Below are 115,343 nucleotides of genomic sequence, written 5' to 3'. Positions count from 1 at the left end.
GTCCGAAACTCCGCTTCCCTGGCTTTGATGAGCCGTGGAACACAGCTCTTCTTTCAGACTATTTTGTTAAAAGCACTAAGAAGAACTCTGATGGAATGATTAGTAATGTTATTTGCAATTCAGCAAAGCAAGGCCTGATTCCTCAGCGAGAGTATTTTGATAAGGACATTGCAAACAGCGATAATACAAATGGATACTATATCATCGAGTCCAACGATTTTGTTTACAACCCCAGAAAATCTGCCGATGCACCTTACGGCCCCATAAGTAGCTATCAATACCCGGAGGCGGGAATAGTGTCTCCTTTGTACTTGTGCTTCCGTGCCAAGCGAGAAATCAATCCGCTTTACTTCGAGTGGTATTTTCGCTCGTCGACATGGCATCGGTACATCTATATGTCCGGTGACAGCGGTGCAAGACATGACAGAGTGAGCATCAAGGATGACGTCTTTTTCGCAATGCCAATAAATGTTCCCTCTGCAAAGGAACAGGAAAGGATCTCTTTATTTCTCGATGCCATAGAGCGAAGAATTGAGACGCAACGTACTTTGGTTGAGACCCTCAAGAAGTATAAAAGAGGTGTCGTTCGCTCCCTATTATCGCCAGAGCATTGTGGTCTAAAAGAAGTTCAATGGCAGTGTGATACCATAGGCAATCTTGGCTTCTTTATCAAGGGTGCGCCATTATCAAAAGCCGATATTTCCGAAACAGGAACTCCATTTATTCTGTACGGCGAGCTATATACAACCTACCATGAAGTAATTACATCCGTTGTCAGAAAAACGGAAGCAGTAGTTGAACAAGTTCATCATAGTATGGTGGGAGATGTGCTTATACCTACTTCTGGGGAAACGTCAGAAGAAATTTCCACAGCTTCGTGTGTTATGCTTCCGGGTGTTATTCTTGCTGGTGATCTTAATATTTTCCGAAGCACTAAAATTGACGGAAGAATAATGAGCTACATACTTAACCACATTGTCAACGGGAACATTGCCCGTGTCGCTCAGGGTAAATCTGTGGTTCATGTACAGGCAAGTGAAATCTCAAAGATTAAAATATCATATCCTGATCCTGAAACACAAATCCGCATAATAAAAATTCTTGAGGCAATCAGCAACCGTATAGAGTCATGTGAGAATGAGTTAAATCATCTTACTAAAATGCGCAGCTCTCTGTTGCAGCAGCTCTTTATATAAAAAGCTGCTGCAACAACGCTGTTCTTGTATTAGTAAGGGCATTAACTGTTTTTTCTTCAAAGGTAATACGAAGGTCCAACAAATAGAGCATAGAAGCGATCCTTCTCTGTTCTCTCTCCGTAGGTGCATACACGCTGGTTTTAACAAGCTCTCCCTTGCTAATCGAAGACACCTTGGTTCCCTGAACGAGAGGATATATTTGTCTCCTGAATAGAGATGAATTGAAGTAGTAAGCAAGGTACATCGGATGGAACTTCATGAGTGGACGACAAGGAATGGTGTGCAATCCTGATAATACAGCCAATCCGTTCGCTCCAGCTATTTCTGTCGCTTTCCCTACGGAATAGTCTTCCGCAGTATCAGCAAACACAATATCACCATCACGCAGATAGCTTGTAGCAACGAACTTTTGAAGGTTAATAGTTGGTTTAATGTATGGGGGAGTGTACTCGGAAATATTTGTTACTGCCCCATACTTGACCAACACATCGCCATAGTGTATGTTTTGAACTGAGCTGGGGTTAGTTGTCAAATCATCTCGTGAAAAGGTATTATTCTGTAACAGTTCAAACGCATCTCCGAGCTTAACAATCTTACAACTGGGACTCTGTGCAGTACGATCAAATAGCGTATCAGACAGTCCTCTTTTATACTTCTTGAGGGCATCAATGATTTTACTCTGAGCCGCTGCCCTTTGATCCAGCAGATATAGAAAACGGCTTATCTTTTCCTGTTCAGCAATCGTTTGTGGAGATGAGATTTCAGTTTTAGAAATATTACCCTTGCTGATAGACAGAACTTTAATACCTTGCATTAAAGGAACGAGCTGCTTGTGATAGTGGGGGGTGTTCATGTAATACCCCAAATACATGGATGCAAACGGGAAAAGAGGTCTACACGGAACTGTATGCAGTCCAGCCTCGATCTTTCTGCCGGAAATATTCAATAGTTCAATTGTTTTTCCAACCGTTTCATCTTCGGCGGTATCTGCAACAATTATATCCCCGTCTTGAAGATAGTCGTAATTTGTGCTTTCATGCCCAGAAATAATGTGGGGAATGGTGTTGTCTGTGGCATCGAGAATACTTCCGTATTTGATCAATACATCACCATAATGAATATCCAGCACATCTCCGGTTGCATCAAGCTCAGCTCGTGAAAGAGTGTTGTTTTGCAAGAAGGAAAATACAGAGCTGAATTTGTGGCTACACCACGGCTCATCAAAGCCAGGGAAGCGGAGTTTCGGACGCTTTTCGAGACCGTTACTTGAGGATACATTTGCCATAATTATTCGCCCTCCACTTCGAACGGGAAATCAAGTCCCAGCTCGTCAAAAAACGGTTTCAATTCTGCATCAATGCCCTTAATTTCGTTCTGGAGCTGGCGGATTTCCGCAGCTACTTGGTTCAGATCAATCTCTTCCTCCGGCTCGAAGGTATCAACGTACCGGGGGATATTGAGGTTGAAGCCGTTCTCTGCAATTTCCTGCATCGTGGCAACATGGGCATACTTGTCCACATCCTCACGACGCTCGTAAGTCTCAACAATCTTGTCAATGTCGCACTCACGGAGAATATTTTGGTTTTTACCGGCTTCAAAATCGCCAGAAGCATCAATGAACAGAATGTTGTCGGCATTGTCATTTCGCTCTCTCTTGAGGACAAGAACACATACCGGAATGCCTGTGCCGAAGAAAAGGTTGGCCGGAAGACCGATCACAGCGTCCAGAACATTCAACTTCTGGATAAGGTGTTTGCGGATCACTTCTTCTGCAGCACCACGGAACAGAACACCGTGAGGCAACAGCACAACAGCTCGTCCGTCCTCATCCATGTGATGTACCATGTGCTGAACAAAAGCGAAGTCAGCCTTGCTCTTCGGGGCAAGCTTGCCGTACTCATTAAAACGGGGGTCTTCCATAAAGCTCAGATCGCCAGACCACTTAGCAGAATACGGGGGATTTGCAACCTGAACACGGAATTTCATGTCACCAAAGTAGTCATGCTCCAAGGTGTCTCCGTTGTAGATATTGAAATTCCGGTAAGGAATGCCACGGAGAATCATGTTCATTCGGGCGAGGTTGTAGGTCGTGGAAGTTAACTCCTGACCATAGTAGTTACGGACATTAGCATAGCTCTTGAGGCGAAGCAGAAGAGAGCCAGAGCCACAAGTGGGGTCGGCTGCATCCTTAACATCAGTCAGCCCAAGGCAAGCCAAACGGCACAGCAGTTCAGCAGGCCCTGAAGGAGTATAGAACTCGCCAGCCTTTTTACCGGCTGTTGCTGCGAACTGCCCAATCAGATACTCATAGGCATTGCCAAGGACATCAATCTTCGTGTCTTCCACACTAAAGTTGATCTCATCCAAAGAGGCAATGATTTTTGCCATAACAGCACTTCTATCCTTAACTGTGTGCCCCAACTTAGTAGAATCGAGCTGCATATCGGAGAACAGTCCGTCAAAATCCTCCTGCGAATCGTTGCCAAGAGTAGATTCCATCAGGGAGTTAATCGCTTTCTGTAAAAATTCAATATCAAAAGAACGATTTTCAACCATTTTGACCATCTTGCGGAACAGAAATTGTGGCTCAATGATAAATCCTAAGTCACGAAGAGCTTCCTCTACAACTGCGGTCTTATATTCCTCATCAGTCCAAGCATCCTCATAGCTGATATTATCATCTTTCAGCAGATTAGTCATGTACTTCTCGGTGCGATCCGAAAGGTAGTAGTAGAAAATCATGCCTAAGATGTAGTTCTTAAACTCGTAGGCTTCCATATTGCCCCGGAGAGCGTTTGCCATTGCCCAAAGTTTGTTACAAAGCTCCTTCTGGTGAGCCTGAATACTGTTGTCCATTTCACATTCTCCTTATTGATATTTTTCGGTATGCTGCCGGATAAAGTCTACAATCCTATTGACTAAGGAACGTTTTTTCAACAGCGGCATCGGTTTTTCGATACGGTCACGGATGTTACCCGCATCCATTGTACCGGAGAACTCGTATTCCGAGATGAAGTCAGTAAGCATAGCGGGGTCGATTTCCTCTGTTTGCGCAAAGGCAACGATTTCCTCACGCTTTGCCTCATTCTCAAAGTCGTTGTAAGCAGCGTCGATTTCGTCTGCACTCTCAAGGCCAACAACAACACGGTCTAAGAAGGCTTGCAGGATCTCAACCTTGCGAAGCAACTGCGGATTATCGGTTCGTCCCAGTTCTTCCTTGATGTGCTTAATATCATAGTCCTTCTGTTTAGCATCATCAAAGTGGATGTTACGGATGAGGTTCATGATATAGGCAACATTAATCCTGTCGCTCTCCATTAGCTCGATGCAGAAGTCCACATCGTTCAGAACAGAGACAACTTCTCGATCTTTCTTGTGCTTTGCATAGAGCATCAGGTATTTACTCTTATAGTCCTGATATTCCTGCTCTGTCATGATAAGTGAGTCCTGGTCAAAGCTGAACTCAATAAAAGTTTGCAGAGATTGGAGATACTTCGTAAGCTCACGGAAGGTCTCAACGAAAAGCTTCTGGTCATCCTCACTCTGCATAGTGTCGATGTCAGCCGGTGTCTGCGCAAGTTGCTTCAACCGAGTAACCATCTCATTGAATTTCTCTACAAAGTAGGGATATTCGGGAACGACAATGCCCGACGTGTCGTGGCTTTTTGAGAAGAGCGTAAGAGCATCATCCGTTCTCTTCTTCAAGTTTCGATAGCAGATGATAATACCGAAGGGCTTGGTTTCTTTTTCCACACGGTTTGTTCTGGAATAGGCTTGGAGCAGATCGTGGTATTTCAAGTCCTTGTCTACATAGAGAACGGACAACTGCTTGCTGTCGAAGCCGGTCAGGAACATATTTACAACCAAAAGGATGTCAAGGGGCTTTGTCTTCTTACCCTTCACACGGTCGGAAATATCTTTATGGTATGCAGCAAATGTATCTGTCGAGAAGTTTGTGCTGTACTTCTCGTTATAGTCCTTGATGATCCGTTCCAGGGCATCCCGACTATGTTCATCTTTGCCCTCAGCCTCTTCATTCTGCCCATAAGAGAAGATACCGCTAATATTCAGGTCATGTTTGATCTTCTTGAAGATGTCGTAGTATTTAATCAGAGCTTCAATCGAAGCGACAGCAAAGATGGCTGTGTACTGACCATTTCTCGTTTTTGCCTTGTGATTCTGAACGATATGGTTTGCGATCAGAGACATCCGTTCCTCGGACATATAGAGTTCACCTACATTAATCGCATCCGCCATTGTGGGATCGTCCCAGTCAAAATCACCTTCCATTGTTTTAATGTACTCAATATGGAAGCCGAGAACATTATTATCGAAGATAGCGTCCTTGATGAGATAATTATGCACACATTCTCCGAACAGCATTTCCGTTGTCTGCGTAATTTTCCCCTCAGTCTTTCCGTTCACCTCAAAACGGGGTGTGCCGGTAAAACCAAAAAATTGCGCTTTTTGGAAGTGCCGAACGATGTCCTTATGCATATCTCCAAACTGACTACGGTGACACTCATCAATAATGAAGACAACCTTTTCATTTTTGTAGGTGTCCATGATCTTTGAATACTGAGGACGCTTAACCGCATTGGCCATTTTCTGCATCGTAGTAACGATAAGCTGTCGGTTTTTATCCTGCATCTGTTTTACAAGGACATCGGTACGATCAGTTGCATCAACAGAGCCGTTCTCGAACTTGTTGAACTCTTCCGTTGTTTGAGAGTCTAAGTCCTTCCGGTCAACGAGGAAGATGACCTTTTTAATGTTGGGGTTGGCTGCGAGAATCTGTGCCGTCTTAAAGGAAGTCAGTGTCTTTCCTGCGCCGGTTGTATGCCATACGTAGGCATTGCGGTTAGTAAGTGTAGCTTGCCGGACAAGGGCTTCCACCGCATATACCTGATAAGGACGCATCACCATGAGCAGTTTATCCGTGTCGTTAAGGATGGTATATCTCGTCAGCATCTTTATGATGTGATCCCTTGCAAGGAAGGAGATGGAGAACTCTTTCAAGTTGGTAATACGCACATTATTGAAGTCCGTCCAGAAGAAGGCGAGGCTATGAAGCATATCTCTGTCAGAGTTGGCAAAATACTTTGTATCTACACCATTGGACACTACAAAAAGTTGGATAAAGTGGTACAATCCATTGTAGGAATGCTTTTTGTAGCGCATCACTTGATTGACAGCTTCTCGGATGTCAATGCCACGCCGTTTCAATTCCACTTGAATAAGCGGAAGACCATTGACGAGTATTGTCACATCATAGCGATTGACATACTTGCCGACAACAGTTGTCTGATTTGTCACCTGAAAAATGTTCTTTGTGTGGTCGGCATCGAAGAAAGAGAGGTACACCTTCGTCCCGTCCTCACGCTCCAACACGAACTTATCTCGAAGGATCTTTGCGCTCTGGAAAACAGATTTTCCGAGCATGATATTCATTACACGCTCCCATTCTTTGTCGGTCAAGGGGCGGTCAAGCTTCGCTGAATTAAAGGTTTCAAATTGAGCTTTGAAGTTTTCTACCAGTGCGTCATAGTCTGGTATAGAGACGCTGGTATAGCCTTGCTTATTGAGCTGGTCTATGAACTGTTGCTCAAGGGCTGCTTCGCTTTGGTATGCCATATCTTCATCTCCTATACTTGAGGATATTTTTGAATAATCAGATATTGAAAATTTGAGATCCTTTTACAAAATAGGCTTTTACTGTGCAGAATCGTCATCAATAAATTCCATAATATCGTTCATTGTACACCCTAATGCCTTGCAAATCTTCCCAAGAATATCGGTTGTAACATTTTCACCATGATTTAATTTGTTGATGGTATAATGACTAATTCCAGCACATCTTTCTAAATCTCTTTTTTTCATATCTTTGTCTATCAATAGCTTCCAAAGTTTCTTATAGCTGACTTTCATAAAAATCCTCCGTCCAAATAAAATCAGTTATAAAAGTAAGTATAGCAGAAATTTGTCGGTTTCTCAATTATTATGTTTGCGAACGATGTAATATTGAGCGATATTTTGGCATGTTTATTTGGCTTTTTGATATAGGGTGATATATCGTGGAGAAAACACCCTTGACAAATCACTTTCCAAAAGAGGATTTTGGAAACCTATGCCAAACAGAATGGATTTTCTAATCTGCGCTGGTACACCGACGACGGTTATTCCGGTGCGAACTTTCAAAGACCCGGATTTCAAGCCATGCTTGCAGACATTGAAGCAGGGAAAGTCGGGACAGTTATCGTCAAGGATATGTCGAGGTTAGGGCGAAACTACTTACAGGTGGGAATGTACACAGAAATGATTTTCCCACAGAAAGGTGTCCGCTTCATCGCTATCAATGACGGAGTGGACAGCGCACAGGGGGAAAATGATTTTGCCCCGCTGCGGAACATTTTTAACGAATGGCTGGTGAGAGATACGAGCAAGAAAATCAAGGCAGTAAAACGCTCTAAGGGCATGAGCGGAAAGCCCATCACAAGCAAGCCCGTCTATGGCTACCTCATGGACGAGGACGAAAACTTTATCATTGACGAGGAAGCCGCCCCGGTGGTACGGCAGATTTACAGCCTTTGCCTTGCCGGGAACGGTCCGACCAAGATAGCCCGTATGCTGACCGAGCAGCAAATCCCCACGCCGGGGACGCTGGAATACCGCAGGACGGGCAGCACCCGCCGCTACCACCCCGGCTATGAGTGCAAGTGGGCGACCAATACCGTGGTTCATCTGCTGGAAAACCGGGAATATACGGGCTGTCTGGTAAACTTTAAGACCGAGAAGCCGTCCTACAAGCTGAAACACAGCATAGAAAATCCCCCGGAAAAGCAGGCGGTTTTTGAGAACCACCATGAGCCTATCATTGACCGGGAAACGTGGGAACGGGTGCAGGAGTTACGCAAGCAGCGCAAACGCCCCAACCGTTATGACGAAGTGGGCTTGTTCTCCGGCATACTCTTTTGTGCCGACTGCGGCAGCGTCATGTACCAGCAGCGATACCAGACGGACAAGCGCAAGCAGGACTGTTATATCTGCGGAAGCTACAAGAAACGCACCGCCGACTGCACAGCGCACTTTATCCGCACTGACCTCTTGACCGCTGGCGTACTCTCCAATCTGCGGAAAGTTACCAGCTATGCGGCAAAGCATGAAGCCCGGTTTATGAAGCTTTTAATCGAGCAGAATGAGGACGGGGACAGACGCAGGAACGCCGCCAAGAAAAAGGAGCTGGAAGCCGCCGAGAAACGCATAGCCGAGTTATCTGCTATCTTCAAGCGGCTGTATGAGGACAGCGTAACCGGGCGCATATCGGACGAGCGTTTCACAGAGCTGTCGGCAGACTATGAAGCCGAGCAGAAAGAACTGAAAGAACGTGCCGCCAGACTGCGGGAAGAACTTTCCAAAGCGCAGGAAGCCACCGCAAACGCTGAAAAGTTTATGAATGTGGTACGCAGGCACACTACCATTGAAGAACTTACCCCTACTCTGCTGCGGGAGTTTGTGGAGAAAATCGTTGTCCATGAAAGCGTTGCCCTTGACGGGAAACGCCGGGGCAAGTTACGCAGACAGGAAATCGAAATCTATTATTCTTTTGTCGGCAAGGTAGAACTGCCCGACACCTAACCGCCCGACCTATCCGACATACCTCATGTGCCGGATAGGAACGGCAAAATTTTTTACACTTCTATTACTTCTTTATCACACATAAGCAAAATCACAGGGCATGAAGCAGCTCATGGCCGGCGCTGGTGTAGCCGTAGTCGGCATGGTCCTTGTACCTCTGCTCTCAGGGCTTTTCTCTGTCTAAGCGTCCCCGCATGAAATCCTTGCCGCTCCCGCAGTTTTGCGGGGGCGGCGGAAAGGAGGTTGACACCGTATGGATTTCTTACTTGAAGCCCTGACAAATTGGCTGAAAGAAATGCTGGTGGGCGGTATTATGAGCAACCTTTCGGGGATGTTTGACAGCGTAAACCAACAGGTCGCGGATATATCCGTACAGGTAGGCCAGACCCCACAGGGATGGAATGGCAGTATTTTCAGTATGATTGAGAATCTGTCCAACTCCATCATGGTGCCGATTGCAGGCGTGATCCTGGCTATCGTGATGACCGTAGACCTGATCCAGATGATCGCAGACAAGAACAACCTGCATGATGTGGACACCTGGATGATTTTCAAGTGGGTGTTCAAATCAGCCGCTGCCATCCTCATTGTCACAAACACATGGAATATCGTGATGGGCGTCTTTGATATGGCGCAGAGCGTGGTGGCACAGGCGGCAGGGATCATCGGTTCGGATGCGTCCATTGACATTTCCTCAGTTATGACCGATTTGGAACCGAGGCTGATGGAAATGGATCTGGGGCCGCTGTTCGGGCTGTGGTTCCAATCCCTCTTTATCGGCATTACCATGTGGGCGCTGTATATCTGTATCTTTATCGTCATTTATGGCCGTATGATCGAGATTTACCGCGCGTCCAGAAGTGCCGCTTTTCATCCAAAGGCGGTACGCGGGCATTTTGGGAATCCGGCTTTGGCAAGCCGGTAAAGAAAAGTATCAAAGATGTGAAAAACGTCACTTTAGCGTCATTCGGTTTACTCCGGAGGGAAACCATAAGGGGGACAATAGCGTACCGGAAAAATCGCAAGTTGGGGAAACCATCTACCCACGACTGAGCGGCAAGATGCAACATTGTGAATGAGGAACAAGGCTAAACTGCTTTAAGGGCAGTCCGAGGCGGGATACTCGACCCGGCGGCGCAGGATGGTTGTATTCGCCGTATGTCATAGCGGAATGTGACAGGTAAACACAGACCGCACGATACTTATGACAGCCAGCCGCAATAAGCGGAAAAGGACGAAAACCCATTACCGACATCACAATACGCTTTTCCCAAAGTGTCTAACTGGAGATTGCCTAAACCGGAACGCCGGGATTATCCGGCTATGCGTAATGCCGCAAGGCGATAAATTTCAAGGGGTAAAAACCCAAGAAAGATGACGCTGAATATCCGGCATGGCAACGGAGCCTCCGTAGTAGTCCGAGGGCGGGAAAGCCGTCTACATGGCGAAGGGAGGCAGGATGTCAACCAATTCATAAAAAGGAAAGGTGCGTGAGGCATTATGAGAAGTCCTGAAAATGTGTTGGAAAGCCTGAAATCCAAGGCGTGTAACAAGAGTTACAAGTATGGGCGGTTATACCGCAATCTGTACAATCCACAATTCTATCTGCTGACATACCAGCGGATACAGGCGAAACCAGGCAACATGACAGCCGGAACAGACGGCAAAACCATTGACGGTATGGGAATGGCAAGGATAAACGCCCTCATTGAAAAAATGCGTGATTTCAGCTACCAGCCCAACCCGGCGAGGAGAACGTATATCCCGAAATCCAATGGGAAAATGCGCCCTCTGGGAATACCGTCATTTGACGACAAACTGATACAGGAGGTGGTGCGGCTCATCTTAGAGAGCATCTATGAGCCAACTTTCAGCGACTACTCCCACGGTTTCCGCATAAACAAAAGCTGCCATACGGCACTCAAATATGTGCAGAAATATTTTACGGGAACAAAGTGGTTCGTTGAGGGGGATATAAAGGGCTGTTTTGACAATGTAGACCATCATGTGCTGATTGACATTCTGCGGAAGCGGATTGCAGACGAACATTTCATTGGTCTGCTATGGAAGTTTTTGAAAGCCGGATATATGGAGGACTGGAATTATCACAATACTTACTCCGGCACTCCCCAAGGCTCTATCATCAGTCCAATCCTTGCAAACATCTATATGAACGAACTGGACAGCTATATGGCAGAATACGCAGAGAAATTCAACTGCGGAAACCGCCGTAAAATCAATCCTGCGTTCAAGAAGAAGCTGGACGTTTGCCGGGGAAAAGAACAGCGGCTTAAAAGAAATCTTTCTAAAATGAGCGAGGAAGAAAAAGAGGACTTAATTGCGGAAATCCGGGAACTGCGGCGAAGTTTGAAATCCATGCCGTACAGTGACCAGATGGACGACAGCTATAAGAGGATTTGCTATGTCCGGTATGCGGATGATTTTCTGATAGGGGTTATCGGCAGTAAAGAGGACGCAGAACAGGTAAAACAAGAAGTGGGCTGTTTTATCCGGGAAAAACTTCATCTGGAAATGTCCGGGGAAAAGACACTGATTACCCACGGACATGACTTTGCAAAGTTTCTGGGGTACGAGGTCACAATCACCAAAGGCGAGTACAGCAAAAAGACCAAAACCGGGGCTACCAGACGAGTGAACAACGGAAAAGTCCTGCTCTATGTTCCCCATGATAAATGGTTAAAACGCCTGCTCTCCTACAATGCCCTCAAGATTAAATACGACAAACAGAATGGAAACAAAGAGGTCTGGGAACCAGTCCGGCGCATCCGCCTGTTGCACCTGGACGACTTGGAAATCCTAAACCAGTACAATGCAGAAATCCGTGGATTGTATAACTACTACCGGCTCGCAAACAACGTGTCCGTACTCAATAACTTCTACTATGTAATGAGATACAGTATGCTCAAAACTTTTGCTGGAAAATACCGAACAAGAATCAGCAGAATTATACGCAAGTACCGCCAAGGGAAAGATTTTGCAGTGGAATATCCGAAGAAAAACGGCAAAGTGGGTAAAGTGCTGTTCTACAACAATGGGTTCCGCCGGAATACCAAAGTCGAAAGCGGCAACCCCGACATAGTGGCAAGAGTGGTTGAGAACTACGGGCGCAACAGCTTGATAAAAAGACTTCAAGCGAATAAATGCGAGTGGTGCGGCGCAGAGAATGTGCCGCTTGAAGTACACCATGTACGAAAACTCAAAGATTTAAGTGGCAGGAAACAATGGGAAATCGCCATGATTGGGCGCAGGCGCAAGACAATGGCACTCTGTATTGACTGTCACGATAAGTTACACGCAGGGAAATTAGACTGACATCTGGAGAGCCGGATACATTGAGAGGTGTAAGTCCGGTTCGGAGGGGAGTTTTCGGAAACCTGCCATAGTGATATGGCAAGGCGCCGGGTTCTTACCTTACTTGTGACTTCGGTGGCTCCCGTTCCAATGGCTGCCATGATGGGCAAGGAATGGGGCGGTATGGGACAGAACTACCTCCGCTCCCTGCTGGCGCTGGGCTTTCAGGCGTTTCTCATCATCGTCTGCGTGGCAATTTATGCTGTGCTGGTGCAGAACATCGCTTTGGAAGATGACATCATCATGGCGATCTGGAGCTGCGTGGGCTACACCGTACTGCTGTGCTTTACGCTGTTCAAAACCGGCAGCCTCGCAAAATCAGTCTTTCAGGCGCATTAAAAGGAGGGTTCTGTATGAAAAAATATCAAATCATTTATGCAGATCCGCCATGGAGCTACAAAGTATATTCCAAGAAAGGATTGGGACGCAGTGCAGAAAGTCACTATCCGACTATGCGTATTGAGGATATTTGTGCGCTGCCGGTAGGTGACCTGGCAGATAAAGATTGTGCTTTGTTCTTATGGGTCACGATTCCATGTTTACTGGAAGGACTTTCTGTTCTGAGAGCATGGGGATTTACCTATAAGACAATCGGATTTGTCTGGGTAAAGCAGAATAAAAAGTCTGATAGTCTATTTTGGGGTATGGGATATTGGACGCGCTCCAATGTGGAGCTTTGTATCCTCGCAACGAAAGGGCATCCCAAGCGAGTGAACGCAGCTGTTCATCAGGTTATTGTCTCTCACATTGAAGAACATTCAAAAAAACCGCAGGAAGCCAGAGAACGCATTGTCTCATTGATGGGTGATCTCCCGCGCATAGAACTGTTTGCTCGTCAATCCACACCCGGTTGGGATGTGTGGGGAAATGAAGTGGACAGCTCTATTTCATTCCCATAAAGGAGGTGGATAATATGGCTTATGTACCCGTACCCAAAGATTTAACCAAAGTCAAAACCAAGGTCATGTTCAATCTGACCCGAAGGCAGCTGGTCTGCTTTACCGCCGGGGCGCTTGTAGGCGTACCGCTGTTCTTTTTGCTCCGTGAGCCTGCGGGAAACAGCATGGCCGCCATGTGTATGATGCTGGTCATGATGCCCTTCTTCCTGCTGGCAATGTATGAAAAGCATGGGCAGGGCCTGGAAAAGATCGTCGGCAACATTCTCAAAGTAGCTGTGATCCGTCCCAAGCAGCGTCCCTACCAGACCAATAACTTTTATGCCGTATTAAAGCGGCAGGAAATGCTCGATAAGGAGGTGTATGACATTGTTCACCGCAATGAAAAGCTGGCTGCGCCGTCTGCTGGGAAAACCGGAAGAAAAGACCGTGCAGCCGGTAAAGACAAAGAAAAAGCTGTCCCGCGCCGATAAGAAGCAGATCGAAGCGGCCATTGCCCGCGCCAACCGCACGGACAAAAAAGGAAAATCGGCACAGGACAGTATCCCCTATGAACGGATGTGGCCGGACGGGATCTGCCGCGTATCAGACAGCCACTACACAAAGACCATTCAGTTTCAGGACATCAACTATCAGCTCTCCCAAAATGAAGATAAGACTGCGATCTTTGAGGGCTGGTGTGATTTCCTCAATTATTTCGACAGCTCGATTCACTTCCAGCTGTCTTTTTTGAACCTTGCGGCATCGGAGGAGACCTTTGCCAACTCCATTTCCATCCCGCCCCAGAGGGATGCCTTTGACAGTATCCGCGAGGAATACACCACGATGCTGCAAAATCAGCTGGCCAGAGGCAACAACGGTCTCATCAAAACCAAATACCTGACCTTTGGTATCGACGCTGACAGCATCAAAGCCGCCAAGCCCCGTCTGGAGCGTATTGAGACCGATATACTCAACAACTTCAAGCGTCTTGGTGTAGCTGCCAGAACACTGGACGGTAAGGAAAGGCTTTCCCAGCTTCATGCGGTATTCCACATGGACGAACAGCTCCCATTTCAGTTTGAATGGGACTGGCTGGCTCCTTCCGGTCTGTCCACGAAAGATTTTATTGCACCAAGCTCCTTTGAGTTCCGCACCGGCAAGCAGTTCCGTATGGGCAAGAAATACGGGGCTGTTTCTTTTTTGCAGATTCTCGCACCGGAGCTGAATGACCGTCTGCTGGCTGATTTTCTGGATATGGAAAGCTCGCTCATTGTGAGTATGCACATTCAGTCGGTGGATCAGGTGAAAGCCATCAAAACGGTAAAGCGCAAGATTACCGACCTGGACCGCAGTAAGATCGAGGAACAGAAAAAAGCAGTCCGCGCAGGATACGACATGGACATCAGTGCGACTCGTTCCTGAACAAAGCCTTCGTGGTTGAAGGACAAAATCAGGCATTAACAAAAGAACGAAAATTTCAAATGTTAGGAGAACTAACAATCCGAGAGGTGGAATGATGGGGTAACGCCCTGAAACGCCCCCTTAATACTCCGACTGGCATTTCAACAGAAATGTGACTTGTCAGAAGCTCGGTGAAGTCGGCTGAGAGTAGCCGTATGGATTGCTGGATAAATACCAGCCTCACGAAAGCTGTCCAGAGGTGGACGGTGCTACCTATAGGCCGGAGGTCTACAAAATACCCAAGGTCAGAATGTTTGAAATATGACTGACGAAAACCGCGAATGTAAGGGTCTATACCATGACGGCATAGAAATGTGCCGGTAGCGTTAATCGCTAATCAGTGTGGTGGAGTAAAAATTGATGTTATGAAACACCATAGCACGTTACAGGCGTGTTCAAGCTGACAGGCTTAAAGCGGAGACCTAAAGGTATATGTAAAGATAGGATTGTTGGAACGAGGAAAGGCAGTAGGCTTCCACCATTAGGAAGTAAGCAGACGAATCATATAAGCTGCTGTACTACTGCTGAAAAGCAGAGGTCGAACCGATGATGTTTTCTGCGAAAAAGAGGAAAACGGAGGAATGGCCTCAAGTCAGTCAAACAGACAACTTAGCACTTAGTCGCAATTAGGATTGCGAGTATGACAAAAAGAAGTCACTCGCCGTAAAGGAGAGTGATGCCTGATGCCAAATGAGAAGAAACCAAAAACAAAATACGTGGAGTATCTCCGCCATGCTGAATACTACGATATGCAGAGTACCTTTGATGAGCTGTATGCCAGAAGTCAAGCCGGAGAAATCTTTGACGGCCTGATGGATGTGATACTTTCGAGAGAAAATATCCTATTGGCCTATCGGAACATCAAATCCAATACCGGGAGTTTTACACCGGGGACGGATAAGCTGAAAATTTCTGATATTGGTAAACTTACCGCTGACGAAGTAACAGCGAGGGTACGTAGAATCGTAAAGGGAGGTAAAAACGGCTACACCCCAAGAAGCGTGAGACGCAAAGAAATCCCTAAGCCAAACGGGAGTACCAGACCTCTGGGAATCCCTTGTATATGGGATAGATTGGTACAGCAATGTATCAAGCAAGTCATGGAGCCTATCTGCGAAGCCAGATTTAGCAATAACAGCTATGGATTCCGTCCGAATCGGTCGGTTGAAAATGCGATAGCGGCAATCTACAGGCTTATGCAGAGGTCAGGACTTTACTATGTTGTGGAGTTTGATATTAAGGGCTTCTTTGACAATGTAGACCATTCAAAGCTGATAAAACAGTTATGGTCACTTAATATTCGGGATAAAGAATTGCTCTATGTAATCCGCAGGATTCTCAAAGCACCAATCCTCATGCCGGATGGCCATATAGAACACCCAGCAAAGGGAACGCCGCAGGGCGGCATTATTTCACCACTGCTGGCAAATGTGGTTCTGAATGAACTTGACCATTGGATAGAAAGCCAGTGGCAGTGCAACCCGGTAACGGAAAACTACTCCTACAGGGAAAATGCGACGGGCTGTCCGATACAAAGCCATGCGTATCGGGCAATGCGGAATACAAGGTTGAAAGAAATGTATATCGTCAGATATGCGGATGATTTTCGGATTCTTTGCAGGACGAAAGAACAGGCAGACCGGACGCTGATTGCGGTAACGCATTGGCTGAAAGAACGCTTACGTCTTGATGTTTCGCCAGAGAAAACGAGAGTTGTTGACACCAGACGGAGCTATTCTGAATTTCTCGGATTCAAAATCAGACTGCACAAAAAGGGGAAAAAGTATGTCGTTCAATCGCACATGTGCGATAAAGCCTATAGAAAGGTCAAGGCCAACCTGACAAAGCAGGTCGGGAACATCAAATTTCCAAGAAAAGACCGTGGAGAGGCCGGAGAAGTACGGCTGTTTAACTCAATGGTTATGGGAATCCAGAATTATTATCAGTTAGCCACAGACATCAGCATTGATTGCGGTGATATTGGCAGAACTGTTAATATAGTCCTTAAAAACAGGCTGAAATCAGGAAAAACGCACCGACTAAAAGAAGAAGGTCGAGACCTTACAAAAATGGAGCTCCAAAGATATGGGAAATCGGAACAGCTAAGATATATAGCACAATCCAAAGAACCGATTTATCCGATAAGCTATGTTCAATGCACAAATCCAATGAATTTGCGGCGAAAAGTATGCGCCTACACAGCGACAGGCAGAAGTGCAATCCATGACGATTTACGGATAAACACTTCCTTACTGTTACAGCTTATGAGAGCGCCTACATACCGCCGTAGTGCAGAATATGCGGACAACCGTATTTCACTATTCTCCGCTCAATGGGGGAAATGTGCAATAACGGGAAAGGAATTTCAGTGTGTTTCAGAAATCCACTGTCACCATAAAACACCAAAGGGTAATGGTGGCAGTGACAAGTATGAAAATCTGGTATTGGTGCTTGCACCAGTACACGAACTGATACACGCAGTCAATGAGGATACTATTTGTTCTTATCTCTCCGCTCTTAAATTGGACGCTTCACAACTTATGAAGCTAAACAGACTGCGAATTCTGGCAAATCGGAAACCTATTGATTTGGAGAACCTAAATCTTACGAATAATTCTCATAATGGTATGACTAAGGAGACTAAGAAAACTGTTTGATTGATGGAACGCCGGATGCGGTGAAAGTCGCATGTCCGGTGTGAAGCGGGGGAAAAGCTGGAGATAACTTCAAAGGCTTACCTATCGCTATTTCCCTCTGACCTTGCCACCTACGGCAGTGAAGCGAAAAAGCTGTTGCAGGATTTGCAGAGCCGAAACGAGAGAATGTTCCTTGTCTCCTTTTTGGTGCTAAACACAGCGGACAATCCCCGTCAGCTTGGCAACAACATCTTTCAGGCAGGCTCTATTGCCCAGAAGTATAACTGTCAGCTGACCAGAATGGACTTTCAGCAGGAAGAAGGGCTGATGAGCTGTCTGCCCCTGGGACTCAATCAGATTGAGATCCAGCGAGGGTTGACCACCAGTTCTACGGCTATCTTTGTACCGTTCACCACACAGGAATTATTCCAGAACGGCAAAGAAGCCCTGTACTACGGCATCAACGCCCTGTCCAACAACCTCATCATGGTGGACAGAAAGCTGCTGAAAAACCCCAACGGCTTGATACTTGGGACACCTGGAAGTGGCAAGTCCTTTAGCGCAAAACGAGAAATCGCCAACTGCTTTTTGCTTACCAGTGATGATGTTATCATCTGTGACCCGGAAGCGGAGTACGCACCTCTTGTTGAGCGTCTGCATGGGCAGGTCATCAAGATCTCGCCTACCTCAACAAACTACATCAATCCGATGGACCTGAACCTGGACTACTCGGATGATGAAAGCCCGCTGTCCCTCAAGTCTGACTTTATTCTCAGCTTGTGTGAGCTGATCGTGGGCGGTAAGGACGGATTGCAGCCGGTGCAGAAAACCATCATCGACCGCTGTGTGCGTCTGGTCTATCAGACCTATCTCAACGACCCGCGCCCGGAGAATATGCCGATTCTGGAGGACCTATATAACCTGCTCCGCTCACAGGAGGAAAAGGAAGCCCAGTATATCGCCACGGCCCTTGAAATCTATGTAACCGGCTCCCTCAATGTGTTCAACCACCAGAGCAATGTGGACATCAATAACCGCATTGTCTGCTATGACATCAAGGAACTGGGTAAGCAGCTCAAGAAAATCGGTATGTTGGTGGTCCAGGATCAGGTGTGGAACCGCGTTACCATCAACCGTGCCGCTCACAAGTCCACCCGTTACTACATCGACGAGATGCACCTACTTTTGAAGGAGGAGCAGACCGCCGCTTATACGGTGGAAATCTGGAAGCGATTCAGAAAATGGGGCGGTATTCCGACAGGTATCACCCAGAATGTCAAAGACCTGCTTTCCAGCCGTGAGGTGGAGAACATCTTTGAAAACTCCGACTTCGTGTATATGCTCAACCAGGCAGGCGGAGACCGACAGATCCTTGCCAAGCAGCTGGGCATTTCCACGCACCAGCTTAGCTATGTGACCCACTCCGGTGAGGGCGAGGGCCTGCTGTTCTATGGCTCCACGATCCTGCCCTTCGTTGACCACTTCCCGAAAAACACCGAGCTTTACCGCATTATGACCACCAAACCCCAGGAACTGAAAAAGGAGGATGAATAACTATGAAACAGAATATTTGCGAACTTGATACCATGATTTTTTTCCGCGAGGCATTGGAGGCTCACGAATTCATGTTGCTTCCGGTAATGGCCTCCGCTGTTGTTGAGTGTCGTACCGCTGACAAAGAACTCAAAACCTTGAATGAGGATGGCGAAATTGGTCTTGCCCGTCTCTTTTCGATCTGGGCAAATATGATGTGTGCCCCTGGTGCAGCAACCATTGTAGGGTGCAGACCTATCACAATGCTCTCTGAGATTCTGGCGCAAGTCCATGCGTATCTCACCGTGCATCCGCTATATGATCCGGAAGGTTTGGCCCTCTATGTGGAGCTGCACCACATGATGGATGCTATCCTAATGGGTGATTGGTTTGAATAAGGAGCCGCGCCTGCGCTTTACCGATGAGGAACGGTCTGACCCAGCGATGGAAAAGCCGATCCGTAAAGCGGAGAAAGCTGCGGCCAGAGCAGATAAGGCGCAGGCCAATATTCCAAAGAAAAAGGTCAGGCAGACGGTCATTGACCCGGATACCGGAAAAAAGACCTCGAAGCTGACCTTTGAGGACAAGAAAAAGCCACCCTCCAAAGTTTCTCAGGGAGTGAAGGAAGCACCCGTCCAGCTGATCGCGGGCAAGCTCCACAAAGAGATCCGGGAAACAGAGCAGGACAATGTGGGCGTGGAAAGCGCCCACAAGTCCGAGGAGGCGGTGGAGACCGGCGCTTATCTGGTGCGGGAGGGCTATCGCAGCCACAAGTTGAAGCCCTGCCGCAAGGCAGCCCAGGCCGAGCAGAAGCTGGAGAAGGCCAATGTGAATGCCCTGTATCAAAAGTCCCTACGGGAAAATCCTCAGTTTACCAGCAACCCTCTCTCCCGCTGGCAGCAAAAACAGAGTATCAAAAAGCAGTATGCCGCCGCCAAGCGCGCCGGTCAGACTGCCGGAAATACCGCCCAGGCTGCGTCCAAAACAGGAAAGGCCGCAAGGACGGTAAAAGAAAAGGCACAACAGGCAGGGTCATTCGTCATGCGCCACAAGAAAGGTTTTCTGGTTGCCGGTGTGCTGTTCCTCCTCATCTGTATGCTGATGAATACCATGTCCTCCTGCTCTATGATGGCACAGAGTATTGGTTCTGTAATTTCCGGCACCACCTATCCATCGGATGACCCGGAAATGCTGGCGGTGGAGGCAGATTATGCAGACAGAGAAGCCCAGTTGCAGGAGAAAATCGACAACATCGAAAGCAGCCACTCAGGATATGACGAGTATCGGTATAACCTGGATATGATTGGTCATGACCCCCATGAGCTTGCGGCCTTTCTCTCTGCTGTCTTGCAGGGCTATACACGCCACAGCGCACAGGCAGAGCTGGATCGTGTGTTTGATGCACAGTATCAGCTTACGCTGAGAGAAGAAATTCAGATTCGCACTTACACTGACGAAGATGGGGATGAGCATGAATATGAATATCGTATTCTCCATGTAACTTTAACAAGCCGTTCCATTGCCTCTCTTGCGCCAGAACTACTGACTCCGGAGCAGATGGAGATGTACCAGGTCTACCGACAGACTATGGGCAATAAGCCGCTGTTGTTTGGTGGCGGTTCTCCCGATACAGGTGTTTCTGAAGATTTGACTGGTGTTGAATTTATCAACGGCACCCGCCCCGGCAATCCGCAGTTGGTGGAACTGGCGAAAAGTCAGGTGGGTAATGTGGGAGGACAACCTTATTGGAGCTGGTACGGCTTCAACTCCCGCGTGGAATGGTGTGCCTGCTTTGTATCATGGTGCTATGGTCAATCCGGTCGAACGGAACCACGCTTTGCTGGTTGCCAGTCTCAGGGTGTTCCGTGGTTCCAGTCTCATGGACAGTGGGGCGCACGAGGATATGAAAACATCGCTCCCGGTGATGCCATTTTCTTCGATTGGGATCTGGATGGTTCCGCAGACCATGTGGGAATTGTTGTCGGCACCGATGGCAGCCGTGTTTATACCGTGGAGGGAAATTCCGGCGATGCCTGCAAGATCAAAAGTTATGACCTGAATTATCAGAGTATCAAGGGCTACGGCCTGATGAACTGGTAACAGAGATTTTTTAGAAGGAGTGATAGACGATGGCAAAGAATAAAATTGAACGCATTGACCAGGAGATTACTCAGGTCCGCGAGAAGATCGCAGAGTATCAGGAAAAGCTCAAGGCGCTGGAGGTACAGAAAACCGAGGCAGAAAATCTGGAGATCGTCCAGATGGTGCGCGCCCTGCGTATGACCCCGGCTCAGCTGAGCGCCATGCTGTCCGGAGGCACAGTTCCCGGCAGTTTGGCTGATGACAACAACGAACAGGAGGAAAACAGCTATGAGGAATAAACGATTGCTCCGAACACTTTCCGCCCTTTGCCTGACGCTGGTTCTGGCATCGGGCTTTACCGTTCCCGCTTTTGCCCAGGGCGCAGCGCCGCCCCCGTCAGAGGATACCACCAATGACAGCAATGTGGTGGTGGAAGAACCCGAAAAAGCACCTCCGCTGACCCCGGATGGCAACGCCGCTCTGGTGGATGATTTTGGTGGCAACAAGCAGCTCATTACCGTTACCACCAAGGCGGGCAACTATTTTTATATCCTGATTGACAGGGCCAACGAGGATAAAAAGACCGCTGTTCACTTTCTGAACCAGGTGGATGAAGCAGACCTGATGGCGCTGATGGAAGATGGAAATGCCAAAGAGGAGCCGCCTGCTGTGTGCAGCTGCACGAAGAAATGTGAAGCAGGGGCAGTCAATACGGCCTGTCCGGTCTGCGTAACTGATAAGAGTAAATGTACGGGAAAAGCACCGGAACCTCCGGCAGAAACACCGGAGCCGGAAAAAGAAAAGCCTGCTGGACTGAACCCGGCTGCTCTGATCCTTCTGCTGGCTCTGCTTGGTGGCGGTGGCGTATTTGCCTACTTGAAGCTCGTTAAGAATAAGCCTAAGACCAAGGGCAATGACAGTCTGGACGATTATGATTATGGCGAGGAAGATTCTGAGGAATGGGAAACCGAGGATGAGGAAGTCCTTGAGGATGGTTTTGAGGGTTCTGACCCTATTGAGGAAAGCGATAGAGCAGATTGAACCATTTGAGCGTAGTGTATTTCAAATCATTGCTGTATAAGGGACAGAGGACAGGGAGAAATTCCTGTCCTCTGCTGCTCTACGCACTCTCTTACTGCAAATCCACACCCAAAATCAGCACATGGTCAAAGAAAGGAGGACCTCACAATGAACACCTGGAACTGGTTGTTACACTTTCTGATTATTTTTGATCTGGTCGCCTTCGGAATTTACTTTGGAGGAGACATTCTTTTCACTGCTATAAGCAAAGTTCAAAAAAAGTCAAAGAAGGACGATGACTTGGACCTTTATGATTTTGAAATTGAGACCGCACCCCCAAAACGCTCTTTATGTGTGGACTCAATCCGAATGCTTTATTCTGGTGAGATAGATGAATTTGTGGAAAAGGAACTGTTGCCTGATGCAGCGGAGACCATGAAAGCTTTATCTGAAGCTGAAAAAACAGCAGTTAGCCTGTTACTAAAAGCTTATATCGGTTTTTTGAGCGAAGAAGCAACGGTAGATGAACAAAGTTTTCCCATGGTTAAGGAACTGTTGTCTTATACACAGGGCAGCAAAGAAGATGGTGAAAAAGACGCCATAGATTGTCTGATGGAAGATATGGTCAGCAGAACCCACAGACATCGAGAATATTACAACAATTATCAACGCTATCAGCTGATACAGGTGGATAAAGAGCGTGTGATTATGGCCTGCAATATCATAATCAATGATTTGATTGGCAGGTTATACCGATATGATTATCGCTTTGGCTATGACATTACTCTTGCCTCTGAACACAGCATTGCAAAAAAACTGTCTGATGATTGGCAGGATGAATGGGAGGTTGAAGAATATGAAGCTGGTGATTGCTGAAAAACCATCGGTTGCACAAAGTTTGGCGGCGGTGATCGGTGCAACTGTCCGTAAGGACGGGTATCTGGAGGGCAACGGCTGGCGTGTCAGTTGGTGTGTGGGCCATCTGGCCGGACTTGCAGATGCAGACAGCTATGACCCCAAGTACGCCAAGTGGCGATATGATGACCTGCCTATCCTGCCGGAACATTGGCAGATGGTAGTGGGAAAGGATAAGAAAAAGCAATTTGATATTCTCAAAAAGCTGATGAACGCCCCGGATGTGACGGAAGTGGTAAATGCCTGTGATGCCGGACGCGAGGGAGAGCTTATCTTCCGCAGCGTCTATGAGCTGGCAGGCTGCAAGAAGCCGATGAAAAGGCTCTGGATTTCTTCGATGGAGGACTCCGCCATAAGGGAGGGTTTTGCAAACCTACGCCTCGGTGCAGATTATGACGGACTTCGTGATGCTGCCCTCTGCCGTGCCAAGGCAGACTGGCTGGTGGGGATCAATGCCACAAGGCTTTTTTCCGTGCTGTATCACCGTACCCTCAACATCGGGCGCGTGATGTCTCCGACGCTGGCGCTTATTGTCCAGCGGGAAGCTGAGATCGACACTTTTAAGCCGGTTCCCTTTTATACCGTGGCGCTGGAGCTGCCCGGTCTTACTGTATCCGGGGAGCGCATGGCGGATAAGGCCGCTGCCGAGCAGCTGAAAGAAGCCTGCCAGGGTGCAGCTGTCACGATCAAAAAGGTGGAGTGCAAGGAAAAGTCCGAAAAGCCGCCTGCCCTCTATGACCTGACTACTCTGCAAAGAGATGCCAACCGCCTGCTTGGATTTACAGCCCAGCAGACCCTGGACTATCTGCAAAGCCTGTATGAAAAGAAGCTCTGCACCTATCCCCGTACTGACAGCCGCTATCTGACCGGTGATATGGCAGACAGCCTGCCGGTGCTGGTGAATCTGGTTGCCAATGCTATGCCGTTTCGCAAAGGTATCGCCATTACCTGTGATCCGCAGACGGTCATCAACGATAAGAAAGTAACCGACCACCACGCAGTAATTCCCACCCGAAATCTCAAGGATGCAGACCTTTCTGCCCTTCCTGCGGGAGAAAAAGCAGTGCTGGAGCTGGTGGCCCTGCGTCTGCTGTGCGCCGTAGCCCAGCCCCATATCTATTCGGAAACCGTTGTGATTGCAGCGTGTGCCGGTGGGGAGTTTATCGCCAAAGGAAAAACGGTGAAGCACCCCGGATGGAAGGCACTGGAGGACGCTTACCGTGCCAAAATGAAGGATACAGAGTCAGAAAAAGAGGGCGCAGAGAAAGCCCTGCCGGAGCTGACCGAAGGACAGACCCTTTCGGTTGCTGCTGCAATCGTCAAAGAAGGCAAAAGCAGTCCGCCTCAGCACTTTACGGAGGACACCCTATTGTCCGCGATGGAGACTGCCGGAAAAGAGGATATGCCGGAGGACGCCGAGAGAAAAGGTCTGGGGACACCGGCCACCCGTGCCGGTATTTTGGAAAAGCTGGTATCTGCCGGTTTTCTGGAACGAAAAAAGAGCAGGAAAACGGTGCAGCTTCTCCCTTCCCACGATGCAGTTTCCCTTATCACCGTCCTGCCGGAACAGCTGCAATCGCCGCTTCTGACTGCCGAGTGGGAGTACCGCCTGGGCGAGATCGAGCGTGGGCAGCTGGCCCCGGAGGAGTTTCTGGATGGAATCAGCACTATGCTGAAAGACCTGGTGGGAACTTATCAGGTCATCAAGGGAACCGAGTATCTGTTCGCTCCGCCCCGCGAGGTGGTAGGCAAATGCCCTCGCTGCGGCGGTGAAGTTGCAGAACTGCAAAAAGGCTTCTTCTGTCAGAATGATTCTTGCAAATTTGCAATCTGGAAAAACAACAAATGGTGGACTGCCAAGAAAAAACAGCCGACCAAGGCTGTGGTGTCTGCGCTGCTGAACGATGGCCGTGTCCGTGTGACGGGGCTATATTCGGAGAAAACTGGCAAGACCTACGATGCCACTGTGATTTTGGAGGATAATGGACAGTACGCCAACTTCAAGCTGGAATTTGACCAGCGGAAAGGAGGCAGCCGATGAAGCTCTCTTTAGTGGAACGGGAAACCATTCTCCTCTATAACCAGGCAGAACCAATGGCTGAGATCTACACCCACGATCCCCGTCTGATGGAGAAGCTGGAACTGCTGGCAAAAAAGCACTCCGACCAGATCACCCGAAAGGACGCCCATAACTTTACCGTTCCCAAGCGGTGTGTATCAGTCAGGGAGCCATACAGCGCCGAACGCCGCAAAGCTGCCAGTGAACGGGCCAAAGCTGCCGGATACCAGCCCCCTGTGAGAAAGTCCGGCAGTTAAAGGCACATGGCAGAGAATGTATTTGAAGCGGTCAAGCAGTCGGTCAGCACCAGAGAAGCGGCAGCGTTTTATGGGATCGAGGTCAAACGAAATGGTATGGCCTGCTGTCCCTTTCACGATGATAAGAACCCCAGCATGAAGGTAGACCAGCGGTTCCACTGCTTTGGCTGCGGTGCAGATGGGGATGTGATCGACTTTACCGCAAGGCTCTTTGACCTCTCCCCAAAAGAAGCGGCGGAGAAACTGGCACAGGACTTTGGCCTGATCTATGACAGTCAGGCCCCTCCCCGCAGGAGGTATGTCCGGCAGAAAACCGAGGCACAAAAGTTTCGGGAGGACCGGCGGCGGTGTTATCGCGTACTGTCCGATTACTACTATTTGCTGAAAAAATGGGAGATCGACAATTCTCCCCGGACACCGGAGGAAGAACCGCACCCCCGTTTTGTGGAAGCAATCCAGAAGAAAACCTATGTAGAGTACCTGCTGGACCTTTTTCTTTATGAAAGTGAAGAAGAACAAAAGGCATGGATTGCAGAACACACAGCAGAAATCACACACTTGGAAAGGAGATTGAAAATCATGGCTGAGAACAAACCCACCAACCGAGAGCGGCTAAGGGAAATCACAGATGGCATCGAGCAGGGCATCAAAGAACTGTTTGAGAGTGAAAAGTATATGCGTTATCTGTCCGTTATGTCCCGCTTCCACCGCTATTCGGTAAACAACACCATGCTCATCTATATGCAGAAGCCGGACGCCACTTTGGTAGCCGGATATAATAAGTGGAAAGACCAGTTTGAGCGTCATGTTAAAAAGGGCGAGCATGGTATTACCATCATCGCCCCCACACCGTATAAGAAGAAAATCGAGGAGCAGAAACTGGACCCGGATACCAAGGCTCCGATTTTGGATAAAGACGGAAAGATCGTTACAGAAGAAAAAGAAATCGAGATCCCTATGTTCCGTCCGGTCAAGGTCTTTGATGTGAGCCAGACCGATGGGAAACCTTTGCCGGAGCTTGCTTCCTCCCTTTCCGGCAATGTGCCAAATTATGAGGCATTCATGGAGGCCCTGCGCCGCAGCGCGCCGGTGCCGATCACTTTTGAAGCAATGGCCGCCGATACGGACGGCTATTTTTCTGCCGATCATCAGAAAATCGCCATTCGTCAGGGCATGAGTGAGGTGCAGACGGTTTCAGCCACAGTACACGAAATTGCCCACAGCAAGCTCCACAATCAGAAAAAGATTCAGATTGCCAATGACGAGCAATATCAGGAGATCGAGCTGTTTGATAAACCCGGTTTGTTCTCCAATGGGCGGATTGTCCGTGATAATCTGCCGGAGGGCGTTTATTGCTATGACCTGCGCGGTTCTGACTACGACCCCGGAGAGCCGATTTATGTGGAGAACCGAGTTGGTGTAAACCATGCGGGTGCTGTGATTCTGGCGGAACCATTAGAACTTCCCAAAGAAGGTTATCTTCGATTGACCGAAGAAGAAGGTTTGAATTTTGTTGGCGGCTTTTCTACCCTCGCCCAGTTTTTGCAAGAACAGAGGAAAGACCGCCACACGGAGGAAGTGGAGGCTGAAAGCATCTCCTATGCGGTCTGCAAGTATTTTGGTATTGAGACCGGAGAAAACAGCTTCGGCTATATTGCAAGCTGGAGTCAGGGCAAGGAACTGAAAGAGCTGAGAGCCAGTTTGGAGACCATCAACAAAACCTCCGGCACTTTGATCTCCGACATTGAGCGCCACTATAAGGAAATCTGCAAAGAGCGTGGAATTGACCCCCATGCAAAGGCAGAGCCGGAAACCGCCCCGATAGAGCAGCCGGCAGATGCCGCTCAGGTATCTGACACCGAGCCAACCGGCAATCTGACCTACTATGTAGCAGAGTGCATGGAGTTTCCAAACCTCGGAGAATACCACGATAACCTGTCTTTGGAGGAAGCTGTCCGCATTTATCAGGAAATTCCGGCAGAGCGAATGAACGGGATCAAAGGAATTGGTTTTGAGCTGAAAGACGGAAGCGACTATGAAGGACCATTTCCGATTTTGACCGGGCAGACCATTGACCTGGACACCATTCAGGCAATCGACTATTACCGCGATAATCCGTTGGTACAGAAAGCGGCAAAGGAACTGGCTGCGGCAATGCCGGAAATGGAAGTGCTGGGGGCGGACGCCAACCAGCAGGAGGCGTTGTTTCTGATCGACGATGCCACCTATCTTCATATCCAGCCCTGTGACAGCGGCTGGGACTATACCCTTTACGATGCCGCATCCATGAAAGAGCTGGATGGAGGACAGCTGGATGCACCGGAGCTTTCCCGCATGAAAGCAGTTCTCCAGATTTGTAATGATAACGATCTGGACAGCACTTCGCTTAGACACGCCCCCCTGTCCATAGTTGAGACCTTGCAGGAAGCTGCCTATCAGCAGATGCAGGCAGAGGCCAGTCAGATGACTGCTTCTTCCCAGCTACCGGAGGCACAGGAGCAGGCGCTGGATGAATACCCCATGCCCGATGAGCAGGTATCCACACCGGATATGCTGAAATACGGCTACTCCTATGATGGGATGCTCCCTGTTACCAGAGAACGGGCGCTGGAACTGGATGCCGCCGGTTTGACTGTCTATGTGCTGCATGAGGACAATACGGAGAGCATGGTGTTTGACCCGCAGGAGATCATGGAGCATGGCGGTCTTTGCGGTGTGGACCGTGAGGAATGGGAGAAAAGCCCTCAGTTCCATGAAAAGGTCATGGAGCGTCAGGAACATCAGCAGGAACGAGAACAGGCATTTCTCTCCCAGAATAGAAATTGCTTTGCCATCTATCAAGTGAGCTGTGACGATCCCCAGAATATGCGCTTTATGAATCTGGACTGGTTAAAGTCCCATGATATTTCCATAGACCGCAGTAATTATGACCTCATCTACACCGCTCCGCTGAGTGAGTCTGGTACTGTGCCGGAGCAGCTGGAAAAACTTTATCAGCAATTCAATCTGGAAAAACCTGTGGACTATCACAGCCCCTCCATGAGCGTCAGCGACATCGTTGCGATCAAGCAGGACGGTAAGGTATCCTGTCATTACTGTGACAGCGTTGGTTTTACCCAGATACCCGGATTCTTGCCGCAAAATCCGCTGAAAAATGCGGAGATGGCCGTGGAGGACGATTACGGCATGATTGACGGCATCATCAACAATGGCACAAAAGAGCCTACGGTGGCAGAGCTGGAACAGCAGGCCCGAAGCGGTCAGCCCATTTCCCTGATGGACTTGGCTGACGCCGTTCATCGGGAGGAACGGGAAAAGAAAAAATCCGTTGTGGATCAGCTGAAAAGCCAGCCCAAAGCAGAACACAAAAAGACAGCACCCAAAAAGAGTGCGGAAAGAGAGATTTGATATGGGAAACTTTACTTTTGAGGAAATGAACCTGATGTGCATTTACAATACCGGCAGCCGCACCGGATTGATCAACAGCCTGCGTGAGATGCGCGGCGAGCTATCACCGGAGGAAACGGAACTGAGGGAGCTGACCGACAGCGCCCTTACGAAGCTCTGTGCGATGACCGATGAGGACTTTGCCCAGTTGGAGCTGTATCCGGATTTTGACCAGTAAACACCATAACCGCAGGGATGGGGTGGCAATCTGCCACCCCACCTCTTTACCCCAAAACCGAAAGGAGGACAGAACACCATGCCAACCAAAGCTGAACTATATGCACAGATGGCGGACAAGGTGGCAACACAGCTCACGGGGAGCTGGCAGGAATGGGCAGGGTTTCTCACCACTGCTTCCCGCCTTTACAAATACCCGTTCCATGAGCAGCTGATGATCTACGCCCAGCGACCGGACGCCACCGCCTGTGCGGAGTACGATTTGTGGAATGAAAAGATGGGCCGGTATGTAAGGCGCGGTTCCAAGGGAATCGCTCTGGTGGACGATTCCGGGGACAGGCCCCGCCTGCGTTATGTCTTTGATATTTCCGACACCGGAACCCGTGAACATTCCCGCACTCCCTGGCTGTGGCAGCTGGAGGAGCGCCATCTGGATTCCGTGCAGGCCATGCTGGAGCGCACCTATGATGTTTCCGGTGATGACCTTGCCGGACAGCTCACCGAGGCAGCCGGAAAACTGGCTGAGGAATACTGGACGGAGCATCAGCAGGACTTCTTCTATATCGTTGACGGTTCCTTTTTGGAGGAATATGATGAGTATAACATCGGAGTGCAGTTCAAGGCAGCCGCCACCGTCAGCATCACTTACGCTTTGATGTCCCGCTGTGGACTGGAGCCGGAACGCTACTTCGACCACGAAGATTTCATGGCGATCTTTGATTTCAACACCCCGTCCACCATCGGGGCGCTGGGAACAGCGGTCAGTCAGATCAACCAGCAGGTGCTGCGGCAGATCGGCGTTACCGTCCGAAATGCAGAGCGCGAAGCCAACCAAGAAAGGAGCAAGCAAGATGAACAATCCCATGACCTATATCCAGAACGGAGACTATCTGATTCCCGACCTGAAGCTGAGCCAGCAGCCGGAGAAACCCCTGGGCAAGTACGGAAGGATGAGGAAAACCTACCTGAAGGAACACCGTCCCATCCTCTACAACCAGATGCTACTGAGCGAGAAGCTGTACCCGCACCTTCTGGAGATCGACGAGACCGCCCAGAGCAGACTGGAGCAGATGATACCCCAACTGGCGAAGGAAGCGGGAGCCACCGAGGAACTGAAAGCCAGCGATCCCATGAAGTGGGTGGGGCTGATGAACACCTGCAAAGCCCAGGCCGAGGAAATCCTGATGGCGGAGCTTATCAACAGCTGACCCTAAACCTGTTCCTCTCCGAAGCGGAACAGATCCAATCCATAGATGAAGCAGAGAATGTAGCGCATACATCCTCTGCTTTTTCTTTTGCCCAAAATGATATTGACCATGTGCTGCGTTTGGGCGGCAATACAGACCGCCAGAGAGAGCGTGTGGTTGCAGCCTTTGAAAAGCAGAAAACCACCGCTGAGATTGCCGAGATACTGAAAAAGCTGTACCACGGCGGCAACGGCCTTGGCAGTGTGAGCGCATGGTATGCCGAGGATGGTATCCATCTTTCCCACGGGAAGTCTGTCCGTTATGACAGGTCTGCCCAGGTCATTTCCTGGGAGAGCGCCGCAGAGCGTATCGGGGAGCTTTTGGAGAGTGGCCAGTTTGCCTCCAATGTGGAGCTTGCAGAAGCGGCAGGCTATGAACGATCCCTCCTTTCAGAAAAGCTCTGGCATCTGTACCACGATTTCAGCGAGGAAGCCAGAGAAGCCGGATATTTGTCCTGCCTGTCAGAGATCAAAGGAAATGGGTTCCCGGAGGAGACCCGCCGCCTGACGGAGCAGCTGAGTGCCCCGGCTTTCCGCCAGACACTCAAGGAAGAATACGCTGCCTTCTGGACTGCCTATCAGCAGGACCGTGACCTGTTGCGTTTTCATTACCATAGACCAAGGGAGATCTGGGAGAACCTGAAGGACCTTGACCTGCCACGCAGGACCTTTTCTTCAGACCTTTCCCAAGTGCCAACCGTTCAGCGCTTCATTACCGAGGATGAGATTGACGCCGCCATAACCGGCGGCAGCAGTTTTGCCGGAGGAAAAGGCCGTATCTATGCCTTCTTCATGGAAAACCACACGGACAAGGAAAAAGTGAGATTCCTCAAAGACGAGTATGGCATTGGCGGACGCTCTCATGCACTGTCCGGCGCAACACACAGCGGTGAAGATCATGACGGGAAAGGGCTGCATTATAAAAAGCAGGGCTGCCCGGATGTTCACTTGAACTGGGAAAAGGTTGCCAAGCGCATTACCTCTCTTGTTCAGAAAGGCCGCTATCTTACCGAACAGGAACAGGCGCAGTATGACAAAATCCAGGCTGAAAAGGAACTGGCAGAAGAAGATGCTATCCAAGCCCAGCAGCCGGAGGTGGAGGAAGAAACTCCAAAGCCTACCCTTCGGGAGCAGTTTGAGCAGTATAAGCCTGTGGTAACTGCTTCCATTTCCGAGGATGCCGCATACCGTAATGCCTGCGGTCATTCTGACCGTGAAAATGCTGTCATCGAGGGCAATGCTGCTGTGCGCCGTGCGGTCCTTGGTTCTAAGGATATGGAGCTGATCCGCCTTTATTCTGATATACCGGAGTTCCGCCAGCGACTGCACCGGGAAGTGATCGACGAAACCTATCCAAAGCTCCATGAACTTCTGCGCCCTCTTTCTCAGGAAGATATTGATACTGCCCTTTGTGCATGGAACGGCAATATTGAGAGTAAACACGCTGTCGTCCGCTATATGAAAGACCATGCAAGAGAGAAAGATACCGCTGCATGGCTGGCTCAGGAATACGGTGGCAACAACAGCCTGTTCGTTGTCCGTGCCGGAAGCCCGGAGGAAACGCAGCTGCCCTGGCCGAAGGTACAACGCCGGATTGCCCAGCTTATTCAGGAGGACCGGTTCTATACCGAAGAAGAACAGGATCGTTTTGACAACATCGACCCTATCGCCATCCGGGAAGCTCTGGAGGAAAGAGGGAGCGTCAATGGACAGGTGGCAGACCCGGAAAAACAGGAAAACGATCAAAAGGTAATGTCAGAGGTGGAGCAGGAAGCTAATGAGGAAACAGAACACAAGCCAGAATATACGGCCTCTGACAGAGAATATGCTCGTGAGCATCTAATCCCAGGTGAGACTATTTTTGAAATGGATGGCCATTCTTTTCTGGTGGATTGGATCAATTATGATGCTGGTACAGTTAGTTTTCAAGATATTACTTTTACGTTAGCACCGGGGTTCCCCCTTTTCCAAATGGAGCCAATTTCTGTTGTTCGTCAGTGGTTAGAACAGGAGCCGGAGCCGCCAGTCCCTGTGACTGAGCCGGAGAAAATCTTTGAGGAAGTGCTGGACGAACACCCGGTTTCCATTCAGGTCAATGGCCAGTGGCAGACCTTCCCCAATGCCAAAGCTGCCGAGGAAGCCTCCTATGAGGAATACAAGGCAAACCTGCGCCGCAATGCACAAAACTTCCGTATTACCGATGAGCATTTGGGTGAAGGCGGTCCGAAAGCCAAGTTCCAGGCCAATATCAATGCCATTCGTTTGCTGAAAGAGCTGGAAGTTGCCGGACAGCAGGCAAGCCCCGAACAGCAGGAAGTCCTATCCCGCTATGTGGGCTGGGGCGGTCTTGCCGACGCCTTTGACCCGGAAAAACCGGCATGGGCTTCAGAGTATGCCCAGCTGAAAGAGCTGCTGACCCCGGAGGAATATGTCGCCGCCAGAAGCTCCACCCTCAACGCCCACTACACCAGCCCTACGGTCATTCAGGCCATCTATGAAGCGGTGGGCCGTATGGGATTTGAGACCGGAAATATTCTGGAGCCATCTATGGGTGTGGGCAATTTCTTCGGTATGCTGCCGGAGGAAATGAGAAACAGCCGTCTGTACGGCGTGGAGCTGGACCCGGTTTCCGGGCGCATCGCAAAGCAGCTCTATCCCAAGGCGGACATCACAGTAGGCGGCTTTGAGACCACCGACAGGCGAGACTTCTTTGACCTTGCCATCGGCAATGTGCCTTTCGGTCAGTATCAGGTCAACGACAAAGCCTACAACAAGCTGAATTTCAGTATTCACAACTACTTTTTCGCCAAAGCACTCGACCAGGTGCGTCCTGGTGGTGTGGTAGCTTTTGTAACCTCCCGCTATACCATGGACGCCAAGGATTCCACCGTGCGCCGCTATCTTGCCCAGCGTGCCGAGCTGCTGGGAGCTATCCGTCTGCCTAATGACGCGTTCAAAAAGAATGCCGGTGCCGAGGTGGTATCGGACATCATCTTCCTCCAAAAGCGGGATCGCCCGCTGGACATCGTGCCGGAATGGACCCAGACCGGACAGACGGAGGACGGGTTTGCCATCAACCGGTATTTTATCGACCACCCGGAAATGGTGCTGGGCAGACAGGAGCCGGTAAGCACCGCTCATGGTATGGACTACACCGTGAACCCTATCGAGGGACTGGAGCTTTCCGACCAGCTGCATGATGCGGTGAAGTATATTCATGGAACTTATCAGGAGGCAGAGCTGCCGGAGCTGGGCGAAGGCGAAGCTATTGACACCTCCATTCCTGCCGACCCTAATGTGAAGAACTATTCCTATGCCATTGTAGACGGGCAGGTGTACTACCGGGAAAACAGCCGCATGGTGCGCCCTGACCTCAACGCTACCGCCGAAGCCCGTGTGAAAGGTCTTGTGGGACTGCGTGATTGTGTGCAGGAACTGATCGACCTTCAGATGGATGCAGCGGTTCCGGACAGCGCTATTCAGGAGAAACAGGCAGAGCTGAACCGGCTCTATGACAGCTTTTCTGCCAAATACGGTCTCATCAATGACCGTGCAAACCGTCTGGCCTATGCAGACGATTCTTCCTATTACCTGCTCTGTGCGCTGGAAGTCATTGATGAGGACGGAAAGCTGGAGCGCAAGGCGGATATGTTCACCAAACGGACCATCAAGCCCCATCAGGCAGTGGCTGTGGTGGATACGGCAAGTGAAGCGCTGGCGGTGTCCATCTCGGAAAAAGCCTGCGTGGATATGGGCTATATGAGCCAGCTTACCGGAAAAACAAAAGAAGAACTGGCCGGAGAACTGCAAGGTGTGATCTTCCGTGTACCGGGACAGCTGGAGCAGGACGGATCGCCCCATTATGTGACCGCCGATGAATACCTTTCCGGCAATGTACGCCGCAAACTGCGTCAGGCACAGCGGGCGGCACAGCAGGACCCGGTTTATGCAGTCAATGTGGAAGCTCTTACCGCCGCCCAGCCCAAGGACCTGGATGCGTCGGAGATCGAGGTGCGTCTGGGCGCTACTTGGATCGACAAGGAGTACATCCAGCAGTTTATGTACGAAACCTTTCGTACACCGTATTATCTCCAGAGAAATATCGAGGTCAAGTACTCGTCTTTTACCGCTGAATGGCAGATCACAGGAAAAACTTCTGTTCCTTATAGTGATGTAGCTGCCAACACCACCTACGGAACCAGCCGTGCCAATGCCTACAAGATTTTGGAGGACAGCTTAAACCTGCGGGATGTCCGTATCTATGACACCATAGAGGACGCAGATGGAAAAGAGCGCCGCGTGCTGAACGCCAAGGAGACCACCCTGGCTGCCCAAAAGCAGCAGGCTATCCGGGAAGCCTTCAAGGACTGGATCTGGAGAGACCCGGAGCGCCGACAGACTCTGGTGCGCCAGTACAACGAGGAAATGAACTCCACCCGTCCCCGCGAGTATGATGGCAGCCACATCACTTTTGGCGGCATGAACCCGGAAATTACCCTGCGGGAACATCAGCTGAATGCCATTGCCCATGTGCTGTATGGCGGTAATACTCTGCTGGCACACGAAGTGGGCGCAGGCAAAACATTTGAGATGGTGGCCTCTGCGATGGAGGCTAAACGCCTGGGCTTATGCCAGAAATCTCTCTTTGTGGTTCCAAACCACCTGACCGAGCAGTGGGCGTCGGAGTTTCTGCGCCTCTATCCTTCTGCCAACATCTTAGTCACAACCAAAAAGGACTTTGAGACCCATAACCGCAAAAAGTTCTGCGCCCGTATTGCCACCGGTAACTACGACGCCATCATCATGGGACACAGCCAGTTTGAGCGTATCCCCATCAGCCGGGAGCGTCAGGAACGGCTTCTCTATGAGCAGATCGACGAGATCACCGAGGGCATCGCAGAGGTGCAGGCCAGCGGCGGCGAGCGGTTTACCGTCAAGCAGCTGGAGCGTACCAGAAAGTCTCTGGAAGCCAGACTGGAAAAGCTGCAAGCCGAGGGGCGAAAAGACGATGTGGTAACTTTTGAGCAACTGGGTGTGGACCGGCTGTTCGTGGATGAGGCCCACAACTATAAAAACCTGTTTCTATACACAAAAATGCGAAATGTGGCAGGCTTATCCACATCGGACGCGCAGAAATCCTCCGATATGTTTGCCAAGTGCCGCTATATGGATGAGATCACCGGAAACCGTGGCGTGATCTTTGCCACCGGCACACCGGTCAGCAACTCCATGACCGAGCTTTACACCATGCAGCGCTACCTTCAGTATGAACGCCTGCAAGAACTGAACATGACCCACTTCGACTGCTGGGCTTCCCGATTTGGGGAGACTGTCACAGCATTGGAGCTGGCACCGGAGGGAACCGGCTACCGGGCAAGAACGAGATTCAGCAAGTTCTTTAATTTGCCGGAGCTGATGAACCTGTTCAAAGAAGTGGCCGACATTAAGACTGCCGACCAGCTGAATCTGCCTACCCCGGAAGTGGAATACCACAACATTGTGGCACAGCCTACCGAACATCAGCAGGAAATGGTCAAGGCTCTTTCGGAGCGCGCATCGCTGGTACACAGTGGAACCGTTGACCCGTCTCAGGACAATATGCTCAAGATTACCTCGGATGGCCGCAAGCTGGGGCTGGACCAGAGGATCGTCAACCAGATGCTGCCGGATGAACCCGGCACAAAGGTTAATCAGTGCGTGGAAAACATCATGCAGATCTGGCGGGATGGAGAAGCTGACAAGCTGACCCAGCTGGTATTCTGCGACATTTCTACCCCGCAGGCAAAAGCCCCTGCAAGTAAGGCGGCGAAAACGCTGGATAATCCACTGCTTCATGCATTGGAAAGCGCTGTACCCCTGCCGGAGCAGGAACCGGTCTTTACGGTATATGACGATATTCGTCAGAAACTCATTGCCCAGGGGATGCCTGCCGACCAGATCGCTTTTATCCATGAAGCCAATACCGAGGTGCGTAAAAAGGAGCTGTTCTCCAAAGTCCGTACCGGTCAGGTGCGTGTACTTATGGGCAGCACCGCCAAGATGGGCGCAGGCACCAATGTACAGGACCGTCTGGTGGCACTTCATGATCTGGACTGTCCGTGGAGACCGGGAGATGTAGGACGGATTTTGCGGACATTCAAAATAAAAAAGAATGTGGAGGTAACAGACAATGGCAAAGACAATTTTTGAGGAAATGGGCGGCAAATACGAAAGGCAAGGCGATTATTTAATACCGTGCTTAACTGTATCCGCCGAAGAAGAACAGCCGATAGGCATATGGGGACAGCGGCATTTGGATTATCTGAAGCATCACTGTAAAGTTACATACACCAATCTTCTTACAAGCGGCAGACTTAACGCTTACCTTGCCGACATTGACAGACAGGCACAGGAAGGCTTTGAAAGGCTCATAGAGGGTATGAAACAGGCACAGGGCATAACGGAACAGCTAAAGGCAGAAAACGCCTTAGAATGGACAGGATACCTCAATAACATAAGGGCTTGTGCGAGGGAGATTGTGGAAAAGGAAATTATTTTTGCATAAACAGATGATTAGTGGCAGGGGGAAATCCTGCCGCTTTTTCTGCTTTAGTTTGTCAGCTTGACAAATAAAGGGTTAAGGAATATAATTAGATTCAGTATTATACAAGGAGTTAATAAATATGCGGCAAGGTATTCTTAAATAAACTGTCAATTTGATAGTGGGAACAAAAAGTAGCAGTCTCGTTTCACTTTTAATATGGGGCTTAGTTTTTTGTACCCAGTTTAAGAATACTTTTATCATGTAATTTTATATGCCCGAAAACATATAAGTGTTTTGGGGCTATTGGAGTTATTTACCCAGTGATAGGAGTATTTATCACTGGGTATTTTTATGCCCTTTTTTGGGTGTTGATAGGAGGAAAATCACATGAAAATAATTAACTTAGGCATTCTGGCTCACGTTGACGCAGGAAAGACAACATTAACGGAAAGTTTATTGTATACCAGTGGTGCAATTGCAGAACTAGGGAGTGTAGATGAAGGCACAACAAGGACAGATACAATGAATTTGGAGCGTCAAAGGGGAATCACTATCCAGACAGCAGTGACATCTTTTCAGTGGGAGGATGTAAAAGTCAACATTATAGATACGCCAGGCCATATGGATTTTTTGGCGGAAGTATACCGTTCTTTATCCGTATTAGACGGAGCAGTATTATTAGTTTCTGCAAAGGATGGCATACAGGCACAGACCCGTATACTGTTTCATGCACTACAGATAATGAAGATTCCGACAATTTTTTTCATCAATAAAATTGACCAAGAGGGGATTGATTTGCCAATGGTATATCGGGAAATGAAAGCAAAGCTTTCTTCGGAAATTATAGTGAAGCAAAAGGTTGGGCAGCATCCCCATATAAATGTAACGGACAATGACGATATGGAACAGTGGGATGCGGTAATTATGGGAAACGATGAACTATTAGAGAAATATATGTCAGGGAAACCGTTTAAAATGTCAGAACTGGAACAGGAAGAAAACAGGAGATTCCAAAACGGAACGTTATTTCCCGTTTATCACGGAAGCGCTAAAAACAATCTGGGGATTCGGCAGCTTATAGAAGTGATTGCCAGTAAATTTTATTCATCAACGCCTGAAGGTCAATCTGAACTATGCGGGCAGGTTTTTAAGATTGAATATTCAGAGAAAAGGCGGCGTTTTGTTTATGTGCGTATATATAGCGGAACATTGCATTTGAGGGATGTTATTAGAATATCTGAAAAAGAGAAAATAAAAATCACAGAGATGTGTGTTCCGACAAACGGTGAATTATATTCATCCGATACAGCCTGCTCTGGTGATATTGTAATTTTACCAAATGATGTTTTGCAGCTAAACAGTATTTTGGGGAACGAAATGCTGTTGCCGCAGAGAAAATTTATTGAAAATCCTCTCCCTATGCTCCAAACAACGATTGCAGTAAAGAAATCTGAACAGCGGGAAATATTGCTTGGGGCACTTACAGAAATTTCAGATGGCGACCCTCTTTTAAAATATTATGTGGATACTACAACGCATGAGATTATACTTTCTTTTTTGGGGAATGTGCAGATGGAAGTCATTTGTGCCATCCTTGAGGAAAAATATCATGTGGAGGCAGAAATAAAAGAGCCTACTGTTATATATATGGAAAGACCGCTTAGAAAAGCAGAATATACCATCCACATAGAAGTCCCGCCAAATCCTTTCTGGGCTTCTGTCGGGTTGTCCATAGAGCCGCTCCCTATTGGAAGCGGAGTGCAGTATGAAAGCAGAGTTTCACTTGGATATTTAAACCAATCGTTCCAAAATGCGGTTATGGAGGGGGTTCTTTATGGCTGCGAGCAGGGGCTGTATGGATGGAAAGTGACAGACTGTAAAATCTGTTTTGAATATGGATTGTATTATAGTCCTGTAAGTACCCCCGCAGACTTTCGGCTGCTTTCCCCTATCGTATTGGAGCAGGCTTTAAAAAAAGCAGGAACAGAACTATTAGAGCCATATCTCCACTTTGAAATTTATGCACCGCAGGAATATCTCTCACGGGCGTATCATGATGCTCCAAGGTATTGTGCAGATATTGTAAGTACTCAGATAAAGAATGACGAGGTCATTCTGAAAGGAGAAATCCCTGCTAGATGTATTCAAGAATACAGGAACGATTTAACTTATTTCACAAATGGGCAGGGAGTCTGCTTGACAGAGTTAAAAGGATACCAGCCAGCTATTGGTAAATTTATTTGCCAACCCCGCCGCCCGAATAGCCGTATAGATAAGGTTCGGCATATGTTCCACAAGTTAGCTTAACAGCTTGCAAAAGTCATATAAAATGAGATTTGAAAGGATTAGAGACTAATTATGATGAAATGTGAATGGATATTGTGTCCTGTTTGTGGGAGTAAAACCCGTAATAAAATTAGGAAGGACACTGTTTTGGAGAATTATCCCCTTTATTGTCCAAAATGCAGACAAGAAAGATTGATTAAAGTTGACAACTTGAAGATAACTGTCATCAAAGAGCCAGACGCTTAAGACGCAGAGCCGATGAAATTGTGGAACAATTCACGAATCATCGGCTCTTTTTGTTTCGTATTTGAAAGAACAAACTCACCAAATAAAAAAACGATATTCGGGTGGGTTATTTTGTTATACCCTAAATTACCCTCTGAATTTGTTTTTAAATTTGGAGGGATTTTTTTATGTTCTTTTTTCGGGCGGTTATTCATCTGCTCATACGAAGTAAAATTTATCAATACATAGCATATCAGAGAACGGCAGGAAACCAGTTAAAAAAATTTCTGCCTATGCAACGGTACTTCCTGCCTTGAAAGTAGAAGTACAATCTCCATACAATAGAATTACTATTTCCTATAACCGTAAAGGTCACAGAGCCTTTGCGGTTTTTCTTTTGTCGATTTTTGTTGGAAAGTGCCGCAGGGCTATTAGTGGTGTTAGGTGTCGTTCGCCGCCTCTCCATCTGGATTTTAAGCATTTCAAAAATTCAGATGGGAGGACAATACGGTGAAATACGCACCAAGAAAAGTATATATCAAGGAAAGGGGCAGATACGTGGAACTGTCCTACACGGATTTTTGTTGCCGCAGAGAATCCGACCAGACTTATATGGACAAGCTGTTTATCCCAGTTCAAGGCTGTCTGCTTGAAGTTGTGAGGGAGCAATACACGGACTTCTACCGTGACAAGGAACGGTGGCGTTATCTGCAAAAATTAGATACGAAGAACAGCCTGCTTTCTCTGGATGGATTTACGGACAGCGAGGGGAATCCTTTAGACTTTATCGCTGATGAAGCGGCGGACATTGCGGAAACCGTTGTCAATGCGGTCATGGTGGACAGGCTGAAAGCCGCCCTGCCTTTGCTGTCGGATAGTGAACAGGCATTGATTCATGCCATCTTTTTTGACGGACTTTCCGAGCGTGAAGTCGGGGCGAGGTTCGGCATAACCCAGAGCGTTGTGAACAAACGCAAAGCCAGAATCCTAATAAAACTAAGAAAGATAATAGAAAGTTAAAATTTAAGGCGTTCAGCCCCCTTGTTTTTTCCTTTGGGAAAATGAGGGGGCTTTTCTCTGCCCTCTCAATCAATTCTGATTGGAGGAAATAAAAAATGGCATACAACCACGGACGGGAGGACAGGAAATGGCGTATCTGGAAAGAAGCGGAGGAAAAGCTGATGCGTGAGTGCGGCGTTGATGAAGCGACCATTGAGCAGATACGAATAGCGGACAGGGCAGACTTCAATTCCAACAGGCGGTTTTACCGATGGACGAATGACGTTGCGGAATACCTTGAGGACATGGCAGACAGGGAGCGGCAGGCGGAAGTGGGTACGGTTGCGGAGTTACTGGACGAGATTGAGAGCGAAAACCTTTATCAAGTGTTAGTGGCAGTAGACGGGCGTACCTTGAAAATCGTCCTGCTGAAAATGCAGGGGTATTCCACAAAGGAGATTGCCCCGCTTGTGCATTTGACGACTGGTGCCATCTATGCGAGGTTAGACCATCTGCGGAAGAAGTTGCGGAAAATTTTATAAGCGTCTAATACATCCCATTATTCTGCGGGCTACTGGGTGGGGAGCGGAATCTCCCCGCTTATTTTTGGCAGGAGGACAGAGGGATGGCATACAGGGTTAAAGCATACACGCTTCGGGAGGAATCCACGGAAAGCGGCACAAGGTATTTTATCAGCTTTAAGGACGGGCAGGGCAAATCCCACGAGTTGGAAGTGTCGGAACAGTTCTTTATGGAGTTTCGGCAGATGGAACGCAGGAACAGGAATCTTCTCCAATGGGACGAGCGGCACAGGGAGTTTAACGAGGTATGGGACGAAACCCTTTACAGACGGGCGTTGCGTGTGCCTAAGAGCCTTGATGAACGCATGATTGAAGAAGAACGGAATGAAACGCTCTGTAAGGCGGTTGGGAGCCTGCCAGAGATACAAAGGCGGCGTTTCCTGCTCTACTACGAGTATGAGTTCAATTTTTACCAAATCGCCGCTATGGAGCATTGCACCGCTTCGGCAATACAGAAATCCGTTGCCATCGCAAAGGAGAAAGTAAAGGCGGAAATGAAAAAGTATCTCCAACCGTGACCGATACCGCCCGAAAAAGAAATCTGTTTTTTATTTGTACGGGATTGGCGGCATTACATACTCTCATTTTTTTCATGGGAGTAAATCTATTTTTAAGGAGGTCAACGCCTATGTGCAACGAAAACAAAGACACCGCCCGAAAGGAGGAAAGCCATGCAGAAGTTACAGACAGTCAACGCAGAAACGCTCCTTTATGAGCCGCTTGAGAAACCGTCCTTTGTGGTGGACAGCCTTATTCCGACAGGTTTATCGCTGTTCTGCGGCTCACAGAAGATAGGCAAGAGCTGGCTCATGCTGAAGCTATGCCTATGCGTGTCGCAGGGACTTCCCTTGTGGGATATGCCGACAATGGAGGGCGATGTGCTTTACCTCTGCCTTGAGGACACGTTCTGCCGCATACAGGACAGGCTGTTCCGCTTGACGGACGAAGCAAGCGGGCGGCTTCATTTTGCCGTGGCAAGCTGCAAGCTGTCAGACGGTCTTATCGTGCAGCTTGAGGATTATCTGAAAGACTACTCAGACAGCAGGCTCATTGTCATTGACACTTTGCAGAAAGTCCGTACAGCTTCAAAAGACAACGCCTATGCAAGCGACTATGGGGACATTTCCCTTATCAAAGACTTTGCCGACAGGCACTCATTGGCAGTTATTGTCGTACACCACATCCGAAAGCAGAATGACAGCGATGTATTCAACAAAGTATCTGGGACGACAGGCTTAACGGGGAGTGCGGACGCTACCTTTGTTCTGGAAAAGGAGAAACGTGCGTCAGACACCGCCAAGCTGTATGTGACGGGCAGGGACACGCCCTATCAGGAATACACGCTCCGTTTCCGTGATTGCAGTTGGGAACTGGTGGAGAGGAAAACGCAGGAGCAGCTTGCGAAAGAAGCGATACCAGACATTCTTTTTCGGTTAGTGGATTTTATGAGGGATAAGGAAGAATGGACAGGCACGGCCACGGAACTGTTGGATGCTCTGGGCGAAACGGAAACGGCGGCAAATGTCTTGACGAAATGGATGAACGAATACCGCCTTGACTTTCTCCAAGAGAACCATATCCGCTATGGTTTCAGCCGCAGGAGCAGCGGGCGGATAATTTCACTTGTAATGCAGGAGGGAACAGACAGTGACGGTCATGTCGATGATGACGGTGTTTCTGGGATACCCCCTGCCGCCGTCACCGACATGTAAGCCTATGTAAAATCGGCGGCTCTGCCCCATGTGTGACGGTCATGTCGGTTATGACGGTGTTTTGGGGATACCCCTGTTACTGTCACAGTCATGCGGAATGTATGTAAAATCGTCAGTTCAGCCCTGCGGGTGACAGTTGGTGACGGTGGTGACGGTTATTTTGGGATACCCCGCAACTGTCACCCTACGGGAGAACACCCCGCAAACGCAAATGCAGGCGTGGGATTCACCCGCCCTTTTCGGGCGTGTAAAACCACCCCTGCGGTCAGAAAAATCCATCTGATTTTTCCGACTGCGTTTACAGGGTGTAACACACTACACTTTGCCCTGCAAAGTCGTGTGCCAGACGTTCCCTCTGGACTCCCTTATGGCAGGGCTGCGCCCTGCTATCCTGCGCCTTGCGGCTTCGGATAAAAGAATGGCGGCATGACGGTGACGGCTTTTGCGAGGGGGGTATCCCAAAAACACCGTCATCATCGACATGACCGTCATGCAGGGGATAAGGGTGACAGTTGCGGCAGTCGGCAGAGGGTATCCCAAAACAACCGTCATCACCGTCACCAACCGTCACCCTTTAGAAGATTACCCGCCGAAGAAAGGAAGATGATGAATTATGCCCTATGCAATCCTGCGTTTCCAGAAACGCAAAGCGGGCGGCGTTGCGGCTTGCGAACGCCACAACGAGCGGAAGAAAGAAGCCTACAAAAGTAATCCAGATATCGACATGGAACGCTCTAAAAATAACTATCACCTTGTAAAACCGCCACGCTACACCTACAAGAAAGAGATTAACCACATGGTAGCCGAAGCGGGGTGCAGGACGAGGAAAGACAGCGTAATGATGGTGGAAACGCTCATCACGGCTTCACCAGAATTTATGAACAGCCTGCCGCCAGAGGAACAGAAAGCGTATTTTACGATGGCTCTGGACTTCATTTCGGAGCGTGTCGGGGAGAAAAATATCCTCTCCGCAGTCGTACACATGGACGAGAAAACGCCGCATATGCACCTCTGCTTTGTGCCGATTACGCCAGACAACAAGCTGTCAGCGAAGTCTATTTTAGGCAACCAGAAATCATTATCCGAGTGGCAGACCGCCTACCATGAGCGGATGTCCTCACGGTGGAATCAGCTTGAACGGGGTCAGTCCTCAATGGAAACAAAGCGGAAACACATCCCCACATGGCTCTATAAACTAGGCGGCAGGCTTGATAAACAGTATGCGGAAATCGTGTCTGCCCTCTCCGACATCAATGCTTTTAATGCAGGAAAGAAAAGAGATAAAGCATTAGATTTACTTTCCGCATGGCTGCCAGACGTGGAGAAATTCTCTAAAGAAATCGGGAAACAGCAGACGTATATCGACAGTTTGAAAGAGAGAATCGGGCAGGAATCGGACTATGCGGGGCGTATGCGTGATGAAAAGTACGAGCAGGAACTAAAGGTACAGAAAGCAAATCAGAAGATATTTGAGTTGCAGAGAACCAACGAGCAGATGGGGCGGCTGCTGTCAAAGATACCGCCCGAAGTGTTGGAAGAATTACAGAGAACAGGCAGAAACAAATCAAGAGAAAGGTAAAAAGTGAATGAAGAAACAGGATTTTAAGGTGTTAAAGACCAAAGATTTGTACCCGTTTCCCGACAATCCGTTTCATGTGGCAGAGGATGAAACGCTGTCAGAGTTAGCGGAAAGCATCAAGGAATTTGGCATTGTCACGCCGATAATCACACGCCCAAAAGAGGACGGGAACGGCTATGAAGTAATTGCAGGACAGCGGCGTGTCCGTGCGTCTGAACTTGCAGGGATAAACACAATCCCCGCTTTTGTCCTGCCCTTAGACCGTGACCGAGCCATCATTACCCTTGTAGACAGTAATTTACAGCGTGAAAATATCCTGCCATCGGAGCGGGCGTTTGCCTACAAGATGAAATCCGAAGCCATGAAGCGGCAGGGATTCCGCACGGACTTAACCTCGTCACAAGTTGTGACGAAGTTGCGGACGGACGACAAGGTGGCACAGGGCTTCGGCGTGGGCAGGATGACCGTGCAGCGTTTTATCCGCTTGACGGAACTGATACCGCCGATTTTGCAGATGGTGGATGAGGGGAGAATCGCCCTCACGCCTGCGGTGGAACTGTCCTTTTTGAAGAAAGACGAGCAGGAAAAACTCTTTGCCACAATGGAGAGCGAAGAAGCAACGCCCTCACTCTCACAGGCACAGCGTATGAAAAGCCTAAGCCAGAGCGGGCGGCTTGATATGGATACGATATTTGCGATTATGACGGAGGAAAAGGGAAACCAGAAAGAAACCGTGAAAATCGGTATGGAGAAGTTAAAGAAATATTTCCCGAAAGGCACAACGCCGAAGCAGATGGCGGACACCATCATCAAACTGTTAGAGCGTGAGTTGCAGAGGAAACGCAACCGTGACAGCCGCTAATCTTCTTTTTTCGGGAAGTAAATACAGAGAGTTGAGGTAGAGAGAATGAAAGAAATCCAGTATGAAATCGTAAAGGAAATCGCAGTATTGTCTACGGGCGACAGTGGCTACACAAAGGAAATCAATCTCATTTCATGGAATGGGAAAGAGCCGAAGTATGACATCCGCAGCTTTTCCCCGAACCGTGAGAAGTGCGGAAAAGGTATCACATTGAACGCTGCTGAAGCGGCGGCACTCCTTAAAGCATTACAGAAAGAATTAAACAGCGGGGATTGATGGTATCTGATTGACAGGGCGGGGCATTTCCAGACGTTCTCCTGCCCTGTCTGGAAAGGAAGATTTAAGTATGGGCGAGGATAAGAAAGCAGATAAAAAGAGTAAGCGTATCGTGCCGAAAGCACCAGTGCAGATGATAATCAGCCGTGAATATGTCGGCACACAGACAGTCACAGAAGCATTTATCCCGATTATCTCCGAGGATATTCGGAAGAAGATTGCCGAGGGCGACACCTTCGACAATGAGGGGCTGTCCGCTTAGAATGTACGCAATGGGACATGAAAACAGATAGGACAGATACGGAGGTTTTACAGTATGGCAGGAATAAGAACGGAGAATAAGGTTTACGAAGTCGGCATGTACTGCCGCTTGTCAAAGGACGATGGCACGGATAACGAGAGTGCGAGCATTGCGACACAGAAATCCATCCTTACGGATTATGTAAAAAAGCAGGGATGGCACTTAGCAAAAACGTATGTGGACGACGGTTACTCTGGCACAAATTTCCAAAGACCAAGTTTCCAGAACATGATTAAGGACATTGAAAGCGGGGTGATAAACTGCGTTATCACGAAAGATTTATCACGTCTGGGGAGGAATTACCTTGACTGCGGACTGTATCTGGAAGTCTTTTTCCCAGAGCATAACGTGAGGTATATAGCGGTCAATGACGGTGTGGACACGCTCAATAAATCAGCGATGGACATCACGCCTTTCCGCAACATCCTAAACGAGATGTATGCCGCCGACATATCAGTCAAGATAAAATCAGCGTTCCGTGCAAGATTTCAGCAGGGGAAATATATGGCTACTTCCGCACCATACGGTTATATCAAAGACCCTGCAGACCATAATCATCTGCTAATAGATGACAAGGTTGCCCATATAGTAAGGGAGATATTTGACCTTGCCTTACAAGGATACGGAATCCCTAAAATCCGCAAGCACATCAATAAACAGCATATCCTACGTCCTGCCGCTTATGCGGCGGAGCGAGGGGAAACGGGTTTTGAACGCTACTTTGAAGATAACGAGGAAAACCGCTATATATGGGGCGAAAATAGTATAAGGAACATTCTGAGAAGTCCGATATATGCGGGAAACCTTGCAGGCTACAAACGGATTTCCCCCAGCATGAAAAGCAGGAAACGCCTTTCTAAGCTGCCCGAAGAATGGGAAGTGATACCCGATACTCATGAGGGGATAGTCACGCAGGAGGAATTTGATACTGTCCAACGGCTTATGACGAGCCGCAGGCGGGAAGAAAATGCGGGAGGATTTAAAAATATTTTTGCAGGCATAATTAAGTGTGCCGATTGCGGTTATGCTTTGCGGGCAACGAGCGTACACAGGAGGAAACGTCCCGATATTATCGACTGTGTACAGTATTCCTGCAATAATTATGCCAGAAATGGAAATGGCGTGTGTACTGCACACAACATAGAAGCAAGGGATTTGTTCAACGCCGTGCTTGCCGACATCAATCGATTTGCAGATATGGCAGTCAATGATGAAAAGGCGGTAAGAGCCATAGAAAAGCGGCTCACGGAAACAGACCACAGCAGGGCAAAGGCACTGGAAAAGGAGCAAAGAAAGCTGAACAAACGCCTTGCGGAACTGGACAGATTGTTTTCTTCTCTTTACGAAGATAAGGTAATGGAGCGGATTACCGAGCGGAATTTTGAGATGATGTCGGGGAAATACCAGAAAGAGCAGCTTGAAATCGAAGCACGGTTAAAGGAAGTGTCAGAAACACTTACAGAAAGCTATGAAAAGTCACAGGGTGTCCGTGACTTCCTCTCCTTAATCCGCAACTATCAAGGAATTAAGGAATTGGACGCAACTATTATAAACGCACTCATAGACAAGATAATTGTTTCGGAACGTGAAACGATTGCGGATGGAACGGTGCGGCAGGAAATCAAGATTTATTATAAATTCATCGGCTTTGTCGGTGAATTACATATCATACCCACAAAGCGGTGGGCGGCGTTAAAGCCTAAAAATTGTACAGTATGCGGCATTGAATACGTTCCTAACTCTGGAATATCGAAGTATTGCCCAGAGTGCAGGGAAAGGATAAGAAAGGTTAGAGGGACAGAAGCGAAAATTAGGAGCAGGGAGCGAAACAGACAGGCATGTATTGAACTGTCCGCAAAAAATGACCGACTGACCTCGCCCAGCGCAAAGGCCGTATCGAGCGCCAGGGCAACCAGAATCCCCTTGTCCATGTGTACCGCTATGTGACCGAAAGAACCTTTGACGCCTATCTGTGGCAGACAGTGGAGAAGAAGCAGAAATTCATCTCCCAGATTATGACTTCTAAATCGCCGGTGCGCTCCTGCGATGATGTGGATGAAACCGCCCTCAGTTTTGCCGAGATCAAGGCTCTGTGCGCCGGAGACCCCCGTATCAAAGAGCGTATGGATCTGGATGTGGAGGTATCCCGCCTGAAGCTGATGAAAGCCGACCACCAGAGTAAGCAGTACCGCTTGGAGGATCAGCTGCTCAAATACTTCCCGGAGGAGATTGAAAAGCACAAGGGCTTTATCAAGGGCTTTGAATCTGACCTGGAGGTTTTGGCAGCTCACCCGCACCCGGAGGACGGCTTTGCCGGTATGGAGATCCGGGGAGACCTGCTGACCGATAAGGAGAACGCCGGTGCTGCCCTTTTGGACGCCTGCAAGGAGGTTAAAACCTCCGATCCGGTGCAGATCGGCAGCTATCGGGGTTATGCCATGTCCGTGGAATTTTCCGCTTGGAAACAGGAATATACGCTCCTGCTGAAAGGACAGATGACCCACCGGGCAACCCTTGGTACAGACCCTCGCGGAAATCTTACCCGTATCGACAATGCCCTCGCCCAGATGCCCCAGCGTCTGGAGGCGGCAAAGGCACAGCTGGATAACCTCTGTCAGCAGCAGGCTGCTGCAAAGGAGGAAGTCGGAAAGCCATTCCTTTATGAAGAAGAACTGAGAAGCAAAAACGCCCGTCTGGTGGAGCTGGATACCCTGCTCAACATCGACGGAAAGGGACAGGGACAGGCACACACTGAGTCCGCTGTTGCCAAAAGCACACGGCCTTCGGTGCTGGATCATCTGAAACGCCCGGTGCCGCCCCGTAGTACAGACAAGAAACCAAAACAGCATGAGGAGGTGCGATAACATGAATACCAACGATCTGAATACGGCCCTTTATGAAAAGATGGCCGCTGAGCAGGACAAATACAGGGACTGGCTGAAAAGCCAGCCCCCGGAAGAAATCCTGCACCACACCTATGAGTACACCATCCGTGAGGACATCGTGATGGCGATGGAGGAACTGGAGCTGACCGATGCCCAGGCAGAGGCACTTTTGGAATCTCCCTCGCCGCTGGCGGATGTGTACCGCTATTTTGATAAGCTGGAGACCGGCTATATGGATGTGATCCGAGACAGCATTGAAAGTCGAGCCAATGAGGTATGCAGAGAACCAGAAGAACTTAATCCCATGGTAGTTTATCTTCATTCTGCTTCATACGCGACTAAGCATGGAGAAACAGACGCATACTGGCTTTCTGACCAGGCGAATTTTTCCTGCAAAGTTGCCATTGAGCAGGCGATCAGTGCCCATTATAGGGATAACAGGCTGGATACTGCTTCTGCGGTGCAAGAGATTTTGGAGGAATTTGGAGCAGAGCGGCTGAACTTTATTCTCGCCAATACCATTCAGCATAAGGATGCAGATGGGCGGATTTCTCGTGATAACAAAGCATGGGCAAAGACCATTCCAATGCCGGAGGATAGTGCCACTTCCCAGCAATGTGCCGATCTGATAGTGGATCGAGTCAATCCGGGACTGGTGGATCTGTTTACAAGACAGGCTCGAAAGACCGTTCAGGAGAAAGAAAAAGGCTCTGTCCTGCAAAAGCTCAAACAGGAGCTGCCTGTCCATAAGCCTGCCGCCCCGAAGAAACGGGAGCCGGAGAGATGACTATGGCAAAGCGTAAGCGGGATATGCAATTAAACTTTAGAGTTTCAGCGGATGAGCTTGCTGTGATTGAGCAAAAAATGTCTCAGTTTGGAACCTCAAACCGTGAAGCCTATCTAAGAAAAATGGCACTGGATGGATATGTGGTTAAGCTGGATCTGCCAGAACTGAAGGAGTTGGTTTCCCTGATGCGCCGAAGCAGCAACAACTTAAACCAGCTGACCCGCAAAGTGCATGAGACTGGGCGGGTTTATGATGCTGACTTGGAGGATATATCCCAACGGCAGGAACAGTTATGGGAGGGCGTAAAGGAAATCCTTACTCAGCTTTCTAAACTTTCATAACAGGGATAGATACTCCATTTGCGGAGGGAGGAACGGCATTACTTCGCTGCTCCTCTCTCCGCTTCTTCTTTTTATCGGTATCCTTGTCTTTTGCCTGCCCATGCCGGATAATATGAGTAGAAAAGATACCGAGAACGCAAGGAGGAAATGATATGAAGATTTTGAAAGGGCTTTTGATGATTATAACTGCACCGATCATTTTGCTTCTGACACTTTTTGTCTGGCTCTGCACGGGGCTGATCTACATATCTGGTCTGGTGCTTGGCCTGTTCAGCACGGTGATTGCTCTGCTTGGCGTGGCTGTGCTTATTACCTATTCCCCGCAGAATGGTGTGATTCTGCTGGTCATGGCATTTTTGATTAGTCCGATGGGGCTGCCGCTGGTTGCGATCTGGCTGCTGGGCAAGGTGCAGAGTTTGAAATTTGCGATTCAGGAGTTAGTTTATGGATAAAAAATACGCAAAACCATAAAAATGCCAGACACCGTCTGTTATATTTGGGAAAAGGAATTTTATATCCGCGACTTTACTTTTGAGCTAATATTGCGTATAATATTAGTGCGAAAGGAAGTGATATGATGGGACAATTTGAACAGCTGGATCAGATGCTAACAGCACAAGAAGGAATGCTACGAACATCACAGGTCGTATCTTCTGGAATTTCAAAGCCGGTATTTTATGATTATGTGCGTTCACGAGATTTGGATAGAGTCGCACATGGGATTTATCTGTCCAAAGATTCCTGGGTGGATGCCATGTATCTGCTTCATTTGCGATTTGAACAGGCAGTATTTTCACATGAAACAGCGTTATTTTTTCACGATCTGACAGATCGTGAACCAATAGAATATACAGTTACAGTCAAAACTGGATGCAATCCAAGCAAAATGAAAGCAGAAGGCATTCAAGTTTTTACGATTAAAGCAGACTTACATGATGTAGGACTTACGACAGCGAAAACTCCATTCGGGCATACTGTGCCGGTTTATGATATGGAGCGAACGATCTGTGATTTGCTCAGAAGCCGCAGCAGAATTGAAATTCAGACCTTTCAGGGGGCACTGAAAGCGTATGCCCGTAGAAAAGATAAGAACCTGCGAACTTTAATGCAATATGCTGGGATGTTCAAGGTGGAAAAAATTTTACGACAGTATTTGGAGGTACTTTTATGATAAAAACAGCAAGGCAGCTTAAAGATTTAATACGAAACCTTTCCAGAGAAAAATCCGCTGATGCTCAGATTTTAATGAGGAACTACATGATGGAGCGTTTTTTGGAGCGTATTTCTCTTTCTGAGTATCATGATAAGTTTATCTTGAAGGGCGGTATGTTGGTAGCGGCTATGGTTGGATTAGATGCCCGCTCTACGATGGATTTGGATGCAACCATAAAAGGAGCCAATGTCAATGTGGAGGATATTGAGAATCTAATTTCATCAATCATAACTGTTCCGATTGATGATGGTGTTAAATTTCAGCTGAAAAGTATTTCGGAGATTATGGATGAAGCAGAGTATCCGGGGATTCGTGTCAGTATGAGTACAACATTCGATGGCGTAGTGACCCCTTTGAAAATTGATATTTCCACAGGAGATGCAATTACTCCAAGAGAGGTCCAGTATTCATTCAAACTTATGCTGGAAGATCGCTCCATTGATATTTGGGCTTATAATTTAGAAACTGTGCTGGCAGAAAAACTGGAAACCATTATTACCAGAACCACAACCAATACTCGTATGAGAGATTTCTACGATATTTTCATTTTAGAACAGCTGCATGGAACCACGCTGAACCCGAAAATTTTACATGATGCGCTTCTGGCAACTGCTCATAAACGGGGATCGGAGAAGTATCTTAACCAAGCTGAAGAAGTTTTTGACGAAGTGGAAAATGATTCGGTTATGCAAAAACTTTGGGAGGCATACCGTAAAAAGTTTTCTTATGCTTCTGATCTGGAATGGGATGTGATTATGAAAGCAATTCGCAGGTTATATGATCTTTGCGAGAAAGGCATCGGCTTATGAAAAAGTATGGACACTATTGTAAAGTTTGTGGCGAATACAAAGCCAACGAAAAATTTTCAGGCAAAGGTCATGCATCCCACATTTGTAAATCCTGTGCTTCGCTACCAGCAGAAAAGCAGGCTGAACTGATGACACTGAATCGTCTTTTTAATCTTCCATGGAGGCTATCGAAAGAGCAGTTGTCCTGGCTGAAAAATCGACTAAAGGATAGGCGGCCTGATGTCCGTGAACTGGCGCAAGAGCAATATGAAATGAGATTTCCACCAAGACACTTAGAAGATGATGATTTCAATTTTTTCGATGAAGAAAGTTTTATAGAATAGTGAAAGCGGTCTGCTACGGCAGGCCGTTTTCTTTTCGGAAAGGAGATCTGACCTATGGCAACCACAAGAATCATGCCGCTTCATGTCGGCAAGGGCCGCACAGAAAGCCGGGCGATCAGTGACATTATCGACTATGTGGCCAATCCAAAGAAAACAGATAACGGCAGGCTCATTACCGGCTATGCTTGTGACAGCCGGACAGCGGATGCGGAGTTCCTTCTGGCAAAGCGGCTGTATATTACTGCTACCGGACGAGTGCGCGGTGCGGATGATGTGATCGCCTATCATGTGCGCCAGTCCTTCCGCCCCGGAGAGATCACTCCGGAAGAAGCAAACCAGCTGGGCGTAGAATTTGCCAAGCGCTTTACCAAGGGTAATCATGCCTTTGTGGTCTGCACTCACATAGACAAGTCGCACATTCATAATCACATTATCTGGTCATCGGTCAGCTTAGAATATGACCGGAAATTCCGAAACTTTTGGGGCAGCACCAAGGCGGTCCGTCAGTTGAGCGACACCATCTGCATTGAAAACGGACTGTCTATTGTAGAGAACCCGAAACCTCACGGAAAGAGCTATAACAAATGGCTGGGCGATCAGGCAAAGCCCTCTCACCGAGAGCTGCTTCGTGTGGCGATTGACAATGCATTATCACAAAGTCCTGCTGACTTTGAGGAGCTGCTGAGGCTGCTGCAAGAGTCCGGCTGTGAGGTATCAAAGCGCGGAAAATCATATCGCCTGAAGCTCCCCGGTTGGGAGAAAGCCGCCCGAATGGACAGCCTGGGCGAAGGATATGGATTGGAAGATTTGCAGGCAGTTCTCTCTGGGAAGAAAACGCATACCCCACGAAAGAAAACGGTCACACAGGCAGAGCCGCCGAAGGTCAATCTGCTGGTGGACATTCAGGCAAAATTGCAGGCCGGAAAAGGTGCTGGCTATGCTCGATGGGCTAAAGTTTTCAATCTGAAGCAAATGGCACAGACCATGAATTACCTGTCGGAGAACAATCTGTTGGAGTATGCGGTTTTGGAAGAAAAGGCTGCGGCTGCCACGGCACATCACAATGAGCTTTCGGCACAGATCAAAGCAGCTGAAAAGCGCATGGCAGAGATTGCTGTTCTGCGTACTCACATCGTAAATTATGCCAAGACCCGTGAGGTCTATGTGGCATACCGCAAGGCGGGCTACTCTAAGAAATTCCGGGAAGAACATGAGGAAGAAATTCTGCTCCACCAGGCTGCCAAGAATGCCTTTGATGAAATGGGAGTCAAGAAGCTGCCTAAGGTCAAAGAGTTGCAGACGGAGTATGCGAAATTGCTGGAAGAAAAGAAAAAGACCTATGCCGAGTACCGGCGTTCCCGTGAGGAAATGCGGGAGCTTTTAACGGCAAAGGCCAATGTGGATCGGGTGCTGAAAATGGAGGTAGAACAGGATGTTGAAAAAGAAAAAGACCACGGCCAGCGATAAGCTGGTCCTGGTCAAAAGCGTTCGCAGAACGCGCAGCCACAGAATGAAATTCTGTGTTCAAAGGGGCTTGGGGGCACTGCCCTCAACAAGCAGTTTGTGGCGAAATGGATAGCCACAAGCATTGCTTGCCACAATATGCTGCGCATAAAATAAAAAAACTAATGATGGGACGCTTACTGCCTCCTATCATTAGTTTTCTGTGTTTAAGCGATTTATAAAACCAATCAGCATAATCAGATCGTCATCTGACATCTTTCTCATTCCGTCCAAAGCCTTCTTGATAAGCTGAGGGTTATTCTCCTGTGCATCAAAAAATTGAAGCGGCGTGATTTCAAAATACTCACAGATGTTGAGAAACTGCTTCATAGACGGCATAGAACGCCCGGAAGAAATTGCCTGAATATAGCTTCTGTTCTGCCCTAACTCCATGCTCATCTGATATTCTGAAACGCCTTTTTTCAATCGTAATTCTGTGATTCGATTGCGGATAAATTCTTCGTCCATACGCTCACCTCTCTGCTCTTTTAGCATAGCAGAAAGCAATTCTTGATACTTCGTATGTGTTGTGTTATAATTTTGTAATATAACCTTTATACGCATTATTATTTGCGTTATTTTTGCTTTATATGCGTAATCAAGGCAGTTATCAAGGGTGATTTGTATGAATCAGTATGCCTGTGCCATTACCGGCCACAGACCAACAAGATTTTGCTTTGGATATAATGAGGAAGATCCTCTATGCCAAAAGCTGAAAGAATGTCTCCTGGAGCAGTTTCGCATACTCCATGACGAGAAATTTGTCCGTACTTTTTTTGTCGGCGGTGCTCTTGGTGTGGATATGTGGGCTGGAGAACAGCTGCTAACATTGAGAGCACAAACAGGATACGAGGATATTAAAATTATCGTTGTAATTCCCTTCATCGGCTATGACTCTAAATGGCCGGATCAGAGTAGGCATAGATTGAAAAAGCTGATCCAAAACGCAAACGATTCGATTGTTATTTCACATTCTGCGGATGTTTCCAGTTATAAAAAAAGAAATTATTATATGGTCGATCATGCAGAGTACATCATCGGTGTGTTTGATAATCAGAAAAAGCTGCGCTCAGGCACAGCACAGACAGTCAATTATGCCTTACGAAACGGAAAAGCAATCACTCTGATCCATCCAGATACTATGGAAATAACAACCCCTACGACTTAACAAATTCACAAAAATTTTTCATTGGCATTTCCAACAAAATATTTTCATTGAAGGAGTGCTGTGATATAATAAAATATAAAACTATGCTCAGAACAAATGGTGCCGCTATGAACAAATATATTGAACAGCAATTTGCTGCTTTAAGATACGAAAAAAATATTTTGGTTGTTGAAGAAACTACATCTGCTGGTGGATGCGGCTCCTTCAACGCGGCTTCTTCATGTCCTGCGTCAGCCTGTCTTTATGACAGTGCGGCGTGGGGCTTTTTTATTGCCTGAAAGGAGTATGAGAACATGAGTCTGAAATATACCTGCCCCAGCTGTGGAACCCCATTGGGTTATGAGGGATTGTGTTGGAAATGTAAGTGCGAGCAAGAACGGCAAGCTGCTCTGGCCTGGACGCCGGAACAAATTGTCGAAAAACAAAGAAACTTGATACAGAACATCCAGAGGCTGGCTGATATGGAGGACCCAGAGTTCGCCGACTTTTGGCAGCTGCTTGGCTACCATGATGTCATCACCCCAGAGATTCAGCGGATGGCACTGGCCGCAGAGGTGTTTTGGCCCTGTGAGATCTATTATCACGCTCCCGCCGATGTGCGAGATGGTCTGATTCATGCGCTGTTGTCCGCGGAGTATTCCAGCGCGGCCTCCAACCTGATGAGTTGCCTTGCTATGCAGGGAGATGACAAGGCAATGGAGACGCTGCTGGAGCTGGAGCGAAATCCCCGGCCCTGGCGCAAGGGCCTCTATGTAGACCCATCCAGCTATGCGCAGATCGGAGGCTGGACCTTCGACAAGGAGGGCCAGAAAATCCAACTCAACTTCGACACCTGCTATCCTATGGTCAAGGGAACCACTGGCGAGAAATCTCCCGTCCGCATTGGCCGAGAACGGGAAGATACCTGTCCCCACTGCGGCGGACGCGTGGTGGATATATTGGTGCTGGACGGCCGGGATGAGCGTCTGAAATTTCTGGGGTTGGATGGTATCCTGACTGCCACCTGCTGCCCCAGCTGCGTGGGATTCCTCAAAGGCCCCGCCTTCAACCGGTTTACCCTGGATGGCGGCGTGGAGGTCTTTCCCTCTGAGCTATTTGACGGCGCGGAGAAGACGGATTGCTATGTCAGTCCCGAGGAGTACAAGGCCCTCACGGAAAATCCCTTTGTGCTGGGCGAAGCGCCTGTGTCCCTGTTTTACGGTGCGGCCTGCCAGGATGTGAATACCATCGGCGGCTTTGCCAATTGGGTGCAGGACGCGGAATATACGACCTGTCCTCACTGCGGCAAGCCCATGAAGTATCTGGCCCAAATCCAGTGGGATATGGTGTTTGACTGTGCGGAGGGCACGCTCTATGTGGAATTCTGCCCGGACTGTCATATCGTGTCCATGCAGCACCAGCAGACCTAAAAAAGTCGCACAGTATGAAAAGAGAAATACCAGCAGGTATTTGCGTGAGGAGGAAGTAGAATGAACAGCGAACAGACCACAGCATTTTTGCAAGAGCATTGGCACATTGCATCGGTGCTCATCGGAGCCGTGATTTTAATTGGAGCGATCCGCAACTGGAACTGGCTCTGCGACCCCACTGGTACGCGAGATGCCCATCGACACAGCAGAGGATACCGGCGTGTGGTTTTCTTTCTGTTGGGTGTCCTCCTGATTGTGGTGAGTATCTGGGGATTTGTGCTGAAATTGAAATAGAAGGAGAAAGACTATGATGACTGAGAAATATCCCACCTGGCTCACCGGCCATGTGAAAGAGTGGGCGGAAAAGCGTTTGCCTACCGTGACACTCTGTTCCACCGCCGGCAATGAACTGCTGGAAGTTTGGTATTACGGAGATCTGCTCACTGTGAAGGGAGAGCCCCAATCCTATATTGTAGATAGCGATGAGGCCCCCGGACTGGTGGCAGCCCGTGACCCAGAGAGCGGTGAGGAGTTCGTTATCTTTGACGGTGGACGGCATGGCTACGACCATCTGTTCTGCGATGAACACGATCCATCTGAATTGGAACACCGTCCCCTCAAGCAATATGAGATCCCTGCCTCCAAGTTGGTGCTGGAGCTGGGGTACAACATCGACTATGAGGACGAAAAAGAAGACTTCGAACCGGATGAGTCGGATACTGTGGAACTGATCAACGGCGAGCGGATGCCCTGGGAGCAAGTCAAGCGGGACGGCATCGACTATATTGCCCTTTACTATGTGAACGAGAAAGGAAAACCAGTCCAGATTTTGGACGCGGAATTGGCATAAGTTTTGTGCTGGCTCAGGAGGTGGAACTGCAATGTCAATCACTGCTTATAAAATAGAAGTCGTCGGCCATGACCGAACCGGCGAAGATTATGGCTATGTAAATATCATGTACCGCTATGGCAACAAGCAGTCCTGTCCTCGGCCAGATCAATGTGAAAAGATAGAGGTCATGTGGGCGGATGAGAGCGTCTACGGGCCGCCTGCTCCTGGCAGCAAGGTGGGCGACTTTATACAGACATGGCTGATAGGCTCCTGGGACTGCGGAGTATTTACCCACCGGGAGATCGCCCAGCGGCTCATGGATACCTTTACCGGTCTGAAGCTCAAGGAACTGGCGTGGTTTGAGAACCCCAGAGAAAAGACTCTGAAAAACGGAAAGCCCCGTGCGCGCCGGGCCAAGTGGCTACCGGACCGGGAGGTGGATCTGGTCTACCTCTATTCTGACCGCTATCTTGACGCCAGAAATCCCTCTCCCGCCGAAACCGACTTCTTCACCGTCACAAGGATGGATGCCTGGGGCGTGAGCACCTGGTTCATGTGTACCCCACAGGCCGCTGAAAAGCTGATCGCCATGGATTACGATAATCTGGCTATCCAGGAAACCACCATTGTGGGATAAAAGGAGAATGCGGCATGATTGGAACAGATGAAAACCGGGCGGCGCTTCATGTGGAGGTCATCTTCTGGAGCGGCAAACGAAAAATACCACCCAGCCTGGTCAGTGGAAAGTATTGTCCCCATTTTGTGGTTATTGGAACTACGGAATATCTGGGTGTATGCTTTCTGGACGGAACCGAGTGTACATTTGATACACCGGCCTTGGGAAATGCCCAGCCCCTCTATCCAGATACCATTGACTATGCTCCGCTGGAAAACAATGCGGAATTTTTAATCTATGAGGGAGCCAATGCCGTTGGCAAAGGCCGGGTGCTGGGCCGGACCGTTCCCTATCAAGTGAAACAACAACGAAAGTAGGTGCCTTATGTACCAAATTGCATATATTGGCCGCTGGGAGACCCTCCCGGAAACGGCTGCCGCCATCTGTGACCATGACACGCCCAAGCTGGAGGCGCTGCTTCAAGGCGGTCTGGATTTAGATGTTCCCATCCAGCTCAGCGAATACATCAAGCTGATGCCATTGGAGATTGCGGTTTTTCGGAACGATGTGCCTATGATCCACTTCCTGCTGGAGCATGGAGCTGATTCCAGTCTGGCAGAGGAACAGCCCCTGCTGCTCACCGCCGCCCGCTGTTGTGGGCCGGAGGTGGTGGCGCTCTTTGCTGGACAGGCCGCAAAGCTCAGCTCGAAGCAGAAAGAGCGGGCCTTCCAGGAGGTGCGCTGGGGCAAGCGCCCGGAGAATATCCAGGTGCTGGAGCAAGCCGGGATTACAGTGGAGAAGTTTGGCGGCGAGGCATTCCGGGCCGCTGTGTCCGAGGGCAATACCAAACTTGCCCGGCTGCTTCTGGAAAAAGGGGCAGACATCAATTATCACAAGCCGGACATGGTGTTCCCTTACGCCTCCACCCCTGTCACCGAGGCCGCCCGCTCCAACAATTTCCCTATGGTGCGCTGGCTCATTGAGCAAGGAGCCGACATCACCATTGCTGACAAATACGGCGACCGGCCTTACACCGTGGCGGTGCAGAACAAAAATCAAGAGCTGGCCGACTACCTGAAAGCCCTGGAGCCGGAGGAATGGCACAACGAGCAGGAAAAGATCCGGCAGCTCATGCCCTACAAGCTGCCCGCCAAGCTGGTGGAATACTTGAAGACCGGCCCCCTGCGGCTGGAGTTCCCGGATCAGGAATGGGTGAAGTGGGCGGAGCTCTACTCCTTCATGGATGTGCAGGAGATGACCTGGAAACGGAAGAAGCTGCTCTCCCTGATGGTGCAGATGGACAACTACAGCGACTATCTGCTGCTGTGGAGCCCCAGGGACAAAAAGCTGTGGTATCTGGACATCGAGCATGAGGAATTCCACCCTCTGGCCAAATGGGATGACTTCATCGCAGATCCCGGCCGGTATCTGAACGGGATGATCGAGGGTGAGTTTGAGGAGTAAAGCCATGACATCAATAGACTTTCTGAACAAGGTACATAAAAGCCTGGACTCGCAGGAATACAGCCTCTCTTATTCTCCGGCGAAGTCCAAGAATTATATGCTGTACTGCAACGGCAACTTCATCGGCGGCCTGTTCGATGAGGAGCTGTGCTTCGTCTACGCCGACAGCGTGAGTGAGCTGCTGGGGCAGCCGGAACCCGTCTACCGTGGCTACTCCAGTACCGCCCAGCACAGGATGCTGGTAATCCCGGAGGAACACTGGGCGAAGGCGCTGAAACTGCTCTATGCTGAGAAATTTGACTGGAGCCGTTTGGTGTACGACATCACCTACACCAGCATTGGCGCGGCTGTGGTGGAGGACTTCTATGACGAGAATGTGGTATTCCTGCGCTTCTGCTTTGAAAAGGAACTGCTGAAAAAGAACCCTCTGGACCGGCAGGGCCGTATCCTGCGGATGGTCTATCTCAATCAGGACCTGACAGAAGCGGGCAAATATCTGTTCCCCAGACTGCTGCAAAAGTTCCTTGTTTTTACAGATCGCAAAGGAAAAACCAGTCTGGAAACCATGCTGCAACGGTGGTACACCGCTCTGGAGAAGGAGTACCGCAGCCAGATAACGGGATAAGGTGGCAACAACATGACAGAAGAAAACAGAACCTATATCACCCATCTCAAGGTCACGGATGTCCCGTGGCACCGGCTCACCACCGCCTATGGCCGGGGGACGGATTTTCCCGCACACCTGACAGTGCTGGAGCAGATGCGTGATTTGGCGTCCGTCAAAGAGTCCCTCTACGAGCTCACCACCAACATGGAGCACCAGAGTACCCTTTGGCACGCCACCCCCTTTGGTATGGTGTTCCTGAGCCGAATTCTGGAGAAGGCCCTCGCAGACAGCGGGCAGAACCCCGCAGCCCATTTCCTGGCCGGGGAGCTGCTGGACTTCTTCTCCTGCATCCTCCAGTGCTTCCACGACGGGGACGAGATGGAGCACGCCGAGGCGCTGCCGCTGTTCTCCGATCTGCTGAAGGAAGAATACCTGTGGTCGGAGGAATACGACGAGGAAGAAGATGAGATGCGCTACGAGGAGGACGAGGTTTTCCCGGATGACCTATTTTACAGCTTCTATTACTATTCCTGGCAGGCGGTGCTGGCCTACCGGGATATATTGGAGCAGGTTTCGGAGGAGTTTGCCGGGCCTGCCGCCGCAGTGCTGAAACTGCTGTAAAGGAGGATACGCAATGTTTGAAGAATTCTATGAGATGTACGAGCCCGAGGAGCAGGAAGTGGTCGCTCTGATCAATCGCTGCATTGGGGGCGGATTTAACTGGAAAGGCAACTTTTGGGAAATGACCGTTGTGACGCTGGGCATAGTGTTTTGTGACACCGGCAAGGTCAGCACCAAAGAGGAGCGGCTGGATTGGCCGGTCACCGAGGAGGAGCGTAACGGCGAAAAGGGCTGGGGACGCTTTGGCAAGGAGCAGATCTGCCGCCTGAAGATCCGCCGGATGAAGGAAGAATGGGCAAAGGATCTGGTGGTGCAGCCCTGGTGTATCTCCCAGGTGGTCAAGGCCCACGAGGACTGCCCGGAACTCCAGGCCGTTCTGGACGAGTACCACAAGCCGGTGGTGATCCAGGACCAGGTGCTGGGAGAACTGACACTGGACAAGGACTATGATGCCTTCGAGGGCGAAATCCAGTGGTGCGGAAAGGATGTGAGCCTTTCTCTGGAGGTCAATGCTGAGAGCAAGCCATCCTGGACCCGCGCCCGCAGCGCCGCCAAGAAGCTGCTGGCCGACTGTGAAACTTGGGATAAGGCCATGCGGGACCTTGCAGCCAAGAACCTGACCGAGCTGGCCAACAACTGGCTCTCCCAGGATGAGGAAAATCCCCGCAACCCGGAAACCGACCCCATCACAGAGGAAGAACTTGCCCGGCGGATCAGTATGACCAGCCTGTCCGTCACCTCCGGCGGCAGCTTCACCGCCTGGTTTGACTGCGACGAGATCTTCACCGACCATGCGGTGACGGTCTACGGCTCTTTGAAAAAGGGCCTCAAAACTGCCAACATTGAGGGGTAAGGAGGATAACATTATGAAACTGAACTGTAAACGCATTGATTTTACATATATACCCGGCGAGGAAATCTTCAACTTTCCCGAGGAATCGGGACTACCCTTTCTCTTCGATGTAGAGGAAGAACTGACCGGCGATCCTGCTGCCATGGATGCGGTGGGAAAAATGCTGGATGAGGCGGAGAAATTGGCGGAGAAGGCCAAAACCGCCATCAAAGCGGCGCTGGCGGACGAGGACAGCCGCTACCATAGCGTTGTGACATTTTTCATGGAGTTCCACCGGGACGATGTAGGCCCGGATATTGCGGCGGAACTGTTTCCGGGAACCGACCCGGCCAAGCTGTCCTTTGCCGAGATGGTGGACTTTTTGAAGCTCAAGCGGTTTGGTAGTCTGGTGGATGACGAGATGGATCAACAAGTGTTCATCATGGATTTGTCCTTCAACCCGGAGATCACCGACGAGCTGATGGTAATCTACTTTGACTTAAACCAGGAGATTTTCTGTATTACCCATGAAAGCTGAGGAACAAAAAAGAGAAAAATATCTGCCCACACTTCTGATCCAGCAGATCCGCCTGCAATGGTATAAAGACTGCCGAGGCGGAAATGCGGCCGCACAGCGGAACCAGTATCCCAGAGCCATGCGGCTGCCTAAAGACTTCTTCTCCTATTATCCTTTTGGTCTGCCTACTCACTTTGCATCTATCATACAGAGGCCCGATGGATTTCAGATCGATAGGGACTGTCGCAGGCTGATGGAGTGGAAGCCGAATGGCACAATGCGACTTCACCCTTTTGAACTGATTCAGCAGGAGTCCGGAATCCATGTGCGTTACCGCAATGATTGGCACATCGGTGCGATGCCGGAGCGATATACCTACGATAAGACCGGGCAGAAACAGCCTCTCAATGAGCTGGCATTGGATTTGGCTCCCGGTGAGTATGGGAGAGCTGTCTGCAATGGGCGGTTCCGGGACTGGGATACAGGAATCTGGTATTATGTACTGGATATTTTGAATGTAATGCCGCTTACAGAACCCACTGACTCATTGACCAGTTTTACGGACAGAGAGCCTAATAAGATATATACCCAGATTGACCGACTGTGGTGACGAAAGACAGGAGGATAACCACATGATTTCCACAAAAGATTTATCTGGCCTTCCCAATGCGGAGCGCCTGAAAAACTTCTGCAAAGGGCTGGCAACTCTGGACATCATCATGGTGGAGGAGGAATGGAGCTTCATCCGCCACTATACATACAACCCCGCATGGCGAAAAGGCAAAGAGGCATTCTTTGCCACTGATGGCAGTGACCAGAGCATGATCGTCATGTTTGCGCCGGAAGGCTGTGTAATCAACGGTGTGGATTCCGAACTCTACGACTGGGAGGAAAAACTTCCCCGTATCGAAGACCTGACGGATGGGATGCCCCCTGCGTTGCAAAAGCTCATGGGCAGCCGTGAAGTCAAAAAGATGAAAAGCACCTTCTGCGTCTGGACGGAAGATGGCACCACCTGGCACTGCAATCCCATGGACGGCGAGGACGCATCCAAAGATCTGCTCTCCACGATTGATGGTAATCCACAGAGCTATGTGGATTACGGGAAGTGGTTTTACCCAGCAGACCTGCCTTTGGAGGCTGTGCGCCAGCTTGCTGATGGGGTTCCGGTGACAAAAGAACTGGTCGCTGCGCTGAACCCGAAACGCAGCGAATGGGAAGAAATCAAGACGGGCCTTGATAAGATCGGATATCCAAATGAACTTTAATTCGCAGCCGACAGGAGAGGATTCGAGTGATCAAAGAACGCATCCCCATCTCCGGCGATCTCAAAAGCAAGGTCAAGCAGCTGATGGAGTACGCCGGATGGTACGAAGGCCGCAGTGTGGATATTTCCATTGCGGAGCAGTATTACGCCAATCATGGCGTCCCGATGATGAAGACCACTCAGCGGTTTTACCGCAAGTATTTCGGCCTGTGCTGCGAGTGGTACTTGGAACAGAAAAAGATGAACTGGGCAGCGGACTTTCAATTTGCTTTGTTTCCCTACCTGGTCAACGGGATCAAAAACCATTTGGAGGAGCCTATTTCCGGGATATGTCCGGCTGTGAGCTGGCGGAGATCGAACAGGCTGCCGGTCAGAAGTGCCAGCCCATCGGTCATATCGGCTACTACTACCCGGCGGAGGTCTGGATCTCCGAGTACGGGAAACTGTATGCGAAATATGAGTACCAGGATGAGATCGAGTGCTTTCCGGATGTGTTTGCCCTGATCGAACGGGAACTGCGGCAGTACAAATTTGATTCCGCTGCCATGAAAACAGTGGAGGCACTGGACGGAAAACTATGAAACAGGACTTTACGATTTGGCGCAATCAAATATTGCAGAATCCGTGGGACATTTCACCGCTGAAATTCGGAATGTCACAGGATGAGATCATGGAGGTATTTGGCAAGCCCGATGCCGTTTCCACCATGAGAAGCGGCGGAAAGCCTTTGATACTCAAATATTGTGACATTGAACTGCATTTCGATAGAAAAGCCCCTCATGGGCTCTACTTAGTTTACAGCGACGATGAGATCGAGTTGAGCATCACAGCCGAGCACGAAGAAACGCTGCAACCAATCACCAACACAGAGCCGGTGGACAATGAGTTTTTCTTTCAAGATGGAGCGGTCTATTTCTCCGGCTTATATGAAAACGGTCTGCTCAAAGGTGTTGCGCCCAAAGACTTTTGCTGCTGGCATTACTGGGGCAAATCCTCTACGGCCTGCTTTCTTGGCGGGATTCGCCTTCGTGGAGCAGATCCGGCATCGTTTCGGGTGTTAAACTATGCCTATGCGATGGACAAAACAGCCGTCTACACCACCAGCGGGAGAATCCCAGATGCAGAGCTGGCAGCCTTCCAGGTGTTGGACAAGGGCCAGAACGATTCAGGCGCGCCCCAGGGATATGCAAAGGACAGCCGGCAGGTCTACTTCCACAACGGGGACGGCAAGGTGAAGATCATCAAGGGCGCGGAGGTCTCCTCTTTCCGCTCGTTGGGTGATACCTATTTTGCCAGGGATGAGAAACGGATCTATGCCTACGGGAAGCAACTCTCAAAAGCGGATCTGACCGCATGGGAATTGCTCAGTCACTGGTATTCCCGCGATGCCAGGCGGGTGTACTACCTCAACCGGGAGATCAAGGGCGCGGATCGGGACAGTTTTACAGTTTGCACTCCTGTGGACGCGGCTCTACTTGCCGATCATCTGGCCCGCGATAAAGACCATTTTTACCAAAATGATGAGATAATGGAAGAAACACAGTGGCTGGAACAGCTGCGCAAAATGACCCAAGAACCGTAAACGGAGGAAAACAGCTATGGATTATTTGAAAATACTGCATGAAAAGCCTGATTTGGCGGATGAATTTGATTCGCTGTTTGACTTCTTCCTGCTGGATGAGTTGTCCCCGCGGGATGACGCAGAAGGCCGATGCACCTTCTCCCTACCCGGTATGGCCTTTGCCAGAGATGGCTCCGGCGGAGAATACCACCTGTTGGAAGATGGCTCCATCGGCTATTACAGCAGCGAAGGGGAGGCAGGCCGTCTGGCCGAGAGCATGGATGACCTTTTTTCCCTGCTTGTGAGCTGTATCTGCTGGCACGACTGCTGTGACACAAAGCAGTATGTAGATTCCAAAACACTGGAGGAGTATGGGCAGAGGCAGCGCAACTGTAACTTGGAAGATATGGATATGGACAGTTTGCAACGGGTGTCTGATGCCCTCGGTATCCCTACTGGTGAGCCGCTGGCTCCGGTTCTGGAGCGGTTCCGCAAAGCAACCCAGCGTGAGCCTGTGTACCAGTGTATATTTCACGAGGACGATGGAAGCCTGACTGAATCATACGGTTTGATGTTTGAATGAGAAAGGAGAAATCACGATGAAAGCATTTGACCCGAATTACAAACTGCTGGACGAAATGTATCAGGACGATTACTATCCTGCTTTTCTGGTGAACAAGGTAAAGGACGAGCTTCAGAAGGTCATCGACCTGTTGGAGAGCGGCGAAACCGACACCGATGCGGTGCAGGAAACGCTGGACGAGGCGGTCTGCGGCATCAACGATCTTCAGGAGGAATTTGACGAGAACGACAGCGAGATCGAAACGGTGGCGCGGGAATGTATTGCGGCAACCGTGGCCTACATTCTGGAGTGGTTTGGCATCCCCATTGACACTGAGGAGGCCATCCGGGAACGGGACTGGTGAGCCCTATGGCAGAAAAAGAACTGGCCCTTTGTGATGAGTGCGGCAGCCTGTTTTTCAAAGGCTCCTCACAGATGATGGGGCTGTGCCCGGAATGTGCCCATATTCTCTATGGCTACCCGAATTGTGACCATCATTTTCAGGATGGCCGGTGTGTGAACTGCTATTGGGACGGCTCGGAGAGTGTGTACATCAAGAAACTGAATCAACAGGAGGAAACTGATATGCCTACGACCGAATGGCTGAACAAATACGAATCCATCAAGGATAAACTGACCTGCAAAGTTGACTTGGAGGCCCATTTTACAGAAAAAGTGATTGGGAATATGGCGGTGGATGTGCTGGACATCGGCACCGTCCATTTCCCCACCGGGCAAATCTTCGCCTGTGATCCGCTGGTGGAGCTGGAGGACACTCTGCCCTTCCTTCAAACGATCCCCGCCGGAACTTATCCCGTGAAAATCTGCGTGGTGCCCAGCGAACAATACGGCGACCGCTACGCCTGCGTCAAGGTGGAGGTCAGCCGGGAAAAGCCTGTCCGCTATGAGCTGGGCATGGTGGGCAACGAGAATCTGGACGCGGCACTGGGAGATGATGACTACTTCGGTTTCGGCGTAGATGCCGGAATGGGGTGTATTGCAGACATCCAGACCCAGGCGGCTTTCAAAACATACTGGGCCAAGCGGCTGGAGGAGGACCCGGACATCGACCCCTACAACGACCTGTTCTGCGACTTACTGGAGGAAAACGCCCAAGCCCACCCCAAATATCAGGGGGACTGCGGCGACTGGCTCAACTGGACCGTGCCGGACACGGACTGCAACCTGCCCATCTTCTCCTCTGGCTGGGGTGACGGTTACTATCCCGTCTACTTCGGCTATGACGCAAAGGGCGAAGTCTGCGCCGTGTATGTGCGCTTCATCGACATTGAAGCCAGTTATCGAGAGCAGGATTAAAAATGTGACAGAACAAAGGAGAGCGCCATGAAAGCCAACGCCGGAGAGGTCTATACAGTCTATAACCAATATCTGAAACGCTACACCGCCTGCCAGGTGGCCTATATTGCGCCGCCGGACACGGTGAGCAAAGAATCTTGGGCGGTGGTCCTCTCTCTGGATTGGGTGGGCGACGCCCCTCTGACTGCGGAGGAACTGCCCCATCTCCGCCCGCTCTACAAGGACTTCATGTACTGGTCCCGCGACCTCCACCTGCTGCGGGTGCCGTTGGAGGTCCCGCCCCAGTACACGCTGGTTGGCACACTGCCGCCCTTCACCGACCAGCCCTGCCGCTCCTATGGAGGCTGGAGTGACGGCTATGATGTGTACCTCCAGATCCGGTGGCAGGCCATTCCGGAGGAACGGCGGCGGGCCTTCAAGGAGGCCATGGAGAGCGAAGAGAAAACGGAGATCGGCGGTATCCCGGTGAAGGTCAGCAGCCATCGGGTGATGGACCAGTACGCACCATTCGATTCGGCACTGGAACTAAAGGCTCTGCCCTGCCTCTCCGAACTCATCTGCCAGCGGTGGCACCCGGATCTGCTGGAATTTCTGAGGGGGAATCCCTTTATCAGTGAGCTGACCCTGCTGAACCACGGTCAGAGGACACTTGATCTGCGGGGCACCAGCATCAGAAAGCTGATGCTGGACATGACCGGGCTGGAGGAGCTATGGCTGTGTGAGGGAACGGAGCAGCTCCTGTTCCAGAACAAGGGGCTGGACGCCTGTACCATCCATGCCCCCGAAGATGGCAGCGGCTTGACCCTCCAATTTATCGGGGAATACTGCCCGCACACGGAACTGCCGAACTTACGGGGGCTGCATGGCATCGAGCTGAAGGACTTTGATCTGACCGGGCTGGCTGCTGTCCATCCCCATCTGAAGGAGCTGCGGCTCTGGGGCGCGCCGGGAAACCTGCAAAACTTCTCCGCTGTGGGAGCGTTCCGGGAACTGACGAACCTCTCCACCTTTGATCTGTTCGGCTTCGGGGCGGACGACATCCCCACCCCGGAGCAGATGCCGGAGCTTCGCTGGTTCTGGATGACCAGCCTGCCGGAAGATGCGGCAAAAGCGGCAAAGCAGCTCTGGAAAAGCAAGCCGGGAATGGATCTGCGGATCACCAAGCCCCGGAAACCGGAGTGGCTGGCGCAAAACCTGGACAACCCCTTCCGGGGCTGGGACGGCGCGGAGCATATCCCTGCCGCCGCTGCAAAAAAAGCAGCCAACCAATACCGCAAGACTCGCTCCCTGCTGATGAAGCTGGCCACTGAACCGGGCGAGGACGCCCAGGCCCAGGCGATGGATGCGGTGACAGCCTACACCCAGACTTTCAACAAGATGGGCTTTATCGAAACCGAGGAGCGGGATGAAATTTACATGGCTCTGCGGGGTATCCTGGATGCCCTGCCGGATGGCACGCTCCAGAAGGATGCCCTGATGGAGAAGTTTGAGCAGTTGAGGGATTTTTGAAAGGGGTGTCACATTGAGCTACACAAAATTCAGCAAAGAAGTAACCAAGTGGCTGAAAGACAATGGTCTGCCCTGCTATGGGACAGCCAACGATAGCCCCGAAGAAACAAAGGCCCGGCTGGACGCATGGATGCGCGGGATCAAAGAGATACTGCGCCAGTGGATCACAGAAAAGCGTTACCGTGAACTGATCTCCTGCGCCCACGGAGGCTGGTATCAGGATGATGTAATTTTTGAGCCCTTGGCTGAACACTTTGTGGCGAACCACCTGTTTGATGAACTGCGGTTTCTCTGCGAGCGCGGCATCCGTTTTTCTGCGGAAGATATGCTGTCCACCATTCAATCTGAGAAAGAGGAGCACGGGTCGCTTGATATAGAAACCATTCGGAACATAGATGTTCCAAGCTATGTGGCAGGCCGCAGTTATTCCCATTTGGGGGAAATCGCAAAATACAGGAAACGGGCACTGGATCAGATCATCCGCTATATAGGCTATCTGGAGCAGATCCACGCGCCTGCGGAGTATCTGGAACAGGTAAAATTCCTGCAAAAGATCGTTGCGGATCTGACAATCAAAGCAAAGGATTTGAAACCATTCCGATTTCGGCTGTGAAAGCAATTTCTTGAAAGGAGCGTGTGGGCGTATGAGCCGAATTGTTGATGAACCCTACTTTACATACAGTGCATACGACGCCCTCACCTCCGGCATTCAGGTGAAATGCCCCAAGTGTCATGGCACGGGCGTGGTGACCGCGGATGAGGATAATGCCTATTTCCGCTGCCTGAGCTGCGGCCATCAGGTGGCCCGTGATCGGACGATCTACCGCTACGATGTCCATAACCAGTGCAAAAACTGCGGCAGGTACTACCGGGTGGATATTGAAGATGAGGAAAGGCAGCACTTTTCCGTTCTCCATGTGGCCTGCCCCTATTGTGGGACAACCATGCCGGGAGAAGTCCATAAAACAGCGGAGGCGTTTTCATATATTGGCGAAATCAGGGATGGACGAGAACCTTATTTCGGGTTGGAACTATGGTTTTTGACTTCATTTCAGGGAAAACCTGTATGGGCACTCAACCGAGAACATCTTGCCTATCTGATCGGCTATCTCAGCGCCGACCTGCGGGAAAAGCCGCCGGGAAGAGCGAAAATGACCCAGGCCGACCATCTCCCCACCTTTATGAAAACCGCAAAGAACCGGGAGCGGATCGTGAAGCTACTGAGGCAAATGCAGGAGAAATGAAGATGGAACAGAAAGTGATTTACAACGGCCAAATTCTTACTCTGACTCGGTTTTGGGCAACAGGAGAGCCTTGCCTGTGGATCACCGACCCACAGCAGATCGGAATGCCTAAAATGGAATTTGTGGGAGGCCACCCGGACGAATACTGCATTTTCCTGAAGAATCTGACTGAAACAGAACTGTCACAGATCACATCTCTGGACGGTGCTCCACTGGATGTAAAAGAAGAACGAAACGACATCGAATGAGGAGAACACTATGAAAGACCTTTGCCAATACGGAAACCGACCGGAGGACGAATGGGAAATCTTGCCCTGGATACCTGACCCGCGCCCGCCCTTCAAAATTTGGGCGAAGCCGGAGCAGATCGCGCCATTCTTTCTCATTCCCCACCACCCCTATGCGATCTCCCTTCTGCTGAAAATCAGTGACGGATTCCGGACAGAGGAATTCCGACGGCTGGGACTGATCGGCAGCAGCGAGGATTGGGAGCGGCTTGTCCGGGGCGTGATCCAGGAGTTCGAGGAAAACAACAGCGGCGTGGATCTGTTTCACTTCGACTCCGACGAAGATGTGTTCTGCGTGTACTCCCAATACATCGATGACCTGATGCTGCTGGCAAAAATGATCCGAGTAGCCTGTGCCGATGAAAAAGCGATGCGGACTTATCTTGGCAAGATCGAGTACATCAAGCTCTTTTGGGAGGGCGCACCGGAGGGTGAACCAGCGGTCATCCTCTATGAAGTGGATACCGAAAATGAGCGGCTGGCCCATCGCTCCATCGACATTTTTGCAGATGGCCGCACCCACAACAACCCTGACCTTTACGACGGTGCCATCGAGATTACGCCGATCCCCACTGTGGAGGAGTTGAACGCCCATGTCTGGGGCGAGGAATTCCACGCCTGCATCATAGAGCAGGCGGAATTTGAGGCCATCTGGGAGAGCCACGCCTATAATGAAGAATTAAAGGGGACGGGAGAAATTGGATGAAACAGACAGATATTTATACCGAAGCTCTGACCTGTCTGCGCTCCATCCTTCTGGCAGACCATCCAGAGTTCCAAAACTGGATTGACTGGCTGGAACGGGATATTGAGGACTGGACCCAGCGGCGGGAGGTCGCCCACCACCTTCGGGCTTATGGCGGCATGGGCTCGTTCAATGACCTGCCCAGTATGCGTGGAAATCACGACTACATTTTCGGCTTTCTCAAGTCCGTGTGCTATGCCTTCGGCCATCTTTATGGCAAACGGGAAGGCATTTCTCCGGAGGCACTGATGGAGGAGTGCCTGCACGATGTAGAGCAGGCAGCCTATCACTCATATAAGGCACTGAACCAAGCCATTGCCCAGCACTTGATGCAGGGCGATTTGCAAGAGAATCTGGATCGGCTGTAGGAGGACAAACGATGGTTCAAGCGTGGCGCAAGGTGGATTTTGGCACTGGAACAGTCACCTTTTTGGATGACACACAAAAAGAAGATATGCTGCAAGTGGAATATCCAAACGGATTTTTGTTGGATATGGGCTGGTATCAGGACAGATACATCATTTCTATCATTCATAATTTTGATTGGACGCATCCAGTCAAGCGGTATGAAACGGCAGACGGAAATCAGCTTCCCGCGCTGTTGACAGAGGCAGTTCGCTTTGTAGAAAAGAAATCGCGGACTGCCGAACGGGAGAAATCAGAGGTGAACATGATGCAGGTAAGAAAATTGGAGGGATACCGTGACAAAATCAAGGCCGCTTATGAAGCAAGTGCCTTCACAAAGGGTACCCGCCCAGAACCGGAGGATGCTGTGAAACGATTTGAAAGCAGGTATACTCCCATCCCAGCAGAGTACCGCTGGCTGCTTTTGAACTTCGGCGGCTGCTATTTGGCGGAGCCGTGGATCTTCACACTGAAAGAGTTGGAAGAAGCCTACCCGATTTTTCAAGAGGCTTATGAGGATTACATGAGCGAATATGACCACGGCCCCACCTTTCCAATCGGAGGCTTGGGTGACGGGAGTATCGTATTTATCGACTTGGAGAGCGGCAGAGTCCGGGGCTATAACCGTGACTATGCCGATCTGGAGGAGATTGCCGAGAATTTTTCCAGCCTGCTCCTGGGCCTTGTGGAACAGGCATTGGAACTGGGAAACCTGTGCAAAGAATTGTGAGGTAAGCGTATGGCAAAGGACATCAGGGAGTGCCTGCTGGAGCAGGTAGGAAAATTTCATCAGTGGCAGGAAATCACTTATCCCGGAAAAACCACCGAGGAGATCGGCGGTGCATGGGAGGTCGATTACCCTGCGTGGAATGATATATTTGATGCCTTTTGCCATGTGTTGACCCAAATGGATGCAGAAACAGCAGACAGCGTCCTACTGGATGAGATGGTCTATCTGATCGCCAGGGACAACGAAGCGGAGGGGTTTATACAGGAGACCACTTCCCATCCCCAATGGTTCGAGCGCCTCTGCCGCAGGGCCGCAGCCTCCAATGAGAGTGAGGCCAAGTGGCAGTTTGCCGCATATCTGTCAGAATGTCCGTGCAGCCAGGAAGTCAAAGACATGATCCTGGACTTCGCAAAGGACCCCAATGAATATGTAAGCCGGCGGGCACTTTTGGCGATGCCCGCTCTGCGTCCTGACTGTGTGGAGCAGTTCGCTCCGCTGTTCTGGGAGCGCAACTGTTACTCTCCTGAACTTCCGGAATACCAGCGGATCGCCGTTCTGGTCTCACTGGACGCCATCCATTCCGACCTGCTTCCACAATACTTGGAACGGGCCAAGCAGGATGGTCGGAGCTATCTGCTGGAACACGCAAAACGAATCGAAGGAGGACTTGCCATGAACGAAAAACTGTCCCGTCCCCAATTCAATCAAATGGATACAACCGAGAAGCAAACGCTGATGGAAAGCTTGGCTGATCGTTATGATATGACCTTTCTCGGTCTACATACCTTTGACCGTTGGGGCCAGAGCTACACCACCGGCATCTTCGAGAAAGATGGCCGGGAGTTCGTCTTTGTCCCCGGCGATACCGTCACCCTGGGCTGGGAGCAGTTTGCCGTGGGACTGAATCAGGAGAGCCGGGAGGAATTGGAGTATCTGTTCCGAGAATGGGAAATGGAGCGGGACCCGGAGGAGATGATTCGGGAAAGCATGGCTCCTGTTCGGCAGGCGGCCATTGGACCCATGCTGGTGGGCCGGGAGCTGGAGGAAATTAACTGGGAGCCAGTCAAAATGGATGATCCCAGACTGACTGTCCACCCTGACTGGCTGAAGGAATTCCGTGATTTTGCCTGGAGTGACAGCAGCAGTCTTACCTTGCATCAGTCGGCCCGCATTGAGCGGACGGAAAAGGGCTTTCAGATCTGTATCTATAACCACACAGACTACGATGCGCTTCTTGCCATGCTGGAAAACAGGGGCTTCTCCCTGCCCACGGCGGACGAGTGGGCCTACCTGTGTGGCGGCGGGTGTCGGACCCTGTTTCCATGGGGAGATGGGTTAGACTACTCCATGCGTCTGCACTGGTTTGAGAACATGGATGAGGATGAGAACCGGCCCTATGACATGGAGGAACCCAACTTCTTCGGCCTGTCCATCGCCTACGATCCCTATATGCGGGAAGTGGTGCAGGCTGATAGGCTTACCACCTGCGGCGGCGATGGCGGATGCAATATCTGCGGAGGGCTGGGTCCATTTCTCGGTTTCCTGCCCTGTTCGCCCCACTGTAAGCCAGAAGTGCAGGAGGACAATGAACTAAACGGAGATTATGACTTTTATCGGCCTATCATTCGGTTGGAGAACTATGATTGACAATAGAAGCTTGATACGAAATAAAGAAAGAGAGGTGCCGACATGGGAGCATGGGGCATAAAAGCATTAGAGCGTGACGAAGGGTTGGATGTACTGGACATCCTCAAAAATGAATATGTACCGGAGCATCTGGTAATGGATCTGGGTGAGATGATCGAACTGATGAAAGAGGAAGGTATGTTGGGAGAAGATCTCTCCGACATCGACTTTCTCTATGATAACACCGCTATGGCTCTGGCGGAGCTGTATTTCCAATGGAAGGATAACAGCAAGCTGGACTACGATCATGAAGAAGCTATATGGGATAAAGTCACCGGTTTCACAGCATCCAAAGAAGCCCTTGCCTTCCTGCTGCGGCAGCTCACCGACATCAAAAACGAGGTGCCGGACGAGGACGGCATCCGTGAGATTGTGGATCTTTGGAAGAACGAGGACAGCGGTGAGATCGCTCCTGCGTGGTTGGAACATTTGGGCTGGCTCATCAAGCGACTGATCTCAGAACAGGAGGTGTGACAGATGTATATCAAAAAATACTGGGGCAACTTTATCGGAGGCTCGGATGACAGTCTGAACCTTGTGGCCTTTTTAGAAGACCAGAAGAAAGAGGAAATCCCCCTCAGCGAAATCTTCACCAAGATTGGGCTGGACAAGCAGAACTGGGGCTTCCGCCAGACTGTGGAGTATCTGGAGTTCACCCACTCCAGTGGTGTGGAAATGGATTTTCACTTTGCTATTGATGTGGTCACCGACCTGGCCGCCATCCTGCTGGAGTGCAGCGTCAGCGGCAGTGTGAACCTCCAAGATCTGGACGAGTACAACACCCCCTCCCGCCGTATCCGCATCACCGCCACGCCGGAGGAACACGACGCAATGAACAAGTCCCTGGCGGATTTCGCCCAGAACCCGCTGGAATACGACCTCAGCGAGATGATGGACGACGAGGAGATCCAGGAGATGGCTCGGGATGTGGAGGCGCTGCGGAAGGATCTGTACGAGGCCGCTGGCCGCAACCGGGACTACCATGTGAAAGCGGAGGATGTGAAATCTCTACTCTCTGACTGGAAGGGTGCCGATGGCTGCATTGCCACCAACCGCATCACGGTAGAGGGCTGCAAGGTTGGCTACTGCTACCGGGAGAAGCCGGACGGCGACTGGGACAGCGGCTGGCGCTTCACCGCCGGTGATGAGAGCGAGGAGTACATGGACGACCCCAACAATGCCGGGATTTACAAGCTGAACACAATCTGCAACGACGATCCCGACATCATCCCTCTGCTGAACACCCCTGCTCCCTGCGCCTTTGAGCGGGATGAGAACGGCGTGTTCCAGCAAATCAAAGACTGGAAACCGGATGAGGACGAGGAGGACCCGGATATGGATATTTTGAAGCAGTGCCAGAAGTGGCATGAGGAGGACAAACACCAGAAAATCGTAGACGCGCTGGAGGCCATCCCTACCGAGGAGCGTACCCCGGAAATGGATATGGAGCTGGCGCGAGCCTACAACAATCTGGCGGACTCCAGCGAACCGGAGGGAAGAAAGCAGCTTCACCGGGCACTGGAATTGATGCAGTGCCACGAGGAGGAACTGGGAGATACTTATTCCTGGAATTTCCGCATGGGGTATGCCTATTATTATCTGGATCAGGAGGGCCGCGCTCTGCGGTATTTTGAAAAAGCTCTGGAACAGCATCCCGGTGATGATCCGAAACTTAACACCCGACAAGACATTGAGGATTTGATCGACTGGTGCACGAAAGGCATTTCTCTGCCCCAGTTCTCGGAGTGCTTCCGAGAGCGGACAGAGAACTGGTGGGAAACCTTTGCCGAGATGGAAGCAGAATTGCGCCAGATGATGGATGAGGACAAAGATCATACCCGCGGCGCAGAACTCGTGGCCCAAATGGAGGACACCCTGAATCTGGTTTTTGATGAAATTTCCTTCGAGCTGGGCTTCAATGGCGAAAAGCATGAGCTGATCCTCACCCCGGAGGGTAATAAGGTCAAGCTGTTTGAGCTGGTCTACTTCCAGAAACACGCCCCAAAGGAGGTGCTGGAGCACTGGAACATCCTTGTGGGCCGTCAGCCCTCCCAGAATATCGGCCTGCGTACCGACGACAGCTGGGACATCTCCGGTGAGGATGTGCAGATCTGGCTGGAGGAACAGGGCGAAAACAGTTTCAACATCTCCGCCTACTGTGAAAAGCTGCTGCCTATGCTCCGGGAGGCGGAAGGCCGAGTCTGGTGGATGCTCACCACCCTCACCGATCAGATACTGGGCGAGATCCCCCACATGAGATACATAGACAGTTTTGATGTGCTGGAGGAACCCAAGGCAGAGCCGTCCTTCCTCCTGTCCCAGCTGCCCGACAAACTGCGGGAGCAGGGCCTGGAGCTCTCCACCGATCCGGAGGCCTATCTGGAGAGCTATCTTGGCTACGAAATGAAACCCAATGAAGACCCCAACGCCGATTGGCGGCTGGATGTAATGGCCGGTTCCACCTGCTGTGTGCCGCTCATCAACGGCTATCTGAATGCCGACAACGACTTTATGGACGATCTCCATGCCGACGGAGCGGTAGCGGGCTTTTTCTGCTATCCCCTGGATACCTTGCGGGAGGAGGAAGGATCGGAAAAGATTTTCGACTTCCGGGACAAGCTGGAGGAATTGTTCACCACCGTGGACGGATCGGAGATGCTCGCCCTCATCGGCGGGGCCACCGGCCTCTACTGTGGCTATGTGGACTTCATCGCCTGGGACATCCGAGAGGCGCTGAACATGGCGAAAGAGTTCTTTGAAGGCACGGATATCCCATGGGCCATCTTCCACACCTTCCGCCGTGAAGCCGGTTCTGTACCTCTAAAGCAACAAGATGATGGGACAGAAACTGAAAATCAGGATGACGAGTTGGATGAAACGCTTACGGGCATGGACTATATTCCTTATACCCAACAGGACGCCGAAGCATTCTTCGCTCAGCTGGAGCAGTGGAACGACGAGGACGAGTACACCCGCTGCATCCAGGCAATCAATGCCATCCCAGAGGACTGGAGGAACTATCGCACCGCCTACGCCCTGGCACGGGCGCTGGAGAACTACGCCATCATCGGGGACCATGATGAGGGTACTTTGAAATTCAAGGGAGACAAAGCCCTCCAGAGGGCCATTGAGGTGCTGGAGTCCGTCCGGGAGGAAGGTCAGGACAAGGCGGAGTGGAATATGCGGATGGCCTACGGCTATCAGTATCTCTATGGTCAGGAGGAAAAGGCCATTCCCTACGCCCAGCGGTGGGCAGAGCTGGACCCGGAGGATGAAAATGCCCCGGCGGTAATTCGGGAGTGTAAGGCGGAGATCCGGAAACGCCAGCGCAGCCGGAAGAAGAAGGCCAAATTCGTGCCCGGTGATACCCCATTTGAGGGTTTCGACCTCACCAACTTCTGGGATGATAATTGGTATGCACTGAAAGAATATGTCAGTGATCCGCCTTCCGATGAGCTGATTGCCAGCGTGGAGGAGGAACTGGGCTACAAGCTGCCCGCCGCCTATATCTGGCTGATGAAGCAGCACAACGGTGGCATTCCGATGAACACCTGCTATCCCTGCGATGAGCCTACCTGTTGGGCAGATGATCATGTGGCCATCACCGGCATTTTCGGAATCGGACGGGAAAAGAACTGCTCCCTCTGTGGAGAGATGGGCAGTCAGTTTATGATCGATGAGTGGGAGTATCCTGCCATCGGCGTGGCCATCTGCGACTGTCCAAGCGCCGGACACGATATGATTTTCCTGGACTACCGGGCTTGCGGTCCCCAGGGAGAGCCTGCGGTAGTCCATGTGGATCAGGAAAATGACTATAAAATCACCCATCTGGCAGATAGCTTTGAGGAATTTATCCGCGGACTGGAGCATGAATCCCTCTATGATCCGGATGAAGATGTAGAGGATCTTAACGAAGATGTTGATGCTGACGAGGAAGAAACCGACCATAAGGGCTCCTTTGCCGGGTCTGTGCTCCTCTCCAAAGTAGAGTGGGACAAGGAGCAGTTGATTCGGGATCTACGGGAAGAATGGGGCATCGTAGATGAGGAGCCGGATGAGGGCGACGAAGACGATGAGAACAGCGATGACGCTGTGGTAATGCGGGTCGGCGGAATGATGCTGATCGTGACACTCTTCCACGGTCACATCCCGGACAATGAAGCTGAGATCAACGCCGAAAACAACTATATGTGGCCAGAGGCCGTAGAAGTGACCAAAGCGCACAAGGCCCATATCATGGTGGCTGTGTTGGGCGAGGAGGAAAAACTGCTGGAACGCGGTAAGCTGTTCACCAAGGCGATGGCAGTGTGCTGCAAGCAGAAATACGCCACCGGTGTCTACACCAGCGGCGTGGTATTTGAGCCTCGTTTCTATGAGGGCCTTGCCGATATGATAAAAGAGGACGAGCTGCCCATCTTCAACTGGGTCTGGTTCGGCCTGTACCGGAGCGAGGGGGGCCTAAACGGCTACACCTACGGCATGGATGTGTTCGGCAAGGAGGAAATGGAAGTGCTGAACACTGACGCCGAGCCGGAGGATCTGCGGGACTTTTTGGCCAGCCTTGCCTCCTATGTGCTGGCGTGTGATGTGACGCTGCAAGACGGCGAAACCATCGGTTTTTCTGCGGATGATAAGCACACCATCACCCGCAGCCCCGGTGTCTCTCTGCCGGAGGAGCAGATGACTCTGAAAATCTCCTATGAGCCCACAGAAGTAGAGCCAGAGACTGACGATGACAGCATAGGAATGGATGATGTTTCCTATCATATTGAGAGCATTGAGGAAAAAGAGCTTCCCATTGACCCCATCAACGCCTACAATCACATGGCGATTTATTTGCGCTGGTGCATGGAGCATGACTTGATGGGCGAAAAATTCCTGGAAGAGCATGGTGATGTGGTAAACCAGGTCAAAGCCGATCCAGGCAGCACAGACCTGCGAACATTCATCCGGGAGGAGTTATTCGGCTGTCTATTTTCGGCTCTGTTCAACCAGAAAGGCCGTGCCTTTGCCCATTATTACTATGGAGAAAATGATGCGCCCTATTATCCTGCCGACATTGATGACTATGCCCTGAAATATTTTGGTCCGTCCCGGTATCACTCCAATGAATTTCAACAGGAGACATATTTATTTATCCCCTTTGATGAGAAATACTATCAGGCCATGGCCAAGGTCATTGAAAAACGCTTTGTCAACTGGCAGGGACAGGACTTTGACGAGGATACGCTGGAGCCTTCCGAGGTGGCGCAGGCCATTATGGAGTATCTGGACTGTGAGTGCACCTATTTCCCGTCTATGGCAGATGATGATCCCATCATGTCAGCATACAGCTACGCCCGGCGGCTGGGCGTGCGGGAGGACTTTATTCCTGTTCTCATCAAGCCGGATGAAACGCTGTTGGAGTGTCTGGTGATGAATGCCGACCCGGAAAACGATGCAGACTGCTATGAATTTAACCCCAAAGCTGTGGAGGAATACCGGAAGAAGATGCTCTCCGCTCCCGTTAAGGACGGAAAGGCGGTTCTGGAGGAATTGACCGGCCAGCGCAAAGAAGAAGCCGAGGAGGATGATATGGACTGGGAGGAGGAAATTATTGGTGAGATAGACGGCGGTATCAACAACGACCGCTTCGCAAGTTATTGGGATTCTGATACCAATATGACCGTTCCGCTAATTCTGGCTAAAATTCCGGTAAAGAACCCCTGGGAGATCTTTGCCTACCTGCCCTTCGGAAACTGGAATGAATGTCCTGATACGCTGGAGCTAATGGCAGTGGCGAAATACTGGTTCGAGCAGTATGACGCGGTGCCTGCCGCCATGAGCCACGATGAGCTGGAGTTTCTGCTCCCGGCTCCTGTCCCCAAGGAGAAGGCCATAGATGTAGCTGTGGAACAATACGGTTTTTGTCCTGATTTGGACCAAAATGCAAGTATTGGCACTTTGGCTGATACTATACACCAATCCACCGTCTGGTATTTCTGGTGGGATTGATGGGAGGTGCGACCAATGACAGAATATCAGAAAACCTATATCGAACTAAAAAAACAGTTTGTTGCGACCAATGAAGGTCCGGACAGTGTCCGCGCTCTATATACCTTCAAGGAAGAACTTGAGCAGAGTGAGGATCAGCAGGCCAAGGAAGTGCTGGTAGATGTGTATGATCTGCTGGACTTCAAGGAGGATGCCTACGAACTGCTCTGCCAAATCGGAAATCGTTCCGATAAAAAGACCCTCAAGCGGCTGGGCGTCTTGAAGGACTATGCGGAAAACTGGGGCAATCATTACGCCCTCCCCAAGCCCAAAACGCCGGAGGAAAAGCAGAAAGAGAAGGAACGGCAGGCCCAGCTGGGCCTGCCCGCCTTCCGGTATCACCCGGACCCGCTGGATACCGGGGCCTTTGAGGAATCCAAAGAAGGTGTTATCTGCGGCTGCTGCGGCAAGACGACCCACATCTACTATACTGGTCCATTCTATTCGGTAGATGAAATTGCGTATCTGTGTCCGGAGTGTATCGCCAGCGGCGAGGCGGCCCGAAAATATGACGGCAGCTTTCAAGACGATTTCTCTGTGGACGATGGTGTAGACGATCCGGAGAAGCTGGACGAACTGATCCACCGCACCCCCGGCTACTCCGGCTGGCAGCAGGAATATTGGCGCGCTCACTGCGGCGACTACTGTGCCTTTTTGGGCTATGTGGGTGCCAGAGAACTGCGGGCACTGGATGTGCTGGAGGAGGTGCTGGGCGATCCCATGTGGAACGAGGAGCAGAAAGATATGATCCGGGAATCCGTCAATGGCGGGCACCTGCAATGCTATCTGTTCCAGTGCCTCCACTGCGGAAAGCACCTGGTCTGGATGGATTTTGATTGAAAAGGAGGCAAACACTATGGGACTTGACATCTACGCCGGGACGCTGACCCGGTACTATTCTCACAACTGGAAAACCGTTGTTCAGCAGTGGGCGGAGGAAAACGGATATTCCTTCAACCGCATCACCCCGGATGGGGAACCCGCCGACGACGAGGAATTGTCCCCGACCAATGTTCAGGCGGCGGTGGAGAACTGGCGGGATCAGATTCTGGCCGCCATTTCTCAGCCGGACCAGCCCCCCTACGCCCCCTGGCCGGAGGATAATGAGAAGCCCTATTACACGGACAAGCCGGATTGGGATGCCTTCGGCGCTATGCTGCTGGTGGCCGCCTGTCGTACATACGAGGAACCGGTGCCTCCCACCGTGGAGAAGGACTGGATCTTCGGGGAGCATCCCCTGATTGCCCGCCTTGCATCGGACGAGGAGCGGGTGTGGTCCCTGTTTCGGGGCGTGACTTGGTGGCTTCCCCTCACCGACAGCTTTCTGTTCCAAGGCCCTCTGCCCACCGATGACACCGTCGCTATCGCCACCTTGGGCGGACTGCGGAAGGAGCTGGAAAAGCTGAACCAGCTGGCATGGCAGGCCGATGAGGATACCATCCTTGGCTGGGCAGACACGGAGGGATACCCGGTAGACGGAACCGTAGACTCAGATGGACAGTATAGCAAGGCAGACATCCCGGAACACACCCAGTATGACACCCAATCCCTTGCCAAGTTCGCCTTCTCCATGTTCTGGCGGGCCATGCGGTTTGCCGAGGAACAGCAGGTGCCCATCCTGCTTGATTATTAAGGAGGATTCGTCAGGAGGTGGAGACCGTGGAACAAAAACGCCCGGCAGATATATTTCAGGAGGCCCTGGACTACTTGTGGAACGGCTTGGGCCTGGAGGAAAAGGGCTGGAAGCGGCTGAAAAAAGGCGACTTCAAAAAGAAAATGAAAAACGGGCTGACCTATCAGATCTGGTTTGACCGGAGGCGCTACAACTACATAGACTACGAAATCGGCCATGGAAATGTGGAGGTGGGCTTCACCTGTATCATAAAGCAGGGAGATGACCGGCTCTACTCTTTCAAAATAGAACCGACAACAGGCGTTTCATTCTTTCGGATGCTGACAGAGGACCTGCGGCTGAACACCGGGCTGCTGGACACCTTTCTGCCCCTGATCAAAGCCCACTACCTTGACTTTATCGACCGCTTTGAGACGGACCCAGCAGAGGCATTACATCCGGTCTGCGCCCCCTTTATCCAGCCAGAGGATTACAGCTGGTGCATCCATGTGGATGAGCAGATGGTGGAACAGTACGGAACGGCGGAGCAGATGGAGGAGTACCGCCGTCAGGCAGAATTGCGCGGAACGCCGGAGTGCAAGGCAAAGAACTGGATGGGTTCGATGTTGTTCCACCTCTCCCACGCCAATGATGTGGATCACGCCTGGGCCTCAAGCCGCACCAAAGAGGAACTGGACCAGGTGGTGGAACCCTTTGTGCAGGCCAAGCGGCAGACAGGACAGTGGACGCAGGAGGATGAGGCGGGCTATCAGCTCTACCAGCAGGAAACAGATCCGAAGAAGCGCACCTTTCGGGTATGGTATCTCATCGCCAACCCCCGCGGCCTGCCGAAAGAGTTTGTCCAGAAAGAGCTGGAGTTTCGGTGGAAACTGTTCCCGGAGAAGAAGGAGGAAGCCAAATGAGCAATCAACTTTTCCAACAAAACCTGGATGACAAAAAAGGCCCACAACCCGGAGGTCCCTATCTCATTCAGATGCTGTTCAAAGAGCCGGTAGAAATGCCGGATAAAGAAAAAATGACTGCCGTAATGGAGAAGCACATCGGATCAACAGAATGCTTCTGTTATGATAAGAAAATGGCCGGCTTTGCCGCACAGGAGCATATTGCAGAGTTCAAGGACGGAAAATGCCCGGTGCAGCTGATGGTGATGAAATGCGACAAGTTCAAGGGCAAAGGCTTTGATGCCTTCCTGATGAGCCAGATGTGGGACTGCCAGGAGGACCGGGAGCGGATCTTCCGGGAGTGCAAATATCAGGTGGTAGCCACCGATATGCTGGCCGCGGCGCTTCCGGCGCTGGAGCGTGCCAACCTGGATGCCGACTTTTTGGAGGCTCTGGCGGAGCTGTACCCCACCTGTGAGGCATTCTATTTCCAGAACTGCGGCAAACTGTTTCTGGCGGAGGATGTGCGTTCTCACCAGATTGAAGGCTCGGATCGGTTCATCCGCTTTGGCGTCAATGTCCGCTTCTTTAACATTGAGGGCACCGAGGATATGCTCATCGACACGGTGGGCATGAGCACCCTGTTCCTGCCCGACCTCCAGTACCACTTCCACGACATGGACCCCAACTGGGTGGTAAACCACGCCTACAATGTGGCATCGTACATATTGGAACATGATAACCCCATTCAGGATGGTGAAACCATAGACGGCGTGGCGGATGGCCGGATGTGTCGGGAGATCCAGTGGAAGTGCCAGTATGAGGACGCCCTGATCCAGCCGCCCAGAGGGGTGCTGGACATCCACATGGGCGAATATGCCGCGGGAGGGCGTTGAATGAACGGCGTTGTGCTCCTGGTGGGCGGAATGCTGCTTGTGGCGGTGATCAAGCTGATCGTAGACCGGAATTGGATGGTTCTGCTTCTCTGTGCGGTTGCCCTGTTCCTGGTCTTTGGGGCTGGACATCATACAAAATAGGCCATTTTAAAAATCGAGGAGGTGAAGTATGCAGAATTCAACAAATATGCGGATACTGGAATTACTCCGGTTTCTCTATGAGCAGACCGATGAAAACCATCCCGCCACAGTATCTGACATCATTGCCCATCTGAATGGAAAAGGAATTCAGGCAGTGCGGCAGACTGTTTACGCGGATACCAATGCACTGATCGATGCAGGAATTGATATTGTGGTGGTCAAGAGTACCCAAAACCAATATTTTATGGGAAGCCGCCTGTTTGAGTATCCAGAACTGAAAATGCTGACAGACGCAGTAGCATCCTCGAAGATCATTTCTGCCAAGAAATCTGAGGAACTAGTACAGAAATTATGCCGTCTGACCAGCACACATCAGGCAGAGCAACTTCAAAAATTTGCTGCTTTATCCAGCCGTGTCAAACCGCATAATGAAAAGGTTTACTATATCATTGATAATATCCAAACAGCGATTGGAAACCATCAGCAAATTCGGTTCCAATACTATGAATACACTCAGGAAAAAAAGAAAATCTTAAAGCATGATGGATATTATTATGTCGTAAATCCTTATGCGCTTGAATGGAAAAATGACCATTACTATTTGATTGGATTTTCTCTGAAGCATCAGAAAATTGCTCACTTCCGTGTAGATCGTCTAACAAGCATAGAAAATCTTGAAACTTGCTTTATGCCGATAGAGGGATTTGATGTAGCCTCCTATACAAATAAAATGGTTGATATGTTTACATCGGAGTCATCGAAGGAAGTAACCCTTCTATGTGAAAACGAATTGATGAGAGTAATCATAGATCATTATGGAGAAGATGCTGCTGTTGATAGGTATGATGATACACACTTCACAGCCAAAATTGAAGTGAACCCCAGTGGAACTTTTTATGGCTGGATATTCAAATTCAAAGGGAAAATAAAAATTCTCTCTCCCAAAGAGTGCATTACGGAAATGCAGCAAATCGCTCAGGAATTTATATAGTGCAAAAGAGGTGTTATTGATTTTTAACACCTCTTTTCAAATGAAATTTTTATCCTTGAAGTGAACAGATGTTCGATATACAATATAAGCAAGATGTTCGCAGTTCGTCGAACAAATGAGAGGTGAATGCTGTGGGCAATATAACTTTTGGATCATTTATAGCCGAGAAACGCAAGGCGCACAAATTCAATTTACGCGATACAGCCAAGCATTTGAATATTGCTTACGGTTATCTGTGTGATATTGAACAAAGCCGCCGTCCTGCACCCAATGGAGATTTTGTGGAACGCATCTCCGCCTTTCTGAATTTGGATAAATCAGAACATGAGTTGCTTTTGGATCTGGCCGCAAAATCACGCAATACAGTATCTGCTGATTTGCCAGACTATATCATGGAAAAAGATATTGTTCGGGCAGCCTTGCGTGTGGCAAAAGAAGTAGACGCTACCGATGAAGAATGGCAGACATTTATGAAAATGCTAAAGGAGCGTAAACGATAGGGGGGAGAGCTTTGTCAATTCCACAAATCCGTACAGAAGCAATCGAAGCGGTAGGGCGAAAAATCCTGATGGAATATGATCCCTCTCTGCTATCCGGTCAACCGTGTCCTGTGCCAATCGAAACCATTATTGAGACAAAGTTTGATCTAATCCTGGAGTTTCATACACTAAGAAAAAACCCCAAGATATTAGGGGAAACAATTTTCGATGACGGTGCCGTTGTTTTATATGACCAGATACAGAGACAGTATCGAGTGATTGCAGTAAGAGCCGGTACAATCTTAATTGATGAACGGCTTTGTGATCCGTCAAAATTAGGGCGGCTCCGTTTTACCTGTGCCCATGAGCTGGCTCATTGGGTACTACATAAGAAGTTGTACTCCGGTACTGGAGATGTTGCTGCTTATAACGGAAATGTTTCTTCCGACGAAAGTCATGGCATAATTGAGCGTCAGGCAGACACTCTGGCCTCTGCTCTGCTAATGCCTTTACCGCAGATTAAAAAATGTTTTTACCGGCTTAGAATAGGACGGACAGATGAACAGCTCATTGCAGAAATGGCAAATATTTTTGAGGTTTCCAAGCAAGCAATGCAGATTCGTCTAAAATCCAGGAACCTGATATAACCAAAGGGAGGAATAGAGGGAGGCACTGCCCTCTCTCACTCTCCTCCTCTATGCTATTTTGCGCCTAATATGTTCGCGATATTGCGAACAAGGAGGGATATTCCATGAGAAAAGAAAGTACAACAATCCAAAAATGTAACAGCAGGCTAACAGCTTTGGGGCTTAACAGCGACGCTGCGTTTCATAGAAGTAAGCTGATTCTAAAGATTTACCGTGATGTAGTCTGGGTTCTGAGTGAACGGGCAGAAGAATTACAAGAAACTGCTTGGATTATGGGAGAACAAGATATAGAGTCTGGCCTCTGCTATCTTGAAAATTTTGCACCAGATATTGAACTGCAAGCCTTTGAAGAAAAAGTGTGCTGCCTTGTTCAAAATCAAATGCTGGTCAATATTATTGACCGCGCACTCCTTCGTCTGAAACGGTATCCAGATCGAGGAGAACTTTACTATGAAATTTTGACTAAGCAATTCATCTATCGGTTCAACAGTACAGAGAAAGAATTGCTGGAAGAACTAAATATAGAGCGCAGTGTCTTTTATGACCGAAAACGAGAAGCCATCTATTTATTTTCTGTTTGCTTGTTTGGATATTCTATTCCAGAAGTCCTGGAGGAGCTGCCCCGACTAAATTCCGACTAAATCCCGACAAATCCCCGACCTAATCCCTACTCCCTTCCGACTTCCGACCTGCTATACTTGGTATAGTGGCAGGAATGTGCTAAATTGGATACTTTTCTACATAAGGCCCGGCATTGACCGGGCTTTTTTCATTCCTGCTGCAATATGGCGGCAGGAACATGGCTGGAAGTGAAAACACTTCCGGCCTTTTTCTTTGCCCGGTATTAGGAGGCCGGTATGCGCTGGGAGGCGTACATAGCAAAATATCCATGACACCGTTCAAATTCGCTGACTACCAAAAATTTGAACGGAGGAAAGGATATGACGAGAGTATTTATTTGGAAAAATAACAGCCCACAGGAATGGGAGGAAATCAGTTTTTCAGCGTTCAGTAAGGCACGCCGCAATGGTTGTTTTACTGGGCGCTTTTTTGTTGAAACAGTCAAAATGTTCCGTGATGAAGATGACCGCATTATTATGGAATGTTCTCGCAAAGATTTTGAAAAATACCAGCAGGAGGACCGCCACAGCCGCTATCTCCAAGAACATGAGAAAAGCCGCTCTATATTCCCAGCTTCCCATGTGGGAGATCGTGACGGCACAGAGGAAGGTTATCAGGATACAGATTTGTTTGTGGATGAATCTGTTGATACTGCGGAACAAGCAATTTGTAATCTTCTTATGGCCGATCTGCACCGTGCCTTGCAGCAGCTGAGTCAGAAAGAACGCTCTTTTATCTTGGATTATTACAGCATGGAAAAGCCAAGTACACTGCAATTAGCCAAAAGATATGGCATTAGTCAGCCCGCAGCTCATAAGCGTCTGAAAAAAATTGAAGAAAAAATAAAAAAGTTGGTTATAGATTTCTAAAAAAAGTGGCAGTAGCAAGTGAGAGGGAAATCCTTTCACTTGCACCTTGACAACCTCATATACGAATCATTAAGTTTGATCCTCTTTGGGCGTAATAGCCGCTACATCAGCGGTATATTTTCTGAGAGCTGCCACTCACATAACAGGCCAACCCATTTTTGCTGTATAGATGAGTTTGCGGTTTATCAGAAATATATCAGGCTGGAATACATCGGATGGCATCCGGTCATGGCATAACAAGGAGGAAAGCTCTCTTACAGCCATAGTCCGAGCGTGATAACAACCGTCGCAGGCCATGGGTAAGACCAAACGAAGTGGAGGTGAAATTCCTGAGAAGCAGGCCAGCCACCTGCGGCTTAATGATTACCCAAATCCCTGGGGTGTCGTGGACAAGTAAGGGATAAAACAGGCGCTAAATTGAAGGAGACTCTGTAATTTGCAGAGCCTCCTTCTTACATAATCAAATCTCAAAACATAGGAGGATGAACATGAAAGAAGATTGGATTTATAAGCGTGGGGATTTATATTATGCCAATTTGAATCCTTATTTTGGATCAGAGCAAGGCGGCACCCGTCCTGTCCTGGTTCTTCAAAACAATGTGGGGAATTTTTTCTGCCCCACTTTGATCGTAGCTCCGCTCACCAGTAAATGGATTAAGAAAAAGGAGCTGCCCACACACTATGCACTGGAGAGCGTTCCAGAGCTTGGACTGAAATCTGTTGTTCTGCTGGAGCAAATTAAAACGATTGATAAAAGGCGTGTTTTATCGTACATTGGGCGCGTATCTCGCGAAGAAATGAGAGCGATTGATGATGCTCTGCAAGTTAGTTTGGATATTCATATTCCAGAGGAAATGGAGGCTCCGTAAGGCCACTTACCGGATAAAGGAGGCGTTTTTATGTTTGAAGCAAGAATTGCGGAATTGAACCGATTTAATGAACAAAATCCTGTCAGCTATGACAAAAGAACCTATACGGTCGATGAGATTCAGGACATTCTGGGTATCAGTCGTCCTACAGCATATAATCTGGTAAAACAAGGTGTATTCCACAGCGTCAGAGTCGGCGGTCATATCCGCATTTCCAAAAAGAGCTTTGATGACTGGCTGGATCACGCAGATGAATGATTTGTCAAGGATGCCGATCTCCAAATCGACATCCTTAACTTTTTTTCTGCTTTCTCTTACAATGAGGCCATAGCAAGAAAAACTTTATAGAGGAGGCAAAAGCCATGCAAAAACAAAGAGTAAAGACCAGTATGTCTGTACCAGAGATGGGCAAAATGCTTGGGCTTGGTAAAGTAGAATCCTATTGGTTGGTTAAAAAGAACTATTTCAAAACAATTCAAGTGGCCGGACGAATGAGAGTTATGCTGGATAGCTTTGAAGATTGGTATGCCGGCCAGTTCCACTATAAAAAAGTGGATGGTACACCGCCCGGAGAGAAATGGAGGCATACTACGATGTCAGTTCCAGAAATGGCGGATCTTTTGGGGCTGAAATCTGGCACAGCTTATGACCTTGTTAAAAGGGGCTATTTTGAGACGACCTTGATTGATCGAAGAATTCGTATCATTACCAGCAGTTTTGAAGCCTGGTATCAAAAGCAAACTCATTATGTGAAAATCTCAGAAAGGAGCAATGAAAATGGCATCTATCGTGAAGCGTAAAAGCAAATATTCTGTGGTGTATGATTACACAGATGAAAACGGAAAACGCAGACAGCGTTGGGAAACCTTCAGCACAAATGCAGAAGCAAAAAAACGAAAAAAGCAAATTGAGTATGAGCAGGACTCTGGAACCTTCTTTATTCCTACGGCAAAGACCCTGAACGATCTGCTCGATGAATATATGTCCATCTATGGTGTAAATACATGGGCAATGTCAACATATGAAAGCCGCCGTGGTCTGGCGAGAAACTACATAACTCCTATTATCGGAGATATGTTACTATCCGACATCACTCCAAGGATGATGGATAAGTATTACCGCGATCTGCTCTCTGTGAAAACGGTAAGCGTCAACAACCGCAAACCCACAAGCGAATATCTGACCCCGCATACAGTAAGAGAAATTCACAAGCTACTTCGCAGTGCCTTTAATCAGGCGGTGCGTTGGGAACTAATCAGCCGTAACCCTGTTCTGAATGCGACACTTCCCAAAGAAGAACATAAAGAACGGGATATATGGACTGCCGAAACGCTGAGCAAGGCGATGGAAGTCTGTGATGATCCTATCCTCTCCCTTGCCTTAAATCTGGCGTTTTCCTGCTCTTTACGCATTGGCGAAATGCTGGGCCTTACCTGGGACTGCATTGATATTGCACCACAGAGCATAGAAAATGGTTCAGCTTATATATTCGTCAACAAAGAGCTGCAACGGGTTACACGAGGTGCATTGGACGATTTGAGCGACAAAGGTGTTATTAAGAAGTTTCCACCTTGCATAGCCAGTACCCATACTGCTCTGGTCCTGAAAGAGCCTAAAACCAAAACCAGTATTCGCCGCGTGTACCTGCCGAAAACAGTTGCCTATATGCTGGTAGAGAGAAAAAAAGAAATCGACGAGCTGATGGATCTGTTTGGAGACGAATACATCGACAATAACCTGGTCTTTTGCTCCAGCAATGGCCGTCCGATGGAAAGCCAGGTGATTAACCGTGCTTTCAATAAACTTATCAAAGAAAACGGACTGCCTCATGTTGTATTCCATTCTCTCCGCCACTCCAGCATCACCTACAAGCTGAAACTCAATGGCGGCGATATGAAATCCGTCCAGGGCGACTCTGGTCATGCTCAGGTAAAAATGGTTGCAGATGTCTATTCTCACATCATCGACGAGGATCGCTGCATAAACGCTCAGCGATTGGAGGAAGCATTTTACTCATCCAAGACTCCTGATCCTGTTGAAGATACAGAGCCTAAAACTGCGGATACTGCCGTCACTGAAAGTGATGCAGCGAAGATACTGGAACTGCTTAAAAATCCCGAAACTGCCGCACTGCTCAAGCAGCTGGCAAAAGCTTTATAAAGTCCCTCCCTCAGAAGAACGCCTCTCACTTTGTGAGAGGTTTTCTTCGTTTGAACCACTTTGCACAGTGACCAAACACTTTTTTTGTTAGCAAGGTTCTGAAAGCATTTTTGAGCGATGTTAGCAAATTCGCGATTTTGTTTGCAACTTCCTCTAATTTCTGCTAACAAATGTTTGCAAGTTCCTTTGGTAAAAATCGAACCTCTGACTTACCGCCTTTCTTAGCAAAAGGCCAAATCTCGTTAGCAAATGTTAGCAAACCAAGGTTTTTTGCAAAAAATCCACAAAAGCCGCAGAAATAAGAAAAGCCGAAAACCCTGATAAATCAAAGGTTTTCGGCGTGTTTGCTGGCGTCCCTGGCGGGATTCGAACCCACGGCCTTTCGCTTAGGAGGCGAACGCTCTATCCTGCTGAGCTACAGAGACATCTATTCAATTAAAAATGGTAACAATCACTTTTCATCGTAAGGCGGCCGGTAGAGCATAACCTTAGGAGTTCTAAAGGTCCTTTTGCAGCAAGTAGTTTCTAACCTCCTGTAATACCCTCTAACACCTTATAATACAGGAAAAGCGTGAGGTCTGTGCGGAAGATAGATTCACGAAATGTCCTGTACTGGTAACAAAAGTGTTAGCAACGTGTTAGCTGGCTCAGTTCCAGCTAGGAAACCATTTATCAAGATTATACGATACTCTTTTCCATAATGCAAGGAATAGACGTTTTGTGTGAAAACATGAAACGTCTATTTTGTTTGCCCAGCATGGGCGTTTTCTAATGGGTGAAAGTCCCAAGTGCGCGTAGGCAACAACGAAGCACATAGCCGAACAGCAAGGGTGTCCGCCGTGAGACGGAATCTGAAAGAAGCTGTAAGCAAACCTCTGACCTGACGGACAGGAACCGCATATAAGGCTCGGAAATACGGATAAGGTGGCAAAAGGCACTGAAGTCCAAAAGGTTGCCGGAAGTACGAGTAAATGCGGCAGGTACATGGAGGAAAAGAACACGCACCTTAACTGGGGAGGTCTCACAGGCGGTCTCATTAGCCGTAGTAACAACGAATTGTGAGAAGTCAGCAGAAGCCATAGTAGTGAGGAAGTTCCTGTAATGGGGACGGAGCGAAGGGCTGAACAATCAATCAGTTGAAGTACGTTCCACTTCGTAGCCGGAGCATACGCCTGTCGATGACTTCAAAGGCGGCAAAGGCAAAAGGGGCAGAAAGGAAACAACGCATGGACACAAGCAGTCTCATGGAGCAGATATTAAGCAGGGATAATCTAAATGCGGCGTATCTGCAAGTCGTAAGGAATAAAGGAGCGGCAGGCGTGGACGGGATGACCGTTGAAGAACTTGGCGCATATCTTTCGGAAAACGGCGAAAACATTAAGGAACAGTTGCGGACGAGGAAGTATAAGCCGAAGCCAGTCCGCAGGGTGGAGATACCCAAACCCGATGGTGGTACAAGAAATCTTGGAGTGCCAACAGCAGTAGACCGCTTTGTACAGCAGGCGGTGGCACAGGTGCTTACCCCGATATTTGAGGAGCAGTTTCACGACCACAGCTATGGATTCAGACCCAAGCGGTGTGCACAGCAGGCAGTCCTTAAAGCATTGGAAATGATGAATGACGGACACAACTGGATAGTGGATATCGACCTAGCGAAATTCTTTGACACAGTAGACCATGACAAGCTGATGACGATTTTCGGACGGACAATAAAGGACGGAGATGTCATATCGGTGGTAAGAAAGATTCTGGTCAGCGGCGTAATGATTGATGATGAGTATGAAGATACGGTAGTCGGCACACCGCAGGGTGGAAATATCTCGCCGCTGTTAGCAAATATCATGTTAAATGAGCTGGACAAAGAACTGGAAGCAAGGAGGCTGGATTTCGTCCGGTATGCAGATGACCTTATTATAATGGTCGGGAGCAGACAGGCGGCAGAGCGGGTAATGAAGAGCGTGGCTCGGTTTATAGAGGAAAAGCTTGGACTGAAAGTGAACGCGGAAAAGAGCAGGGTTGATAAACCAAAGGGCATTAAGTATCTGGGGTTTGGATTTTACTATGACTCATTTGCCAAAGGGTACAAAGCCAGACCACACCCGAAAGCGGCAGCAAAGTTCAAGGCGCAGATGAAGAAATATACAAGCAGGAGCTGGGGAGTGGGCAATGGTTATAAAATTGGGAAACTCAACCGGCTTATCCGAGGGTGGATAAATTATTTCAAAATCGGAAGCATGAAAAGGCTGTGCGCAAAAATGGACGGACAGATTCGGTATCGACTGCGCATGTGCATATGGAAACACTGGAAAACGCCAAAGAACAGGGAAAAGAATCTTATCAAACTTGGTCTGCCGCCAAATGCGGCACATGGCATTTCATATGCCAAAGGATATGCCAGAGTGTGCAGAAGCTGGAATCTCCACATTTGTATCAGTAAAGAGAGACTAGCTAAGTTTGGTCTTGTATCCATGGAAGACTACTACGCCGAAAAGGCTGTTACATGTTAAGTTGATTGAACCGCCGTATACCGAACGGTACGTACGGTGGTGTGAGAGGTCGGAAGGCGAAATAATCGCCTTCCTCCTACTCGATTTATATATGCAATAGCACCAAAACTTTTATTATTATGTATATATCGAAAATCCTATAAAAATTTTGATTTGTGCATGGCTTTTTGCACTTATATCAAGTATAATCAGGATAACGAAAGATATATGCACAGAAAAGAGGGATTGTATGCAGTTAAACAACTATTTAGAATATCTTGAAAAAACAGTAATGGCTTATTCAGATAAAGTAAAACGCCATTTAGTAAAACAATTCATTCAGCACGGAATTGCGACTAAACAAACAGATACTTCGGGACAGTTATACATAGAGGGGCTAGAAACTGTAGATATTTCAGAAAAAACATTATCCGAACAGCTTGTAACCTGCATTCACCAAAGCAAAAGAGCTGGATATGCTTTAGAAAAATGGGAGTTTTTAAAAGATTATAAGTATTCCGTTATTTTTACCTGCGACGATTTTTCATCAACGTTAAAAAAAGCAAAGGAAATCATTCCTCTTGAAAACACTTATGAAAATGATTACTTATATACATCTTTCGTAAAACCTGTTGCATACTCTATGGATGGATACTATTTTTTGAAATTTAATTTGGCATATGCAGCTATTCATCCTCTCACACAGGAAGAATTTTTAACTAAATATCCCTTTTTAGTTGTATTTCATGAAAAAGGAGAATTGATAGAATTTCGTTTTGATGTTTTAAAAAGGGTCTTTTTATCCGACAAAAAAGAACCGACTATATATTCCAACTTAATTGCGGAAATGTCTGATTATTTTAAAGAACATTTTGAGTGCGATTTGATTCCGCTAAATTTAGACTTTATGGTTAATGTATGCAAACGTGATGAAAATGTAAAACTTATTGCTCAATCCATGAAATTACCTAATGGTGGAAACGCACAACTGGATGTCGGCAACAATCAAGAATATATATTACCATTTATCGGAGAACTACGCTCACTATTAAATGACAATCAGGCAGAATTAGAAAAAGTACCTGATTTCAGAGAAGCCTTAGAACAATTTATGTTTGAAATGGAAGAAATGTCCGATTATCCTTGGATTGAATTGTTATGGGAAAATGAAATAAAAACACGAAGTAACCGTGTTAAGTTTGTCTTTAATTACATGAATAAATCTTATTGTTTAATACAATATTACTATAGTAATGTGCTAATTGGAATGGAGCGAATGAATTATGTTATCGAATACATTGTCAATCATAGAAATGACGATACAACACAAAATGAATAAAAATATAGATAGCATTGCCTTAACTAATTTTTTCAAGAATTATAGAAAAAATATGTGGATTTATCCTGGCGTTTTGAAAAGAAAATTTTCCTTATCTATTCCTGAAATCTATGATTTTTTATCTGAATTGGAAAAGCAAGGAATTTTGCAAAGTTATTATGAATTATATTGTAGTAATTGCCAAAAATCTATGGGGACAGTACGTTTGTTTAATGAGTTACCTGAAACTTTTGAATGTGAACTCTGCCATAGCGAACTTTCCTCAATAGAAAATTCATTTTTAATATATATGGTGGTACGTGATGATTGATATTATGCCAGATGATAAAGAAATTTCTAAGGCATTAAATGTCCTTAATAGTATATCTGATAAATTAAGATACGAAAAAATTTGTGAAATTAGTGAAGCTCAAAAAAACATTTATAAAGAATTACTTGAAAAATTCAAACAGCTTCATGACAGTTCCCCTACAGACAATGCACCTAAAAATTTACATAACTTAAAGGGAGAAGCTTTAGAAAATTTAGTTTCTTATCTCTTAACTATCTCTGGAAATATTTTTAATGTAGATAGAAACTTACGAACTTCAACGAATGAAATAGACCAAATCGTTACTTTAACTCCTCAAGGGAAAGTTTTGTTGACATATCATCTGATTGACCCAAAACTCGATACCTTTTTAGGAGAATGTAAAAATTACGACAAAGCCGTTAGTGTTACATACATAGGAAAATTTTGTAGTTTGCTTTTGACAACCAACATAAAAATAGGCATTTTATTTTCGTATTATGGTACTAGCGGAACCGGATGGAGTAATGGTGCTGGACTAATAAAAAAATTTTATCTCCATAAGGAGAAATTGGAAGATAAATATTGCATTATTGATTTCTCTATAAAAGAATTTGAAGCAATCCTTAACGATAAAAACCTATTACAAATTATAGATGAACAGTTGAAATCTTTACAATTTGACACAGATTATTCCCGTTATCTTTCAAAACATCCAGCAGAAGACTAAAAAGTTAATAAGTATTTCCCTTATAGACGTTCAAAACTGAGCGTCTATTTTTTTACCCCAAAACCAGAAAGGACGTGATACTACGAAGAAACCACCACCGCCGGAGCGTTCCCCTCCGGCTTTCAAACCAGAACCCAAAACTAACCATCAAACACAACATTCAGAAAGGACAGGTACATCTATATGGAATTAAAATTCGTTATCCCCAACATGGAAAAGACATTCGGCAACTTGGAGTTTGCCGGAGAAGACAAAACAGAACAGCGTAGAATCAACGGACGCATGGCGGTACTCTCCCGTAGCTTCAACCTGTATTCAGACGTACAGAGGGCGGATGATATTGTGGTTATCCTCCCTGCCGAAGCCGGAGAGAAACATTTTGACTTTGAGGAACGTGTGAAGCTCGTCAATCCCCGTATCACCGCAGAGGGCTATAAAATCGGCACACGGGGCTTTACCAACTACATTTTGCACGCTGACGATATGGTAAAAGCGTAAGGAAAAGGAGGACATCAGACTATGAGATTAGCAAACGGAATCGTGATTGACAAGGAAGCAACATTCGGGGCATTGAAATTTTCTGCCCTCCGCCGTGAGGTTCACCTCCAGAATGAAGATGGTTCGGTATCAGAAGAAATCAAGGAACGTACCTATGACTTAAAATCCAGAGGACAGGGGCGTATGATTCAGGTTTCCATCCCTGCCAGCGTGCCGTTAAAGGAATTTGATTACAACGCAGAGGTGGAAATCATCCATCCTGTGGCAGACACCGTGGCAACGGCTACCTTTCAAGGGGCAGAAGTGGACTGGTACATCAAGGCAGATGATATTGTCCTGAAAAAAGGGGCTGCCATGAATCCGCAGCTGCCGAAGAAAGACGCTCCCCCTGTAAAATAACAGGAACATAAAAGAAAGCGAAAGGAGGATTGTCCCATGAAGCAGCTTTTCCTCCGTGGAAAACGTATCCGTCCCACGGATAAAGACTTTGTGTTCCATACTGCCCTTGCCGCCCTGTTCCCTGTCTTCCTGCTGGTTGTCCTGCTGTTTCATATCCGGCAAATAGCCGGAACCAACTGGCAGGAAGTGTCCCTCTCACAGATAGCACAGGATGTAAATATCCCTTACCTGTTATTCAGCATGGGCGTGGCAGGGCTGGTGTGTCTTGCAGTAATTCTTCTGTTCTGGCGATACCGCAGGGACGAAGTAAAGCAGCTCATCCACCGCCAAAAGCTGGCAAGGATGGTGTTAGAAAACAAGTGGTATGAATCCGAACAGAGAAAGGATGACGCTTTTTTCAAGGACTTGTCTTCCAGCCGTTCCAAAGAAACCATCACTTACTTTCCCAAAATCTACTACCGGATGAAACAGGGCTTGCTCCATATCCGTGTGGAAATCACCTTGGGGAAATATCAGGAACAGCTCTTAAACTTGGAGAAAAAGCTGGAAAGCGGCTTGTACTGTGAGCTGACGGATAAGGAATTAAAGGATTCCTATGTGGAGTACACCCTGCTCTATGATACCATTGCCAGCCGTATCTCCATTGAGGACGTACAGGCAAAGGACGGCAGGCTCCGGCTCATGGAAAATGTCTGGTGGGACTATGACAAGCTCCCCCATATGCTCATTGCCGGAGGAACCGGCGGCGGAAAGACCTACTTCATCCTGACCCTTATTGAAGCCCTGCTCCGCACCAACGCCGTCCTGTCCGTGTTAGACCCAAAAAACGCCGACCTTGCGGACTTACAGGCAGTTATGCCGGATGTGTACTACAAAAAGGAAGATATGCTCGCCTGCATTGACCGTTTCTACGAAGAAATGATGAAACGCAGCGAAGACATGAAGCTCATGGACAATTACCGGACAGGGGAAAACTACGCTTACCTTGGGCTTCCGGCAAATTTCCTTATCTTTGATGAATATGTGGCATTTATGGAAATGCTCGGCACAAAGGAAAACGCTGCTGTCCTAAATAAGTTAAAACAAATCGTTATGCTTGGGCGGCAGGCTGGATTTTTCCTGATTCTCGCCTGCCAGCGTCCGGACGCAAAGTATCTTGGGGGACGGAATCCGTGACCAGTTCAATTTCCGTGTGGCTCTGGGGCGGATGTCGGAAATGGGCTATGGGATGATGTTCGGGGAAACCACAAAGGATTTCTTCCTAAAGCAGATAAAAGGGCGTGGCTATGTGGATGTGGGAACCAGCGTTATCTCAGAGTTTTACACGCCCCTTGTGCCAAAAGGACACGATTTCCTCAAAGAAATAAAAAAGCTCATAGACAGCAGGCAGGGAGTGCAGGCGGCGTGCGAAGCGAAAGCCGCAGAAACGGACTGACCTGCTGTGGCTGGTGTGCCGCAAGGCACGCCAGCAGGAACCCCTCGTATCTAACAGAGGGGTACAAATCGACAGGCAACAACCAAACAACAGGGCAGAATCCCACGGTACACAAGGGATTTTCCCCATATCCGGCGTATGTCAACAAGGCTCTGAAAGTTGGCATACGCTTTTTTAGACAGGAGGGATTTTCACTGAATGAAGAAACATGGGTACGGGACATCAGGGAGAAACGGGCAGCTTACGGTATCTCACAACAGAAACTTGCGTTAGCTGCCGGAATCACCCGTCCGTACCTGAGCGATATTGAAACGGGCAAGGCTCACCCATCCAAAGCATTACAGGAAGCCATCACGGAAGCTCTGGAACGCTTCAATCCAGACGCTCCCCTTGAAATGCTCTTTGACTATGTGCGGATTCGCTTCCCCACTACGGATGTGAAGCATATCGTGGAAGACGTACTGCGGCTAAAGCTGCCTTACTTTATCCATGAAGACTACGGATTCTACTCTTACACGGAGCATTACTATCTGGGTGATATTTTCGTTCTGGTATCGCCGGAACTGGAAAAAGGGGTGCTGCTGGAACTGAAAGGGCGTGGCTGCCGCCAGTTTGAAAGCTATCTGCTGGCACAGGAACGGAGCTGGTATGAATTTTTTATGGATGTTCTCATGGAGGACGGCGTAATGAAGCGACTTGACCTTGCTATCAATGATAAAACGGGAATCCTAAACATTCCCCATCTGACAGAGAAGTGCCGGAATGAGGAATGTATCTCGGTCTTCCGCAGCTTCAAAAGCTACCGCAGCGGCGAACTGGTACGGCGTGAGGAAAAAGAATGTATGGGGAACACCCTGTATATCGGCTCCCTCCAAAGTGAGGTGTACTTCTGCATTTACGAAAAGGACTATGAGCAATACAAAAAGCATGATATTCCCATTGCGTACGCAGAGGTAAAGAACCGCTTTGAAATCCGGCTGAAAAATGAGCGTGCCTTTTACGCCATCCGTGACCTGTTAGAACATGACAATCCAGAACGGACAGCCTTTCAAATCATCAACCGCTATGTCCGGTTCGTGGACAGGGACGATACGAAGCCCCGTTCTGACTGGCGTATCAGTGAGGAATGGGCGTGGTTTATAGGGGAACACAGGGGAAGCCTGAAACTGACAACCAAACCGGAACCCTATTCCTTTGAACGCACCCTGCACTGGCTCTCCCATCAGGTAGCTCCTACATTAAAGCTGGCTCTCCGTCTGGATAAGATGAACCACACCCAAATTGTCCATGACATCATCACCCATGCAAAGCTGACAGAGAAGCACGAAAAAATCCTGAAGCAGCAAGCCGCCGCTGCAAAGGAGGTGGTGCTTTAACGGCGGCAATCTTGGAACCTAAGAACTCTTACAGGAAAGAAAGGAGCTTTTATGAATTTCGGACAGAATCTTTACAACTGGTTTTTATCCAACGCCCAGTCCCTTGTTCTGCTGGCAATCGTGGTGATTGGACTGTACCTCGGATTTAAGAGGGAATTTTCCAAACTTATCGGTTTTCTGGTGGTGTCCCTTATAGCGGTTGGTCTTGTCTTCAATGCGGATGGTGTAAAGGACATCTTACTGGAACTGTTCAATAAGATTATCGGTGCATAGAAAAAAACATATCACACTTCCGTTATGGAGCAAGCTCTGATTGCTTCATGGCGGAAGTCCACTAGGGGCTTGGGGAGTGTAACTCCCCAAAAGAAGCATGGCAGAGAATGGAGGTGACACTGTGGAAGAAATGCGGATTTACATTGCCAACTTAGGAAAATACAATGAGGGCGAATTAGTGGGGGCATGGTTCACGCCACCTGTGGACTTTGAGGAAGTCAAAGAGCGTATCGGTTTGAATGATGAATATGAGGAATACGCCATCCATGATTATGAGCTGCCATTTGAGATTGACGAATATACCCCCATTGAGGAAATCAACCGCCTGTGTGAAATGGTGGAGGACTTACCGGAATACATTCAGGAGGAACTATCAGAGCTGCAATCCTATTTTGGCAGTATCGAAGAACTCTGTGAGCATGAAGACGATATTATCTGCCATTCCGGCTGTGACGATATGGCGGACGTAGCACGCTACTATCTGGAAGAAAGCGGACAGCTTGGAGAACTTCCGGCACACTTACAAAACTATATCGACTATGAAGCCTATGGGCGTGACATGGAATTGGATGGAACTTTTATCGTCACGAACCACGGCGTATATGAAATCTTACGTTAGACCCGTCTGTATCTCTTTCAGGAAATACAGGCGGCTTTTTTGATTCAGGGGCGGCTCTTTTGCTGCCCCATCTTTTAGAAAGGACAGACAACATGAAAAAAATACGAAGCTATACCAGTATCTGGTCGGTGGAAAAGGTACTCTATTCCATCAATGATTTTAAGCTGCCATTTCCTATCACGTTCACACAGATGGCGTGGTTCGTGGTGTCAATGTTTGCGGTTATGCTCTTTGGGAACTTCCCTCCTCTTTCGTTCATTGACGGGGCATTTTTGAAATACTTCGGCGTACCCTTTGCCCTCACTTGGTTCATGTGCCAGAAGACCTTTGACGGGAAAAAGCCTTACGGCTTCCTGAAATCCGTACTGGCATATCTGGTACGCCCGAAACTGACGTATGCAGGAAAGCCCGTGAAGCTGGAAAAGGAATATCCGGCACAGCCCATCACGGCAGTAAGGAGTGATATTTATGGCATATCCGATTAAGTATATCGAAAATAACCTTGTGTTCAACCATGACGGGGAGTGTTTCGCTTACTATGAGCTGCTTCCCTACAACTATTCCTTTTTAAGCCCTGAGCAGAAATATCAGGTACATGATTCGTTCCGTCAGCTTATCGCCCAGAACAGGGATGGAAAGATTCACGCCCTGCAAATCAGCACTGAATCCAGCATACGGGCGGCACAGGAACGCTCCAAACAGGAAGTGACGGGCAAGTTAAAGGACGTTGCCTGTGCAAAGATTGACGCACAGACCGAAGCCCTGATTTCCATGATAGGGGAAAATCAGGTGGACTACCGCTTTTTTATCGGTTTTAAGCTGCTTGTCAATGAGCAGGAAGTCACCATAAAACAGTTCCGCAGGGAAGCAAAGACCGCTGTTTCCGACTTCCTCCATGAAGTCAACCACAAACTCATGGAGGATTTTGTTTCCATGAGCAATGAGGAAATCTGGCGGTTTCAGAAGATGGAAAAACTGTTGGAAAGTAAAATTTCACGCCGCTTTAAAGTCCGGCGGCTTGATAAGGACGATTTTGGCTATCTGATTGAGCATTTATACGGACAGACCGGAACCGCCTATGAAGATTATGAGTATTACCTGCCGAAGAAGCGGTTTCAGGAGGAAACGCTGGTAAAATACTATGACCTTATCAAACCCACCCGTTGTCTGATAGAGGAAAACCAGCGGTATCTGAAAATCGAACAGGAAGACGGAACGGTATATGCCGCCTACTTCACCATCAACAGCATTGTGGGGGAATTGGACTTTCCATCCTCGGAAATCTTTTACTATCAACAGCAGCAATTTACTTTTCCCATTGATACCTCTATGAATGTAGAGATTGTGACAAACCGGAAAGCCCTCTCCACGGTACGGAACAAGAAAAAAGAGTTGAAAGATTTGGACAACCACGCATGGCAGAATGACAGTGAAACCAGCACAAATGTGGTGGACGCTTTAGACAGCGTAAATGAGCTGGAATCCACCTTAGACCAGAGCAAGGAATCCATGTACAAGCTGTCCTATGTGGTGCGTGTGACGGCTCCCGACTTGGAAGAACTGAAACGCCGTTGCAATGAGGTAAAAGATTTTTATGACGATTTGAACGTGAAGCTGGTCCGCCCCTTTGGGGATATGCTGGGGCTGCATGGGGAATTTCTCCCTGCCAGCAAACGGTATATGAACGATTACATCCAGTATGTCACCAGTGACTTCCTCGCGGGTCTAGGCTTTGGTGCAACCCAGATGTTGGGGGAACCGGAGGGCATTTATATCGGGTATAGCCTTGATACGGGAAGAAACGTGTACTTAAAGCCTGCCCTTGCCAGTCAGGGTGTGAAAGGCTCTGTCACCAATGCCCTTGCTGCCGCTTTTGTCGGCTCCCTCGGCGGTGGAAAATCATTCAGTAACAACATGATTGTCTACTACTGTGTATTGTTTGGGGCACAGGCACTCATTGTTGACCCGAAAGCGGAACGGGGACGCTGGAAGGAAACCCTGCCGGAAATCGCCCATGAAATCAATATCGTAAACCTGACCTCGGAGGAACAGAACAGGGGCCTGCTTGACCCTTATGTGATTATGGAGAACCCAAAGGATTCCGAATCACTGGCAATCGACATCCTGACCTTTTTAACAGGCATTTCCAGCCGTGACGGGGAGAAGTTCCCCGTCCTTCGGAAAGCCATCCGTGCGGTAACAAACAGTGAGGAGCGGGGGCTTTTAAAGGTGATTGAGGAACTACGGGCGGAGGGAACCACCATCAGCACCAGCATAGCAGACCATATTGAATCCTTTACGGACTATGACTTTGCACATCTGCTCTTTTCGGATGAGGATGTCACACAGTCCATCAGCCTTGAAAAGCAGCTCAACATCATTCAGGTGGCGGATTTGGTGCTGCCGGATAAGGAAACGACCTTTGAAGAATACACCACAATGGAGCTGCTTTCCGTGGCAATGCTCATTGTTATCAGTACCTTTGCCCTCGACTTCATCCATACCGACCGCAGCGTGTTTAAGATTGTGGATTTGGATGAAGCATGGAGCTTCTTACAGGTGGCACAGGGCAAGACCCTCTCTATGAAGCTGGTCCGTGCCGGACGTGCCATGAACGCAGGCGTTTACTTTGTGACCCAGAACACGGACGATTTGCTGGATGAAAAACTGAAAAACAATCTGGGCTTGAAGTATGCGTTCCGTTCCACGGACATCAACGAAATCAAAAAGACCCTCACCTTTTTCGGGGTGGATTCCGAAGATGAAAACAACCAGAAACGGCTCCGTGACTTAGAAAACGGACAGTGCCTTATCAGTGATTTGTACGGGCGTGTAGGAGTGATACAGTTCCACCCTATCTTTGAAGACCTGTTCCATGCCTTTGACACCAGACCGCCCGTAAGAAAAGAGGTGGAGGAATGAAGATAAGAAAGCCCATCCAGCAGGGGACAGCCCTTGTCCCTTGCCGGATAAAGGGACAAAACTCTTTAAAAAAAATCGGGAGTATAGCAGGAAAAGTGCTGCTGGCACTCCTGCTCATCCTCCTGCTGCTGGCAGTCTTCGGTACTGCCGCCCACGCTGCCGGACTGGTGGATGATACGGTGGACGCTGCCAACGAATACAGCAAATATCCTCTGGACAACTACCAGCTTGATTTTTATGTGGACAGCGGATGGGACTGGCTCCCGTGGAACTGGCTGGACGGTATCGGAAAACAGGTAATGTACGGGCTGTATGCCATCACAAATTTTATCTGGACCATCAGCCTGTACCTTTCCAACGCCACAGGGTATCTGATTCAGGAAGCCTACTCGCTGGACTTCATTTCCTCCACGGCGGATTCCATCGGGAAAAATATGCAGACCCTTGCAGGCGTTACCACAGGCGGCTTGTCCTCGGAGGGATTTTATATCGGGTTCCTGCTGATTCTCATTCTGGTGGTGGGGATTTACGTTGCCTACACAGGGCTTATCAAACGGGAAACTACAAAAGCCATCCATGCCGTTGTCAATTTTGTGGTAGTGTTCGTGCTGTCCGCTGCCTTTATCGCCTACGCTCCTGATTATATCGGGAAAATCAATGAATTTTCCGCAGACATCAGCAATGCCAGCCTGACCCTTGGCACAAAGATTGTGCTGCCCAACTCGGAAAGTCAGGGAAAAGATAGTGTGGATTTGATACGGGACAGCCTGTTTTCCATTCAGGTCAAGCAGCCGTGGCTCCTGCTGCAATATGGCAACTCGGATGTGGAAAGCATTGGAACAGACCGTGTGGAAAGCCTGCTTTCAACCAGTCCAGACGAAAACAACGGGCAGGACAGGGAAGAAATCGTGGTGGAGGAAATCGAAGACAGGGAAAACACGAACCTTACCATCACAAAGACCATCAACCGATTGGGAACTGTCTTCTTCCTGTTCATGTTCAATATCGGTATCTCCGTTTTTGTATTCCTGCTCACGGGGATAATGATTTTCTCACAGGTGCTTTTTATCATCTACGCCATGTTCCTGCCTGTGAGCTTTCTCCTTAGCATGGTTCCCTCTTTTGAGGGGATGTCAAAACGTGCCATCACGAAACTGTTCAATACCATCCTTACCAGAGCCGGAATCACCCTGATTATCACGGTAGCGTTCAGTATTTCCACCATGCTCTACAACCTGTCTGGGGAATATCCGTTCTTCCTGACGGCGTTCTTGCAGATAGTGACCTTTGCCGGAATTTATTTCAAGCTGGGGGATTTGATGGGGATGTTCTCCTTACAGAGCGGTGATTCCCAAAGCATGGGAAGCCGTATCATGCGAAGACCCCGTATGCTCATGCACGCCCATATGCACCGTTTACAGCATAAGTTAGGACGTTCTGTGACAGCTCTTGGGGCTGGAACAGCTGCATACCACGCAGGGAAACAGGCTGGCTCAGACCAGAAAAATGCTTCCAACTCCGGTTCCTCCAAACGGACACAGGCAGACCACAGCAGACCAGACGGACAGACAGCACCGGAAAAGGAATCTGCATGGAAACGGGCTGGCTCTGCGGTGGGTGCAGTGGCAGATACCAAAGATAAGATAGCCGATACTGCCGGACAGCTTCGGGAGCAGGCAAAAGATTTGCCTGTCAATGCAAAGTACGCCCTTTACCACGGGAAAACACAGGTATCAGAGGGAGTACAGGATTTTACTTCCAGCGTGACCCAGACCCGAACTGCCAGAGCCGAACAGCGGAACGCACAGGCAGAAAGCCGCAGACAGACCATTGCAGAACGCAGGGCGGAACTGGAACAGGCAAAACAGCCGCAAAAGACTGCTTCCGAAGCACCCAAAGGGGCGGCTCCTGTCCATGAACGCCCTGTTACTACAAAGCAGCCGGAAAATTTCCGAAATCATGCAGATACCGCTCATGCAGGAAAGCCAGCTATACAGCCAGCTCCCCCATCCATCAGGGAACGGGGACAGGTTTCTTATGAGGGGACTGTGGCAGAACGGGCTTCGGTTCCGGTGGTAAAAGCTGCTTCCATCCACTATGAACATACACCGCCTGTAAGGGCAGAACGCCAGATAGTCCCACCGGCTTCCCCTGTCCAGCCAGATGAAAGACAAAAGACAGCTCCAACCACCACACCTGCTGCTCCCCGTCCGGTAAGACCTATCCAGAACGATACGGCTCCTGTGATACCGGAAGGAAAACGGGCTGCTCCTGCGGTTAAGGAATCGAACTTTACCATCCGGCGTACCACAGCCAGAAAGGAGTGGACAAAAACAGTAAAAGCGGCTGCCAAACAGAAGAAAGGGGAGAAACCATGAAGTTAAGACACCTTTTCTTCGCCTGTTCCGGCGTGTTCGTGATGATGTTTTCCCTGCTCCTTTTGGTGGTGATTGTCTTCTCGGATGAGGAAGACGGCGGAAGCGGCGGAAACCTTATCTATGGGGGTATGAGCGTGTCACAGGAAGTCCTCGCTCATAAACCTATGCTGGAAAAGTATGCAAGGGAATATGGCATAGAGGAATACTTAAATGTGCTGCTCGCCATCATTCAGGTGGAATCCGGCGGCACACTGGAAGACGTTATGCAGTCCTCGGAATCTCTGGGGCTTCCCCCGAACTCCCTTAGCACAGAGGAATCCATCAAACAGGGCTGCAAATATTTCTCGGAACTGCTCGCAGCGGCAGAAACAAAGGGCTGCGACTTAAACAGTGTGATTCAGTCCTACAATTACGGTGGCGGTTTCCTAGACTATGTGGCAGGACACGGAAAAAAGTACACCTTTGAACTGGCAGAGAGCTTCGCAAGGGACAAATCCGGCGGAAAGAAAGTCACCTACACCAACCCTGTTGCCGTAGAAAAAAACGGGGGCTGGCGGTATTCCTACGGAAATATGTTTTACGTCCTTTTAGTATCGCAATACCTGACCGTGGCACAGTTTGATGATGAAACGGTGCAGGCTATCATGGAGGAAGCCTTAAAATATGAGGGCTGGACGTATGTGTACGGGGGCGATTCCCCCTCCACTTCCTTTGACTGTTCGGGACTGGTGCAGTGGTGCTATGGCAAGGCAGGAATCGCCCTGCCACGGACAGCACAGGAACAGTACAATGTAACACAGCACATCCCTCTGTCCGAAGCAAAAGCAGGGGATTTGGTCTTTTTCCACTCCACCTATAACGCCGGAACCTATATCACCCATGTGGGGCTATATGTGGGAAATAACCGGATGTACCATGCCGGAAATCCCATTGGTTATGCAGACCTGACAGGCTCCTACTGGCAACAGCACCTTGCCGGAGCCGGACGAATCAAACAATAGAAAGGATGAACCGATATGATTCAGATTAGAAAAGAGGAAAACCAGAAAAAGCAGAAAGAAAAGAAGCTGAAAGTTTACAAAGTCAATACCCACAAAAAAACCGTGATTGCCCTGTGGGTGCTTCTGGCGGTGAGTTTCCTGTTTGCCGTCTATAAGAATTTCACGGCGATAGACATCCACACTGTCCATGAAACCAAAGTGATTGAGGAAAAAATCATTGACACCCACAAGATAGAAAACTTTGTGGAGAATTTCGCAGAAGTCTACTATTCATGGGAACAGTCCGCCGCTTCCATTGATAACCGGACAAATGCTTTAAAAGGGTATCTCACCGGAGAACTGCAAGCCCTGAATGTAGATACCGTCCGAAAGGACATCCCCGTATCGTCTGCCCTGACTGACTTTCAGATATGGGAAATCATAGAAGAAAAGGAGCAGCATTATCAAGTGACCTATACGGTAGAACAGCGTATCACAGAGGGGGAATCCAGTAAAACCGTCCGTTCCGCTTATCAGGTGACAGTCTATGTGGATGGCTCTGGAAACCTGACGATTGTTCAGAATCCTACCATCACCAGCGTTCCCGTAAAATCCGGCTACACTCCAAAAGCAGTACAAAGTGACGGTACGGTGGATTCCATCACTACGGAGGAAATCAACGAATTTCTCACTACCTTTTTCAAGCTGTACCCTACGGCAACCGCAAAGGAGCTGACCTATTATGTGAATGAGGGCGTGCTGAAACCTGTGGGGAAAGAATATATCTTCTCGGAACTGGTGAATCCGGTTTACAACCGAAAAGGGAATCAGGTGACAGCTTCCCTTGCGGTGAAATATCTGGATAATCAGACTATGACAACACAGATATCACAGTTTGACCTTGTTCTAGAGAAGAATGGGGAGAATTGGAAGATTGTTAAATAAGTCAAGGCTGATAAATGATTAAATATTGACAATAGCAAAATATGTGGTATTATACAAATATAATTATATTATTTAAATATATTATATTTCTATCATTATTGATGGAGTTTAATACAAGGAGGAGATTTGATTGTTTATTACAAAAATGCCAAGATTTGTAACTTTTACAATTATACCATTGGCTTTCAGTACGATTGTTGTTGGATGTTCAAACTCTGGAAAACTTAAACAGGAGCAAATAGCGGCAGCAATAAATAGTACGGGAAAAACTGAGGTACATACATCAGAATCACCGCCAAGTTTTAATATGCAGGCCACTCCTGCCAAGTGGTCTGTAAATACAAAGATTGCAACCGATATGCCGGTTTTAGACTTTGCGGATGACAACATTATTATAATGCATGATTATTTTGGGTTATTTATTTATAATCTGACCACTGGTGAAATAGAGGATAGTATTGACTTACAGGCATTAGGATATGATTTTAGTAATGATTCTTCCTGTAGGATATCAGTCAGTCCAAATGCTGACACTATATGGATATGGTCTACATCCTCTGAGCTTCCATATGAATATGACCGTATATCCAGAAACTTAAACTTAACAAATGATATTTCTGAAAAAGACATATTTGAAGACTTTGTTTTAACAAAAGACATCCCACCTGAGCAACTATCTGTAAAGCCGTATCGTTGTAGTAAAAAATCAGTTTTATTTGCTGACGGGAGTTATGGCATATTGAATGTTAGAAATGAAAAAATTACAGGAATATCATATATTAGAGACGACAAGGAGTGGGTACTATTCAGCGACAAGAATTGTACTATGCCGGAACTTTCAAGACAAGACGATTTTTTTTATGAACAATTCGTTAATGAGGGGGCAGAGTCGGCCTCATCGTTAATATTCTCTTATTGTACTATGATAAATTATGGTGAATATGCCGGTATTTGTGCATTATCTGAAGGTATAGAATATTCGGAAGAATTACAAAAAGAGTGGAATGCTCTGCAATTAACTGCAAGTAGTGAAGAAATAAAGACTACGAATGATAAAGCCTGTTTTAAAGTATATATCATATCCTCTGATTCATCACCAAATAGCGGTTTGCTTCAAGGTATAAATGAAAAATATATATACTTAAAAAAAGACTTGACAAATAGTTGGTATGTAGAAGGTTTTTGGAATGATACAGTTCCTAATGAGGAGTGGTGGAGTTGAATCAATCTGTTTGGTCATTTTTATGGTTTATAACCATTGGATGAAAAGGGAAAGAAATATTTATAATAACAGTATACCGTTGCATAGAATGTGTATTTTTTCCAATTAAATTTTATGTCTGATTTCCGATTATCCGAATAAATACTATACTTTCAAATATTCTGAGGTATAGAAAAACACTCATTTTACCACGAATATACCACGGTTAAATCAGAATAGTAGTTGAAAATATAAAATGTTGTTTCTTCCGCCTGCGATATTACACATTCAAGTGAAAAGAAAGAATTTTTTTATATGATTTCAATTAAAGTATAATATGTGTCATCACATTTTTGGACAGGGTCAATGAAACACACTTTAGCGTTAAAGTAAAGGAGGTGCTGCCAATGGTCAAATAAAATTGGCGGGAAAATAAGTATTGGATAATCTGTAGAAAATAAATATAGAATTGATTGGAAATATAAAAGTATATATTGATTATATCCTTTTTGGTAGAATAATAGAGTTAATCTTAACGTTAAGTCATTTTGAACCATATTAAGCCTGCAAATAAAAAGTCAATAGGAAAATGAGAAATTTTCAAGATTTATTGTTGATTAAATTTCAGGTACAACAAATAGACCACCATTATCTGCTGGTCTGAAAGGATGTGGTATTCTCTATTCTGGAAGAGACATTAGATATTCTTTTACTCTTCCGTAATAGATACGCAGAAACTTATTAGCGCCTGCAGTCATGTAGACATAGTAAGGCTTTCCTTGAGCACGTTTCTTATCAATAAACGCATATACAGGGTCGTCCTGCGGTTTTGTTTTGATGAGACAGTCCATGACCTGAAATAAGGTTTTTCGGAGGGAAGATGAGCCGCGTTTGGAGGTTGGAACGCTTTTTTGTTCATAGGTTCCGGATTCGTTGACACCTGGGTCTACACCAGCAAATGCAGTGATAGCCCCTTTGTGGGTAAAGCGTGTGACATCTCCGATTTCAGCCATAAGCTGAGGGCCAAGAGACGGGCCAACACCCTTCATACCCATAACAACGGGATATTCCGGCAGCTTGGCGGCTGTGTCATTCATCAGGGTACGGAGCTCTTCCACGGTCTTGGAAGCAGTGTTTAATTGTTCTATGGACTGTTTCACGATCAGCTTGGTTAGATCATCTTTTGGAAGTATAGGAACAAGCTCCTTTGCAGCTCCATAGATTTCTTCAGCCTTGTCTTTGCTAAAGTTATACTTCCTACGTTTGCACCACTTCTGATAATGGTCGACAAATGCATTTAATGAGAATTTACGAACATAGTCCACATGCCAGTATGTAGTAGCAAAATCAACCCACTTCTGGCTGCCGTCCTCACGGGCAGGGCTATCAAAGTAAGTATTAACACCAGGGTAAGTCTGATCGAGGATACCGATGAGGTTATTCTTCATAGCTGTTTTGTGTTTCATGTAGAAGCCAAACTGACGGTTCATGGTCTTTAGTTGATTGCGTAGTTCGTCCATAAGACTATACTGTTTCAATTCCGTCCAACTGTCAAGGGTGTAACGAGCTATTTTTACAGCGTCAGCTTTATCAGATTTTACTTTGCGGAGAGAATGAGCTCCAAAATCTTTAATGAGCTTAGGATTTACGGCAGTTACAAAAAGACCTGCCAGAGAAAGCTCACGAGCCAGTGGTTCGTAGTAACGGCCAGTATGTTCCATAACGATGCGTGATTCACCTTCGATTGATCGGATCTGCTCAATTAAGGATTGGATGTTACTGGAGGTGTGCTTGATTTCAAAGGGAGAAGAAACGATTTCTCCATAAGGTCGTAGAATGGCGATCATACTTTTGCCTTTGGAAACATCAATACCAACAGCGTTCATGTTCATAAATTTGTCACTCCTAAAGATTATTGCAATAGATAAGTACCAGTTTTACTCATTGCCTATTCAATCTACTGTGGTGTGACACGAACGTACCAAAGGCAGTTCAACCTGCATAAAACGAACGCTGCAAATGAGGAGCTGGTTATCAGTCTTAATTACGGACGCGAAGTCCAAGAAAGGAGGCCGATATACCGATTGCTCCAACATTGTAACAGCTTAAGCAACAAGATGGATAATTCCTTACTGGCTGTAAGGGATATTAACCATAAATATATTGTAGTAGAAAGGGGAATATTATGAAATCAAAAAAAATTCTAGCATTAATTTTGGTATTATCGACAACCTCAGCATTATCTTTTAGCTCAATGGCAGAGGAAGTATCACTGTTGGATAGCCTTCCAGCCGTTCAGTACGAGGTTGAAACACGGGGAAATGCAGAGACGTTATCCGAGGATGATTATCTTTTGGATGGTAACTATGAAAATGGTGAACTGATAAATGGTTCTATTTACCATAGTGAAGCAGAAGCGGTAGAAGGGGTAAAACAGGATAGAATAATGGCCAGGACAATAGCAAATAGTTCTGAATCCGAACCCGATTTAGCAAGAATATATCCCAATACAGGTATAATAGAGGGGATTAGCTCTACAGGCAGTTTCTACTACAATATCCAGACAAGTGGCACTACCCCAAGCGCTTACTGGAATGTTCATAGTACTGTATGGGTAGATTCCCAGTCTGACGTTTATTATTCTAAGAGCCAGTCTACAGGCACCAATGATAATTATAGTTATATTCTGACTGTAATGTCTGACGGAAATGCTGTAGGGAGTTTCCGGGGATATGCAGATGATGTGAAGGGTGGGGCAAACTTTACTATTCCTGGTAATTCAATGTATATTAAATTGGCTACTGAAAATTTCCCTAGGAATGAATTTCTGCATGGGTCTGGCAGTGTGGATGATTAAATAGGTTATAGAAGAAGCACTATCCACCAAAAAATTATTCCGTAAAAGTATACTTTTACGGAATAATTTTTTTGAGGAATAAGACATTTGTAAAAGTATAAAAACAGTTTTGCAGACGTTTGATATATGATTAGTACATTAGCTTTTGCCGCTGAAACATCGAGATTCCTTATCTAAAGGCTTCTCCCCTTTTTCGTCTTCATATTACTATAAAAGTATGGAATCACAAAAGAGATAAGATTAATGGATTAATATGCAGTCCAAAGATTTTTAATATTATGAACAGATTATGTATTAACAAAAACACAAATATATGGTATTATATAAATATAATTATATTAACAAATATACAGAAAGGAGGGGTATTTATGGCAAGACCTGCTGAAGCACCTTTAAATTATCTGGGTGGAAAGAAAAAACTTTCTGCTACAGAGTTTGAATTTATGAAATTTATTTGGAAACATCCAGAAGGTGTCAGTAGTGAGGAAATCTATCAGGCATTTCCACAAGCAAGAGGTACAAAAAGTACGATTTTGTATCATCTTTCTGAAAAGGGCTACGTTGATAAAAAGCAAAGTGGACTCCATCATTTCTATACGGTTTTAGTCACACAGGAAGAATATGAGCAGGCATTACTTCGCCAACAGATTGAGGGGGTATTGGGTAATACTTCTTTTGAACGCCTAGTTGCTGCCTTCTGTGGGAAGACATTGTCAAAAGCACAGATAGAAAAAACCAGAAATCTTTTAAAGGAGCTGGAAGATGAGCTGGAAGATAAGTGACATTTTGGCACTGTTAGTAACGCTATTTGTCTCATTGAATATTTTAATATCGGTTATATCCCTTTCCGGAAAACATCTGGAAAGAAGAATGGACATGGAGCATTTAAGTTTGTTTTTTAAAATGGTTCTAGTATTCAGTGCCTTTGGTATGCCGGTATTGGCTGGTGTAATTTTGTATAAATTCGTTTTTGGGGAAAGAATTTATTTGGTCAGTGATGATTTGCTTTATATGGATACCATTCACAAAAGTTCAATTAGCTACGGAACACCTTGGGGAAATCACTGGATATCTCTGTTGCTTTTTCTCGCCTGGTTTTTAGGATTTATCTATTATGGTATCTTCAAATATACAAATGACAGAAGGATTCTCAAAAAACTAGAAAAATGCAGTAAGTATACTCAGGATAAACTTCTATTAGAGACAAAAAGAGAGGCAATGAATGAATTAGGTCTGAAGGGTCCGGTGTTGTTATTATCGAATGAAATAATTCAGTCTCCTTTTATGACAGGAATATTTGAACAGAAAATTTTCTTGCCGGAGAATAACTACACGCAGGAAGAATGGGGGTTGCTGTTAAAGCATGAGTTGGTTCACTGCAAAAATCAGGATTATTTTTTTCGCAGACTTGTATTTATTTTATGCGCTCTGCATTGGTTTAATCCGCTTATTTACAGACTATCAGATTATTTTGTTGAAGTAAATGAAATGGCCTGTGATGAGAAAGTACTTAATCGCCAGCCCATCAAAAGACATACTATGTATGCGGAACTAATTTTACAAATACAGGAAAAAGAGCTTGGTATAACTACCGTGTCGCTTACCGGCCATACGGTAAACGGTTTGGAAAGGAGAATCGGAAATATCATGAAAAAGACTGAAAAAACAAAGAGAATATCATTTGCTGTGTTGGTAATGTCAATGGTTTTGATGTGTCCCCTTACAGTGTTTGCTGCTTCTTGGGGTATGTCAAATTTACAGGATTTAGTGGTAAAGAAACTTTGGATTACGGAAGTTGAAGTCCAGCAGGAATCTACAGAATTATCTGAGAAGACGGAATTTCACTATTCGGAAGATGTAATAGAATACCCGATACAAATAAATCCAAGGGGAGTAACGTCAATTGATATAACAATTGATGGAAAAAGTGTGAAGTATGGAGATAGTCTTTCTTTGACCTCAGGTAATAAAGTGGCTTTTATACTACAATCAGATAGTAGTTCTGACAGTTTTAAGGCGGGACTTGAGGATTCCAAAGGCAAGAGAATATATGTCCAGACTTCTAATGGATGGATTGACCATACATTTTCAATTGAGCAATCTGGAAGCTATAAAATATTCTTGGAGGGTACTACGTCAAAGAGTATACATATTACCGGAAGCATAACTATATTAAAATAAACAGTCTCAATATAATGCCATTGAAAGTATGTTTCCTGAGGTAGCGGCTAGAGAAAAGAGGTGGATTCCAATGGGGAATTACAAATAGAGCAGTGTCTATTAAAAATGTGGAAGGAGGATAAGTTATGTTCATAAAAAAGATATTTTCGATTTTTATTTCAATATTTTTAATGGTTTGTTTACCTATAAGTGCATATGCAGATACTTTTTCAGTTCAGATGGTCCCCACCGATGGGAGACATCTTGATTTTGTTGATGACAGCAATCCAAATTATGAGGCGATAATTATTAACGCCGATGTAAGAGGAAGCGGTACATATCGAGGTGACTTTGATATGACCGGTGGGATTTATACGAAGCAAAACTGGGTAGTTTCAGATACACCTACTTTTGATATTAATGTATGGATAGAGAGCTATGGATATCCAGGGGGCGATGATTCAGATTTATATATAGGACTGGAAAAAAAATCAGCAGTGACAAATAAATGGTCTGCTACTGATTATGCTTACGTATCCGCAAAAGATGGAGGGTCTGTAACACTTACTGGAGATGGAAGTGGAACATATCGAATTTATTTAAGATTAATAGAAGCTACTGGCTACCGTGTGACAGGAACGTTAAATATTAGCTATAACTTCTAAGAAGTTGTAATATACATTGCAAAGCCTGAATAACAGAAAGGTGATATTTTTAGGGATGCAGGTGGAAGATACCTGTATCCCTTTTTATAAAGACGAGGAAGGTAATTATGTGGACATATATAAGACAGATTCCTGACTTAAAGATATTTATAATGTTATTTATTGTTCTAGGCATACTTGGAATATACTCTTTCGTTAAAAAAAACGAATCCACTTTTTATATGATAGGTTATATTCTGACTGCTTTCTACTGTGTTTTTTTAATTGGTATATATTTTTCTCCAACAGTTATAAGTAAAAGCATTGATAGTATTAGCCCATGGCTGACTTTACAAACTATCCCATTTAAAACATTGAAAAATTTGGGATTTATAAGTATAGCCGGACATATAGTATTAACAATGCCTATACCAATATTGATTTATATTATTTTAAGAGCATCTGTAAAGAAAATCAGCATTATTAGTATTTTAGCAGGTATATTTATTGAACCTATTCAGTTGCTTATTAATTTGATTACTGGCTTTCCCAATTATGTGATTGATATTGATGATTTTATGTTACAAATAGCTGGAATTTTAGTGGGATTATTTATAATTACACTAGCGGAGAAATATCATATATTAAATTGGCTTAAAGAATGAACGGTATTTATATTTAAAGAGGGAGTGCATTTTTGCGCTCTCTTTTTATTTGCCTATAAATGCAAATACCATTTTGAATTGTTTTAAAATGCCATATGCTAGATGGCTTTGCACCTATTATTTTTGTTGTGTCATTAGAAATTAGAAAATTTAACAGATAATGCAACAAACAGCCCTTTCGTGTCGGGACTAAGCACGAAAGGGGGAAGTCAAGAAATCTTCTACCCTCTTTTAAGGCAAGAAAGGGGGTGAGTAATGATGAAGCCATCTGAATTTCAGGCAACCATAGAGAACCAGTTTGATTACATCTGCAAGGTCGCTATGGAGGATGAACGCAAAGACTATCTCAAAGTGTTATCCAGACAGTGTAAACGGGAAACCCTGTTCTGTGATATGGATGATTACACCGTCAATCTGTTTTCTTCCGAAGACACATACCCATCCCATTTCCATACTTTTGAAATGGATGGATTTACTGTCCGCATTGAAAACAGCCTGTTAGCAGAAGCATTGGAACATCTGGACGAAAAGAAACGTGATGTTATCCTGAGATATTATTTTCTTGGATTTGACGATACGGAAATTTCAAAAATTCTGGAAGTCAACCGTTCTACCATCCAGAGAAGAAGACACGCCGGACTGGAATTTATCAAAAAATTTATGGAGGAAGAAGCATGACAGCAAAGCACCCTATGATTCCGTTTCCTGTGATTGTAAGGGCTGCGGACGGCGATATTGAAGCAGTCAACCAGATTGTACGCCATTATAGCGGTTTTATTGCAAGCCGTTCCATGCGTCCTATGAAAGACGAATACGGAAATACCCACATGGTTGTAGATGAAACCCTACGCCGCCGGATGGAAACACGTCTGATTGCAAAAATTTTATCTTTTGAAATCAGGGAATCAAACTAAAAATAACGCTCTCCTGTGGAAGCATGGACAAGCCCATGCTTCCCAGACAGAGCTTGCCAGTCTATTAAAATGTATTGCTGTCAGTGCATTTTAACAGGCTGACAAGCCGGATAGTTCCTTGAAAAAGAAAGCGTCTAATCAACGCAGCATAAAGCAGCCGAATACGTTTCGATAGAAAGAGAGCCGTTGGGCTGGCACGCCGTAACCCACCAAAGGAGGGATGAAACCGGATAGCGATTCCTGCCAGTGTTCCATAAGCAGCTTACTGCAGAGCTGCTGCCATGACCTTTCTATCGTGATAATGATACTTCCGTACAGCCTTAGTCCGTGTGATGATGTAGCACCGCTGGCAAAGGGTACGGCTGGATGAGAACCATGCAGGGGTGAGATTCCCATGAGCTTTAGCGAAAGCTGTTCGGCTGACTTGCTCACAGTAAAATGCACTGAACCTCTACAAAACTTTAATTTCCTGTGTTATACTCAAGATGTTAGAGAGGTGTATTTTACTGTTACCATCATAGAAAGGAGCCTTAATCTTATGTTAGATGGTAAAGAGAATACACACGGTATTACAACGTCTGAAAAAAAGACATATACGGTAGAGGAAATAGCAGCTCTTTTAAACATCAGCATGAAGTCGGCATATGCTTTAGTCAAAAGCGGTCAATTTCACTATATCAGAGCTGGCAGGATGATTAGAGTATCTAAAATATCTTTCGATAAATGGTTACACGAATAATCATTTAAGGAGAGATAATATGGCTTCAATCAAACAAAGAAAATCAAAATTTTCAGTTATTTACTGGTATATGGATGATACAGGCGAAAGAAAGCAGAAATGGGACACCCTAGAAACCAAAAAAGAAGCAAAGGCACGAAAAGCGTTTATTGAATTTTATCAACAAACCTATGGATATGTTCTCGTCCCTTTAGAAGAACAATTCGCCCATCAGCGTGAGGAAGCAGAGCAAGCAATAGATACCCCAGATGATGAAATCACTTTAAAGGAATTTCTTGTTACTTTTGTCAATCTATATGGTGTATCGAAGTGGTCTGCCAATACTTACAGCAGTAAATTGAGTTCGATTAACAACTATATCAATCCGCTTATTGGAGATTGGAAGTTAAATGAAATCACCACGAAAAAACTTTCTCAATATTACAATGGCCTGTTGAGTGTTCCAGAAGTTCCTCGTGCTAACCGAAAAGCGACTGGTCGCTGTGTGCAGCCTGCCAACATTAAGAAAATCCATGATATTATCCGCTGTGCCTTAAATCAGGCTATCCGTTGGGAATATCTGGACAGCAAAATGCGGAATCCGGCTTCCCTAGCCACCTTGCCTAAAGTACCAAAGGTAAAACGTAAGGTTTGGAATGTACAGACATTCAAGGAAGCAATCAAACTTGTGGATGATGATTTACTCCTGCTTTGTATGCACTTGGCGTTTGCCTGCTCATTAAGAGTAGGCGAAATTACGGGGCTTACTTGGGATGATGTGATTATTGATGAAGAAG

112 protein-coding genes, 1 tRNA gene and 6 pseudogenes (1 of these 119 running past the window's edge) are annotated in these 115,343 nt (G+C 48.0%); 111 read left to right on the top strand and 8 right to left on the bottom strand.

Features of this window, described 5'->3' with window-relative positions; genetic code table 11:
- Positions 1-95: 95 nt before the first annotated feature.
- The gene (locus tag CGC65_RS30035) at positions 96-1,196 is read left to right on the top strand and encodes a restriction endonuclease subunit S (protein ID WP_007037441.1); all 1,101 of its coding nucleotides are present in this window, start codon (positions 96-98) and stop codon (positions 1,194-1,196) included.
- Here the strand turns inward: CGC65_RS30035 and CGC65_RS30030 are convergent.
- The 4 genes from CGC65_RS30030 to CGC65_RS30015 form a co-directional block, all read right to left on the bottom strand.
- Positions 1,189-2,481 carry a restriction endonuclease subunit S domain-containing protein gene (locus CGC65_RS30030; RefSeq protein WP_007037442.1) on the bottom strand — a complete coding sequence of 431 codons (1,293 nt, stop codon included), beginning with the start codon at positions 2,479-2,481 and terminating at the stop codon, positions 1,189-1,191. The genes CGC65_RS30035 and CGC65_RS30030 overlap by 8 nt on opposite strands.
- Positions 2,482-2,483: 2 nt before the next feature.
- Entirely contained in the window at positions 2,484-4,052 is a 1,569-nt protein-coding gene (locus CGC65_RS30025; RefSeq protein ID WP_007037443.1) for a type I restriction-modification system subunit M, read from the bottom strand.
- A 12-nt stretch (positions 4,053-4,064) separates the two neighbouring features.
- On the bottom strand, positions 4,065-6,830 hold the full coding sequence (locus CGC65_RS30020; RefSeq protein ID WP_007037444.1) for a type I restriction endonuclease subunit R: 2,766 nt from the start codon (positions 6,828-6,830) through the stop codon (positions 4,065-4,067).
- Between the two features lie 78 nt (positions 6,831-6,908).
- The gene (locus tag CGC65_RS30015; protein ID WP_007037445.1) at positions 6,909-7,124 is read right to left on the bottom strand and encodes a helix-turn-helix domain-containing protein; all 216 of its coding nucleotides are present in this window, start codon (positions 7,122-7,124) and stop codon (positions 6,909-6,911) included.
- 168 nt (positions 7,125-7,292) lie between these two features.
- Between CGC65_RS30015 and CGC65_RS30010 the strand changes: the two genes are divergently transcribed.
- The 19 genes and pseudogenes from CGC65_RS30010 (at position 7,293) to CGC65_RS29915 (ending at position 28,669) form a co-directional block, all read left to right on the top strand.
- The gene (locus CGC65_RS30010; protein ID WP_039897370.1) at positions 7,293-8,831 is read left to right on the top strand and encodes a recombinase family protein; all 1,539 of its coding nucleotides are present in this window, start codon (positions 7,293-7,295) and stop codon (positions 8,829-8,831) included.
- 85 nt (positions 8,832-8,916) lie between these two features.
- A pseudogene (locus CGC65_RS32350) lies at positions 8,917-9,015 on the top strand (Maff2 family mobile element protein); the annotation flags it as partial.
- 69 nt (positions 9,016-9,084) lie between these two features.
- A pseudogene (locus tag CGC65_RS30000) lies at positions 9,085-9,723 on the top strand (VirB6/TrbL-like conjugal transfer protein, CD1112 family); the annotation flags it as partial.
- 608 nt (positions 9,724-10,331) lie between these two features.
- Positions 10,332-12,164 (top strand): reverse transcriptase/maturase family protein, encoded by a 1,833-nt coding sequence (locus CGC65_RS29995; protein ID WP_002569170.1) that lies wholly within the window; start codon positions 10,332-10,334, stop codon positions 12,162-12,164.
- Positions 12,165-12,263: 99 nt separating this feature from the next.
- Positions 12,264-12,542, top strand: a pseudogene (locus CGC65_RS29990) (VirB6/TrbL-like conjugal transfer protein, CD1112 family); the annotation flags it as partial.
- A 14-nt stretch (positions 12,543-12,556) separates the two neighbouring features.
- Positions 12,557-13,102, top strand: coding sequence for an MT-A70 family methyltransferase (locus tag CGC65_RS29985; protein ID WP_002569216.1), 546 nt, complete (start codon positions 12,557-12,559; stop codon positions 13,100-13,102).
- A gap of 14 nt (positions 13,103-13,116) precedes the next feature.
- Positions 13,117-13,572, top strand: a complete 456-nt coding sequence (locus CGC65_RS29980) for a PrgI family protein (RefSeq protein WP_002569215.1) — start codon at positions 13,117-13,119, stop codon at positions 13,570-13,572.
- A pseudogene (locus tag CGC65_RS29975) lies at positions 13,529-14,485 on the top strand (VirB4-like conjugal transfer ATPase, CD1110 family); the annotation flags it as partial. The gene CGC65_RS29980 and the pseudogene CGC65_RS29975, both read left to right, overlap by 44 nt.
- 740 nt (positions 14,486-15,225) lie before the next feature.
- Positions 15,226-17,199, top strand: a complete 1,974-nt coding sequence (ltrA, locus tag CGC65_RS29970) for a group II intron reverse transcriptase/maturase (RefSeq protein ID WP_002569213.1) — start codon at positions 15,226-15,228, stop codon at positions 17,197-17,199.
- 57 nt (positions 17,200-17,256) lie between these two features.
- Positions 17,257-18,732 carry a VirB4-like conjugal transfer ATPase, CD1110 family gene (locus CGC65_RS29965; RefSeq protein ID WP_368670199.1) on the top strand — a complete coding sequence of 492 codons (1,476 nt, stop codon included), beginning with the start codon at positions 17,257-17,259 and terminating at the stop codon, positions 18,730-18,732.
- 2 nt (positions 18,733-18,734) lie between these two features.
- Positions 18,735-19,109 (top strand): DUF3851 family protein, encoded by a 375-nt coding sequence (locus CGC65_RS29960; RefSeq protein ID WP_002569211.1) that lies wholly within the window; start codon positions 18,735-18,737, stop codon positions 19,107-19,109.
- Entirely contained in the window at positions 19,102-20,811 is a 1,710-nt protein-coding gene (locus tag CGC65_RS29955; RefSeq protein ID WP_029466988.1) for a C40 family peptidase, read from the top strand. The genes CGC65_RS29960 and CGC65_RS29955 overlap by 8 nt, the downstream gene beginning before the upstream one ends.
- A 29-nt stretch (positions 20,812-20,840) precedes the next feature.
- Positions 20,841-21,092 (top strand): DUF4315 family protein, encoded by a 252-nt coding sequence (locus CGC65_RS29950; protein WP_002569209.1) that lies wholly within the window; start codon positions 20,841-20,843, stop codon positions 21,090-21,092.
- On the top strand, positions 21,082-21,834 hold the full coding sequence (locus CGC65_RS29945) for a DUF4366 domain-containing protein (protein ID WP_002569208.1): 753 nt from the start codon (positions 21,082-21,084) through the stop codon (positions 21,832-21,834). Before CGC65_RS29950 ends, CGC65_RS29945 begins: the two co-directional genes overlap by 11 nt.
- A 147-nt stretch (positions 21,835-21,981) precedes the next feature.
- Positions 21,982-22,689, top strand: coding sequence for a hypothetical protein (locus CGC65_RS29935; RefSeq protein ID WP_002569207.1), 708 nt, complete (start codon positions 21,982-21,984; stop codon positions 22,687-22,689).
- Positions 22,670-24,769, top strand: a complete 2,100-nt coding sequence (locus CGC65_RS29930; protein WP_002569206.1) for a type IA DNA topoisomerase — start codon at positions 22,670-22,672, stop codon at positions 24,767-24,769. Before CGC65_RS29935 ends, CGC65_RS29930 begins: the two co-directional genes overlap by 20 nt.
- Positions 24,766-25,044, top strand: a complete 279-nt coding sequence (locus tag CGC65_RS29925) for a hypothetical protein (protein WP_002569205.1) — start codon at positions 24,766-24,768, stop codon at positions 25,042-25,044. Before CGC65_RS29930 ends, CGC65_RS29925 begins: the two co-directional genes overlap by 4 nt.
- Before the next feature lie 6 nt (positions 25,045-25,050).
- Positions 25,051-28,452 carry a YodL domain-containing protein gene (locus tag CGC65_RS29920; RefSeq protein WP_002569204.1) on the top strand — a complete coding sequence of 1,134 codons (3,402 nt, stop codon included), beginning with the start codon at positions 25,051-25,053 and terminating at the stop codon, positions 28,450-28,452.
- A 1-nt stretch (position 28,453) separates the two neighbouring features.
- A complete protein-coding gene (locus tag CGC65_RS29915; RefSeq protein ID WP_002569203.1) occupies positions 28,454-28,669 on the top strand; it encodes a transposon-transfer assisting family protein in 216 nt (71 codons plus the stop codon).
- A 96-nt stretch (positions 28,670-28,765) separates the two neighbouring features.
- Here the strand turns inward: CGC65_RS29915 and CGC65_RS32005 are convergent, their stop codons facing one another.
- Entirely contained in the window at positions 28,766-29,533 is a 768-nt protein-coding gene (locus tag CGC65_RS32005; protein WP_007037449.1) for a hypothetical protein, read from the bottom strand.
- Here CGC65_RS32005 and CGC65_RS32000 point away from each other — a divergent pair.
- From CGC65_RS32000 to CGC65_RS29790, 22 genes are all read left to right on the top strand, one after another.
- On the top strand, positions 29,532-29,876 hold the full coding sequence (locus tag CGC65_RS32000; protein ID WP_425609799.1) for a TnpV protein: 345 nt from the start codon (positions 29,532-29,534) through the stop codon (positions 29,874-29,876). The two genes, CGC65_RS32005 and CGC65_RS32000, sit on opposite strands and share 2 nt — an antisense overlap.
- Positions 29,877-30,706: 830 nt before the next feature.
- Complete coding sequence (locus CGC65_RS29910) at positions 30,707-36,103, top strand: SNF2-related protein (RefSeq protein ID WP_330369703.1); 5,397 nt, start codon at positions 30,707-30,709, stop codon at positions 36,101-36,103.
- A complete protein-coding gene (locus CGC65_RS29905) occupies positions 36,084-36,458 on the top strand; it encodes a TnpV protein (protein WP_002569201.1) in 375 nt (124 codons plus the stop codon). The genes CGC65_RS29910 and CGC65_RS29905 overlap by 20 nt, the downstream gene beginning before the upstream one ends.
- 366 nt (positions 36,459-36,824) lie before the next feature.
- The gene (tet(O), locus tag CGC65_RS29900; RefSeq protein ID WP_002569200.1) at positions 36,825-38,744 is read left to right on the top strand and encodes a tetracycline resistance ribosomal protection protein Tet(O); all 1,920 of its coding nucleotides are present in this window, start codon (positions 36,825-36,827) and stop codon (positions 38,742-38,744) included.
- 51 nt (positions 38,745-38,795) lie between these two features.
- Positions 38,796-38,969: a cysteine-rich KTR domain-containing protein gene (locus CGC65_RS29895; RefSeq protein ID WP_002779755.1), complete on the top strand. Its 174-nt coding sequence runs from the start codon at positions 38,796-38,798 to the stop codon at positions 38,967-38,969.
- A 489-nt stretch (positions 38,970-39,458) separates the two neighbouring features.
- Entirely contained in the window at positions 39,459-39,968 is a 510-nt protein-coding gene (locus tag CGC65_RS29880; RefSeq protein WP_002569199.1) for a sigma-70 family RNA polymerase sigma factor, read from the top strand.
- 95 nt (positions 39,969-40,063) lie between these two features.
- The gene (locus tag CGC65_RS29875; RefSeq protein ID WP_002569198.1) at positions 40,064-40,489 is read left to right on the top strand and encodes an RNA polymerase sigma factor; all 426 of its coding nucleotides are present in this window, start codon (positions 40,064-40,066) and stop codon (positions 40,487-40,489) included.
- Between the two features lie 83 nt (positions 40,490-40,572).
- Entirely contained in the window at positions 40,573-41,046 is a 474-nt protein-coding gene (locus CGC65_RS29870; RefSeq protein WP_002569197.1) for an RNA polymerase sigma factor, read from the top strand.
- A gap of 153 nt (positions 41,047-41,199) precedes the next feature.
- Positions 41,200-42,240, top strand: coding sequence for an AAA family ATPase (locus CGC65_RS29865; RefSeq protein WP_002569196.1), 1,041 nt, complete (start codon positions 41,200-41,202; stop codon positions 42,238-42,240).
- A gap of 613 nt (positions 42,241-42,853) precedes the next feature.
- The gene (gene mobV / locus CGC65_RS29850; RefSeq protein WP_002569195.1) at positions 42,854-43,819 is read left to right on the top strand and encodes a MobV family relaxase; all 966 of its coding nucleotides are present in this window, start codon (positions 42,854-42,856) and stop codon (positions 43,817-43,819) included.
- 7 nt (positions 43,820-43,826) lie between these two features.
- Positions 43,827-44,681 (top strand): ParB/RepB/Spo0J family partition protein, encoded by an 855-nt coding sequence (locus CGC65_RS29845; protein WP_002569194.1) that lies wholly within the window; start codon positions 43,827-43,829, stop codon positions 44,679-44,681.
- 45 nt (positions 44,682-44,726) lie between these two features.
- Positions 44,727-44,957 carry a YdbC family protein gene (locus CGC65_RS29840; RefSeq protein WP_002569193.1) on the top strand — a complete coding sequence of 77 codons (231 nt, stop codon included), beginning with the start codon at positions 44,727-44,729 and terminating at the stop codon, positions 44,955-44,957.
- Positions 44,958-45,027: 70 nt separating this feature from the next.
- Positions 45,028-45,219: a hypothetical protein gene (locus tag CGC65_RS29835; protein WP_002569192.1), complete on the top strand. Its 192-nt coding sequence runs from the start codon at positions 45,028-45,030 to the stop codon at positions 45,217-45,219.
- 54 nt (positions 45,220-45,273) lie between these two features.
- Positions 45,274-47,205 (top strand): recombinase family protein, encoded by a 1,932-nt coding sequence (locus tag CGC65_RS29830; RefSeq protein WP_007037456.1) that lies wholly within the window; start codon positions 45,274-45,276, stop codon positions 47,203-47,205.
- On the top strand, positions 47,202-48,122 hold the full coding sequence (locus tag CGC65_RS29825; RefSeq protein ID WP_002569161.1) for a hypothetical protein: 921 nt from the start codon (positions 47,202-47,204) through the stop codon (positions 48,120-48,122). The genes CGC65_RS29830 and CGC65_RS29825 overlap by 4 nt, the downstream gene beginning before the upstream one ends.
- Position 48,123: 1 nt before the next feature.
- Entirely contained in the window at positions 48,124-48,930 is an 807-nt protein-coding gene (locus CGC65_RS29820; RefSeq protein ID WP_002569160.1) for a DUF3848 domain-containing protein, read from the top strand.
- Positions 48,927-49,271, top strand: coding sequence for a plasmid mobilization protein (locus tag CGC65_RS29815; protein WP_002569159.1), 345 nt, complete (start codon positions 48,927-48,929; stop codon positions 49,269-49,271). Before CGC65_RS29820 ends, CGC65_RS29815 begins: the two co-directional genes overlap by 4 nt.
- Before the next feature lie 152 nt (positions 49,272-49,423).
- Positions 49,424-49,723 (top strand): CD1845 family protein, encoded by a 300-nt coding sequence (locus CGC65_RS29810; protein WP_002569158.1) that lies wholly within the window; start codon positions 49,424-49,426, stop codon positions 49,721-49,723.
- A gap of 125 nt (positions 49,724-49,848) precedes the next feature.
- Positions 49,849-50,442, top strand: a complete 594-nt coding sequence (locus CGC65_RS29805; protein WP_430472385.1) for a type IV toxin-antitoxin system AbiEi family antitoxin domain-containing protein — start codon at positions 49,849-49,851, stop codon at positions 50,440-50,442.
- A complete protein-coding gene (locus CGC65_RS29800) occupies positions 50,439-51,293 on the top strand; it encodes a nucleotidyl transferase AbiEii/AbiGii toxin family protein (RefSeq protein ID WP_002569156.1) in 855 nt (284 codons plus the stop codon). The genes CGC65_RS29805 and CGC65_RS29800 overlap by 4 nt, the downstream gene beginning before the upstream one ends.
- Entirely contained in the window at positions 51,290-51,616 is a 327-nt protein-coding gene (locus CGC65_RS29795; protein WP_007037459.1) for a hypothetical protein, read from the top strand. Before CGC65_RS29800 ends, CGC65_RS29795 begins: the two co-directional genes overlap by 4 nt.
- Before the next feature lie 54 nt (positions 51,617-51,670).
- Positions 51,671-53,083 (top strand): relaxase/mobilization nuclease domain-containing protein, encoded by a 1,413-nt coding sequence (locus CGC65_RS29790; RefSeq protein WP_002569155.1) that lies wholly within the window; start codon positions 51,671-51,673, stop codon positions 53,081-53,083.
- Between the two features lie 189 nt (positions 53,084-53,272).
- On the opposite strand, the gene CGC65_RS29785 is transcribed toward CGC65_RS29790, so the two are convergent.
- A complete protein-coding gene (locus tag CGC65_RS29785; protein ID WP_002569154.1) occupies positions 53,273-53,587 on the bottom strand; it encodes a helix-turn-helix domain-containing protein in 315 nt (104 codons plus the stop codon).
- Positions 53,588-53,744: 157 nt separating this feature from the next.
- Between CGC65_RS29785 and CGC65_RS29780 the strand changes: the two genes are divergently transcribed.
- The 44 genes and pseudogenes from CGC65_RS29780 (at position 53,745) to CGC65_RS29580 (ending at position 88,718) form a co-directional block, all read left to right on the top strand.
- Entirely contained in the window at positions 53,745-54,287 is a 543-nt protein-coding gene (locus CGC65_RS29780; protein ID WP_002569153.1) for an SLOG family protein, read from the top strand.
- 107 nt (positions 54,288-54,394) lie between these two features.
- Positions 54,395-54,565 (top strand): hypothetical protein, encoded by a 171-nt coding sequence (locus CGC65_RS31490; protein ID WP_007037462.1) that lies wholly within the window; start codon positions 54,395-54,397, stop codon positions 54,563-54,565.
- Positions 54,566-54,580: 15 nt separating this feature from the next.
- Positions 54,581-55,696 (top strand): hypothetical protein, encoded by a 1,116-nt coding sequence (locus CGC65_RS29775; RefSeq protein ID WP_002569152.1) that lies wholly within the window; start codon positions 54,581-54,583, stop codon positions 55,694-55,696.
- 60 nt (positions 55,697-55,756) lie between these two features.
- On the top strand, positions 55,757-55,990 hold the full coding sequence (locus CGC65_RS29770) for an immunity 17 family protein (protein ID WP_002569151.1): 234 nt from the start codon (positions 55,757-55,759) through the stop codon (positions 55,988-55,990).
- A gap of 13 nt (positions 55,991-56,003) precedes the next feature.
- Positions 56,004-56,546 carry a hypothetical protein gene (locus tag CGC65_RS29765; RefSeq protein WP_002569150.1) on the top strand — a complete coding sequence of 181 codons (543 nt, stop codon included), beginning with the start codon at positions 56,004-56,006 and terminating at the stop codon, positions 56,544-56,546.
- Positions 56,547-56,577: 31 nt separating this feature from the next.
- The gene (locus CGC65_RS29760) at positions 56,578-57,165 is read left to right on the top strand and encodes a hypothetical protein (protein ID WP_002569149.1); all 588 of its coding nucleotides are present in this window, start codon (positions 56,578-56,580) and stop codon (positions 57,163-57,165) included.
- Positions 57,166-57,179: 14 nt separating this feature from the next.
- On the top strand, positions 57,180-57,521 hold the full coding sequence (locus CGC65_RS29755; RefSeq protein ID WP_002569148.1) for a hypothetical protein: 342 nt from the start codon (positions 57,180-57,182) through the stop codon (positions 57,519-57,521).
- Positions 57,522-57,528: 7 nt separating this feature from the next.
- Positions 57,529-58,608: an ankyrin repeat domain-containing protein gene (locus CGC65_RS29750; protein ID WP_002569147.1), complete on the top strand. Its 1,080-nt coding sequence runs from the start codon at positions 57,529-57,531 to the stop codon at positions 58,606-58,608.
- A gap of 4 nt (positions 58,609-58,612) precedes the next feature.
- Positions 58,613-59,233, top strand: coding sequence for a hypothetical protein (locus CGC65_RS29745; protein WP_002569146.1), 621 nt, complete (start codon positions 58,613-58,615; stop codon positions 59,231-59,233).
- A 12-nt stretch (positions 59,234-59,245) separates the two neighbouring features.
- Positions 59,246-59,836, top strand: coding sequence for a hypothetical protein (locus tag CGC65_RS29740; protein WP_002569145.1), 591 nt, complete (start codon positions 59,246-59,248; stop codon positions 59,834-59,836).
- 13 nt (positions 59,837-59,849) lie between these two features.
- On the top strand, positions 59,850-60,689 hold the full coding sequence (locus tag CGC65_RS29735) for a DUF2262 domain-containing protein (protein WP_002569144.1): 840 nt from the start codon (positions 59,850-59,852) through the stop codon (positions 60,687-60,689).
- Between the two features lie 13 nt (positions 60,690-60,702).
- The gene (locus CGC65_RS29730) at positions 60,703-61,206 is read left to right on the top strand and encodes a DUF2004 domain-containing protein (RefSeq protein WP_002569143.1); all 504 of its coding nucleotides are present in this window, start codon (positions 60,703-60,705) and stop codon (positions 61,204-61,206) included.
- 256 nt (positions 61,207-61,462) lie between these two features.
- Positions 61,463-61,795: a hypothetical protein gene (locus tag CGC65_RS31995; RefSeq protein ID WP_235622255.1), complete on the top strand. Its 333-nt coding sequence runs from the start codon at positions 61,463-61,465 to the stop codon at positions 61,793-61,795.
- Between the two features lie 22 nt (positions 61,796-61,817).
- Entirely contained in the window at positions 61,818-62,453 is a 636-nt protein-coding gene (locus tag CGC65_RS29720) for a hypothetical protein (protein WP_002569141.1), read from the top strand.
- An 83-nt stretch (positions 62,454-62,536) separates the two neighbouring features.
- A pseudogene (locus tag CGC65_RS32645) lies at positions 62,537-62,617 on the top strand (SUKH-3 domain-containing protein); the annotation flags it as partial.
- Positions 62,618-62,781: 164 nt separating this feature from the next.
- The gene (locus tag CGC65_RS31985) at positions 62,782-63,033 is read left to right on the top strand and encodes a hypothetical protein (RefSeq protein WP_002569140.1); all 252 of its coding nucleotides are present in this window, start codon (positions 62,782-62,784) and stop codon (positions 63,031-63,033) included.
- Positions 63,030-64,034, top strand: a complete 1,005-nt coding sequence (locus tag CGC65_RS29710) for a DKNYY domain-containing protein (protein WP_002569139.1) — start codon at positions 63,030-63,032, stop codon at positions 64,032-64,034. The genes CGC65_RS31985 and CGC65_RS29710 overlap by 4 nt, the downstream gene beginning before the upstream one ends.
- A gap of 16 nt (positions 64,035-64,050) precedes the next feature.
- Positions 64,051-64,596, top strand: coding sequence for a hypothetical protein (locus tag CGC65_RS29705; protein WP_002569138.1), 546 nt, complete (start codon positions 64,051-64,053; stop codon positions 64,594-64,596).
- A 16-nt stretch (positions 64,597-64,612) separates the two neighbouring features.
- Positions 64,613-64,939 (top strand): DUF5713 family protein, encoded by a 327-nt coding sequence (locus CGC65_RS29700; RefSeq protein ID WP_002569137.1) that lies wholly within the window; start codon positions 64,613-64,615, stop codon positions 64,937-64,939.
- Between the two features lie 5 nt (positions 64,940-64,944).
- A complete protein-coding gene (locus CGC65_RS29695; protein ID WP_002569136.1) occupies positions 64,945-65,892 on the top strand; it encodes a DUF4241 domain-containing protein in 948 nt (315 codons plus the stop codon).
- Positions 65,893-66,015: 123 nt separating this feature from the next.
- Positions 66,016-67,401 (top strand): hypothetical protein, encoded by a 1,386-nt coding sequence (locus CGC65_RS29690; protein WP_235622257.1) that lies wholly within the window; start codon positions 66,016-66,018, stop codon positions 67,399-67,401.
- Positions 67,402-67,414: 13 nt separating this feature from the next.
- Positions 67,415-68,014: a hypothetical protein gene (locus tag CGC65_RS29685; protein WP_002569134.1), complete on the top strand. Its 600-nt coding sequence runs from the start codon at positions 67,415-67,417 to the stop codon at positions 68,012-68,014.
- A 31-nt stretch (positions 68,015-68,045) separates the two neighbouring features.
- The gene (locus CGC65_RS29680) at positions 68,046-68,645 is read left to right on the top strand and encodes a hypothetical protein (protein ID WP_002569133.1); all 600 of its coding nucleotides are present in this window, start codon (positions 68,046-68,048) and stop codon (positions 68,643-68,645) included.
- A gap of 2 nt (positions 68,646-68,647) precedes the next feature.
- The gene (locus tag CGC65_RS29675; RefSeq protein WP_002569132.1) at positions 68,648-68,893 is read left to right on the top strand and encodes a hypothetical protein; all 246 of its coding nucleotides are present in this window, start codon (positions 68,648-68,650) and stop codon (positions 68,891-68,893) included.
- Positions 68,894-68,903: 10 nt separating this feature from the next.
- On the top strand, positions 68,904-69,638 hold the full coding sequence (locus CGC65_RS32840) for an Imm51 family immunity protein (protein WP_002569131.1): 735 nt from the start codon (positions 68,904-68,906) through the stop codon (positions 69,636-69,638).
- The gene (locus CGC65_RS29665; protein WP_002569130.1) at positions 69,635-70,045 is read left to right on the top strand and encodes a DUF6966 domain-containing protein; all 411 of its coding nucleotides are present in this window, start codon (positions 69,635-69,637) and stop codon (positions 70,043-70,045) included. Before CGC65_RS32840 ends, CGC65_RS29665 begins: the two co-directional genes overlap by 4 nt.
- Positions 70,046-70,056: 11 nt before the next feature.
- Positions 70,057-70,812 (top strand): SMI1/KNR4 family protein, encoded by a 756-nt coding sequence (locus CGC65_RS32345; protein ID WP_002569129.1) that lies wholly within the window; start codon positions 70,057-70,059, stop codon positions 70,810-70,812.
- 9 nt (positions 70,813-70,821) lie between these two features.
- On the top strand, positions 70,822-72,459 hold the full coding sequence (locus CGC65_RS32835) for a hypothetical protein (RefSeq protein WP_002569128.1): 1,638 nt from the start codon (positions 70,822-70,824) through the stop codon (positions 72,457-72,459).
- Positions 72,460-72,501: 42 nt separating this feature from the next.
- On the top strand, positions 72,502-72,972 hold the full coding sequence (locus CGC65_RS31980; RefSeq protein WP_002569127.1) for a DUF4259 domain-containing protein: 471 nt from the start codon (positions 72,502-72,504) through the stop codon (positions 72,970-72,972).
- 3 nt (positions 72,973-72,975) lie between these two features.
- The gene (locus CGC65_RS29650; protein WP_002569126.1) at positions 72,976-78,492 is read left to right on the top strand and encodes an immunity protein Imm33 domain-containing protein; all 5,517 of its coding nucleotides are present in this window, start codon (positions 72,976-72,978) and stop codon (positions 78,490-78,492) included.
- Between the two features lie 15 nt (positions 78,493-78,507).
- The gene (locus CGC65_RS29645; protein WP_002569125.1) at positions 78,508-79,371 is read left to right on the top strand and encodes a CbrC family protein; all 864 of its coding nucleotides are present in this window, start codon (positions 78,508-78,510) and stop codon (positions 79,369-79,371) included.
- 16 nt (positions 79,372-79,387) lie between these two features.
- The gene (locus tag CGC65_RS29640; RefSeq protein ID WP_002569124.1) at positions 79,388-80,164 is read left to right on the top strand and encodes a hypothetical protein; all 777 of its coding nucleotides are present in this window, start codon (positions 79,388-79,390) and stop codon (positions 80,162-80,164) included.
- 26 nt (positions 80,165-80,190) lie between these two features.
- Positions 80,191-81,066 carry a hypothetical protein gene (locus CGC65_RS29635; protein ID WP_002569123.1) on the top strand — a complete coding sequence of 292 codons (876 nt, stop codon included), beginning with the start codon at positions 80,191-80,193 and terminating at the stop codon, positions 81,064-81,066.
- Complete coding sequence (locus CGC65_RS29630) at positions 81,063-81,941, top strand: DUF4261 domain-containing protein (protein ID WP_002569122.1); 879 nt, start codon at positions 81,063-81,065, stop codon at positions 81,939-81,941. The genes CGC65_RS29635 and CGC65_RS29630 overlap by 4 nt, the downstream gene beginning before the upstream one ends.
- Positions 81,942-82,082, top strand: a complete 141-nt coding sequence (locus tag CGC65_RS31485; protein ID WP_002569121.1) for a hypothetical protein — start codon at positions 81,942-81,944, stop codon at positions 82,080-82,082.
- Positions 82,083-82,110: 28 nt separating this feature from the next.
- Positions 82,111-83,073 carry a helix-turn-helix transcriptional regulator gene (locus CGC65_RS29625; protein ID WP_002569120.1) on the top strand — a complete coding sequence of 321 codons (963 nt, stop codon included), beginning with the start codon at positions 82,111-82,113 and terminating at the stop codon, positions 83,071-83,073.
- A gap of 131 nt (positions 83,074-83,204) precedes the next feature.
- The gene (locus tag CGC65_RS29620; protein WP_002569119.1) at positions 83,205-83,573 is read left to right on the top strand and encodes a helix-turn-helix domain-containing protein; all 369 of its coding nucleotides are present in this window, start codon (positions 83,205-83,207) and stop codon (positions 83,571-83,573) included.
- An 11-nt stretch (positions 83,574-83,584) separates the two neighbouring features.
- Positions 83,585-84,199, top strand: a complete 615-nt coding sequence (locus tag CGC65_RS29615; protein ID WP_002569118.1) for an ImmA/IrrE family metallo-endopeptidase — start codon at positions 83,585-83,587, stop codon at positions 84,197-84,199.
- Between the two features lie 104 nt (positions 84,200-84,303).
- Positions 84,304-84,840 carry a hypothetical protein gene (locus CGC65_RS29610; protein ID WP_002569117.1) on the top strand — a complete coding sequence of 179 codons (537 nt, stop codon included), beginning with the start codon at positions 84,304-84,306 and terminating at the stop codon, positions 84,838-84,840.
- A gap of 300 nt (positions 84,841-85,140) precedes the next feature.
- A complete protein-coding gene (locus CGC65_RS29605) occupies positions 85,141-85,689 on the top strand; it encodes a sigma-70 family RNA polymerase sigma factor (protein ID WP_002569116.1) in 549 nt (182 codons plus the stop codon).
- Positions 85,690-86,177: 488 nt separating this feature from the next.
- Positions 86,178-86,558: a type II toxin-antitoxin system PemK/MazF family toxin gene (locus CGC65_RS29595; RefSeq protein ID WP_002569115.1), complete on the top strand. Its 381-nt coding sequence runs from the start codon at positions 86,178-86,180 to the stop codon at positions 86,556-86,558.
- 30 nt (positions 86,559-86,588) lie between these two features.
- Positions 86,589-86,816: a helix-turn-helix domain-containing protein gene (locus CGC65_RS29590; protein WP_002569114.1), complete on the top strand. Its 228-nt coding sequence runs from the start codon at positions 86,589-86,591 to the stop codon at positions 86,814-86,816.
- Between the two features lie 104 nt (positions 86,817-86,920).
- Positions 86,921-87,358, top strand: coding sequence for a helix-turn-helix domain-containing protein (locus CGC65_RS29585; protein WP_002569113.1), 438 nt, complete (start codon positions 86,921-86,923; stop codon positions 87,356-87,358).
- Positions 87,336-88,718 carry a tyrosine-type recombinase/integrase gene (locus CGC65_RS29580; RefSeq protein ID WP_002569112.1) on the top strand — a complete coding sequence of 461 codons (1,383 nt, stop codon included), beginning with the start codon at positions 87,336-87,338 and terminating at the stop codon, positions 88,716-88,718. Before CGC65_RS29585 ends, CGC65_RS29580 begins: the two co-directional genes overlap by 23 nt.
- A gap of 348 nt (positions 88,719-89,066) precedes the next feature.
- On the opposite strand, the gene CGC65_RS29575 is transcribed toward CGC65_RS29580, so the two are convergent.
- A tRNA-Arg gene (locus CGC65_RS29575) sits at positions 89,067-89,143 on the bottom strand.
- Positions 89,144-89,944: 801 nt separating this feature from the next.
- Between CGC65_RS29575 and ltrA (CGC65_RS29570) the strand changes: the two genes are divergently transcribed.
- The 16 genes and pseudogenes from ltrA (CGC65_RS29570) to CGC65_RS29495 all read left to right on the top strand — a co-directional run bounded on the left by ltrA (CGC65_RS29570) (position 89,945) and on the right by CGC65_RS29495 (position 106,609).
- Complete coding sequence (gene ltrA / locus CGC65_RS29570) at positions 89,945-91,225, top strand: group II intron reverse transcriptase/maturase (RefSeq protein WP_002578445.1); 1,281 nt, start codon at positions 89,945-89,947, stop codon at positions 91,223-91,225.
- Positions 91,226-91,454: 229 nt separating this feature from the next.
- Entirely contained in the window at positions 91,455-92,543 is a 1,089-nt protein-coding gene (locus CGC65_RS29565; RefSeq protein ID WP_002578444.1) for a hypothetical protein, read from the top strand.
- Positions 92,536-92,853: a hypothetical protein gene (locus tag CGC65_RS29560; RefSeq protein ID WP_007037474.1), complete on the top strand. Its 318-nt coding sequence runs from the start codon at positions 92,536-92,538 to the stop codon at positions 92,851-92,853. Before CGC65_RS29565 ends, CGC65_RS29560 begins: the two co-directional genes overlap by 8 nt.
- A complete protein-coding gene (locus tag CGC65_RS29555; RefSeq protein ID WP_007037475.1) occupies positions 92,846-93,562 on the top strand; it encodes a hypothetical protein in 717 nt (238 codons plus the stop codon). Before CGC65_RS29560 ends, CGC65_RS29555 begins: the two co-directional genes overlap by 8 nt.
- A gap of 183 nt (positions 93,563-93,745) precedes the next feature.
- On the top strand, positions 93,746-94,060 hold the full coding sequence (locus CGC65_RS29550) for a YdcP family protein (RefSeq protein WP_002578441.1): 315 nt from the start codon (positions 93,746-93,748) through the stop codon (positions 94,058-94,060).
- Positions 94,061-94,081: 21 nt separating this feature from the next.
- On the top strand, positions 94,082-94,459 hold the full coding sequence (locus tag CGC65_RS29545) for a YdcP family protein (RefSeq protein WP_002578440.1): 378 nt from the start codon (positions 94,082-94,084) through the stop codon (positions 94,457-94,459).
- A 36-nt stretch (positions 94,460-94,495) separates the two neighbouring features.
- Positions 94,496-95,894 (top strand): annotated as a pseudogene (locus tag CGC65_RS29540) (FtsK/SpoIIIE domain-containing protein).
- Between the two features lie 152 nt (positions 95,895-96,046).
- Positions 96,047-97,270, top strand: coding sequence for a MobT family relaxase (gene mobT / locus CGC65_RS29535; RefSeq protein ID WP_048928902.1), 1,224 nt, complete (start codon positions 96,047-96,049; stop codon positions 97,268-97,270).
- 51 nt (positions 97,271-97,321) lie between these two features.
- Positions 97,322-97,543, top strand: a complete 222-nt coding sequence (locus tag CGC65_RS29530; RefSeq protein ID WP_002578437.1) for a hypothetical protein — start codon at positions 97,322-97,324, stop codon at positions 97,541-97,543.
- 130 nt (positions 97,544-97,673) lie between these two features.
- Positions 97,674-98,162, top strand: a complete 489-nt coding sequence (locus tag CGC65_RS29525) for an antirestriction protein ArdA (RefSeq protein WP_038282373.1) — start codon at positions 97,674-97,676, stop codon at positions 98,160-98,162.
- 92 nt (positions 98,163-98,254) lie between these two features.
- Positions 98,255-98,647, top strand: coding sequence for a conjugal transfer protein (locus CGC65_RS29520; RefSeq protein ID WP_007037480.1), 393 nt, complete (start codon positions 98,255-98,257; stop codon positions 98,645-98,647).
- Positions 98,631-101,084 carry a conjugal transfer ATPase TcpF gene (gene tcpF / locus CGC65_RS29515; RefSeq protein ID WP_007037481.1) on the top strand — a complete coding sequence of 818 codons (2,454 nt, stop codon included), beginning with the start codon at positions 98,631-98,633 and terminating at the stop codon, positions 101,082-101,084. The genes CGC65_RS29520 and tcpF overlap by 17 nt, the downstream gene beginning before the upstream one ends.
- The gene (locus CGC65_RS29510) at positions 101,081-103,462 is read left to right on the top strand and encodes a CD3337/EF1877 family mobilome membrane protein (protein ID WP_002578433.1); all 2,382 of its coding nucleotides are present in this window, start codon (positions 101,081-101,083) and stop codon (positions 103,460-103,462) included. Before tcpF ends, CGC65_RS29510 begins: the two co-directional genes overlap by 4 nt.
- Entirely contained in the window at positions 103,459-104,463 is a 1,005-nt protein-coding gene (locus tag CGC65_RS29505) for a bifunctional lytic transglycosylase/C40 family peptidase (RefSeq protein WP_002578432.1), read from the top strand. Before CGC65_RS29510 ends, CGC65_RS29505 begins: the two co-directional genes overlap by 4 nt.
- A gap of 15 nt (positions 104,464-104,478) precedes the next feature.
- A complete protein-coding gene (locus tag CGC65_RS29500) occupies positions 104,479-105,387 on the top strand; it encodes a conjugal transfer protein (RefSeq protein WP_002578431.1) in 909 nt (302 codons plus the stop codon).
- A 130-nt stretch (positions 105,388-105,517) separates the two neighbouring features.
- Entirely contained in the window at positions 105,518-106,609 is a 1,092-nt protein-coding gene (locus CGC65_RS29495; protein WP_039897384.1) for a hypothetical protein, read from the top strand.
- A gap of 659 nt (positions 106,610-107,268) precedes the next feature.
- Here the strand turns inward: CGC65_RS29495 and CGC65_RS29490 are convergent.
- Entirely contained in the window at positions 107,269-108,474 is a 1,206-nt protein-coding gene (locus CGC65_RS29490; RefSeq protein WP_193466550.1) for an IS110 family RNA-guided transposase, read from the bottom strand.
- Positions 108,475-108,773: 299 nt separating this feature from the next.
- Here CGC65_RS29490 and CGC65_RS29485 point away from each other — a divergent pair, with 299 nt between their 5' ends.
- The 9 genes from CGC65_RS29485 to CGC65_RS29440 all read left to right on the top strand — a co-directional run.
- Positions 108,774-109,445, top strand: a complete 672-nt coding sequence (locus CGC65_RS29485; RefSeq protein WP_002578429.1) for a hypothetical protein — start codon at positions 108,774-108,776, stop codon at positions 109,443-109,445.
- A 368-nt stretch (positions 109,446-109,813) separates the two neighbouring features.
- Positions 109,814-110,227: a BlaI/MecI/CopY family transcriptional regulator gene (locus tag CGC65_RS29480; RefSeq protein WP_002578428.1), complete on the top strand. Its 414-nt coding sequence runs from the start codon at positions 109,814-109,816 to the stop codon at positions 110,225-110,227.
- Entirely contained in the window at positions 110,208-111,626 is a 1,419-nt protein-coding gene (locus tag CGC65_RS29475; RefSeq protein WP_007036292.1) for a M56 family metallopeptidase, read from the top strand. Before CGC65_RS29480 ends, CGC65_RS29475 begins: the two co-directional genes overlap by 20 nt.
- A gap of 125 nt (positions 111,627-111,751) precedes the next feature.
- A complete protein-coding gene (locus tag CGC65_RS29470) occupies positions 111,752-112,270 on the top strand; it encodes a hypothetical protein (protein ID WP_002578426.1) in 519 nt (172 codons plus the stop codon).
- A gap of 107 nt (positions 112,271-112,377) precedes the next feature.
- Positions 112,378-112,914: a VanZ family protein gene (locus tag CGC65_RS29465; protein ID WP_007036290.1), complete on the top strand. Its 537-nt coding sequence runs from the start codon at positions 112,378-112,380 to the stop codon at positions 112,912-112,914.
- A 255-nt stretch (positions 112,915-113,169) separates the two neighbouring features.
- Positions 113,170-113,592 (top strand): RNA polymerase sigma factor, encoded by a 423-nt coding sequence (locus tag CGC65_RS29460; protein ID WP_002578424.1) that lies wholly within the window; start codon positions 113,170-113,172, stop codon positions 113,590-113,592.
- Positions 113,589-113,828 (top strand): helix-turn-helix domain-containing protein, encoded by a 240-nt coding sequence (locus CGC65_RS29455; RefSeq protein WP_002578423.1) that lies wholly within the window; start codon positions 113,589-113,591, stop codon positions 113,826-113,828. The genes CGC65_RS29460 and CGC65_RS29455 overlap by 4 nt, the downstream gene beginning before the upstream one ends.
- A 538-nt stretch (positions 113,829-114,366) precedes the next feature.
- Positions 114,367-114,567 (top strand): helix-turn-helix domain-containing protein, encoded by a 201-nt coding sequence (locus tag CGC65_RS29445; protein WP_002578422.1) that lies wholly within the window; start codon positions 114,367-114,369, stop codon positions 114,565-114,567.
- 19 nt (positions 114,568-114,586) lie between these two features.
- Positions 114,587-115,343, top strand: the 5' portion of a protein-coding gene (locus tag CGC65_RS29440) for a site-specific integrase (protein ID WP_007036287.1). Its footprint extends 704 nt past the window's final position; only the first 757 of its 1,461 coding nucleotides appear in the window; it begins with the start codon at positions 114,587-114,589; its stop codon lies off the right edge, out of view.

It is taken from the genome of Enterocloster bolteae, assembly GCF_002234575.2.
GTDB lineage: Bacteria > Bacillota > Clostridia > Lachnospirales > Lachnospiraceae > Enterocloster > Enterocloster bolteae.
Note: the sequence above shows the minus strand (reverse complement) of the source record. Positions and strands in the feature narration are given on the sequence as shown.

Excerpts from the sequence above, each read along its gene's own strand:
- CGC65_RS29555 (WP_007037475.1), top strand. The coding sequence starts at position 92,846 with ATGATTGATATTATGCCAGATGATAAAGAAATTTCTAAGGCATTAAAT.
- CGC65_RS29835 (WP_002569192.1), top strand. The coding sequence starts at position 45,028 with ATGGGCGAGGATAAGAAAGCAGATAAAAAGAGTAAGCGTATCGTGCCG.
- CGC65_RS29565 (WP_002578444.1), top strand. The coding sequence starts at position 91,455 with ATGCAGTTAAACAACTATTTAGAATATCTTGAAAAAACAGTAATGGCT.
- CGC65_RS29625 (WP_002569120.1), top strand. The coding sequence starts at position 82,111 with ATGCAGAATTCAACAAATATGCGGATACTGGAATTACTCCGGTTTCTC.
- tcpF (WP_007037481.1), top strand. The coding sequence starts at position 98,631 with ATGGCATATCCGATTAAGTATATCGAAAATAACCTTGTGTTCAACCAT.
- CGC65_RS32345 (WP_002569129.1), top strand. The coding sequence starts at position 70,057 with ATGGTTCAAGCGTGGCGCAAGGTGGATTTTGGCACTGGAACAGTCACC.
- CGC65_RS29550 (WP_002578441.1), top strand. The coding sequence starts at position 93,746 with ATGGAATTAAAATTCGTTATCCCCAACATGGAAAAGACATTCGGCAAC.
- CGC65_RS29960 (WP_002569211.1), top strand. The coding sequence starts at position 18,735 with ATGAAACAGAATATTTGCGAACTTGATACCATGATTTTTTTCCGCGAG.
- CGC65_RS29475 (WP_007036292.1), top strand. The coding sequence starts at position 110,208 with ATGAGCTGGAAGATAAGTGACATTTTGGCACTGTTAGTAACGCTATTT.
- CGC65_RS30035 (WP_007037441.1), top strand. The coding sequence starts at position 96 with ATGATTAGTAATGTTATTTGCAATTCAGCAAAGCAAGGCCTGATTCCT.
- CGC65_RS31985 (WP_002569140.1), top strand. The coding sequence starts at position 62,782 with ATGTCCGGCTGTGAGCTGGCGGAGATCGAACAGGCTGCCGGTCAGAAG.
- CGC65_RS29870 (WP_002569197.1), top strand. The coding sequence starts at position 40,573 with ATGGCATACAGGGTTAAAGCATACACGCTTCGGGAGGAATCCACGGAA.
- CGC65_RS29455 (WP_002578423.1), top strand. The coding sequence starts at position 113,589 with ATGACAGCAAAGCACCCTATGATTCCGTTTCCTGTGATTGTAAGGGCT.
- ltrA (WP_002578445.1), top strand. The coding sequence starts at position 89,945 with ATGGACACAAGCAGTCTCATGGAGCAGATATTAAGCAGGGATAATCTA.
- CGC65_RS29845 (WP_002569194.1), top strand. The coding sequence starts at position 43,827 with ATGAAGAAACAGGATTTTAAGGTGTTAAAGACCAAAGATTTGTACCCG.
- CGC65_RS29560 (WP_007037474.1), top strand. The coding sequence starts at position 92,536 with ATGAATAAAAATATAGATAGCATTGCCTTAACTAATTTTTTCAAGAAT.
- CGC65_RS29705 (WP_002569138.1), top strand. The coding sequence starts at position 64,051 with ATGGATTATTTGAAAATACTGCATGAAAAGCCTGATTTGGCGGATGAA.
- CGC65_RS29490 (WP_193466550.1), bottom strand. The coding sequence starts at position 108,474 with ATGAACGCTGTTGGTATTGATGTTTCCAAAGGCAAAAGTATGATCGCC.
- CGC65_RS29945 (WP_002569208.1), top strand. The coding sequence starts at position 21,082 with ATGAGGAATAAACGATTGCTCCGAACACTTTCCGCCCTTTGCCTGACG.
- CGC65_RS29760 (WP_002569149.1), top strand. The coding sequence starts at position 56,578 with ATGTCAATCACTGCTTATAAAATAGAAGTCGTCGGCCATGACCGAACC.
- CGC65_RS29995 (WP_002569170.1), top strand. The coding sequence starts at position 10,332 with ATGAGAAGTCCTGAAAATGTGTTGGAAAGCCTGAAATCCAAGGCGTGT.
- CGC65_RS29445 (WP_002578422.1), top strand. The coding sequence starts at position 114,367 with ATGTTAGATGGTAAAGAGAATACACACGGTATTACAACGTCTGAAAAA.
- CGC65_RS29595 (WP_002569115.1), top strand. The coding sequence starts at position 86,178 with ATGAAAGAAGATTGGATTTATAAGCGTGGGGATTTATATTATGCCAAT.
- CGC65_RS29650 (WP_002569126.1), top strand. The coding sequence starts at position 72,976 with ATGTATATCAAAAAATACTGGGGCAACTTTATCGGAGGCTCGGATGAC.
- CGC65_RS29770 (WP_002569151.1), top strand. The coding sequence starts at position 55,757 with ATGAACAGCGAACAGACCACAGCATTTTTGCAAGAGCATTGGCACATT.
- CGC65_RS29745 (WP_002569146.1), top strand. The coding sequence starts at position 58,613 with ATGACATCAATAGACTTTCTGAACAAGGTACATAAAAGCCTGGACTCG.
- CGC65_RS29905 (WP_002569201.1), top strand. The coding sequence starts at position 36,084 with ATGGCAAAGACAATTTTTGAGGAAATGGGCGGCAAATACGAAAGGCAA.
- CGC65_RS29805 (WP_430472385.1), top strand. The coding sequence starts at position 49,849 with ATGGGACAATTTGAACAGCTGGATCAGATGCTAACAGCACAAGAAGGA.
- CGC65_RS29700 (WP_002569137.1), top strand. The coding sequence starts at position 64,613 with ATGAAAGCATTTGACCCGAATTACAAACTGCTGGACGAAATGTATCAG.
- CGC65_RS29720 (WP_002569141.1), top strand. The coding sequence starts at position 61,818 with ATGATTTCCACAAAAGATTTATCTGGCCTTCCCAATGCGGAGCGCCTG.
- CGC65_RS30025 (WP_007037443.1), bottom strand. The coding sequence starts at position 4,052 with ATGGACAACAGTATTCAGGCTCACCAGAAGGAGCTTTGTAACAAACTT.
- CGC65_RS29765 (WP_002569150.1), top strand. The coding sequence starts at position 56,004 with ATGATGACTGAGAAATATCCCACCTGGCTCACCGGCCATGTGAAAGAG.
- CGC65_RS29730 (WP_002569143.1), top strand. The coding sequence starts at position 60,703 with ATGAAACTGAACTGTAAACGCATTGATTTTACATATATACCCGGCGAG.
- mobV (WP_002569195.1), top strand. The coding sequence starts at position 42,854 with ATGCCCTATGCAATCCTGCGTTTCCAGAAACGCAAAGCGGGCGGCGTT.
- CGC65_RS31995 (WP_235622255.1), top strand. The coding sequence starts at position 61,463 with ATGCGACTTCACCCTTTTGAACTGATTCAGCAGGAGTCCGGAATCCAT.
- CGC65_RS29820 (WP_002569160.1), top strand. The coding sequence starts at position 48,124 with ATGAATACCAACGATCTGAATACGGCCCTTTATGAAAAGATGGCCGCT.
- CGC65_RS30030 (WP_007037442.1), bottom strand. The coding sequence starts at position 2,481 with ATGGCAAATGTATCCTCAAGTAACGGTCTCGAAAAGCGTCCGAAACTC.
- CGC65_RS29875 (WP_002569198.1), top strand. The coding sequence starts at position 40,064 with ATGGCATACAACCACGGACGGGAGGACAGGAAATGGCGTATCTGGAAA.
- CGC65_RS31490 (WP_007037462.1), top strand. The coding sequence starts at position 54,395 with ATGAACAAATATATTGAACAGCAATTTGCTGCTTTAAGATACGAAAAA.
- CGC65_RS29610 (WP_002569117.1), top strand. The coding sequence starts at position 84,304 with ATGAGAAAAGAAAGTACAACAATCCAAAAATGTAACAGCAGGCTAACA.
- CGC65_RS29500 (WP_002578431.1), top strand. The coding sequence starts at position 104,479 with ATGATTCAGATTAGAAAAGAGGAAAACCAGAAAAAGCAGAAAGAAAAG.
- CGC65_RS29755 (WP_002569148.1), top strand. The coding sequence starts at position 57,180 with ATGATTGGAACAGATGAAAACCGGGCGGCGCTTCATGTGGAGGTCATC.
- CGC65_RS29505 (WP_002578432.1), top strand. The coding sequence starts at position 103,459 with ATGAAGTTAAGACACCTTTTCTTCGCCTGTTCCGGCGTGTTCGTGATG.
- CGC65_RS31980 (WP_002569127.1), top strand. The coding sequence starts at position 72,502 with ATGGGAGCATGGGGCATAAAAGCATTAGAGCGTGACGAAGGGTTGGAT.
- CGC65_RS29580 (WP_002569112.1), top strand. The coding sequence starts at position 87,336 with ATGGCATCTATCGTGAAGCGTAAAAGCAAATATTCTGTGGTGTATGAT.
- CGC65_RS32000 (WP_425609799.1), top strand. The coding sequence starts at position 29,532 with ATGACCTATATCCAGAACGGAGACTATCTGATTCCCGACCTGAAGCTG.
- CGC65_RS29485 (WP_002578429.1), top strand. The coding sequence starts at position 108,774 with ATGAAATCAAAAAAAATTCTAGCATTAATTTTGGTATTATCGACAACC.
- CGC65_RS29920 (WP_002569204.1), top strand. The coding sequence starts at position 25,051 with ATGGCAGAGAATGTATTTGAAGCGGTCAAGCAGTCGGTCAGCACCAGA.
- CGC65_RS29935 (WP_002569207.1), top strand. The coding sequence starts at position 21,982 with ATGAACACCTGGAACTGGTTGTTACACTTTCTGATTATTTTTGATCTG.
- CGC65_RS29530 (WP_002578437.1), top strand. The coding sequence starts at position 97,322 with ATGAATTTCGGACAGAATCTTTACAACTGGTTTTTATCCAACGCCCAG.
- CGC65_RS29810 (WP_002569158.1), top strand. The coding sequence starts at position 49,424 with ATGAAGATTTTGAAAGGGCTTTTGATGATTATAACTGCACCGATCATT.
- CGC65_RS29605 (WP_002569116.1), top strand. The coding sequence starts at position 85,141 with ATGACGAGAGTATTTATTTGGAAAAATAACAGCCCACAGGAATGGGAG.
- CGC65_RS29710 (WP_002569139.1), top strand. The coding sequence starts at position 63,030 with ATGAAACAGGACTTTACGATTTGGCGCAATCAAATATTGCAGAATCCG.
- CGC65_RS29830 (WP_007037456.1), top strand. The coding sequence starts at position 45,274 with ATGGCAGGAATAAGAACGGAGAATAAGGTTTACGAAGTCGGCATGTAC.
- CGC65_RS29695 (WP_002569136.1), top strand. The coding sequence starts at position 64,945 with ATGGCAGAAAAAGAACTGGCCCTTTGTGATGAGTGCGGCAGCCTGTTT.
- CGC65_RS29645 (WP_002569125.1), top strand. The coding sequence starts at position 78,508 with ATGACAGAATATCAGAAAACCTATATCGAACTAAAAAAACAGTTTGTT.
- CGC65_RS29950 (WP_002569209.1), top strand. The coding sequence starts at position 20,841 with ATGGCAAAGAATAAAATTGAACGCATTGACCAGGAGATTACTCAGGTC.
- CGC65_RS29740 (WP_002569145.1), top strand. The coding sequence starts at position 59,246 with ATGACAGAAGAAAACAGAACCTATATCACCCATCTCAAGGTCACGGAT.
- CGC65_RS29865 (WP_002569196.1), top strand. The coding sequence starts at position 41,200 with ATGCAGAAGTTACAGACAGTCAACGCAGAAACGCTCCTTTATGAGCCG.
- CGC65_RS29630 (WP_002569122.1), top strand. The coding sequence starts at position 81,063 with ATGAGCAATCAACTTTTCCAACAAAACCTGGATGACAAAAAAGGCCCA.
- CGC65_RS29585 (WP_002569113.1), top strand. The coding sequence starts at position 86,921 with ATGCAAAAACAAAGAGTAAAGACCAGTATGTCTGTACCAGAGATGGGC.
- CGC65_RS29925 (WP_002569205.1), top strand. The coding sequence starts at position 24,766 with ATGAAGCTCTCTTTAGTGGAACGGGAAACCATTCTCCTCTATAACCAG.
- CGC65_RS29470 (WP_002578426.1), top strand. The coding sequence starts at position 111,752 with ATGTTCATAAAAAAGATATTTTCGATTTTTATTTCAATATTTTTAATG.
- CGC65_RS29525 (WP_038282373.1), top strand. The coding sequence starts at position 97,674 with ATGCGGATTTACATTGCCAACTTAGGAAAATACAATGAGGGCGAATTA.
- CGC65_RS29780 (WP_002569153.1), top strand. The coding sequence starts at position 53,745 with ATGAATCAGTATGCCTGTGCCATTACCGGCCACAGACCAACAAGATTT.
- CGC65_RS32835 (WP_002569128.1), top strand. The coding sequence starts at position 70,822 with ATGGCAAAGGACATCAGGGAGTGCCTGCTGGAGCAGGTAGGAAAATTT.
- CGC65_RS30020 (WP_007037444.1), bottom strand. The coding sequence starts at position 6,830 with ATGGCATACCAAAGCGAAGCAGCCCTTGAGCAACAGTTCATAGACCAG.
- CGC65_RS31485 (WP_002569121.1), top strand. The coding sequence starts at position 81,942 with ATGAACGGCGTTGTGCTCCTGGTGGGCGGAATGCTGCTTGTGGCGGTG.
- CGC65_RS29800 (WP_002569156.1), top strand. The coding sequence starts at position 50,439 with ATGATAAAAACAGCAAGGCAGCTTAAAGATTTAATACGAAACCTTTCC.
- CGC65_RS29520 (WP_007037480.1), top strand. The coding sequence starts at position 98,255 with ATGAAAAAAATACGAAGCTATACCAGTATCTGGTCGGTGGAAAAGGTA.
- CGC65_RS29640 (WP_002569124.1), top strand. The coding sequence starts at position 79,388 with ATGGGACTTGACATCTACGCCGGGACGCTGACCCGGTACTATTCTCAC.
- CGC65_RS29460 (WP_002578424.1), top strand. The coding sequence starts at position 113,170 with ATGATGAAGCCATCTGAATTTCAGGCAACCATAGAGAACCAGTTTGAT.
- ltrA (WP_002569213.1), top strand. The coding sequence starts at position 15,226 with ATGCCAAATGAGAAGAAACCAAAAACAAAATACGTGGAGTATCTCCGC.
- CGC65_RS29985 (WP_002569216.1), top strand. The coding sequence starts at position 12,557 with ATGAAAAAATATCAAATCATTTATGCAGATCCGCCATGGAGCTACAAA.
- CGC65_RS29915 (WP_002569203.1), top strand. The coding sequence starts at position 28,454 with ATGGGAAACTTTACTTTTGAGGAAATGAACCTGATGTGCATTTACAAT.
- CGC65_RS32005 (WP_007037449.1), bottom strand. The coding sequence starts at position 29,533 with ATGGGATTGTTCATCTTGCTTGCTCCTTTCTTGGTTGGCTTCGCGCTC.
- CGC65_RS29465 (WP_007036290.1), top strand. The coding sequence starts at position 112,378 with ATGTGGACATATATAAGACAGATTCCTGACTTAAAGATATTTATAATG.
- CGC65_RS29680 (WP_002569133.1), top strand. The coding sequence starts at position 68,046 with ATGAGCCGAATTGTTGATGAACCCTACTTTACATACAGTGCATACGAC.
- CGC65_RS29895 (WP_002779755.1), top strand. The coding sequence starts at position 38,796 with ATGATGAAATGTGAATGGATATTGTGTCCTGTTTGTGGGAGTAAAACC.
- CGC65_RS29480 (WP_002578428.1), top strand. The coding sequence starts at position 109,814 with ATGGCAAGACCTGCTGAAGCACCTTTAAATTATCTGGGTGGAAAGAAA.
- CGC65_RS29750 (WP_002569147.1), top strand. The coding sequence starts at position 57,529 with ATGTACCAAATTGCATATATTGGCCGCTGGGAGACCCTCCCGGAAACG.
- CGC65_RS29980 (WP_002569215.1), top strand. The coding sequence starts at position 13,117 with ATGGCTTATGTACCCGTACCCAAAGATTTAACCAAAGTCAAAACCAAG.
- CGC65_RS29735 (WP_002569144.1), top strand. The coding sequence starts at position 59,850 with ATGTTTGAAGAATTCTATGAGATGTACGAGCCCGAGGAGCAGGAAGTG.
- CGC65_RS30015 (WP_007037445.1), bottom strand. The coding sequence starts at position 7,124 with ATGAAAGTCAGCTATAAGAAACTTTGGAAGCTATTGATAGACAAAGAT.
- CGC65_RS29545 (WP_002578440.1), top strand. The coding sequence starts at position 94,082 with ATGAGATTAGCAAACGGAATCGTGATTGACAAGGAAGCAACATTCGGG.
- CGC65_RS29775 (WP_002569152.1), top strand. The coding sequence starts at position 54,581 with ATGAGTCTGAAATATACCTGCCCCAGCTGTGGAACCCCATTGGGTTAT.
- CGC65_RS29790 (WP_002569155.1), top strand. The coding sequence starts at position 51,671 with ATGGCAACCACAAGAATCATGCCGCTTCATGTCGGCAAGGGCCGCACA.
- CGC65_RS29815 (WP_002569159.1), top strand. The coding sequence starts at position 48,927 with ATGACTATGGCAAAGCGTAAGCGGGATATGCAATTAAACTTTAGAGTT.
- CGC65_RS29840 (WP_002569193.1), top strand. The coding sequence starts at position 44,727 with ATGAAAGAAATCCAGTATGAAATCGTAAAGGAAATCGCAGTATTGTCT.
- CGC65_RS29930 (WP_002569206.1), top strand. The coding sequence starts at position 22,670 with ATGAAGCTGGTGATTGCTGAAAAACCATCGGTTGCACAAAGTTTGGCG.
- CGC65_RS29510 (WP_002578433.1), top strand. The coding sequence starts at position 101,081 with ATGAAGATAAGAAAGCCCATCCAGCAGGGGACAGCCCTTGTCCCTTGC.
- CGC65_RS29910 (WP_330369703.1), top strand. The coding sequence starts at position 30,707 with ATGGAAAACCACACGGACAAGGAAAAAGTGAGATTCCTCAAAGACGAG.
- CGC65_RS29675 (WP_002569132.1), top strand. The coding sequence starts at position 68,648 with ATGGAACAGAAAGTGATTTACAACGGCCAAATTCTTACTCTGACTCGG.
- CGC65_RS29795 (WP_007037459.1), top strand. The coding sequence starts at position 51,290 with ATGAAAAAGTATGGACACTATTGTAAAGTTTGTGGCGAATACAAAGCC.
- CGC65_RS32840 (WP_002569131.1), top strand. The coding sequence starts at position 68,904 with ATGAAAGACCTTTGCCAATACGGAAACCGACCGGAGGACGAATGGGAA.
- CGC65_RS29785 (WP_002569154.1), bottom strand. The coding sequence starts at position 53,587 with ATGGACGAAGAATTTATCCGCAATCGAATCACAGAATTACGATTGAAA.
- CGC65_RS29590 (WP_002569114.1), top strand. The coding sequence starts at position 86,589 with ATGTTTGAAGCAAGAATTGCGGAATTGAACCGATTTAATGAACAAAAT.
- CGC65_RS29665 (WP_002569130.1), top strand. The coding sequence starts at position 69,635 with ATGAAACAGACAGATATTTATACCGAAGCTCTGACCTGTCTGCGCTCC.